The following is a 113434-nucleotide window of genomic DNA, read 5'->3' as shown; positions in this document are numbered from 1 at the left end:
GTTCTTGCGAATCGAGGTAGGCGCCGAGGCGCGCCGCCGTCTCCGTCCGCAATTCCCGCCCATTTCTCAGATCGAAAACCAGACGGGGATCGCGAAGTGCGTCCCGCCCGAAGCGAGTCGCCGGCGTGTTCGTCCGGCGCAAATAGCGCTCTATTCTCCATAAAACCTGATCCATCCCTCCGTCCTTTCGACTCACTATCGTTCCTGATATGTTCTCATCCTAAGCCATTTCCTACTTGTCTAGGAAAAATCCTATCCGTATGGGAGGAACATGGACGTGCGCACGACCCTTCAGCGTTTGATCGAGGAAAGACGGGAAGATTATGCTGGCCTGTCCCGCATGCTCGGCCGCAATCCCGCTTATATGCAGCAGTTCATCAAACGCGGCACGCCCAGGAAGCTGGCGGAAGATGACCGGCGCCTGCTCGCCCGCTATTTCGGTGTCCCTGAAAGCCTGCTCGGCGCGCCGGACGAGGCGCCGTCCGGCGATCTTCTGGTCTCGGTGCCGCGTCTCGACATTGGCGCGTCGGCAGGGCCGGGCGCTTTCACGGGTGACGAGCAGGCGCGCAATTTGCTGGGTTTCGACAAGGCGTGGCTGCGCACGCTGACGCGCGGCGATCCGTCCAGGCTATCGATGATCCGCGTCGAAGGCGATTCGATGGTTCCCACCCTGTCCGACGGGGACGACATCCTGGTCGACGGATCGGACGGTGCCGAAACCTTGCGCGATGGTATTTACGTGCTGCGCGTGGACGGCGTCCTGATGGTGAAGCGGATCGCGATGAATCCCGCCGCGCGCCGTGTGTCGATCGTCAGCGACAATGCCGCTTATCCGGGCTGGCCGGATTGCGCGCTGTCGGACATGGAGATTGTCGGCCGCGTCGTTTGGGTCGGCCGTCCGCTCCGCTAGGTCCGGCGGCGGTCGATCAGCCAGAGGGCGAGGGTCACGGCGATTCCGGTGCCGAGCCCGATCAGGAAGCCGAGGCTCGGCTCTCCCGCGAACGTCCCGATCACCGCCCCGGCGACCATCGCGAGCGCAAGGAAGACCCCGGCCGACCGGGGCTGCGTGGAAGGAGTGTCAGCCATAGGGTCTCCATGGCAGGTCGGCCGCGTCTTTTCCAGCGCCCAGGCGATGCAATCTTCTCTGGCGGCGGCGGCTTCCTCCCTGTAGGTTTCGCTCATGTCGGAAGTCGCGGCGGGGCGGCGAGTGGCGGCGCTGATGGCCGCGACTGCCCTTTTTCTTTGTCACAGCCCGGCCATGGGCCAGGATGCCGAGGTGCTGGACCCGGCGTTGCAGGCGCCGCTCGACCCTTCCGCGCCGCTGGATCCCCTGCCCGGCCTTGGCGTGGAATGGCCGGACCTCGAAAGCGGGGCGGATGACGGCATTCCGGACATACCCGACACGGCCGTGGCCGACGCGGCGGTGGAGCGAACTTACACCGTCGCGATCCGCGGCCTCGATGGCATCGACGCCGGCGGCATCCGCGCTCAATTCGCGGAATTGTCGGTTCTCGAAGCCAATCGCGGCGATCCCGCCAACGCCGCGCAGATCGACCGCCGCGCCGACGAGGATCGCGATCTCCTGATCCAATTGCTGCGGGCAAGGGGCTATTACGACGCCGTCGTCGAGGCGCGTGCGGAATCCGGTGCCGGCACGGGCCAGGTGAACGTGATCCTCGAGGCGCAACCCGGCGCCCTCTACCGTTTCGCCGAAGTGAGCCTCCCTGGCATCGAGGCGGCGGGGGCCGATGAGTCCAGTCTGCGCACGGCTTTCGGCATCCGGCAAAACGATCCGGTCGATGCCGCCGCGGTGACGGCGGGAACGGCGGCGTTGCGCGTGGCGCTCGGCGAGCAGGGCTATGCTTTCGCCACGGTCGGCGAGCTCGACATCGTCGTCGATCACGAAGCGCGCAGCGCCACGTTGCGCTTGCCCGTGGCGCCCGGCGGCGACCGCCGGTTCGGCGCGATCGTTGTCGATGGCACGCCGCTCTTCTCGCCCGAACATATCGGCGTCATTGCGCGCTTCGACGAAGGCGATCCGTTCGAGCAATCCCGGCTGGAAGACCTGCGCCGCGCTCTCGTCGCTACGGGACTAGTCTCCACCGTCATGGTCCGGCCGGTGGCCAACGAGGCGACGGGCCGCGTCGATGTCGCCGTCGCGCTCGAACCGGCCCCGCCGCGCACCGTCGCGGGCGAAATCGGTTATGGCACGGGGGAAGGCCTGCGGGTCGAAGGCAGCTGGCAGCACCGCAATTTGCTGCCGCCCGAAGGCGCCGTCACGTTTCGCGGCGTCCTTGGCACGCGCGAGCAAGTTATCTCCGCCACGCTCCGCCGCAACAATTTCCGTCGCCGGGATCAGGTGCTGAACGCCCTCGTCGCCGCCACCCATGTCGAGCGCGAAGCCTATGAGGCGCATACCTTCACTTTGTCCGGCAATATCGAACGCCAATCCAACATCATCTGGCAAAAGGCGTGGACCTGGTTCGCTGGCGCCGAACTGCTCGCGTCGGACGAGCGCGACGTCGATCTAGCCAGCGAGCAGGAGCGTAGCCGCACTTTCTTTATCGGCGCCTTGCCCGCGGGCCTTGCCTATGACGGATCGGACGACCTGCTCGATCCGACGCGCGGCTTCCGCCTTTCCGGCCGCCTGTCGCCGGAGATATCGTTGCAGGACGGCGCGTTCGGCTATGCCCGCGCTCAGATCGACGCCAGCTTCTACCGGCCGGTGAACGATCGCGTGGTTTTCGCCGGGCGGGTCCGGCTCGGGACGATCCTCGGCGCGGAGCGCGACCGGATCGCGCCGTCCCGCCGCTTCTATGCGGGCGGCGGCGGCTCGGTGCGCGGTTACGGCTATCAGGCCCTGGGGCCGCGCGACCCGGTCTTCCGCGATCCGATCGGCGGCCGCAGCCTTGCCGAATTTTCGATAGAGGCGCGGGTGCGGACGCCTTTGTTCGAAAACAGCCTCAGCATCGTGCCATTCCTGGATGCGGGGAACATTTATACCGGCGAATTGCCCGACACCCCGAACCTCCGCTTCGGCGCGGGGGTCGGCGTCCGCTACCACACCAATTTCGGTCCGATCCGCGTCGATGTCGGAACCCCGCTCAATCCGCAATCCGGCGACAGCCGGGTCGCGGTCTACGTTTCGCTGGGTCAGGCCTTTTGACGGACGCCGGGGCCATGGGGGAAGCGCCCCGGCCGGGGCGCAGGAAGGCGCATCTTCTGGTGCGCCTTGGCCGCTTCGCCTTCGCGTTTTTCGTCGCGGCCCTGCTCGGGATCACATCCTTCCTCGTCTATCTCGACACCGAAGCCGGGCATCGCTTCATCGCCAAGACGGTGGCGGAACAGGCGCCGCGTTCGGGTTTCCGCATCCGCATCGGCGCCATCGAAGGCTCCATCTGGGGCGAAACCCGGTTGAAGGATGTCCGCCTGTACGACCCGCAAGGGCTCTTTGCCCAATCGCCGGAAGTCGCGCTGGATTGGGAACCGATCGGCTGGGTGGCGAACCGGCTTCATATCAATACGTTCGATGCCCGCCTCGTCATCCTCCACCGCCTGCCCAAATTCCGGCCGAGCGTCGAGCCGCGTCCGATCCTGCCCGGCTTCGACCTCTGGATCGATCGCTTGCGGGTGGAGGAACTGCGCATCGGCCCCGCCGTCACCGGGCGATGGCGTTCCGGCACGCTGCAGGGCCGCGCCGACATTCGGGACGGGCGCGCACTCATCGATCTCGACGCGGTGATCCGCGACGGCGGCGATCGTCTCGCCTTGCTGCTCGACGCCCAGCCCGATGCCGACCGCTTCGACCTCGACGTGCAGCTCGATGCTCCGGCCAACAGCCTCACGGGCGCGATCGTGGGCACGAAGCGCCCGATCCGCCTCGCCATCGAGGGCGACGGCACCTGGACCAAATGGTCGGGCCGTGCCCTGCTCGATCTTTCCGGACGGCGCAGCGCCGACCTGCGCCTTGGCGTGGAAGCGGGCCGCTACGGCTTGTCCGGCGCGCTCGCGCCCGCCCAATTCCTGAAGGGCAAGTTGATGCGCCTGTCCGCCCCGCGCATTGATCTTAAGGGCGCCGGCACGTTCGAGGACCGCCGCCTCGATGGCCGTTTGTCGCTGCGGTCGGCCGCGCTCAAGGTTGAGGCCGCCGGGATCGTCGATCTCGCGGGCAAGGGCTTCGACAATGTCCGCCTTGGCGTGGACCTGCTCCGTCCGGCAGCCTTGTTTCCCAACATGACGGGCAACCGCATCCGCCTCGCCATGACTTTAGACGGTCCGTTCGGCACGGCCGCTTTCTCCTATCGCGCCACCGCGCCGCGCGTCGCCTTCGACGATACGGGATTCGAAGATGTCCGCGCCGAAGGACGCGGGCGGCTGTCCGATCCGCCGGTCGCCGTTCCCATCCGCTTCACCGCGCGGCGCGTGACGGGCGTCGGCAGCGTCGCGGGCGGCATTCTCGCCAATTTGCGCGTCGACGGCCTGCTCAAGGTCACGGCCCGGGCATTGACCGGCGAAAGCCTGTCCCTGACTTCGGACAAGTTGAAGGGCAAGGTCAGCCTGTTCGTCGACCTCGTCACCGGCCGATACGATGTCGTCCTTTCCGGAGGCCTCACCCGCTATTCCATTCCCGGCCTCGGCATCGTCGACGTGACGAGCGAGTTGAAGGTGGTGCCGGGCGCGAACGGGCGCGGCACGATCGTCACGGGCACCGGCAAGGCCTGGGTCCGGCGCCTCGACAACAAATTCCTCGCTTCCCTTGCCGGGGGTCTCCCGCGGATCGAGACCGGCCTCCTGCGCGGCGCGGACGGCGTCATTCACTTCCGGAACCTGCGCCTGCGCGCGCCGAAGATCGCGATCAACGGCAATGGCTACCGCCGCCGCGACGGCACCTTCCATTTCGAGGGGCGCGGCAATCAGGCGGACTATGGGCCTTTCTCGATCGTCCTCGACGGCGACATCTCCCGGCCGCGCGTCACCCTCCGCCTCGACCGGCCCAACGAGGCCCTCGGCATTCGCGACATGGACCTGACGCTCCAACCCAATGCGGGGGGCTATGCTTATGAAGCGGCTGGGCTTTCGACTCTTGGCCCCTTCACGTCTAAAGGCGCGATCCTGCTCCCCGCTAATGCCCCGGCCGTCATCGCGATCGACGCGCTGCAAGTATCCGGTACCAGCGCGACGGGGCGCCTGCGCTCCGATCCCGGCGGCTTCCAGGGCCAGCTCAATATTTCCGGCGGTGGCCTTCGTGGCGGCCTCCTCTTCCAGCCTGCTGGCGGCATCCAGCGGATCGAGGCGCATCTCGTCGCCGATCAGGCGCGTTTCGCGGGGCCGCCCGCCATCGCCATCCGCCGGGGCCGCCTCGACGGCGTGATCCTGCTCGATCCGAACGGCACGTCCATCGAAGGCACGTTGGAAGCGCGCGGCGTCACGCGCGGCGCCGTGTCGCTCGCCAGCATCAGCGCCTCGGCCAGCCTGCGCGGCGGTTCGGGCCAGATCCGCGCCGATGTCGCGGGCACGCGCGGCCGCACTTTCACCTTCGCGGCCGTCGCCGACGTGACGCCGCAACGCATTGGTATCTCTGGCCGGGGCAGCGTCGACCGGCGCCCCATCGCGCTCAAGTCTCCCGCCATCCTGACCCGTGCCGGCGACGGCTGGAACCTCGCGCCGACCGCAATCACCTTCGCCGGGGGCAGCGCCGAAGTGGGGGGCATGTTCAATTCCGCGCGAACCCAGATTGATGCGCGGCTCGACGCCATGCCGCTCACCGTGCTCGATATCGCTTATCCGGATCTCGGCCTCGGCGGGATTGCGTCGGGCACCTTGCGTTACGACGTGCCCGCTGGCGGCGGCGCGCCGAAGGGGGATTTGAACCTGCGCGTGCGCGGCCTCACCCGCGCCGGGATCGTCCTGTCCACTGCTCCGGTCGATCTCGGCATCGCGGCGAAGCTCGACGGCCGCAACGCCGCGCTCCGCGCCGTCGCAGCGAGCCAGGGCCGCACCATCGGCCGCGCCCAGGCCCGGCTTTCGCCCTTGCCGGACGGCGGCACGCTCATCGACCGGCTGAGCGCGGCGCCGCTTTTCGCGCAGATCCGTTACAATGGGCCAGCCGACACGCTTTGGGGCCTGACCGGCGTCGAATTGTTCAACATCAGCGGTCCGGTCGCCCTCGGCGCGGACGTGACCGGAACGCTGAACGATCCCGCCATTCGCGGCTCCCTGCGCGCCCAGCAGGCGAGGCTCGAAAGCGCGATCACCGGCACAGTCGTCCAGAATCTCGCCGCTTCCGGCCGTTTCGACGGGTCGCGCCTGCTGCTCGACAGCTTCAGCGGCACGACGAAGAATGATGGCAGGGTTTCGGGCCGTGGCTCCTTCCTCCTGTCCGCGCGCGGCCTCGGCATCGATCTCACCGTCGACGCCAATCGCGCCCAGATACTCGACCGCGACGATTTGAAAGCGAAGGTGACCGGCCCGATCCGCATCCGGTCGGACGGGGATGGCGGCACCATTTCCGGCGACCTCAATCTCGTCAGCGGCCTCTTCCGCCTCGGCAGCGCCACGGCGGCGGCGCAGGTGCCGCGTCTGCCGGTGCGCGAAGTGAATGGGCGCGACGACGATTGGACGGAAACGCGGACGCCAAGCCCCTGGCAATTCGACATGGCGGTGCGCGCGCGAAACGGTTTGCAGGTGACCGGGCTCGGCATTTCGAGCGAATGGAGCGCGAACCTGTCGATCGACGGTCCGGTCACTGCGCCGCGCATCAACGGCCGCGCCGATCTGGTGCGCGGCAGCTACGATTTCGCCGGGCGGACCTTCGATCTTGAACGCGGAGTGATCCGCTTCGTCGGCGACGCGCCGCCCGACCCGATCCTCGACATCGTGGCCCAGGGCGGGGTGCAGGGCCTCAATGCGACGATCCGCGTGACGGGCAGCGGGCTCCGGCCGGAAATCGCCTTCACCAGCACACCGCCTTTGCCGCAGGACGAGCTTTTGAGCCGCCTGCTGTTCGGCACGTCGATCACCAATCTCTCCGCGCCCGAAGCGTTGCAACTCGCCGCCGCCGTCGCGGCCCTCAATAACCCGGGCGCGGGCCTCGATCCGATCAATGCCGTCCGCTCAGCCGTCGGGCTCGACCGGCTCCGCATCCTCCCCGGCGACATCGTGACGGGGCAAGGAACGTCGCTCGCGGCCGGCAAATATCTGGGCCGCCGCTTCTATGTGGAGGTGGTGACGGACGGCCGCGGTTATTCGGCGACCCGCATCGAATATCAAATCACGCGCTGGCTCTCTCTCCTGTCGAGCGTCTCGACGATTGGGCGCCATAATGCGAGCGTCCGCGTCTCCAAGGATTATTGATCCTCGACAATTCCGGGGCGGACTGCCAGCAAGGGCGCCGAACAGGACAGGGAAAAGGGGACGCGTCTTGGCACAATGGAATGCGCGCAAAAGGATCGTCGCGAGCGAGGATCTGCCTTCGGAACATCGGCTGAAGCGCAGCCTCGGCTGGCCGCACCTTGTGGCGCTTGGCGTCGGCGCGATCGTCGGGACCGGCATTCTGACCCTGATCGGCGTTGGCGCGGACAAGGCCGGGCCCGCCGTCATCCTGTCCTTCGCCATCGCAGGCGTGATCTGCGCCTGCGCGGCGCTAGCCTATGCCGAAATGGCGACGATGATCCCGGCTTCAGGCAGCGCCTACACCTACACCTATGTCGTGATCGGCGAACTGCTCGCTTGGATCGTGGGGTGGAGCCTCATCCTTGAATATTCGCTGGTGGTGAGCGCGGTCGCGGTCGGTTGGTCCGGATATGCCGCACCCCTGCTCCAGGCCTGGGCGGGCGTGCCGATGAGCCTGATGCAGGGGCCGGAACTTGGCGGCATCGTCAACCTGCCCGCCATCTTCATCATCGCCGTCGTCGCGGGCCTCCTGATCGCGGGCACGCGGGAAAGCGCGACGTTGAACGCCATCCTGGTCGTCGTGAAGATCGTCGCGCTCATCGTCTTCGTCGCGGTCGCCCTGCCTTATTTCGACGCTGCCAATTTCGAACCCTTCGCGCCCTTCGGCTTCGACAAGCAGATGAGCGCCGACGGCGTCGAGCGTGGCGTCATGGCCGCCGCCGCCATCATCTTCTTCGCCTTTTATGGTTTCGATGCCATCGCCACGGCGGCGGAGGAAGCGAAGAATCCGGGACGGGATCTCTCCATCGGCATCGTCGGATCGATGGTCGCTTGCGTCGCCATCTACATGGCCGTGGCCGCCGCCGCGATCGGCGCACTTGCCTATACCCGCTTCGCCAACAGTCCCGAGCCGCTGGCCCTGATCCTGCGCGAGCTCGGGCAACCCGCCGCCGCGACTTATCTCGCGGCATCCGCCGTCATCGCCCTGCCGACCGTGATCCTCGCTTTCTTCTACGGGCAGAGCCGCATCTTCTTCGTGATGGCGCGCGACGGGCTGCTCCCGCGCGGCCTCGCCCGGGTATCGGCGCGGGGCAATCCGGTGCGGATCACCCTGTTCACCGCGATCCTGGTCGCGATCTTGGCAGGCTTCATCCCGCTCGCCGATCTCGCCGCGCTCGCCAATGCTGGGACGCTGACCGCCTTCGCGGCGGTTGCCGTCTGCATGCTGATCATGCGCCGCCGCGCCCCGGATGCGGAGCGCACCTTCCGTACGCCCATGCCCTGGGTGGTCGGCCTGATCGCGATCCTCGGCTGCGCCTATCTCTTCTACAGCCTGCCCGCGAAGACCCAGCATTATTTCCTGATCGCGCAGGTCGTCGGCCTCGCCATCTATTTCCTCTACGGGAGCCGCCGGAGCGTCGCCGCGGGCGAAGGCTAAGCTAAAAGGCGCCCTGCCGTTCGAGGACGAAGCCGGCCCCCGTCGCCGTGAAGCCGGCGGCGGTAAGGGCGGGGGCCATGGCGGGCGTGGCCGAAAGGAGCTGGACGCGCGCTTGATATTGCCCGCCGGGCATCAGGCGCATCTCCATCCGTTCCGCGCCGCTCGCGCTCTGGAATGGAATGAGCAGCGCACCCGCGTCGCAGCGCGCGGTGCCGGTCATTTGCCCCGGAAGCGGCAGGCTTGCGACCGGGGCGAGGGTCGCCGTCGCTTGTCCCTCGGCGGCCCGGCACGTGCCACCGTCGAAGCGCGCCGTCACGTCCGCCAGGTCCAGGCGGGCGATCGGCAGACCGCCAAGCAGTCCAACCGTGTCGAGCGTCGCGGTCAGGTCGTCGACGCCGAAGGTGTTGCGGGTGACGGTGATGCCGCCGTCCACGCGCTTCGGCGCATCGGGACTGTCGAGATCGACGCGCGCGCGCAGGGCGAGCAGCGGGAGCGTCCGCAGCCGCGCCTGAAGGTCGCCGAGCGGGACTCCGTTCCACTGCGCCTCGCTGATGGCGCCTAGCCACAGGCTGCCCTGCGCCTCGCGCGCCGCGAAGCCGCGTTCATCCAACCCCAACCAATCTAGCGCCAACCGCAACGGCAGCAGCGCTACCGTCGCAAAGGCGAAGGCGCTCAGAAAGAAGAGCGTGCGGCCCAGCGGCAAGCGGATGCGCATCACCGTCCTCCCGCTCGGAAGGTCGCCTGAACGCTCAGCGTCTGATCGGTATTCGCGCTGGCGGTGAGATTGGCGGCGATCGCGCCCCGGCTTTCCATCTCCGCGACCCAGGCGAAAAAGGCTTGCGGCCGCGCCGCCGCAATCGCGAGCGTCACGTTGCCGTTCGCATCCGCGTCGAGGCGGCTGACGGTGAATCCCGCTTCGCTTGCCGACGTGCCGATGACGGTCGCGAGCGGACCGCCGAGCGCCGGCGCGGGACGCTGCGTCAGGTCGTTAATCGCCTTGGCCTGGGCGCGGGTCTGGGCGAGCGCGGCGACCGCCTGGCCATGCCGCTCCTTCGCTGAGGCTAAGGCTGCGTCGAGCGGGCGGATGACGAGCAGCCAGCCGAGAACCAGGGCAGCAACCACGGCAAGGGCGACCAGCATCCGCTGCTCGCGCACGGTGCGGCCCTTCCACCAATCGAGGAAGCGTGTCGTCATCGCGGCCTCATCGTCAGTTCGGCGACCGATCGGTTGCCTTGCGGCCGGATCGCGCCCGCCTCCGCCGCGAAGCCGCGCGACGCGATCTGCTGTTGGACGGCGGCGATGCTGCCCGGGGCATCGGCGAGTATCGTCGCCCGCAGGCCATTCTCGTCGAAGCCGAGCGCGGATAGCTGTACATTGGGCGTGTTCCGGATGGCGTCGAACAAAATTCCGGCGAGCGGCGTCAGCCGCGCCCCGCCGCCCAGCGCGCGCAGGCGGGCGTCGAGCTGATCCGGCCCCCCGCCCGGCGTCACCTGTTCGGCTAAGGCGGCACGTTCCTGTTCCGCCGCGTCCGCCGCGAACGTGTAACGCAGGATCAGCGCGAACTGGATCGCGACGCCGAGAAACAGGATGACGACGCCCAGCACGGCCATGCGGCGCACGCGCTTCCAGTCGATCTTCCACGCCCGGCGTTTCGCGAACGGCCCTTGGCGCAGATTGACCGGCAGGGCGTCCAGCGCCGCCGGCAGATCGGCTTCGAATCGTTCGGCGTCGATGGTCTGCACGTCGACAGCGGGTGCCATCAGTGCGGCCAGTTCGGCCTCGACGCTGAACGCATCCGCCGGACCCCGGTAAAGTGCCAATCCTTCCTTGTCGAAACGGATCAAGCCTTCCTCTGGCGGCAAGAGCAGCAACGGCTCCGGCACGATGCGGTCCGGGTCGATCCCCTGATCCGCCAGCCGCGCGATCCATCCCGCCACCTGCAAAGCGGAAACCAGCGCGATGCAGCGCACGCCATTGCCGCCCTCTGGACCCACCGCGACATGCAGGTCGGCGACCGGCTGTGCGGCAAGATCGGCGGCCATGATCCGCCCGGCGGCCTGCGCCTGCGGCTCCGACAATCCTTCGGGAAATTCGGCCCAATGGAGCGACACTTCATCGCCGGGCACGACGACGGTGATGGGCAACGTCCGGCCCGAGACGACAGGCAAACCCTCCAGCCTTTCGCCGCGCGCGACGACAGCGCCGTCGGCCAGCTGCATCCATCCGGCGAAGCCGCCCCGGGACAGGAAGATCAGCAACGCCGCACTCACTCGTCATCCCCCCATCGCCGCGCGACGATGCGCGCGGGCTTTTCGCGCGCGTCGACCAGCGCCGCTTCGCGCACTTCCGCCTCGCCCAGCCGGACGGTCACGTCAAGGGCGAACCATTGGCTCTTGACCCCCGGCTGGCCCTGCACCTGCGTCGGCAGCATCACGCCGTTCAAGATCGTGCGCGTCCAGAAATCGCCGATACTCGCCCAGCCCCCCGCCGGGCGCGCCGCCAGGGCCTGCAGGGCCCGGTCGACCGGAATCTGCTCGGGCGCCAGCATCGCGAGGAGCGGCGCCTGCTCCGGTTTCAGCGTGTTGACGTTGATCGGCGACAGATCGTGCGTCGGCAATGCGCAGACGAAGGGTCGCACCCGATCATAGGCTTCGGCGGTCACGCCCGCGACGGCGCGAAGCTCGCTCTTGTCCGCGAAAGGCGCGTTGGCGGCGCGGTAGGGCTGCGCCGATTGCCGGTAGACATTGTCCTCCGCCCCCTGAGGCTGCGCGGCCGTGTCGGCATCGACCCAGTCGGCCGCGCCATCGGCGATCCGCACGGCGATGCCCTGCGGCACGTCCAAGACCTGCATCAGGCCGGCGAACTGCGCGATCGCGATTGGGTTGGCGATCAGGTCGCCGCCTTGCTCCGGCGCCGTCGCCAGGCTGTTCAGATTGAAGCAATTGCCCCCGTCCGCCGCCCGCGCTTCCGCCATTCCGCCGCCCGGCAGCGGGATCTGGCGCGTCGTATCCTGCCAGCCATTGGGCAGGGTTGCATCGGGGCTCGCGGCGAGCAGATCGTTCATGGCGAGCGTCATCAGCCCTTCGACGCCGATGGCGAATTGCCGCGCCTGATCGAGCGCCACGCTGTTCATGGCGAGGCGAGTGGCGAGCCGCATCCGTTCCAGCGCGACGACCGCGATGGCGCCCATCACCGCGACGAGCAGCAGGACGGTCAGCAACGCCGCGCCCCGTTCCCGCTGCGAAGGCCGGAAGCGCCTCATGCCCCACCCACCAGGAAGAGCTGCCGCACTACGCCCTCCCGCCCGGTCACGATCTCCAACTCAACCACGCGGGGCATCGCATAGGCATTGTCGACGATCCAGCGGTCGAGCCACGCGCCATTCTCGTCACGGAAGCGCAGACGCACGCTCCGCACGTCTTCCGCCAACACCATCGGCGGCAGCGGCGCGGCGCCGTCGACATGAGGATAAGCGACGCGTTCCAGCCGATTGCCGGACAGGCGATATTCGACCTTCTGCAGCGAAGCGCGCGGCGCACCCTCCGGATTGTCCCACCCGGCCCGCACGAAAGCGAGCAGCGGCCCGCCGCTCGCACTGCCCGCAAAGGCCGGGCGCAGCGCCGCATTTTCGTCGCGCGATACGCGCCGCATCGCTTGGGCGAGATCGCCGGTCAGCAGGGTGCCGAGGCGGCGCATCCGGCTCACTTCCTCCATCCGCGTCGCCGCATTGTCCTCGGCCCGCACGCTGAAGGAGAGGAGCACCACGCCGGTCGCGGCCAGCAGTCCGAAAATGAACAAGGCGACGAGCAGCTCGACAAGCGTGAAGCCCGTTTCAGTATTCCGGCGAAAGCCGGAATCCAGCGGCACCTTCCGCGCGGCTGGGCTCCGGCCTCCGCCGGAGCACAAGGAGCGTGTCACCCTCATGCCGGAATCTCGGCCGATCGGAAGACGGTGAGCCTCGCCGCTTCCGGCCCGCTCACGCTGCGCACTTCGATCTCGATTTGCTGGATGCGTGCTTCCGGTGACCGGTTGGTGACCCGCGTCCACAACCAGCGGCGGTTGCCGTTCGTCACTTCGCCGCTCGCCGTGCCGAAGGCGGGCGGGATCGGATCGGTCAGCGTCTCGACCGCGATGTTGCGCGCGACGATCTGCGCCATCGCCTGATCCTGCAGCCGCGTGGTGCTGGTCACCGTGGCGCCGTTGAGCCGCAGCAGAGCCAGCGCGGCGAGGCTGAAGATGGCGAGCGCCACCAGCATCTCGATGAGGGTGAAGCCGCTTTCGCCTCTACGCGCCGACACGGACCGCCCCTCCGCCGTCTATCTCCACCCGAGCCCTCTCGCCATCGCGGGTGAGGGTCAGCGAGGCGGGTTCGGCGATGCCGGTCGCGTCGAACAGGAAGCGTCCCGGCGCCGTCATCGCCGCCGCCGTCCTGTCATGCCATTCGAATGTGGAATAAGGCGGCGCCATCGGTTGCCACGCCCCGTCCCGCCTTTGCTCGAAGCTGTAGCCGTCGGCGCTCACCCGCACCGCGACCGCGCGCCCGTCCAGGATCGCCTTGTCCTGCGCCGCCTTGGCGCGTGCCGCGAAACGCTGCGCCTCGGCCATCACGGAGCCTTTGGGATCGGGCATGGCGACGACCACGACCGACGCCAGCAGGCCCATGACGACCAGGACGATCAGCAGCTCGACGAGCGTGAAGCCCGCGTCACTTCGCGAAGGTGCCGATATCCGCATCGTCCCCTTCGCCGCCTTCGGCATTGTCGGCGCCAAGGCTGTAAATGTCGAACGGCGCCCCGCTTCGCCCCGGCGCGGCATAGCGATAGGCATTGCCCCACGGATCGGTCGGCAGCCGCTTGATGAAGCCTTCGCTCACCAGTGCGTCGAGGCCGGCCGGATAATTGAGCCGGTTGAGGCGGTAGAGTTCCGCAGCCTGCTCCAACGTCGCGATGTCGGCCTCCGCCTTCTTGACCCGCGCCGTGTCTTGCGCTGGCATGACGTTCACCACGACCACGGTGGCGAGCAGGCCGATGATGACGATGACGACCATCAGTTCGACGAGGGTGAAGCCGTCCTCATCCTTCCGTCTTTTTCGAACGTCATTCCGGCGAAAGCCGGAATCTCGGCGCGATTTGGACAGAAGAGTCCGGCTTTCGCCGGGATGACGGGTTTTAAGGAAACGGGCCATCTTAAAAAGCGCCTCCGGCAAGCGTGTCGAGTTGAAGGATGGGAAGCAGGATCGACAGCACGATGACGGCGACGATCCCGCCCATGAGGACGATGATGGCGGGCTCGAGCAGCGACAGCGCGGTCGCGGTGAAGGCGTCGAACTCGCGCTCCAGATAATCGGCGGCGCGCTCCAGCATGATGTCCAGCTTGCCGGACGCCTCGCCGCTCGCCGCGAGGTAGACGAGAAGCGGGGGGAATACGCCCGCGCGGCGCAAGGCGGCGGAAATGCTGCCGCCGGTGCGGATCGCCTCGGTGATGTCGGCGGACGCGGCACGCAATGCGCGGTTGTGCACCGTCTGCGTGGTGAGCTTCAGCCCTTCGAGCAATGGCAAGCGGCTTGCCACCATGGTCGACAAGGTCCGCGCCATCCGCGCGGCGTGAAGGTCGCGGATCAGGCGGCCCAGCAACGGCAGGCGCAGGAGCCGCGTGTCGACGGCGAGCCGCAATCCTTCATCCTTCATCGCCCGAGCGCCCATCAGCGCCAGCGCGGCAAAGGCGGCGATCAAGGCCCACCACCAATTCGAGAGAAAGTCCGATAGGCCGATGACGATACGGGTGAGGAGGGGCAATTGCTGCCCCACCGTGTCGAATTGTTCAACGACTTTCGGCACGACGAAGATCATCAGCGCGATGACGACGAAGGTCGCGACGACGGCGAGGATGACCGGATAAGCGAGCGCCGTCGTCACCTTGGACCGCACCTGCGCCTGCCGTTCCAGCAGGTCGGCGAGCCGGTCGAGGATCGACGGCAAGGTGCCGGAGCTTTCGCCCGCCGCGATCATCGCGCGATAGAGGGAAGGGAAGCTCGCCGCCTCCCGGCCCATCGCGTCCGACAGGCGGCGGCCCTCCGTCACGGAGGCGTGAACGCGGCCAAGGATCGCCGCGACATGCGCCTGCTCGGTCTGCCGCGCGATGGTGCGCAGCGCCTCCTCGAGCGGGCTGACCTGCACCAGGGTCGCGAGCTGGCGCGTGAACAGCGTCAGCTGCTTGGCGCCGATCTTCTTCCGGGTCAGCAGGCTACCGGACAGGAGAGACGGCGCCGCCGTCCGGGTCGACCCTTCCATCTTGACGACGAACAACCGCCGTTTGATGAGCAGATCGCGCGCCGCTTCGTCGCTGTCCGCGCGCACCGATCCCTTCCGCTCCCGCCCGGCGGTGTCGAGCGCCAGATAGTCGAAATCAGGCATCGTCCGCCTCGCGGCGCGACACGCGCACCGCTTCCTCCGCCGTCGTCACGCCTTCGCGGACGAGGGCACGCGCCGCCGCGCCGAGGTTCGGCGCGTTGCGAAAGGCGTGGTTGGCGATCACCGCTTCATCGCCGCCACCATTGATGAGACGCCGGATTGTGTCGTCGACCCGCACCGCCTCGAATACGCCGATCCGGCCCTTATAGCCCGTATGATTGCAGGCCTTGCAGCCCTTCGCGCGGTAGATGATCGTGCCCGCGTCGAAACCGAGCAGCGCGGCCGCCGACCCTTCGGCCTGAACCGGCTCCCGGCATTCCGGGCAGAGCCGCCGCACCAGCCGCTGCGCCACCACCGCGCGGAGCGTCGACGCGATCAGGAACGGCTCCACCTTCATGTCGCGCAGCCGCGTGATCGCGCCGACCGCATCATTCGTGTGCACGGTCGACAGGACAAGGTGGCCGGTAAGCGACGCCTGCACCGCGATATCGGCCGTCTCGCGGTCGCGAATTTCGCCGACCATCACCACGTCGGGATCCTGGCGCAGGATCGCGCGAAGACCGGTGGCGAAAGTGAGGCCCACCTTCGGATTGACTTGCGTCTGCCCGACACCCTCCACCGCATATTCGACCGGGTCTTCCACGGTCAGCAAGTTGCGGCTGCCGTCGTTTAGAAGACGCAATGCGGCATAAAGTGTCGTCGTCTTGCCCGAACCCGTCGGGCCGGTGACGAGCACGATGCCATTGGGCTCGGCCAGCGCATCGCGGAAGACGGCGTGGATCGCTTCCGGCATGCCGAGCACGTCGAGGTCGATCCCGGCATTGTCCTTGTCGAGGATACGGAGCACCACCCGTTCCCCTGCGCGGCTGGGGAGGGTGGACACGCGCACGTCGAGCAATTTGCCGCCCAGCTTCAGCGAAATGCGCCCATCCTGCGGAATCCGCCGCTCGGCGATGTCGAGCCGCGCCATCACCTTGATGCGGCTCACCACCACCGGCGCGACGTGGGGCGGCATGCGCAATGTTTCGCGCAGCACGCCGTCGACCCGCATTCGGACGAACAGGCCGGTCTCGTAAGGCTCGATATGAATGTCCGACACGCCCTGCCGCGCGGCGTCGGCGATGATGCCGTTGATCAGGCGGATGGCGGGCGCGTCGTCAGCGCTGTCGAGCAGGTCGTCGGCGGTCGGCAAGTCGCTGGCAAGCAAGGCGAGATCGTCGCCAAGACCGAGTGACCCCGCCGCATCGGCCGCCGCTTGTCCGTCCATCGCATAGCGTTCGGACAGGATATGGTCGAACTGGTCGGCCGGGGTGAATTGCACGTCGAACGGCCGGGCGAGATAGCGGCGCAGCTCGATCAGCGCGCGCGGGTCCGCTCCCTCGCGCATCGCGATGGCGAGGTGGCCGCCTTCTTCCTTCAGCAAGGCGACGCCGAAGCGGCGGGCGAAAGGGTAGGGGATGGTGACGGGCAGCGGCAGGTCCGCAGCCGGAAGCGCCTCGTCGGCGACCTCCATTCCGCCGCCCCGCCCGATCCTCACTGAACGGACTCGCTCGGCGGCACCGGCACCGCTTCGATCACCTGATCGCCCGGACGGACGGGAAGGGCCTGCGCGGGTGTCTGTGCGATGCTCGGCGGCACCGCGCCCATATAATCGCGCACCAGCTCGTCGATGCTTGGCTCCGCCTCCGGATCCTGCTCGACCTGCATGCCGCGGATATAATCGTAGCGCCGCCCGCTCATCGCCCGCGCATCTTCGGCGGAGCGCAGGATGGTCGGGCGGATGAAGACCATCAGGTTTGTCTTCGCCCGCGCCTTGCCCTTCGACTGGAAGAGCTTGCCGAGCAAAGGCAGGTCGCCAAGGAACGGGATCTTCTCGATCGTCCGCCGCTCATTGTCGTCGAGCAGGCCGCCGATGCCAACGATCTCGCCATCGTCGACGGTGATCGTCGTCTCGAGCTCGCGCTTGTTGAGGATGAGATCGGAAAAGTCGCGCGACACGGGCCCAGCGATCGAACTCACTTCCTGGCGCAGGTCGAGCTTGATCGTGCCGCCCGCATTGATCTGCGGCTTCACCTCCAGGCTGATGCCGACATTCTGGCGCTGCACGGTGCGGAAGGCATTATCGAAATTGTCGGACAGCGCCTCGCCTGTGGTGATCGGGATTTCCTGGCCGACCAGCAGGCGCGCTTCCTGGTTGTCGAGCGTCATGATCGACGGCGTCGACAGGATGTTCGATTTGTTGTCGGATTGAACGGCGTTGATGATCGCGCCGAAGATCGCATTGCCCGCCTTGAACGCCGCGCCGCCGAGGCCGCCCGTCGCGCCCAATATTTCCGCCGCCGCCGCTTGCTGCAGCGTGTCGGCGAGCGCCGAGTTTTGATTGGTCGTCACGACTTGCCCGTTCACGGTTGTCGTCGTCTTGCGCAATCGTTCGGCCGCGACCGCCGCGCCGACCTTCAGGATGTTGGGCGAGGCGTTGGAGTAATTGGTGACCGCGAACGGAATGTTGCTGCCTTCGAGGCCGGCGAGCAGCAATTGGACACCCAGCTCCTTGGCGGCGGTATCGGAAATCTCGACGATGATCGCCTCGACCAGCACCTGCTGGCGGCGTGTGTCGAGCTGGCGGATCACTTCGCCAAGCGAACGCTGCACATCTGGCGATGCGGCGATGACGATGGCGTTGGCGCCTTCGAACCGGGTTACCACGGCATTCTTCTGGCCGAAGACGCTTTCTCCCGTCGCGGGCGCGGCCGGCGCGGACGTCGCCGCCGGTTGCGCGGCTGGACGGGCGTTGGACGCGCCGCCACCACTCGCGGCGGGACGGTCGCTCAAACCCGATGCCGTGGACGGCGCGGCGGACTGACCGAGCAATTGCTGCAGCACCGGCAGCAGTTGCGCGGCATCGGCATGCTCCAGGAACACGACACGCACTTCGGCGCCGCTCGCCGCCCGCGCGTCGAGATCGCGGGCAAGCTCGGCGAAGCGCGCGACTTCCGCCGCATCGCCGCGCAGGGCGAGCGAGTTGGAGCTGTCGATCGGCACGACCGACACCGATTTGGCCTCTCCGCCGCCCGCGAGCGCGGTGAGGGATCCGGCGATGTCCCGCGCACCGGCATTTTGCAGGGTCACGATGGTGGTGGTCGCCGTGTCGCGGTCGATCTGCGCGATGAGCTGGCGGATGCGGCTGACATTGTCTCCGAAATCGGCGACGACCAGCGTGTTGCGGTTCGCCGTGATCGATCCCTCGCGGCTTACCAAGGGGCGCAAGGTTTCGACCGCCGAGGCCGCATCGATGTGCCGCAGCCGGAAGATTTCGGTCACGAAGCGATTGGGGCTGGTGCTGCCGCCGATCCGCCCGCCCGCTTGCGCCGCGGTAGAGGAAGGCTGGATGCGGAGCGCGCCGCCCGCGACCGGCACGGCGGCAAGGCCGTTGGCGCGGAGCGTCGACAGCACCAGCTCGAAATATTCCGACCGCGATAGCGGACGATCCGTCACCACCGAAACCTTACCCTGCACGGAAGGATCGATGATGAAGGTGCGGCCGGTGACGCGGCTCGCATCCTGGATGAAAGCGCGCACATCCGCGTCCCGGAAATTCAGGACATATTGGGACAAAGCGGGCACCGGCGTCGTGGCGATGAGCAGGCCGATCAGAAAACGCTTCATGGTGTCTTTCTTGGCGGCGCACTGACGATCGTGACCGGCTGCGCGGCAGGCGGCGGAGTCACGGCCGGCAGCGGCGGTGTGGTGGAAGATGTGTAGGCAGGCGAGGGCGCGGCGGAGGGCTGCGGCGTTCCACTGCCGGCGACCGGTGCGGGCTGGGATTGATCGAGGAACAATTGCTCCGTCGCCCCCCCCCGGCTGATCGTCACGCTGTCGAAGCTGACGCCGGTCAGCGTTACGCCCGGCACGATTTCATCGCCCACGGCAAAGCTCTGCTGCTGGCCGTCCGGCGTGCTGATGATCGCCGATCCTCGGCCCGAGGCGCGATCTTCCCTGACGCCGAACAATTTGATGTTGAGCGAGGTGACTTGCATCGGTCCGGTGTCGCCGTTCAACCGAAAGAAGGGATCGAAGGCGGCGAAGGCGGAGGGCGGAATAGTCTGGGCGGTTTGAACCGGCAGGCTCGCGCGCCATTCTCCGACCGGGCCGACCGGCGTGACGATCGCCCAGACGAGGCGCGCGCACTGGATCGCGACGAGCGATAGCAAGGCGATTTCCAGCCCGGAATAAACCGTGACGCGCGGAAGGCGGCGCAGCAGCCGGCCGGTGCGCCGATCGAGTTTCATCCGCATGCCATTCTCATGTCGAAAGGGGACGTAATCGCCATGGACCGGCCCGTTAAGACGCGCGGATGAGCGGACGATGAAGGTGCCGTGACGCTTTCGTGACACGTCCTCCCGCTCATTCCATTCCGATTACCGTGCGTCATCTATCCCCACTATCGCGCAGCCCAGGCGGGCGCGACTCCCCCCGGAGCCGGCGATCCTGCCATAGCATTGCCTTTCCCTTGAAGTAATTGAAAATTTCTTAGCAAAACCAACGGCGAAGGTCTTATTTCGCAAAGGCAGCCACGGATTCGCGCTGGACTTGGCCGTGAGCCGGAGTCACTGCTGTGCAAAGAGCGCGGCCGGGGATCGCGCCGCAACAGCCGGGGATGCCAGTCATGACGACCATGTTGAAGAAAAAGCCGCTGCTCGGGTTTTGGGGCTTGTGGAACATTTCATTCGGCTTTTTCGGGATCCAGATCGCCTTCGCGCTTCAGAATGCGAATGTCAGCCGCATCTTTCAGACGCTCGGCGCCTCCATCGATGATCTGCCGATCCTGTGGATCGCGGGGCCGGTGACCGGCCTCCTCGTCCAGCCGCTCATTGGTTATTTCAGCGACCGCACCTGGGGCCCGCTCGGCCGCCGCCGTCCCTATTTCCTGGGCGGCGCGATCCTCTGTTCGATCGCCCTGGTCGCCATGCCCAATTCCTCGGCCTTGTGGATGGCGGCGAGCCTGCTCTGGATGCTCGACGCGTCGGTCAACATATCGATGGAGCCGTTCCGCGCTTTCGTCGGCGACATGCTCGACGAACGGCAACGCACGGCGGGCTATGCCTTTCAGACGGTGTTCATCGGCGCGGGCGCGGTCGTCGCGTCGCTGGCGCCGGCATTGCTCAACAATGTGTTCGGCGTGTCCAACGTCGCGCCCGAAGGCGTGGTGCCGGATTCGGTGCGCTGGTCCTTCTATCTCGGCGCGGCGATGGCGCTCGGCGCCGTTCTGTGGACCGTCCTCACCACCCGGGAATATTCCCCGGACCAGATGGCGCAATTCACGCGAGAAACGGGCCCGGAAACCCCGCATGCCGCTGCCGTGCCGAGCCTGGTGGGCGCTTTCGCCTGGATCGCGGCGGGGGCCGTCATCGTCGCTCTGGTTTCCGCCCTCGGCCTCGACAATCCGCTTTACATATTGGGCTTCGGCCTCGCCGCATTCGGCGCGGCGCAGATCGCCAACCACGTCCGGGCGGCAAGCGGCCGGAGCGCCGGCGTGCTCGGTCATATCCTCAGCGATCTCTGGTCGATGCCGCAAACGATGCGGCGGCTGGCGGTGATCCAGTTCCTGTCCTGGTTCGCGCTCTTCATCCTCTGGGTCTATGCGACCCCGATCGTCACGCAATATCAGTTCGGCTCTACCGACACCGCCTCGGTCGCCTATAATGAAGGCGCGGATTATGTGGGCGTCCTGTTCGCCGTCTATAACGGCATCGCCGCGCTCTATGCCTTCGCCATTCCCGCCATTGCGGCGCGGATCGGCACGGCGCGGCTTCATGCCCTCAACCTTGTCGCGGGTGGTCTCGGCCTCGCTTCGTTCGCGGTGATCGGGGATCCCAACCTGCTGATGGTCTCGATGGTCGGCATCGGCATGGCCTGGGCCTCGATCCTCAGCCTGCCTTATTCCATCCTCTGCGGCGCGCTGCCGCAGAATAAGCTCGGCATCTATATGGGCCTGTTCAACATCTTCATCGTCCTGCCGCAGCTCGTCGTCGCGACGGTGATGGGCGCGCTCGTCCGCCATCTCTATCCCGAGGCGCCGGTCGTTTCCTTCCTGATCGGCGGCGGCTTCATGGTCGCGGCGGCGGCGGCATCGTTGAGGCTCAGCCGAACCACGCAATGACCATTCGCGTCACCGCCCTCTACAAGTTCACGCCCTTCGAAGATCCCGCCGCGGTCAAGGCGCGGCTCGACGATGCCTGCGCGGCGGCCGGGATCAACGGCACCCTCCTCATCGCACGCGAAGGCATTAACGGCACGATTGCCGGGAGTCATGACGGCATAGAAGCCGCGCTCTCAGCGATCCGCGCGCTGCCCGGCTGCGCGGGCCTCTCCTTCAAGGACAGCCATGCCGAAACCATGCCCTTCGGCCGCATGAAAGTGCGGCTGAAGAAGGAAATCGTCACGATGGGGGAGCCCGACGTTGATCCCCTTCAGGGCACCGGCCACTATGTCGCGCCAGAGGATTGGAACGCGCTCATCGCCGATCCCGGTACGGTCGTCATCGATACGCGCAACGATTACGAAGTCGGCATCGGCACCTTCAAGGGCGCGGTCGACCCCAAGACGGAGAGCTTCCGCGAATTCCCGCAATGGTTCCGCGCGCATCGCAAGGAACTGGAAAAGGCGCCGAGGGTCGCGATGTTCTGCACCGGCGGCATACGCTGCGAAAAGGCGACGGCGTTCCTGAAGGCCGAGGGGATCGAAGAAGTCTACCACCTCGACGGCGGGATCCTCAAATATCTCGAAACCGTGCCGCGCCAGGAAAGCCTGTGGCAGGGCGAATGTTTCGTGTTCGACGAACGGGTGTCGGTCGGCCACGGGCTGGAGATTGGCACGCACGTCCTCTGCAAGCCTTGCGGCCGTCCGGTCAGCGCGGAAGAGCGGAGATCGCCGCTTTATGTCGAGGGGGTAAGCTGCCCTCACTGCACCCAATAATCGTGTTCCTGCGAAAGCAGGAACCAGCGGCGCCGATCGGTAGACTGGACTCCTGCTTTCGCAGGAACCCAATCAGGCGAGCGAAGCCGCCTTCCGCGCCATATCTTCGATCGCCGCCACGTCCGGCGCCCCCTTGCCGATCAACCAGCTGCCGCCGACGCACAGCACCGCCTCTTCGGCGAGATAGGTTGGAGCCGTTTCGGCGGTGATCCCGCCGGTTGGGCAGAAGCGCACGTTGCCGAACGGCCCGGCGAGGGCCTTCAGCGCCTTCAATCCGCCTGACGCTTCGGCCGGGAAGAATTTGAAACGGTCCAGGCCCATGTCGAGCCCGCGCATGATGTCGCCCGCATTGGCGACACCGGGCAGGAACGGAATGCCGCTTGCAATCGCCGCCCGTCCAAGCGACTCGGTGAGCCCCGGCGACACGATGAATTCGGCGCCCGCGTCGATGCTCCGCCGCAAATCCTGTTCGTTGAGCACGGTCCCCGCGCCGACGATCGCGCCCTCCACCTTCTTCATTTCGCGAATGACGTCGAGCGCCGCTTCGGTGCGGAGGGTGACTTCCAGCACCCGAAGGCCGCCCTTCACCAAAGCCTCGGCGATGGGCCGTGCATGGGCAGCATCCTCGATCACCAGCACCGGAATGACCGGCGATGTGCGCATGATCGTGTCGATCCTCGTCATTCGTGAAACTCCCCGGCAAAGGCGGCGGCGGCGCCGAACAGGCCCGGCTGGTCGTAGGTGATGAGCTTCACCGGCATTTCATCCATGCGCCGTTCGAACCGCCCCTTGGCGATGAAGCGGTCGCGGAAGCCGGAGCGCGGCAGGTGATCGGCGATACGCAGGCCGACGCCGCCCGCGATCACCACGGCGGATGCACCATGGGCGAGGGCAAGGTCGCCCGCCACCGCGCCGAGACTCAGGCAGAAACGGTCGAGGGCGGCAGAGGCGAGGCTATCCTCCGCGCCGAGTGCGGCGGCCCACAAGGTCTTGTCGTCGCGATACTGGACCTGCCGGTTCTCGATGGCTGCCAGCGCTTCGTAGAGGCTGGCGAGACCTGGTCCAGAAGCGATCCGCTCCACCGACACACGCCGATAACGTTCGCGCAGCTTGTGGAGGATCTTATCCTCCAACCCGTCGAGCGGCGCGAAGTCGATATGACCGCCTTCAGTTTCGATCACATGATAGCGCCCACCGCGCTTCAGCAGCTGCGCGACGCCAAGCCCAGTGCCGGGGCCGACAATGGTGATGACGCCGTCTTCCGGCAGCAACCTGTCCGGCCCGCAGAGATGACGGAAATTGTCCGGACCCAACTGCGCCACCGCATGGCCCACCGCACCGAAATCGTTGACGAGGCTATAGCGGTCGACGTTCAGCCGCTCCTTGATAAGCGCCGGGCGGATGACCCATGGATTGTTGGTGAGCTTCAGCAGGTCGCCCTGCACCGGCCCGGCAAAGGCGATGCCCGCGGCGCGGGGGAGGGGGCGGCCGATGCGGCTTTCGAAATCCTCCCAGGCGGTTTGCAGGCTGGCATGTTCGGCGGTCTTCAGCACGCATTCCTCGCCGAGCGAGACGACGCGCCCCCCCGCCACTTCCGCAAGGGCGAAACGCGCGTGCGTTCCCCCGATATCGACTGCGACGATTTCGGTCACAGGGCTTCCTCCATGGCATGTAGCATGGCCGACGCACCCTTTTCGGCGCTGTCGGCGGTGTGGCGCATCAGCGCGAAAAGCTCCCGGCCCGTGCCGACCGGTGCGGGCGGCGCCTTTGCCGGATCGCGCGCATCGAGATCCTCGACCAGCGCCACGATCTCTCCGCTATCCGCCGACACGCGCAGGATGTCGCCGTCCCGCAGCTTCGACAGCGGACCGCCGCCCAAGGCTTCGGGGGTGACGTGGATGGCGGCGGGCACCTTGCCGGACGCCCCGGACATACGCCCGTCCGTCACCAAAGCGACCTTGAAGCCGCGATCCTGAAGGACGCCGAGTGCGGGGGTCAGCTTGTGCAGCTCCGGCATGCCGTTGGCGCGCGGCCCCTGGAAGCGGACGACCACGATCACGTCCTTTTCAAGCTCGCCCGCCTTGAACGCGGCGAGCACTTCATCCTGATCGGCGAAGACGCGCGCGGGCGCCTCGATCGTCCAGCGCGAGCGCTCGACCGCGCTCGTCTTGATGATCCCGCGACCAAGATTGCCCTTGAGCAGGCGCATGCCGCCGTCCGGCTGGAACGGATCGCTCGCCGGACGCAGCATGGTTTCGTCGAGGCTTTGCTCCGGCGCATCGGCCCAAACCACATTGTGCTTCTGCGAAGGCATGAGCCCAGCGGCGCCATCTTCTGGGTTCCCGCTTTCGCGGGAACACAATCGGGGGTCTCTGGCATGATCCCGAAGCGACGATCCCGCCACCGTCATGATGTCGTCGTGGAGCAGGCCGTTGTCGAGCAAGGTCCGGATCGTGAAGCCGATGCCGCCCGCCGCCTGGAAATGGTTCACGTCGCCCGATCCATTCGGATAGACTCGAGCGATCAGCGGCACGGCGGCCGAAAGACGATCGAGATCCTCCCAATCGATTACGATCCCGGCGGCGCGCGCAATGGCGGGAATGTGAATGGCGTGATTGGTCGAGCCGCCGGTCGCGAGCAGGCCGACCGCCGCGTTGACGATCGCCTTCTCGTCGACGCAAGCCCCCAGCGGACGATAATCTTCGCCCTTCCAGCCGATCTCGGCGAGCCGGTGGACGGCCGCACGGGTCAGCTCCTGCCGCAGCTTCGTGCCCGGATTGACGAAGGCCGCGCCCGGCATGTGGAGGCCCATCACCTCCATCATCATCTGGTTCGAATTGGCGGTGCCGTAAAAGGTGCAGGTGCCCGCGCCATGATAGGAAGCGGCCTCGGCCTCCAGCAATTCCTCGCGGCTGGCTTTCCCTTCCGCATAAAGCTGGCGGACGCGCTGCTTTTCCTTGTTGGCGAGGCCCGACGGCATGGGGCCCGCCGGAATGAGGATGGTCGGCAGATGCCCGAAGCGCAGCGCGCCGATCAGCAGGCCCGGCACGATCTTGTCGCAAATGCCGAGCAGGACCGCGCCCTCGAACATGCCATGAGAGAGGGCGATGGCGGTGGACATGGCGATCGTGTCGCGGCTGAACAGCGAGAGTTCCATGCCCGCCTGGCCCTGCGTCACGCCGTCGCACATGGCGGGAACGCCGCCCGCAACCTGCGCCGTCGCGCCCACTTCGCGGGCGAAGACCTTCATCTGCTCAGGGTAGCGATAATAAGGCGCATGGGCCGACAGCATGTCGTTATAGGCGGTGACGATGCCGATATTCATGCCCGCATTGCCGCGGATCGCCGGCTTGTCCTCGCCCGCCGCCGCGAAGCCATGGGCGAAATTGCCGCAGCTCATGCGCGGCCGCGAAATGCCATTCTCGCGCTCGCTCCGGATCAGGTCGAGATAACGCTGCCGCGAAGGCCGCGACCGTTCGATGATGCGGTCGGTGACCGCCGCGATTTCAGGGTGAAGGTTCGTCATAACTCAATCCAACTTGTTCCCCGGCGAAGGCCGGGGTCCAGCCGCTCGGGGGGTGCCGTTGGGCTCCGGCCTGCGCCGGAGCACAATGTGCTATTCATGCCAGCTCACGCCGTCGCGCTCGGTCAGCGCAATGGCGGCTGAAGGCCCCCAATTGCCCGCCGCATAGGGCCTGGGAGTCATCGCCTTGGCCGCCCAGCCGTTGCGAATGGCGTCGATCCATTCCCACTGCGCTTCGACTTCGTCCCGCCGCACGAACAAGGTGGGGTCGCCCTCGATCAGGTCAAGCAGCAGCCGTTCATAAGCAATGCGCCGCCGCGTGTCGGCGAAGGCATTGGCCATGCCGAGGTCCAGCGGCACTTCGCGCAACCGAATGCCGTCCCGGTCCAGCCCCGGCTGCTTCGCCATGGTGAGGAGACGGATATTCTCCTGCGGCTGCAGGTTGATGATCAGCTTGTTGGCCTTCAGCGCCGCGCCCTTCGACGCGAAGATGGAATGCGGCACCGGCTTGAACTGGATGACGATCATCGACTGGCGCTGCGGCAGGCGCTTGCCGGTGCGAAGATAGAAAGGCACGCCCTTCCACCGCCAATTGTCGACATGGGCCTTGAGCGCCACGAAGGTCTCGGTGCCGGAAGGCTGGCCAAGCTCCTCGGCATAAGCCGGGACGGCCGAACCGCCGATCGCGCCCGCCTGATACTGGCCGGTGACGCTATTCGTCTCGACGGCGCTTGCATCAATCGGGCGAAGCGCGCGCAGCACCTTCACCTTCTCGTCGCGGACCTCGGTCGCGCTGAACTGATTGGGTGGCTCCATCGCCACCAGTGCGAGCAATTGGAGCATGTGGTTCTGAACCATGTCGCGGAGCGCACCGGTGCCGTCGTAAAAACCGACGCGGCCTTCCAGCCCGACCGTCTCGGCGACGGTGATCTGGACATGATCGATATGGCCGGCATTCCACAACGGCTCGAACAGCGCATTGCCGAAGCGCAGGGCAAGGAGGTTCTGCACCGTTTCCTTGCCGAGATAATGGTCGATGCGGAACGTCCGCTCTTCTGGGAAGACGGCGGCGACCGCATCGTTGATGTCGCGGCTGGAGGCGAGATCGGTGCCGAGCGGCTTTTCGAGCGCGAGGCGGACATTGTCGCCCGCCAGCCCCGCTCGTTGCAGGCCCGCGATCGTCGTCTTGAACAGCGAGGGAGCCGTCGACAGGAAGATGGCCAGGCCCTTCTCGGTCGAACCCACCGCCTCGGCCAGGCGGCCATATTGCGCGATGTCCGATGCATCGAGGGCGACATAGCTAAGCCGCGCAATGAAGCGCGCGACAGCTTCGTCCTTCAGATAATCCGCATCCACGAAGCGCTTCAGCGCCCCCTCCGCCGCCGTCCGGAAGGCCTCGGTATCCAGGTCGCTTCGCGCCGTCGCGACGATGCGGAGCGCGGGGGGCAGCAGGCCGTCGAGGTCGAGGCCGTAGAGCGACGGCAACAGCATGCGCTGGGCAAGATCGCCCGTCGCACCGAACAGCAGCAGCGTGTTAGCGCTTTCCTTGAGCACCAGCGGTTTCCTTCCCCAACAAGAATTGCAAGGGCACATCGACCCTTGCCCGCCAGGCATCCTCATTATGCGGCATTCCAGGATAGGCGCGGCTTAACCAGTCCTTGCCGTCTGTCCATCCCCGGCTTTTCAGCATCGCATCGATCCGCTTTTGATAGGCCGCATAGTCCGGGAGGTCCAGTTCGGCGCCGCTATCGATATAGAGGCGGTGCCGCCCGGGCCTCGGCAAAGCGGCGCGGAGATAGGCTTCGGCCGAATTCATCGATGCCGCGATTTCGGCGCGGGTCACCGCCATGTCGGGGCCCCCATAGCGCATCGGCCAATGCGTGGAGAGCGACGCCGCGCCGCCGAATATCTGGGGATAGTGCGCGATCGCCGCCAGCGATACGATGCCGCCCATGCTCGATCCCATGACGAACGTGCTCTCCCGCCCCGGTGCGGTGTTGTAATGCCGGTCGATGAAGGGCTTCAGTTCCTCCGCGATAAAGCGCAGATAGCCGTCGGCGAGGGCGGGGCCGCCATAATAAGCCTCGATATCCTTGCGATAGATGGACGGAATTCCGGCATAGGCGCGGCCCGGCAGATATTCCTGCATCCGCTTCGGTGTGTTCCATATGCCGACGATGATGAACGGCCTGACCTTGCCTTCCGCGATCAGCCGCGCCGCCGTTTCGTCCAGCCCCCATTCCTTGCCGCCATATCCGGTCGAAGGATCGAACAGATTCTGTCCGTCATGCGCATAGAGGACGGCATAGGGCGCGCCGCCGCGGTCGTAGCCGGGCGGAAGCCAAACCGAAACATCGCGCGGCGCCGCGAAGCGCGAGGGGTAGGCGCGATAGTGATTGAGCTGCCCGGGCCCCCAGGGCGCCGCCGCGCCGGGCTGGGGCATCGCCATCGCGATCAGGCAAGCGGACAGGACGGCGAACGCACGGATCATCGGGAACATTCCTTTGCCGGGGCCTTACCAAGGAGGAAGAGGAGGGGGATGTCGATCCGCTCGCGCCAGGCATTCTCTTCATGCGCGGCGCCAGGGAACGGGCAGGTGAGCCAATTTTCGCCTCGCCTGTAGCCGCGCTTCTGGACCACCCTGTCCACCCGTTCCTGATACGGGGCGTAGAGGACGTCGATCGTTTCCGTCCCATGATCGAAATAAAGGGCGTGGGTTGTCGGTGACGGCAAGGCCGTCTCCAGCCATGTTTCGAACGCCGCCGTCACCGCCGCTTTTTCAGCGTCCGGGCGTGGCTCGACCGGCCAGGACAGGAACAGGGGCCAGTGGGTCGAGATCGCCGCCCCCTTCCCGAAAACCTCCGGATATTCAGCCATGGCATAGAGGGAGATGAGGCCCCCCATGCTCGATCCGGAAATGAAGGTATTGTCCTTGCCGGGCAGGGTGCGAAAGCTGCGGTCCACCCAGGGCTTCAATTCCTTCACGAGAAAGCGGAGATAGTCGTCCGAAAGCGGCAGTCCCTTGTGGAGCTCCCGCAGCTGGGCGCGATAGGGTTCGGGAAGGGCGGCCGCCACCTTCGCCGGCATATAGTCGCGCAGGCGCTGCTCCGTGGCCCAGACGCCGACGACGATCGCCGGCCGCACCGTCCCCTCCAGGACAAGGCGCTCCATCGCCTCGTCGACGCCCCATTCCTTGTTGAAGTTGGAGGTGGCGGCATCGAACAGATTGTGCCCGTCATGCATGTAAAGGACCGGGTAACGCTCATCCGACCCATCGTAGCCGGGCGGCAGCCAAATGGTCAGGCTTCGCGGCAGCAGGTTGGCGGATTGCACATTGTCGTAGCGGATCAGCCGCCCGGGCTCCTTCGCCGGCGCCGCAGCGCCGGCGAAGAGAAGGGCGCAGAGCAGCAGGCCGCGCAGCATCAGCGCAGCGCCACGAAGCGGATCGCCTGACCGCCGCCGGCGGCAAGGTTCAGAGTCAGCGTGTCCGCGCTGGTCACGATCCTTTCCTCGATGGCGATGCTCTTTGGATTGCTCTTGTAATCCGCCCCTTCGCCGTCGCGGTAGATTTGCGCGCGGTAGCGCTTGCCGGGTGCCAGGAAGGAGAGGGGGGTGGAAAGCGCGCGGCCATTCTCGTCCGTCACCGCGCCCAGGTACCAATCCTCGCTCTTCCGGTCCTTGCGCGCGATGGTGACATAATCGCCGATCTCGCCGTTGAGGACGCGCGTTTCCGACCAATCGGTCGGCACGTCCTTGATGAACTGGAAGGGCTTTAGGTTCGCTTCATAATGTTCGGGAAGGTCGGCCGCCATGTGGATGGGCGAATAAAGGACGACGTAGAGCGCCAGCTGCTTTGCCATCGTCGACTGGATCGGCTGGCCACGTCCTTCCAGGCTCAGGATACCGGGCGTGAAATCCATCGGCCCGGCGAGCATGCGGGTGAAGACGAGGTTCGCTTCATGCTCCGGCGGGTTGGGCGGCTGTCCCCAGGCGTTGAATTCCATGCCGCGCGCGCCCTCGCGGGAGACCCAATTGGGATAGGTGCGGCGGAGGCCGGTATCCTTGAACGGCTCATGCGCGTTGATGGCGATCTTCCGCTTGGCGGCTTCCTTCACCACGTCGAGGGAATGGCGCGACATGATCTGGCCTTCATGCCATTCGAAGCCGATCCCGCCATCCGGGCGCCGCACCTGGATGCCGCCCGCGTCGGCGACATAGCCGGTCTTCACCGCGTCGATGCCGAGCCGCTCGTAAAGGTCGAAGGCCGCGCCCATTTGCGGCTCGTAGACGGCGATGTTGCCCGCCGTTTCATGATGGCCGATCAGCCGCACGCCCTTCTGCTTGGCGTAAGCGGCGAGCGCTTCGATGTCGAAATCCGGATAGGGTTTGGTGAAGCTGAAATCCTCGCCATTGGCGAACCAGTCGTCGTTCCAGCCCTCGTTCCAGCCTTCGACCAGCACGCCGCGGAAGCCGTGCTTCGCCGCGAAGTCGATATAGCGCTTCACATTCTGCGTCGTCGCGCCATGCTTCGGGCCGGCGCCCCAGCTCGATTTGTCGAGGTGCATTTCCCACCACACGCCGACATATTTGAAAGGTTCGACCCAGCTGACGTCGCCCAGCTTGTTGGGTTCGTTGAGATTGAGGATCAGATCGTTGGTGACGAGGCCGCCCGCCGTGTCGCTGATCTGCATCGTCCGCCACGGCGTCGCGAAGGGGGCTGCGCGCTGCACCTTCGGCCCTTCGGAGGCTTGAGTGAGCATGGCGCGGAAGCGGCCCTTGCCCTCGTTGAGCAGGTTCATGCCCGCATAATCGGTGAGCGCCGCTTCATGAAACGCGATATGGAGGCCGTCGTCCGTGCGGATCGTCATCGGCGTCTGCGCGAGCCCGACCTCGGTGATCGCCGTCTTGCCGTAGAGATATTCCTCGCGGTTCCATTGCAGCGCCGGAATCCACCAGGCGGTCGCCGGTCCCGCGACGGCGAATTCGGTCAGCTCCTCGCCGATCCTCACATCCTTCAGCGCCGCTTGATCCGGGAATTCGTAGCGGAAGCCGACCCCATCGTCGAACACGCGGAACACGACGTCCAGGCTGCGCTTCAGCGCGGTCTTCTCGGTGAGGCGGACGCGCATTTCCCGGTGGTTGTCGCGCACGAAGCGGCGTTCGCCCCATGGCTGCTCCCACGTCGTGTCGGCCGCGCGCACCTGCACATCGGCGATCTCGAAATTGCGCTCCATCTTCGGCGCGTTGGTGAAGATGAAGCCGAGCCGCGACCGGTCGATGATCGTGCGTCCGCTCCGTTGCACCTGATATTCCGGTCGCCCCTCGCCATTCACCTCCACCGTCACGGTCAGCGTGCCGTCGGGCGAACTGACCTTGGCGGGGGTTTGCGCGAAAGCGGGCGCGGCGATGAAGCCGGCGGCAACGATGGAGAGGAAGCGTCCGATCATCTGTCGTCCTTTGCCATGGGGCTTGAAAATTTTTGCGAAGGCTGTGCAGTTAGTCTCATGAAAATCTTTGCAGCAAAATTTGCATGACCGCGCGCCGCAACACCCGGCTCGAAGACATAGCCGAGCTGGCCGGCGTGTCGATTTCCACCGCGTCGCGCGCCTTGAACGACAGCCCGGCAGTCAACGACCGCACCAAGCAGCTGATCTGGAAACTGGCGCGGGAGCATGATTACCCTTTTCGCCGCCACATGCCCGCGGGCCCGATCGGCGCGACGGGGACGATCGCGCTCGTCGTGCCCCGCCCGCAGGCGCGCGAGGTGCAACTGGACGATCCCTTCACGCTCGAGCTTTTCGCGGGTGCCGCCGATGCCGCGCGCGAACGGGGCTGCGACCTGGTCGTCAGCCACTTCGCGCCCACCAGTTACGACGATCTGCTTGCCGCCATGACGACCAGCCGGGCCGATGGCGTGATCTTCCTGGGCCAAAGCGGGCTGCACCCCGCCTTCAATCGCCTTTCCGAGACCGAAGGGCGCTTCGCCGTCTGGGGCGCCCAGCTTCCCGACCAGACTTATTGCTCGATCGGCAGCGACAATCTGCTGGGCGGCCGCCGCGCCACGCTCCACCTCGCCCGTCTCGGCCGCAAGCGCATCGTGTATCTGGGCGATACGGAAGCGCCGGAGGTCAAGCAACGGCTGCGCGGCTATTTCGAGGCGCTGGAACAATCCGGTCTCGATCCCGATCCCAACCTTCTCGTTTCCGCCCATTTCACCGTGGAATCGGGCGAAGCGGCGATGGATGCGATCATTGCGCGCGGCGTTGACGTCGACGGCGTGGTGGCCGCTTCCGATCTCATCGCCCTGGGGGCGATCCGCTCGCTGCTTCACCATGGCCTGCGCGTTCCCGAAGACGTGTCGGTGGTCGGCTATGACGACGTGCCCTTTGCCCGCTACAGCCGCCCCGCGCTCACCACGATCATGCAGGATACGGCGCGCGCGGGCCGCCTGCTCGTGTCCAAATTGCTCGACACCGGCGGGTCGGGGGACATGCGCTCCGAACGCATGCCGACCGACCTCATCGTCCGGGAATCCTGCGGCGGCTGATCTTCCGTCCATCAAAGGCTGGCGATCAAACCCGAATGGGGTCCAAGCGCCGTTCCCGAGACATCGCCGGCACTTTCGATCACCGTCCAGCCTGCGGGCAAGGTCCAGTCCGCGCTGCCGGTGCCAAGATTGAAGACGCACAGCAGGCGCTCGCCGCCATGAATGCGCTCGAAGGCGAGGATCGGCTCCGGCGCGTCGATCGGCCGGATCGATCCAAGGCGGAGAGCCGGATGCCGCTTGCGGAATGCAATCAGGTGCCGGGTATAGTGCAGCATGCTGTCGGGACAGGCTTCCTGCCGGTCGACGGCCAGCGGAACATGCGCGGGATCCAGCGGCAGCCACGGTTCGACCGGCGAAAAGCCGGCCTGCGGCGCGTCGGCCTTCCACGGCACGGGGGTCCGCGCGCCGTCCCGGCCCTGGCTTTCGGGATAATTGGCGATCGCTTCGGGATCCTGCAGCCGCTCGAACGGCACATCGGCTTGCGGCAGTCCGAGTTCCTCGCCTTGATAGAGGAATATGTTGCCGCGCAGCGCCATCAACAGCAGCATCGCTTGCCGCGCGAACGCATCGCGGTCGCGGCCGTGGAGCCAGCGCGACACCGCGCGCGGCGCATCGTGGTTGGAAAATGCCCAGCTCGGCCAACCTTCTCCCGCCGCCTGCGGCCACATGTCGATGGTCTCGTGGATAAGCGCGGGCGTCACGTCCTTCGAATAGAGGAAGTTGAAGCCGTAGGCGCTGTGCAGCCGGTCGGCGCCCCTCGTATAGAGGCGCATCTCTTCATTGGCCTGTTCGCCGCCGACTTCCGCGACGGTGAAGCGGTCGCCGTCATAGCTGTCGACCAAGGCCCGCACCCGCGCCAGGAATTGGGGAATGTCGGGATGCGACTGGTTGTGGAAATGATGCTGGAAATCGAACGGCAATATGCCGCGTCCAAAGCCCGGCGGCACGGGCGGATTGTCGGTCAGCGCCGGATCGTGCATCGAAAAGTTGATCGCATCGAGGCGGAAGCCGTCGACGCCCCGGTCGAACCAGAAGCGCGCGGTTTCCAGCAAGGCCTCCTGCACTTGCGGATTGTGGACGTGAAGGTTGGGCTGACTGCTCAGGAAATTGTGCAGATAATATTGGCCGCGCCGTGTGTCCCAGGTCCAGGCCGGCCCGTGAAAGACGGACAGCCAGTTGTTGGGCGGCGAACCGTCCGGCTTGGCATCCGCCCAGACATACCAGTCGGCTTTCGGATTGTCGCGGCTCGACCGGCTTTCCTTGAACCATGCGTGCTGGTCCGACGTGTGCGCATAGACCTGGTCGATGATGACCTTGAGCCCCAGGTCGTGCGCGCGCGCCAGCAAGGCGTCGAAATCCGCCATGGTTCCGAAAATCGGATCCACGCCGCAATAATCCGCGATGTCGTATCCGAAATCCTTCATCGGAGACGTGAAGAAGGGCGACAGCCAGATCCCGTCCACGCCAAGCGAGGCGACGTGATCGAGGTGCGCGGTGATGCCCGGCAGGTCGCCGACGCCGTCGCCGTTCGAATCCGCGAAGCTGCGCGGATAGATTTGGTAGATGACGGCGCCCTTCCACCAGGGTTCGCTGCCGGCACCGGCGCCGGCCAGTCCTTTGGGCGCCTTGTCCAGGACCAGGCTCGTCACCGTTTATTCGCTTTGCAGACAATATAGTCGAACGGCGCGATCTCCACCTTGACGCTGCCGGGCGCGGTGGCCGCGGGCGCGCAGGAACCGTGCAGCGCGGTCCACCCGAGCGAGGCGGTATCCACCTGCACATTGGCCGAAACCGGCGTCGCACCGGTATTGAACGCGACCAGCGTTTCGCCGCCGCCCGAAGGCGCGCGCCGCGAAAAGGCGAACAGGCCCGGCGTTCTGCCATAAGCCCGCACCACCTGCTCCCCCGACCGCAATGCCGGATCGCTCTTCCGGATCGCGGCCATGCGCGCGATCGCCTGGTAGATGGGATTGGCCGTGTCGAAATTCGACTGCGCCGTACTCGCGGCCGAACCGACGAGCCGGTTGTCGTTATAGACCGCGACCTGGCTCGGGAACATGTCCTCGCGCGCATCCTGGTCGCCGCCGTCGCCGGAAAAGCCTTGCTCGTCGCCATAATAAAGGACCGGGACGCCGCGGGAGAACATGAGCATGGCGTGGCCGAGCAGGTAGCGCCGGGTTATTTCCTCCTCGCTCGCCGCTGGATTGGCCTGCCGCACGAAGGTGGCGAAGCGGCCCATGTCGTGATTGCCGAGGAAGGTCGGCAACTTGCGCGCCGTCGCCTCGCCGCCTTCATAGAGCGCGTCCATCTTGAACAAAGTCGTCAGCCGCTCGGTCGGCGCGCCCCGCGCGACGACATCGCTCACCGCCGACTGGAAAGCGAAATCGAGCACGGTCGGATAGCCGTCGACCCGGGTGAAACGGGCGAGCGCGCCGGGATCCGGCTCGTACACTTCGCCGAAAATATAGAAATTCGGAATGCCCCGTGCCTTGGCGCGCGCCTGCATGGCGGGAACGAAGGCTTGCCAGAATTCCGGATTCACGTGCCGGGCGGTGTCGATGCGAAAGCCGTCAATGGCGAAATCGTCGATCCACTGCCCGAAAATCTCGATGAAGCCGTCGACGACGCGGGGATTTTCCGTGAAGAGATCGTCAAGTCCCGCGAAATCGCCATGGGTCGAGCTTTCGCCCCGGAACGTCGAATCGCCGCGATTGTGATAATAGATCGGGTCGTTGAGCCAGGCCGGAACCTTCACCTTCTCCTCGCCCTTGGGAACATAGGGGGTGTAGGCGTAAGTGGGGTCGGTCAATTTGGCGAAATTGCCGCTGCGCTGGCCGGCCGCCTCGACTCCTTCGAACCCTTCGTTGATGCGCGCGCCTTCGACCCCGCCTTTGGCGGAATAAGGATAATCGGCCTGGCTGCGATAGCCGCAATCATTTTGCGGGCATTCGCGATATTTAATCACGTCCGCCGTATGGTTGGTAATGATGTCGAGATAGATTTTGATGCCGCGCGCATGCGCCGCGTCGACGAAACGCTTCATGTCCCCGCGCGTGCCGAAATGCGGATCGACCTGGGTGAAGTCGGTAATCCAATAGCCGTGATAACCCGACGATTCCCCTCCGGGCGGACCCTGGACCGGCTTGTTCTTGTAAATGGGGCCGAGCCAGATCGCGGTGACGCCAAGGCCGGAGAGGTAATCGAGCCGGTCAGTCAAGCCTTTAAGGTCGCCGCCATGATAGAATCCCTTATGCGCCGGATCGAAGCCGGTCTTCAGCCGGTCGCCCGAAAGGCCGCCTTTGTCGTTCGACGTGTCGCCATTCTCGAACCTGTCCGGCAGGACGAAGTAAATGAAATCGTCCTCGGGTATGCGGTCGAGATGGGTGGGAACCTGCGCAGCGGCGGCCAAGGGCGAAGCGGAAAGGGGAAGGGCAAGCATGATGAGCCGCGCCCAGCGACGAAAAGACATGATCTACCCTCCCTAAAGTTTCCACGATACTTGTGTTTTGCAATTATTTGCAGAACGCGCCGCTTCCCGTCAAGCAAGCGCCGGCAATTTATAATTTCCCAAGCTAAACGCTGGTTTAGAGACTTACCTGTGACATTCCGGACACGCCCGCCACGCCACACGAAATAGCGGCTTGAACAACGGGTAAAATATTTGCAATAATTTGCGGGTCGAAGTGAGACCTCGCACCATGAACGAGGCCGATCGCGACGGGGGCGCCAGATGGCGGACCAGGAGAATGCGAACTCATGCGTTCCGCGCATGGGTTCGTCTGGATGCAATTTAAAGGACCGTCGTGGGGATTTGCGGTCCGGTAGTGGGAGGTTCGCCATGACGTTGAACAAGGATTTTCGCCGTTTCGTATTGATGGGCGGCGCCGCGATGGTCGCGCTGACGGCCGGAGCGCCGGCTTACGCGCAGAACACGCAGTCTCGGGACGCGGCTCAGCCCGTCGAGGGCGAGCAGGAGATCGTGGTCACCGGCTTCCGCGCATCGCTTGAAAGCGCCGTCGCCGAGAAGAAGGATCGCGACCAGATCGTCGAATCGATTTCCGCAGAAGATATCGGCAAGCTGCCCGATGCCTCGATCGCGGAATCGATCGCGCGCCTTCCGGGCCTCACCTCCCAGCGGCTGTCGGGCCGCGCGACCTCCATTTCCATTCGCGGCTTCGCGCCCGACTTTTCGACCACGCTCCTGAACGGGCGTGAGCAGACGTCGACCGGGGACAATCGCGCCGTCGAATTCGATCAATATCCTTCCGAAGTCGTCAACCAGGTTCTGGTCTACAAGACGCCGATGGCGAGCCTCGTTGGCCAGGGCCTGTCGGGCACAGTCGACCTCCGCACCATCCGTCCCATCGATTTCGGCCGTCAGGTCATTTCGGTCGGCGCGCGCGGCAGCTATGCCGACATCGGCAAGCTCAACGCCGGATCCAACGACATGGGCTACCGTGTCTACGGCACATATGTGGACCAATTCGCCAACGATACGTTGGGCGTGGCGCTGTCCGCGAGCTACACGGACGAGCCTTATCATATCGAGGAATTTGAAGCCTGGGGTTACGCAGAAGGACCGGGCGGCAATCGCGTTATCGGCGGCGTGAAGCCTTATGTAACCTCGACGCAGCTGAAGCGGTTGGGCCTGCAGGGAACCGTTCAGTGGCGCCCCGCACCTGAATTCACCACCACCGTTGACGGTTTCTATTCTGACTTCAAGGACGAGCAGATCAAGCGCGGTATCGAGCTTCCGCTTTTCTGGAGCGGCGCGTCGCTGACGCCGGGCGATGTCGTCGATGGTCAGATCGTTAGCGGCACGTTTGCGGGCGTCGAAGGCGTCGTACGCAACGACCTTTTTGTCCGCAATGCCCAGCTTTATTCCTTCGGTTGGAACGGCAAGTATGAAGGCGATGACGGTTGGAACGTCATGGCCGACATCGGCTTTTCGAAAACCGACCGCAACGAGCTGAATTTCGAAACCAATGCCGGCACTGGGCGCGGCGGCGGCGTGGGCGCGACCGACACGATCGCGTTCCGCAGCGGCCGGAACGGCACGACCTTCCGCCCCACCCTCAACTACGGCGATTACAACCTGATCCAGCTGACCAGCCCGCTCGGCTGGGGCGGCGACCAAACCGCGGTTGACGGCACGCGCATTCGCGGCGGCCAGGACGGTTATTACAACAACCGCATCATCGAAGACGAGCTGTGGCAGTACCGCTTTGAAATCGAGAAGGAGCTGGAAGGCGCCGTCCGCAGCGTACAGTTTGGCTTCAACTATACCGATCGTGAGAAGTCCCTGGTTCCGGACGAATATTTCGTAGGTCTCGTCGCCAATACGGACGGCAGGACCAGCGTCGTCGTGCCTGAGCAATATCGCCGGGGGACGACTAACCTGCGCTATCTCGGGCTCGGTCCGGTCATCAGCTACGATCCTCGCGAATTGCTGGACGCGGGCATCTACCAGCTTGTGCGCAACCCCTATGGCGATGTCGTCGTCAAGTCCTACGACATCAGCGAAGAGATCATGACCTGGTACACCCAGGGCAATATCGACACGATGCTCGGGGCAAGCCAGCTGACGGGTAATTTCGGCGTTCAGGCGGTTTTGACCGATCAGCGTTCGCGCGGTGCGCAGGCGTCCCAGATTGGCAACAACCCGAACGGGTCGCCCAACATCGTGGGCATTCCGCGCAACGAAGGCGCGGAATATATCGACATTCTGCCCAGCCTTAACCTCTCGCTTCGCCTGCCGAGCGACTTCGTTATCCGCGTCGGCGCCGCCCGCGAGATCATCCGTCCGCGTCTGGACGATCTGAAGGCGAGCCTTTCCTATGGCTTCAACTACGACGTGCAACCGAACGTGGCGACGGTGCGCGGCAGCTCGGGCAATCCGGAACTGCGTCCGTGGCGGGCGAATGCGGTCGACCTCACCTTCGAAAAGTATTTCGGCCTCAAGGGCTATATTGCCCTCCAGCTGTTCTGGAAGGATCTGAAGTCCTACATTTATAATGACAATGTGGATTTCGATTTTACCGGCTATCCGGTGGGCAATCCCGGAACGTTCGATCCCGATGGTCCGGCGGGTCCGTTGCCGCCACGGCCTATCCCGATCGATTATACCGGTGACGTCAACGTTCCGATCAACGGCAAGGGCGGCAAACTTTACGGCGCTGAATTCGCTGCCACCCTGCCTCTCGACACCTTCACTTCGGCTCTCGACGGCTTTGGCCTGACGGGCGGCGTGTCTTACACCAAGACTAGCATTTCGCCGCGGCCTAATCAGGATCCCGAAGAACTGCCGGGCTATTCGAAGTGGGTGGCGAACGGGACGGCCTATTTTGAAAAATGGGGCTTCTCCGCACGCGCCAGCGTTCGTCATCGCTCTAGCTTCGCCGGTGAAATTTCGGGCTTCGGCGGCAGCCGCGAGCGTCGCCGTGCGCTCGCCGAAACCATCCTGGACGCTCAGATCGGCTATGATTTCCAGCCGGGTTCCACGCTCGAAGGATTATCTCTCTTCCTCCAGGCACAGAATTTGACCGACGAGCCTTTCGTCACCATCGATCCGGGCGAGCGCCTTCAGGTTCGCAACCATCAGAGCTACGGCCGCCGCTTCCTCGCAGGCTTCGGCTACAAATTCTGATAGGCTAGACAGGAACACCCCGCCCGGCGAAAGTCTGGCGGGGTTTTTCTTGTCCGGACGGCGCATGACAGAGGGTATCAGGAACATCGTCATTGTCGGCGGCGGGACTGCCGGGTGGATGACGGCCGCGGCCTTGGCGCGGTTCGCGGGCAAGACGCATCGCATCACCCTCATCGAATCCGACGAGATCGGCACCATCGGCGTCGGCGAGGCGACGATCCCGCAAATCCGGCTGTTCAACCAGGCCCTCGGTCTCGACGAGGACGAGTTCCTCCGCCAAACGCAGGGCACGCTCAAGCTCGGCATCCAGTTCGTCGACTGGCTCCGTCCGGGCCACAGCTACATGCATGCCTTCGGTCCGGTCGGGCGCGGCCTCGGGCTTCTCTCTTTCCACCATTATTGGCTTCGCGCCCGCGCGCTTGGCGTCGCGGCGCCGATCGGCGCTTATAATCTCAACGAAATGGCGGCGCTCGCGGGCAAGTTCGCGCGCGTCGCGCCGCGGCCCGGTTCGCCGGCTCCGGACATGCCTTATGCCTTCCATTTCGACGCGTCCCTCTACGCCGCCTATCTGCGCCGCTATGCCGAGGGTCGCGGGGTGCGGCGGATCGAGGGGCGGATCGCCGACACCGCGCGCGACGGAATGAGCGGCAATGTGGTTTCGGTCCGCCTGGCCGATGGAGAGGACGTCGCGGGCGATCTCTTCATCGACTGCTCGGGCTTTCGCGGCCTCCTGATCGAAGGCGCGATGGCGGCGGGCTACCAGGATTGGAGCCGCTATCTGCCGTGCGACCGCGCCATGGCCGTGCCGTGCGCGCGCGGCGGCGAATTCACGCCTTATACCCGCTCCACGGCGCGAGAGGCCGGCTGGCAATGGCGCATTCCGCTGCAGCATCGCACCGGCAACGGCTATGTCTATTGCAGCCGCTATGTGAGCGACGACGAGGCCGCCGCCACGCTCCTCGCCAATCTCGACGGAGAGGCGCTCGCCGATCCCCGGCCCCTCCGCTTCACGTCGGGGAAGAGGCGGCGCATGTGGGTAGGGAACGTCGTCGCGCTCGGCCTTGCCGCCGGTTTCATGGAGCCGCTGGAATCGACCAGCATCCATCTCGTCCAGGCCGCGATATCCCGCCTGCTTGAGATGCTGCCCAATCGCGATTTCAGCGCCGCCGATATCGCCGAGTTCAATCGCCAATCGGATTTCGAATGGGAGCGGATCCGCGATTTCATCGTCCTTCATTACAAAGCGGTCGAACGCGAAGGGCCGTTCTGGCGGGAATGCCGCGACATGGCGGTACCCGACACCTTGCGCGACAAGATCGACCGTTTCCGCGCCCATGGCTATGTGTCGCGCGAGCATGAGGAATTGTTCACGGAAGCCGGGTGGGTGCAGGTTCTGCTGGGCCAGGGAATCGTGCCCGAAAGCCATCATCCGCTGGCCGACGCCATCGGCGAAGCGGATCTGAAGGGGTTTCTCGCCGACATGGAAAGGTTGCTCCGCCACGAGGCCGGCCGCATGCCGCTTCACGCGGATTTCATCGCCGCCCATTGCGCGGCGCCGCTTCATTGACGATGCCTTCAATAAAGGCTCGACAAAGGGTCTGATGGCGGCAAGTCTGCCGACGACATGATTTCACATGGGAGGGGTAAGAAAATGGCCATGGCTCCAGCCTCCGCGGGCACGCACGCCGCGGCGCCGGGCGACAACGCACCGGCGGATTTGCGCATCTTCGTCTTTGTCCTGTTCTTCGTTTTCGGGGGCATCACCAGCCTAAACGACGTCCTCATTCCGAAGCTGAAGGATCTGTTCGTCCTTTCCGACTTCGAAGCGATGCTGATCCAGTCCGCTTTCTTCAGCGCCTATTTCCTCATTTCCATTCCCGCCGCGGGCCTGGTTCGGAAATTCGGCTATATGCGCACGGCGATGATCGGCCTGCTCACCATGACGGCGGGCTGTCTCTTCTTCATCCCGGCGGCGTCTTCCGGCCTGTTCGTCACCTTCCTCGCCGCGCTCTTCGTGCTGGCGGCGGGCATCACGGTGGTTCAGGTCGTGGCCAATCCGCTCATCTCCCTGCTCGGCAAGCCGCAGACCGCGCATAGCCGTTTGACCTTCGCGCAGGCGTTCAACTCGCTCGGCACCACGATCTTCCCGATCGTCGGCTCTTCGCTGATCCTCGGCGCGCTCGCGACGGTCGATCCGTCCGCCTTGTCGGGCGACGCGCTCACCGCCTATCGCGCCGACGAGGCGCGGGTCGTGACGCAAACCTATATTGGCCTCGCCGTCGCGCTCGCCATCGTCGCGGGCGCCGTGTGGCTCCGCCGCGACCGCCTTGCCGAAGAGAAGAACCCGCCGCGCAGCCTGTTCGGCGCCTTCGACCTCCTGAAGCGTCCGCGCTTCGCCTTCGGCACGCTCGGCATCTTCCTCTATGTCGGCGCCGAAGTCGCGATCGGCTCCTACATCGTCCTCTATCTCACCCAAAGCGACGTGCTCGGCATCGATCAGGTGTCGGCGGGCCATCTCGTCGGCCTCTATTGGGGCGGCGCGATGGTCGGGCGCTTCGTCGGCTCGGCGATCCTGCGCGTTTTCTCGCCCGGCAAGGTGCTGACGACCTATGCCCTGATCAACGTCCTGCTGCTGCTCGTTTCGGCGAACACGACCGGCACGGTGGCGGGCTATTCGCTGCTCGCGATCGGCCTCTTCAACTCGATCATGTTCCCGACCATCTTCAGCCTTGCTTCGGAAGGGCTGGGATCGCGCGCGGCGGAAGGCTCCGGCCTCCTCGCCACCGCCATCGTCGGCGGCGCGATCGTGCCGCCGCTCGCGGGCCTCGTATCGGACGCCTCGTCGATCCGCTTCGCCTTCATCGTGCCCGCCATCTGCTATCTCGGCATCGCGGCCTTCGGCTATTATGCCCGCCGTCCGCATACCGATGTCGACATGGCGGAGGTGCCGCTCCAAGTCTGATCGCGAACCGGCGCCGCCCGCGGCAAGGCGGCGCCGGTCTCGAATAGAGGGGGGCGGGGCGAAAACCCTTCCATCCGGTTCTCTCTTGCCAGGCGCGGGATCGGGCTTATCACTCTTGCCATGGCAGAAACGACGGCCGCCGCCGGGAAACACGAACATAAATGGCTGTTGAACGTTGGGATCGCCGCGATTCCGCTCGTTCTCCTCCTGCTCGTTCTGCTGCTCGCGCAGGAATTCCGGACCAGCATCGCTCTGCGCGACCAGATCGACCGTTCGGTCGAGCAGCGCGACCGGTTTCAATCGCTTCTCTCCCTTTTCCAGGATGTCGAAACGGGCCAGCGCGGCTATTTGCTGACCGGGGATCAGCAATTCCTCGCCCCTTACCTCGTCGCGCGCAGCCAGCTGAAGCGCGATCTGGGCAGCCTGACCAGCCAAGCCGACCTCCGGCCGGAACTCCAGCCGGAAATGACCCGGCTCGCCGAGATCGCGGAGGCCAAGCTCGCCTTCGCCGACCTGACCGTTCGCCTCAACGACGAAGGCCGCAGGGCCGAAATGATCGCCACGGTGCGCAGCGGGGAGGGCAAGAGGCTGATGGACGCGATCCGCGCGCGCATTTCCCGCCTCGACGGCGCGCAACGCATCTGGATGAGCGATGCTCAGGAACAGGCCAGGGCCCTGCGCAAGCGAATCCTGCTCTGGACCTTCGGCCTGCTCGTGGGCCTTGCCGTCTTCCTGACCTTCGCCGCCATATTGAATGCGCGCTCCCTCTCGGCGCGGCGGCGGGCGCTCGACCTGCTGGAGGACACCACGGCGCGCCAGCTCGCCATTCTCGACAGCGCCAGCGACGGAATCATCACCCTCAATCCCAGCGGCAGCCTCGAAACCGCGAATCGCGCCGCCGAAAAGATGTTCGGTTACGACGGCGGCGCCCTCCTGCGCCGCGACGTGGGCGTGCTGTTCGAAATCGCGCCGGACGGCGGCGATGCGGGCAGCTTCATCGAACGCCTGCGCCGCCGCTCGAACGGCAAGATCGCCTCTTCGGAACAAATCTGGGCGCGCCGGAGCGACGGCACGGCCTTTCCCGTCGAAGTGTCGCTCAGTCCGATGGACCTTGCCGACGGCACGCATTTCGTCGCCGTGGTGCGCGACATTACCGAACGCCGCGAAATCGAACAGATGAAGAGCGAATTCGTGTCCACCGTCAGCCACGAATTGCGCACGCCGCTCACCTCGATCGCCGGCTCGCTCGGCCTGCTTCTGGGCGGGGCGGCGGGCGTCTTGCCGGAACGCGCGGCGCGCCTCATTCAGATCGCCCATTCCAACAGCGAACGGCTCGTCCGCCTCATCAACGACATTCTCGATATCGAGAAGATCGAATCCGGCAGGATCGAATTCGACATCCGGCCGGTCCTCATCCAGCCGCTGCTGCGCCAGGCGGTGCAGGCGAATCAGGGGTTCGCCGATTCCTACGACGTGCACCTCGCTCTCGAACCGGGGGACGAGAATATGCATGTGCTCGCGGATCACGACCGGCTTATTCAGGTCGTGACCAACCTCATTTCCAACGCGGTCAAATTCTCGCCGGCTGGCGGAACGGTCCGCATCGGCACCAGCGCGCTCGACCGGCGATGCCGCATCACCGTCACCGATCATGGCGGTGGCATTCCGGCCGCTTTCCAATCCCGCATATTCAGCAAGTTTGCCCAGGCGGATTCCTCCGATGCCCGGCAAAAGGGCGGGACGGGCCTCGGCCTCAGTATCGTCAAGGAAATCGTGGCGCGGCTTGGCGGGTCGGTGAGCTTCGAAACCGTGGAGGGCGAGGGCACCGTCTTCAATGTCGATTTGCCCGCCGTGCCGGGAGACGCCGCCCGTGCCGGCAGCGAACAGCGCATTTTGATCTGCGACAGCGACGCCGCCTCCGCTGAGGAAATCGAACGGGCGCTGACCGATGCCGATTTCGTCTGCGACGTGGTCGGCAGCGCCGATCAATTGCACGGCCGCCTGGAAGAAACGCGCTATGCGGCGATCATTCTCGATCTGCTGCTGCCCGATGAAGACGGCATCGGCCTGATCCGGTCGCTGCGCGCGGACCAACGCCACGCTTCCACGCCGATCATCGTGGTATCGGGCCAGGCATCGGCCGCGGACGGAGAGATTTCCCATGCGCTGCCCATCGTCGATTGGCTGCAAAAGCCCTTGCCGCTGGATCGCCTGACGGCGCGCGTCCGAGAAATGCTCGAAACCCATCGCAACGGCCAGCCGCGCATCCTGCATGTCGACGACGACCCCGATGTGCTCAACATCGTCGCGACCGCATTCGACCGGAAAGCCGCCGTCTGCTCGGTGCCCGGCCTTGAAACGGCGCGCGCGGCGCTTGCCGGACAGACGTTCGATCTCGTCATCCTCGACCTCGGCCTCGCCGACGGCTCCGGCCTGGAGCTCCTGCCGGACCTGCGCCGCGCGGATGGCGAGCCGATTCCGGTCGTCATCTTTTCCGCCCAGGACGCCGACCCCCGACTGGCGCGCGCGGTCGACGCGGTGCTCACCAAATCGCGGGCCAGTCTCGGCCGGCTGGTCGATACGGTGGAAAGCCTTGTGGGCGCGCCGCGCGATCAGGAAAGGATGGCAGGATGACGACGCGTCTTCTTTATGTGGACGACGAAGACGATATCCGCGAGGTCGCGGCCATGGCGCTGGAGCTCGATCCGGAGCTTGAGGTGCGGACCTGTTCTTCCGGTTTCGACGCCTTGGTCGCCGCGGCGGAATGGCAGCCCGCGATCATCCTCCTCGACGTCATGATGCCCGGCATGGATGGTCCCACGACCCTGGCGCGGCTGCGCTGCAATGCGGTGACGGCGGCGATCCCGGTCGTTTTCATCACCGCGCGCACCCAGGCGCATGAGGTAGAGAAATTCAAGGAAATGGGCGTCAAGGGCGTGATCGCCAAGCCTTTCGATCCGATGACCCTCGCAGTCCAGGCCCGCGCCCACCTGGACTGACGCCCCGCCGTCACGCTCATTCGGTTCGCCGCTTATCCCGCCTCGCACCGGGAACGCACGTCTTCGCCGCAGCGTTCGCCTGTCGAAAATATTGACACGTCGTTAACCAGGTGAATTCAGAAATGGCGCGGAACCGTACTTGGTCCAATAATTGCTCTAGGCCCGGCAATAATTGCTCTAGGCCCGGCATGTGGAACCGCCTCGCCCGATTGTTCACCATCAAGACCCGTTTCGAGGCTTTTGCAATCATCTATGCCCTCGCGCTCGGCACCACCAGCCGCGGCATGGACTATCTCGAACAATATCCGGGCTTGCCGGGCGTGCTTCTCTTCCTGGCCTGCACCGTCGCGGTCTTCATGGCGGGCGGCAAGATATTGGACGCGGTGCGCCCACCCGCCGTGCGGCTGGTCCGCCCCGGCCCCTTCCGCGCCCCGCCCATCCGCCAAACCGTGGTCGATTGAGGCCGGGGAGGGCGCCGTCATCGGCCGCCTTTCCGGCAGGCACCGCCCGTTCAGCCCACATCGCCACTCATCACAGTCACCGTCATTCCAGCGAAAGCTGGAATCTCGTGCGCCCGCCCTCGGCGGCAAGCCAATCCCAAAATGTGGGAAATTTCGCCGATGAATGGCAAATGAATTTCCCCGACATGATGCGCTAGTCCAAGAAAAGAGCGGTTTTCCGCGGCTTTCACCAATTGGCACGCCTCTTGAAAAAGAGAAGACAAGCCGCCGGACGATCCGACGGATGGAATGGCCAAGGACTTAGGGAGCCGCATCATGTTCAACTTCAAATCAGACATCCAACGTGTCGCCGTCTCCGTCGCCGGCACGTTCCTTCTCACCACCACCTTCGTCGGCGCCGCCATCGGCCCGGCGCGGGCGATCGAAACGACGCCCCTCACCACTGCCGCCGCCACGCCGGATGCGGGCCGCGTCAATGCCTGACGTGATCACCGTCGGCCGGGCCGATCTGCTTCCCTTCTTCATGCCCAGGGAACGGACCGCCCGGCCGAAACCGGCACGGCCCAGTTTCTTTCAGGAGTTTCCGCTGATGAGCATCTTCACCCGCACCCGCGACATCATCGCCGCCAACGTGACGGACCTGCTCGACCGCGCGGAAGACCCGGCGAAGATGATCCGCATGATCGTCCTCGAAATGGAGGAAACGCTCGTCGAGGTCCGCGCTTCGGCCGCGCGGTCGATCGCCGACCAGAAGGAAATGCGCCGCCAGATCACGAAGCTGCAACGCCTTCAGGACGATTGGGTCGAAAAGGCCGAGCTCGCGCTGTCGAAGGACCGCGAGGATCTCGCCAAGGCCGCCTTGGTCGAAAAGCAGAAGGCCGCAAGTCTCGCCGAAAGCCTGGAGGCTGAGATCGCCGTCCTCGAAGATGGCCTGCGCGCTTCCGAGGCCGACATCCAGAAAGTGCAGGCCAAGCTCCGCGAGGCCCGTGCCCGCCAGAGCGCGATCGCGAGCCGCATGGAAAGCGCTCACAACCGCGTCCGCCTTCGCGAAATGTATGCCGGGGCCAAGACGGAGGAAGCCTTTAGCGGCTTCGACGTCCTCGAACGCCGCGTCGACTTCGCCGAAAGCCATGTCGATGCGCTGGCGCTCGGCGCCCCGCCGAAGACACTGGAAGAAGAAATCGCCGATCTCCGCAAGGCGGAGACGATCGAAGCCGAACTGGAAGCGCTGAAGCGCCGCCACATCGCCGCCGGGGAAGCGGCCTGAACAAAGATCAAGGGAGATACGCCATGACCATCCGCCGCAAATTCGCACTCGACAAAGCCAATGCCAAATGGCTGGGCGTCTGCTCCGGCATCGCCCGCACCATGGGCTGGGACGTCACCTTCGTCCGCATCGGCATCGTCGCCGTGACCGTCCTGGGCGCCTTTCCCTGGACGCTGATCGCCTACGGCCTTGCCGGGTGGCTGGCCCCCAAGGCGCGCGGCGATTGGAAGACCGATCCGCGCTTCGATCTCGAACGGCCGCTGCCGCGCAGCTCGACCTATGACGTCCAGGCCAGCATGCGCGACATCGACCATCGTCTCGCCAGCGTCGAAAGCTACGTCACCAACGCCAACACCAGCCTCGCGCGCGAAATCGAAGAATTGCGCTGAGACAGAATAGGACAAGGGAGGAACTTATGAGCGATCCTTTCACCCTCATCACCATCGCGACCGCCAGCCTCTCCGGCCTCGGTATCGCCGCTTTCGCCGGGCTCAAGGGTTGGCAGGGCTGGCTCGACTTGAAGCGGCTGGAGCTTGCGGGGCGCCGCCCGGACACGAACGGCCAGACCGCCTTCGAACGGATCGAGATGGCGGCGCTCAAGGAGCGCATCCGCAAACTCGAAACCATCGCCGAAGTGGTGGACCTTTAAGCAATCGTATCCCGGCGAACGCCGGGGTCCAGTCGCTCAATGAGTGCCGCTGGGCTCCGGCCTTCGCTGGAGCGCGTGATTAGCGGATTTTATCCCGAACGGTCGTGCCGTCGCGCTCGACCCTCCAAATGTCTCCGAAATCCGGGTGGGTGAGCGGCGCGGGCCGCTCCCCGCCAAGCCCCGCCACGATATCCGGCACCGTATTGCTGTGGCCGACGGCCAGCACCGGCCCCGTTTCCGCCTTCAACATCGCGACCAATCCCGCCGTGTCGCGCGGATCGTAAAATTTCGGCGTCAGGCCGAGCTTGGCGGCAAGCGGCGCCGCCGTCTGCTGCGTGCGCTTCGTCGAATTGACATAAATGGCGGCAATGGCGCCTTTGCCGAACCGGGCCGCGAGCAGGCGGGCGGCTTCCTGTCCTTCCTGCGTCAAATCGGGATCGGTCACGCCCTCCGGCGTGTGGAGATGCCGTATCACATAGAAAGCGGGTGCGGGCGGCATCGCGGTCGCGGTCGTGCACGCCCCGAGAATCAGCAGCATGACCGCCAGCATGAACCGCTTCATAAGAACCTCCCCTTTTCTAGCGTTCGTCGCGGAATTCCGCGCCTTTGACAATCGGCTTTCGAGATAGGTGCATCCTCCGAAAAATCTGCTAGGAGGCGGCGCCAAGGCCGCATCAGCCGGTCTCGAAAGGGTATGAGGATGACGACCGATCACGAGCGCCGCAATCGCCCGGCGCTCTCTCTCCATGTGCCGGAACCGGACGCCCGGCCTGGCGACGATGTGGACTTCAGCCATATCGCGATTCCGGCCGCGGGCAGCGTCGCGCGCCCGGACATCAATGTCGCGCCCGCCGACATTCGCGACCTGCCTTACACCCTGATCCGCGTCCTCGATGACGAAGCCAAAGCTGTCGGCCCCTGGGATCCGCGTCTCGACGCCGATACCCTGCGCCGGATGCTGCGCGACATGGCGATGGTGCGCGTCTATGACGAACGCATGTTCCGCGCCCAGCGGCAGGGCAAGACCAGCTTCTACATGAAGTCGCTTGGCGAGGAGGCGGTGGCGGTGGCCGCGGCCCACGCGCTCGACCGCGACGATATGTGCTTCCCGACCTATCGCCAGCAAGGCCTGCTCATCGCGCGCGATTATCCGCTCAAAGAGATGATGTGCCAGGTCTATTCCAATGCGGGCGACAAGCTGAAGGGCCGTCAGCTCCCGATCATGTATTCGGACCGGGAGAAGGGCTTCTTCACCATCTCCGGCAACCTCGGCACGCAATATCCGCAGGCCGTGGGTTGGGCGATGGCTTCGGCGATCAAGGGCGACAGCCGCATCGCCGCCGCCTGGATCGGCGACGGCGCGACGGCGGAAGGCGACTTCCACAATGCCGTCACCTTCGCGGGCGTCTATCGCGCGCCGGTGATCCTGAACGTCGTCAACAATCAGTGGGCGATTTCCAGCTTCTCCGGCATTGCAGGCGGGGAGCTGACCACCTTCGCCGCGCGCGCCGTGGGCTACGGCATTCCGGGCCTGCGCGTCGACGGCAACGACCCGCTCGCCGTCTATGCCGCGACCCGCTGGGCGGCGGACAGGGCGCGCTCGAACCTCGGGCCGACACTCATCGAACTCTTCACCTATCGCGTGGAAGGCCATTCCACGTCCGACGATCCCTCCGCCTACCGGCCGCAGGGTGCAGGTCAGAAATGGCCGCTCGGCGATCCATTGATGCGGCTCAAAGCCCATCTCATCGGCCTCGGCGAATGGGATGAGGAGCGGCACACGGCTCTGCTCGACCAGCTCGGCGAGGAAGTGAAGGCGGCGCAAAAGGAGTCGGAGAAACTCGGAACCCTTGGCGGCGAAGCGGCGCAGAGCGTCGAATCCATGTTCGACGATGTCTTCGCCGAACTCCCCTGGCATTTGAAGGAACAGCGCGACCAGGCGCTCGCGGAAGCGGAGGCGAAGCGCAAATGACCGTGATGAACATGATCGAGGCGCTGAACAGCGCCCACGACGTGATGATGGAGCGCGATCCCGACATCGTCGTGATGGGCGAGGATGTCGGCTATTTCGGCGGCGTCTTCCGCGTAACTGCCGGCCTTCAGAAAAAATATGGCAAGACCCGCGCCTTCGACACCCCCATCGCGGAAGGCGGCATCGCGGGCACCGCGATCGGCATGGCGGCCTATGGCCTGAAGCCGGTCGTCGAAATGCAGTTCGCCGACTATATCTATCCCGCCTTCGACCAGATCGTGTCGGAGGCCGGCCGCATGCGTTACCGCACGGCGGGCGAATGGACGCTCCCCATGGTGTTCCGCTCTCCTTATGGCGGCGGCATTTTCGGCGGCCAGACGCACAGCCAGTCGCCCGAGGCGCTCTTCGCCCATGTCTGCGGCATCAAGACGGTGATCCCGTCCAACCCTTACGACGCCAAGGGCCTGCTGATCGCCGCGATCGAGGATCCCGATCCGGTCATCTTCTTCGAGCCCAAGCGCATTTATAACGGCCCGTTCGACGGTTTCCACGACCGGCCGGTGACGCCCTGGGCCAAGCATCCGGCGGCGGAAGTGCCCGAAGGCTATTACACCGTGCCGCTCGGCAAGGCCGCTATCGCCCGCGAAGGCAATGACGTGACGATCCTCGCCTACGGCACCATGGTCCACGTCGCGCTCGCCACGGTGGAAGAGGGGGGCATCGACGCGGAAGTCATCGACCTCCGCTCCATCGTTCCGGTGGACATCGAAACCATCGAGGCGTCGGTGAAGAAAACCGGCCGCTGCGTCGTGATCCACGAAGCGACCCGCACCGCGGGCTTCGGCGCGGAACTCGCCGCGCTCGTCCAGGAACGCTGCTTCTATCATCTGGAAGCGCCGGTGCAGCGCGTGACGGGTTACGACACGCCCTATCCGCATTCGCTGGAATGGACTTACTTTCCGGGGCCGACCCGCCTCGGCATCGCCCTTAAAAAAGCATTGGAGGATTGACCCTCATGGCGCGCTTCGAATTCAAGCTGCCCGACATCGGCGAAGGCATTGCCGAGGCCGAGATCGTCGCATGGCACATCAAGGTCGGCGACACCGTCAAGGAAGATCAGCAGATCGCCGACATGATGACCGACAAGGCGACGGTGGAGATGGAAGCGCCGGTGTCCGGCAAGGTCGTATCGCTTGCGGGCGAAGTTGGTGACCAGATCGCCATCGGATCCGTGCTCGTCGTGTTTGAGACCGAGGGTGAGGTTGCCGCTCCTCCCGAAGCCGAGCGGAGCGACACTGTCGCGTTGGGAGACGGCCTGATCGAACCGACGCCCCAGATTGAGGAAGCCATTCCCTCCACCCAAGAAACGTTCGTCCCGAGCGAAGTCGAGGGGCGTGTCACGCAAACCGAACAGCGCGCCTCGACTGCGCTCGCCACGAACGAAAATGGTGCGGAAGACAAGAAAGCCCATGTCCTCGCCTCTCCCGCCGTCCGCCAGCGCGCCCGCGATCTCGGCATCGACCTCAGCCAGGTCCGCACCGCCTCCGACCGCATCCGCCACGCCGATCTCGACGCCTATCTCCTTTACAATGGCGGCTCGGTCTCCGCGCGCGGTTCCGCGCCGCGCGAGGACGAGCAGATCAAGGTCGTCGGCCTCCGCCGCAAGATCGCGGAGAATATGCAGGAAGCGAAGCGCCGCATCCCGCATTTCACCTATGTCGAGGAATATGACGTCACCGCGCTCGAGCAAACGCGCGCGATGATGAACGCGGATCGCGGCGGCAATCCGAAGCTCACCATGCTCCCCTTCCTCATCACCGCGATGAGCCGGACGCTGGCCGATTATCCGCAGATCAACGCCCGCTATGATGACGAAGCCAATGTCATCACCCGTTCGGGCGCCGTCCATATGGGCATGGCGACGCAGACCGATCAGGGCCTGTCCGTCGCCGTGATCCGCAATGCCGAAAGCCGCGACCTCTGGGGCCTTGCAGCGGAGATCAAGCGCCTCGCCGACGCCGCCCGCGCAGGCAAGGCGACCCGCGAGGAACTCTCCGGCTCCACCATCACCATTTCGAGCCTTGGGCCCATGGGCGGCGTCGTCTCGACCCCGGTTATCAACCGCCCCGAAGTCGCGATCATCGCGGTCAACAAGGTGGAGGAAAAGCCGGCCGTGATCGACGGCGAGCTCGAAATCCGCAAGCGGATGAACCTCTCCATCTCCTGCGACCACCGCGTCGTCGACGGCTGGGACGCGGCGAGCTTCATGCAGGATTTGAAAAAGCTGATCGAAAACCCGCTGAAATTGCTGTCGATGCGGTGAGGGTTGAAGGGGAAGAGAGATTCCAGCTTTCGCTGGAATGACGTGACTCCAAAAATCGTCATTCCAACGAAAGCTGGAATCTCACTTCTTAATACAGCTCCAAAGCCCCTCGTCATTCCAGCGAAAGCTGGAATCTCTCTTCCCCTACCGATTGATATCTTCAAATAAATCCCGCCAACCTGGATTGGCTTTCTCCACCAGCTCGATCTTCCACGCCCGCTGCCACGTCTTCAGCAATTTCTCCCGCACGATCGCATCCTCGATCCGCTCATGCCGTTCCGCCAGCACCAGCCGCGCCAGCCGGTAGCGGCAGCAGAAGTCCGACCCCTCGCCGTTCCGGTGCTGGAACACACGCGCGGCCAGATCGGACGTGACGCCAATGTAAAGAACACCGCGCGCCCGGTTCGTCATGATGTATGTCCAGCCGCCGTGCATGCGTCGAAGCTAGCGGAAGTGAAGTGAGATTCCAGCTTTCGCTGGAATGACGTGAACCTAAAAATTAAACCGTCATTCCAGCGAAAGCTGGAATCTCCTTTCCTCTTCGGCTCCGATGCCAAACGCTAAAACCGGTAATTCACCCGCATCCCGATATTGTCGATCCCGGGATTTTGCCGGCTGAACAGCTGCGCGTGGCTCAAATGCACCCAGCTTGCCTCCACCGACACGCGCCCGCTGACTTGATATCCCACCGCGATTTCCGGCTCGAACAGCACGCGTGACCCGAAGACGATGCGATCGCGCCGGTCGATCTCTCCGCCGGGCCCGTCGTGGATCGCAATCCCGATGCCGGGCCGCGCATAGACCGTCTTTCCGAATTTCCAGCTGAGGCCCGCCGCGGCGAAATTCGCGCCTCCATCCGTGCTCACCGAAACGAAGGCGTGGGGGGAAGGGCGGCCGATAAATCCCAAGGCGCCGATCCTGTCGCCGCGCCAGCCGAGCTGCAGAGCGACGCCCTCCTCGATCCCGCTCTTGGTGAAGACGGTATCGACATCCTGGGTGTGGAGGCCGCCGAATATCTCGTCCGCCCGGGCGGAACCGGCCCAGGGCAGCGCAACGGATAGTCCGGCGGCGACAATCATCCTCATCTTTTTCTCCCTCAATCGCGCACGGCGTCGTGGCAGCCGCTTTCGTCGCCCAGGACGGCGCGGCGGAATTCCTCCAATACGGTCATGGCGCCGGTCATGGAAGAAAGCGGCGTTTCCAGTCCCAGCTTCACGGCCACTCCCGCGAGGATCGTCTCCGCTTCGTCGAACGCGCGGCAGAAGAGCGGCGCCAGATCGGCCCGGTCCGTGGCGAGACGGCGGAAAACGGCCATCAGCACGGCCTGGATTGCCACCACTTCCGCTTTGACGATATCGGCTTCGGTTTCGTCCATGGCCCTGTCCTCGCTCTTGGCGAAACAACCCACGGATCCGCCCGAAGCTCCGCCGACCCGCGCCTCAAAAAACCATTTTCCTACAGCATGCCCATTGGCTTAGGCTCGCCGCCATGGACGCTCTTCCCGATTTCCTGCGCTTCACGCCCGTCTCCACCCGGGCGCGCCACGATGGCTGGACGGAGGCTGCTCAACGCCGCTTCATCCTCTCCCTCGCGCGCGGCTTGGGGCCGTCCGCCGCCGCCCGCCGCGAAGGCAAGAGCCGCCAGACCGCTTACGCGCTGCGCGCCAAGCCCGGCGCCGAAAGTTTCGCCGCCGCCTGGGATGCCGCCCAGGATTTTGCCCGTGGCGCCGATGTCGCGCTGGAGGCCGCATTGCCGGGCACCAGGGACGATGTGATGCTCATCCCCCGTTACTATCGTGGGCGCCTCATCGGCTTCGTCCAAAGATCGGATCACCGCGCGCTGTTCCGCACCCTGCGGGCACTCGATCGGGTAACGGACCGGCTCGACACGCCCGGAAACTGTCAAAGCTGACAGATTGGTCGTGCGAAAGGATCAACAGTGTCAGTTTCTGCGTAGCGAAGAGGCGAGCCTTCTTGGCTATCTGAGACTGGCTTGAGCATGTGCTTTGACGGCTGCGACATGCAATTTCTCACCGCTACCGAAGATATCGAGGAGAACTAAGACGCTATCGCTAAAAGGCCATGCCTTCCGCCGCTGCCGTGGCGAAAGGATTTCGTCAGGATTGCAAAGAACAAAGCGGATGAACTTTCTTCCTGCAAAATGCGATATTTCTACCGTGCGTATATCCGTCCACAGTAGTCGTTCAGGGCGACAGAAAGGCAGAGAAATTTCTCTCGAGGAGACGATCGCGAGTGGAGAGCCTCGACATTTAAATCTCTGCCACAACAGATGACCAATGAATATCCACCCGATAGGCATCAAGAATAAAAGGCAGAACAGAACGAACCAGTCATGCACAGGTGGAAATTCGCCGTTGAACGCATTGATGAGAAAGCCCAATAATGCGAATGCGGCCAGTACAATACCTGGAGCCATCATGAGCCATATTATTCCGAGCAGTATGGGCAATAAGATAGGCCTGGATATCCGCACTATCTCCTCGTCTGCCGGCACGGTCGTCCCATCTTTTTTCATATAAGGTGTTTAGAAAATGGTTCCTGATTTTTCCTTAATGTCGGCTACCGTTCGGTCGAGGTAGTATGGGGAAAAGAGAGTCCAGCTTTCCCCGCAATAACGCTAAAGCCGCCCCATGCTGAAAAAGACCGCTCCCGACCTTGAAGCCCTGCGTCTCCTCGACGACCGCCTGCGCTGGCTGTCTGCCTGGACGATCCACAATGCCAATCACTTGCGTGAAAGCACAGACGGGCTGAAGGTCGGCGGGCATCAGGCGTCTTGCGCGTCGATGACGGCGATCATGGCGGCGCTCTATTTCCATGCGCTCGGCCCCAACGACAAGGTCGCGGTGAAGCCCCATGCCGGGCCGGTCCTTCACGCCATCCATTATCTGCTCGGCTCGCAAAGCCTGGAGCAGCTCCAGAATTTTCGCGGCTTCGGCGGCATGCAAAGCTATCCGAGCCGGACCAAGGACAAGATCCCGGTCGATTTCTCGACAGGCTCGGTCGGTCTCGGCGTCGCGATCACCGCCTTTGCCAGCCTCATCCAGGATTATCTCCTCGCCCACGGCATTATGCAGCCGGAAGACACCGGCCGCATGGTCGCCTTGATGGGCGATGCGGAGCTCGACGAAGGCAATATCTACGAATGCCTGATCGAAGCCTACAAGCACGACATCCGCAATTGCTGGTGGATCGTCGATTATAATCGCCAGTCGCTCGACGCCACCACCGCCGACCGCATGTTCCGCCGCTTCGACGAGATTTTCGCGAGCTGCGGCTGGCGCGTTGTCACGCTGAAATATGGCAAGCTGCTGGAGGCCGCGTTTGCAGAGAAGGGCGGCGAGGCGTTAAAGGCGTGGCTCGAGGATGTGAGCAACGCCGATTATGCCGCGCTTACCTATCTCGGCGGCGCGGCTTGGCGCGAGCGGCTGCTGAACGAGGCGCCGGAGGCGAAGCCGATCCTCGACGGCCGCGACGATGACGCGCTCCACGCGCTGATGACCAATCTCGGCGGGCACGACATGGCCGCGCTCGTCGACGCCTTCGACGGCGCGCAGGACGATGTGCCGACCCTCTTCATCGCTTATACGGTGAAGGGGCAGGGGCTGCCCTTCGCGGGCCACAAGGACAATCATGCCGGCCTCATGAACCCGGGCCAGATCGCCGCTCTCCGCGAACGCCTCGGCATCGCGGAAGGCGAGGAGTGGGCACCCTATGCGGGCCTCGGCGGTAACAGCGCGGAGGCCGTGAAGACCGTGGTCGAGCGCGCCCGCATCGCCCGCGAAAAGCGCCAGCGGCCCTGGAATGTCGCGGACGTTCCCGCCATCCAGCCTCCCGCAGGCGAGGAGCAATCGACGCAGGCCGCCTTCGGCAAGATCCTGCTCGATCTCTCCCGCAGCGGCGGCGCGCTCGCCGACCGGATCGTCACGACATCGCCCGACGTCACCGTCTCCACCAATCTCGGCGCGTGGGTCAATCAGCGCGGCCTGTTCCGGCGCGGTGAACTCCCCGACGTTTTCGCAAAGGCGAAGATCCCGTCCCCTCAAAAATGGAGCGGCCACAAAGCGGGCCAGCATGTCGAACTCGGCATCGCGGAAAACAATCTGTTCCTGATGCTCGCCGCCATGGGCCTCGCGGGCGACCTGTTCGGGGAGCGGCTGTTCCCGATCGGCACCGTCTACGATCCCTTCATCGCCCGCGGCCTCGATGCGCTCAACTATGCCTGCTATCAGGACGCGCGCTTCATGCTGGTCGCGACGCCGTCCGGCGTGACGCTTGGGCCGGAAGGCGGCGCACACCAATCGATCAACCCGCCGCTCATCGCCATGGGCCAGCCGGGTCTCCGCCATTACGAACCCGCCTTCGTCGACGAACTGGCGCTCTTCATGGAGGAAGGCTTCCGCCTGATGCAGCGCGAGGAGGGCGAGAGCGTCTATCTCCGCCTCACCACCCGCAGCATCGCGCAGCCCGTGCGCGCGGACGACAGCTGGAAGGCGGACGCCATCGCGGGCGCCTACTGGCTCCGCGAACCCGCGCCGGGCGCCGAAGCCGCCATCGTCTATTCCGGCGCCATCGCGCCCGAAGCCCTCGCCGCGTGGGAAGCGCTGAAGGACGATCTTCCCGGCCTCGGCCTCCTTGCCGTCACCTCGCCCGACCTCCTCCACCGCGACTGGAGCCAGCGCATGAGCGCCCGGTGGAAAAATCCTCCCCGGGACGGGGAGGGGGACCGCCGGAACGGCGGTGGAGGGGCTGTCTCGCACATCGAGAACCTCCTTGCTCGGCTTTCCCGCAACGCGGGCTTGGTGACGCTTCTGGACGGTTCGCCAGCCGCCCTCTCCTGGATTGGCGGCGTGCATGGCCACCGCGTCAGCCCGCTTGGCCTCGACCGCTTTGGCCAGACCGGCAATCTCGGCGACCTTTATCGCTACTATCGCCTCGATGCCGATGCGGTTGTCGATGCGGTGGCGGAGCTGTTGATCGGCTAATGCGCCTTTTCGCCGGGAATGGGCGTGCGGGTATGAAGCGCGGTGCGAACGTAAAGCCGTTTCACCATCACATAGATGACGACCAGCAAGGGGGCCGCGACCAGGATGCCGGGAATGCCGAACAGCAGGCCGCCGATGACGATGGAGAAAAGTAGGAGGGCGGGCGGCAGGCTGACGGCGCGTTGTTGGACCAGGGGTTCCAGCAAATTGCCCTCGATCTGCTGGACGACAAGGTAGAGGCCGATCGTCCACAAGGCCGCCTCCGGATCGACGGCGAGGGCCAGGAGGACGGCCGGGATCGCGGAGATGATCGGCCCGATGAAAGGCACGAATTCGAGGATTCCGGACAGTATGCCGAGCGTCAGGGCCGCCGGTATGCCGATGATCGACAGACCGATGCCGGTCAGGATGCCGACCACGCTCATCGAAACCAGCCGTCCGATCAACCACAGGCGCAGTGCCTTCCAGCTATCGTCGAGCGCGCGGGCCGCGAGGCCCCGGCCGCGCGGCGGGATGAGCTTGATGACGCCGCGCCGGTAGAGGTCCGGCTGGGCGGCGAGATAGATGCCGCCGAACAGGACGAGCAGCGCGTCGGCGAGGCCGCTGCCGAAGGAAAGCGCGATGCCGCCGATGCCGGAAAGGACGCCGTCGCCTTCGCCGAGGCTCTTCACCCACGCCCGCGCCGGCTGGCCGAGCCGTACTGCGTCCAGCCGTTCCAGGACCACTGTCCAGGCGCGTGGTATCGCCTCTTCGAGGGTGCTCGATTGCGCCACGATTTCGGCGCCGAACAGCCAGGCCGATGCCGCGAGCAACGTGAGCATGATCGTGACGGCGATGGCGAGCGCGAGCGCCCTTGGAATATGCAGGCGCCGCTCGATCGGATTGGCCAGGATGCGGAAGATTACGCCGACCAGGACGGCCGCGAAGATCAGGATCAGAACGTCTCGGATTTGCCAGAAAATCAACGCCAGCCCGCCGATCAGCAGCGTGAGGCAAAGCCGTTCGACATAAACGCGGTGGCTGATCGTATTCTTCGGCGCGGTCATGACAGCTCCCGTAACGGTGGTGGAACCATAACCCGACTGCCGCGCTCTTTCATCCAAATCCGTATCGACGGGAATGGAGAAAATCATGCTTGGCAAAATCGCGAGTGCGATCATCGGCGAAAAGATCGCGGAACGAAGCGGCCGGGGCGCGAAGGGCGCCCTGTTCGGCTGGGCCGCGCCAATCCTCGCCCGCCGCGCCTTCGGGCCTCTCGGGCTGGCTGTGGCCGGGGGATATGTGGCGAAGAAATATTACGATCGGCGGAAGGTGCGCACTTCCAACCCTCGTTAAATGAAAAGACCGGCGGTGAACCTCACCGCCGGTCTTATTTCAGGCCATGAGTTTGAATTCGATTAGAATTCGTAGCTCAGGCCAACCTTGAGGCGCCATACGGATGACGAAATGTTGACGCCGTTGTCGCTGTCGAACGTGTCGCCGGTGAAGGTATTGATGATGTACCTGCCGTCCGCGTCGACGCCGTTATAGACGATCCCGTTCACGGTCCTGCTGCCGAGCGACGCGACGTCCTGCAGGCCGGAGAAGTTCCGGCGATTCTGCACGTTCCAGTTCTTGTCGAGAAGGTTCAGGAAATTATCCACCGTGGCGAACGCACGCATGCGATCGTTCCGGCCGAACAGGCGGCCCGGCCCAGGCAGTTCCTGGGACAGCGTCAGGTCGAGATCGAAATACCAGTCGTTCCGGCACGAGTTGCGCTTGATCGATGCACCGCGATACTCGCGGGCGCAATCCAGGCTGTTCACGAACTCGACGAGCTCCGCCACTTCCGTTGCGTTCGACAGTGGCGAAATGTTCGGATCGTCGATGCCGCTCGGGACATAGAGCAGGGCGTTGTCGTTGCTCGTGAGACCGCCATTGGTGGTGTTGAACACGCCGTTGCCAGTGAAGGTCAGGCTGTACGGACGGCCCGAGCGCGCCACGAAGCTCAAGCTCAGCGACGTTCCCAGGTCCGAGAAGAACTCATTCCGGAAGTTAGCCGAGAAAGCGATGTTGTGGCGGCTTTCGTAGAATCCGGTCGACGCGGCCGGATTCTGGCGATCGAATGCGGCCGAAAGGCTGTAATTCGAGCCAGCTGTCGAGTTGTACATATTCCGGCGGTCTTGCGCGTCGGTATAGGCATAGCCGAGCGTGATATAGGTCGAACCGCCCTCGGTGATCACGCCCCCTTCGAAATTCTTCGACAGCAGGAACGAGGCGATCTGGCTGCGGTAGCCGTCCGAATTGGTGAGCATCAGTTCGCCGCCGCGGCTGCCCGTGAAGCATTGCGACGTCAGGTTCTCGTAAACCGGCGGAGCGCCTGCATCCACGAGCTTGCCGTTACAGCCCGTCGCCAGCAGATCGATAGAGGTATAGATTGGGCGTCCGTCGCGGGTGAAGCCGTTGAGACCGCGCGCCGGATTCACCGCCTGGGCAAGATCGACCAGCGTGAAAGGATTGCGATACTTGCTGTAGATATAGTCGGCATCGAGATCCCAGCCGCTGAAGAAACCACTGGACGCGAAATTCAGCTCGGTTTCAAAACCGATATTCGCGCGCAGCACGGTCGGCATTTGAATGTCGGGATCGATCGACTGGGTGTTGCCCTGGCCAGCTGCAGCGCTTGCTTGCGCCGCAGCCTGGATGCACTGCGGTACGCCGGTGAAGGTGCCATTGGTCAGCACACTGATCTGGCCACGCGGGCAGCCCGTTGCGCTGCTGTTGCCCGTTGCAAATGTGCTGCCGTCATTCTGGAAGGCGTTGCCGAACCAAACGAGCGGGTCGCCGCCCGAAAAGACGCCGACGCCTGCGCGAACCTGGGCGCGACGGAACAGGCTGAAATCGCCAAGGTCGTAGGTCGCAGCGACGCGCGGCAAAATGACCGGATCGATGTTGCTGAAACTGGTGTTGTTAGGAATGCCGTAGCGGCGTTCGAACACCGGATTATAATCCGGACGCCCGCCATCATACCAATCGATCCGGACACCGGCCGTGACGTCGAGCGCATCGTTCATGCTCCAATCGTCTTGAGCATAGACCGAATAGAGGCTGCGCTTGAATTCCGCAGCTGCTTCAGTGATGTCGCCTGTGGGCGTGAAGTTACCGAAGGCACCGTAGGTGCAGCCGTTGATGATGTTGACCGGAGTGGTCGTCGTCGTCGCAGAGGTGCAGGCTCGGTTCGTCGGCACCGTGCCAGGGGAAAGCCGGCCAGCGCGAAGATCGGCGATATTGCGGAAGACCAGCGTTCCAGTGGCATTCTGGACGAAAAGATTGAACAGATCTGCCTCGTTGAGCTCGGCACCCAGCTTGAACCGGTGATTGCCAGCATCAAGGTTGATTACCGCACGATATTGTTCGACCTTGGTGCGCAGATCGTTGGCTGAACGCGAATTGCCCGGCCCGGCCAGCACGGCGCCATCGGGGCCAGTCGGATTGTCGATGCCGACGATGATGCGCGGGATGGGGTTGTCGGACTGAGCCTCGCCGCCGCCGATCGGATCCTGCCGGTCGGTAATTTCTGAACGGGAGTAGCGCAGTTCGGTCGAAACGTTGTCCGTCCACTGCGAATAAAGGCGGCCCGAATAATAATTTGAGAGGGTACCGCTAATGTGGAAAGTGTTGCGGCCGATCGCTTGGGGCGAATTTCCTGTGAACAGGTCGTCCGGACGAACGGTTGCTTCTTCGAGACGCTGGTAGGTTGCTTCTAGGCGGTGATCGTCGTTGATCTGCCAGTCGCCGCGCAGGAAGTAGCGGTCGCTGGTATAATCCCGGCTGTAAACCAGATCGCCGGTATCGATCCCGTAGGTGCTGCGCAGCACCTCGCGGATTTCGTTGAACTGGGCTTCGGTGATGCCCGTCTGCGGGTTGGCATAAGCGGGTTCGGCGCCGGCGGGGCCGTCATCCTGGGACTGGCCGGCCTCATGATGCTCATAGGCGCCAAACAGGAACAGGGTATCGCGGATGATCGGGCCGCCAAGCGAAACGCCCCAGCGCTTTTCGGGGCGGATTGCCGCGACGTCGCGGTCTGCGACCTTCTTGCCGCGGAGGCTCGCATCCGAATATTCGAAGAAGCCACCCGCGCGGAGATCGTTGGTGCCCGATTTGGTCACGACGTTGATCGCGCAGCCGGTAAACTGGCCATAATCGACGTCGAAGGGCGCGAACTGAACCTGCGTTTCGCGGATCGCGTCATAAGGCAGCGGGGTCGAGCTGCGGGCCGAAAAGCCCGTGTCGTTGAGGCCGTAAACGTCGCTCTGCGGAATGCCGTCGACGGTGAAGGTGTTGCCGCGGTCGTTACCGCCGAGGCAGGAAATCCGGTCCTGACCCGAACCGCCATCGTCGCGGTCGAGGCTGACGCGCGGATCGAGACGGATGATGTCGCGGACGTCGCGGTTGAAGCTAGGGGCATTGGCAAGGACTTCCTCGCCGAAGGATGTGCCGGGGCCCGTGGCAAGCTGCGTCAGGCCGACGCGCGATCCGGTCACGACGATGGTGTTGTCGCCGGCCGTCTGCTCGCTTTCGAGAGCGAAGGTGAGGCGCGTCTCGCCCTGGAGGTTCGTGAAAACCTGCTCCACCGTTTGCCCCTGGTAACCGGGGATGGTCGCCGTGACGGTGTAAGGACCGCCCGTGGTGAGGCCGCGGGCGGAGAAGGTGCCGTCTGCGCCGGTCGTGAAGGTGCGCTCCGCACCGGTCCGGGTATCGGTGACGATCACGGTCGCGCCGGAAAGGCTCGCACCGGTCTGATCGGTCACCTGACCGCCGATTTCGGTTGTAATCTGCTGCGCATAAGCGGCAACAGGCATGATAAGCGCGCTGGTTGCGCAAAGAAACGGAAGAATTCTCACGATATACCCCCAGAAAGGCTAGTAGCCCGAATCGAACCATCGCCGCGTGTTGCGGTGCAGCGAACGAGGCGCGCCTACGCCGATTCTGTTACAGGTTTAAGGCTCTAATCTTGTCCTCGCAAAAACGCTTGTTACCTGTGATGTATAAGCCACGATCGTGCCGGAAATCGGAAAAACCGTTTTAGGTCAACGCCTCTCGCCGGTTTGACCGGCCGGTTCTCGTGACGGCGGGGGTGCGATTACGACCGACGGTTCCGGGATTTCCTCGTCATCCCCAGGCCTGACAGGGATTGGTATCGTCACATCTAGCGCGGGGGTGTCGATCTCAAGGTTTACGATGCCACTATCGTCGCCGATGACCGCGTCGATGGACAGATTTTCATTTGAAATATCCGGTTCCGTCTCTTGAGTGGTCGCAGGGGCGGCCCGCACTCCAACACCCAGCGCCCCGCCCATGAAATCGCGCCAGATACGCGCCGGCAGGCCGCCGCCGGCCGTGCCGCCGGGAAGGGGGCTGTTGTCGTCATTGCCGATCCACACCCCGACCACCAGATCCTTGGCAAAGCCGATGAAGATGGCGTCGCGGCTGTCCTGGGTCGTGCCGGTTTTTCCGAAAGTCGGCACCGGCAAGGCGGCTGCGCGGCCGGTGCCTTCGTTGGCCGATGCCCACAAAAGGTCGAGCAGCATCTGCCAAGTGCGGTTGCCGAAGCTCTTGGGGCCGTTCCACATCTGCGAGAACCAGCCTTCTTCGGGTTGCGGCAGGCCATGGGCGGCGACCGGATAACGGTTGGCGGCCACAGCGGCATAAGCGGACGTCATTTCCAGGAGCGTCGCGCCAGACGTGCCGAGGGCCAGGCTCGGCTGCGGCGTCAGCGCGCCGGAGAGGCCAAGGTCGCGCGCCGCCTGCGTCACATTGTTCCGGCCTACCCGTTCCTGCAGACGAACGGCGGCGACATTGCTCGACCGGGCGAACGCATCGCGCAGGGAGATCGTCCCGCGATACCGTCCGTCCGAATTGCGCGGAGACCAATCGCCGATTGTCACGGGAGCATCCTCGATCCGGCTTTCCGGCGTCATGCCCGCACGCAGGGCGGCAAGGTAGACGAACAATTTGAACGTCGATCCCGGCTGCCTCTTGGCTTGCGTGGCGCGATTGAACGGGCTGTCCTTATAGCTCTTGCCCCCGATCATCGCGACGACCCGGCCATCCGGCCGCATCGCGACCAGGGCCACCTGATGCCGCCCAAGCCCTGCGCGGCGCACGACCCGGTTCGCCAGCGCCTGCAGGCGGCTGTCGAGCGTCGTCTCGATCGTCTGCTCGCCATAGCCCGTGTCCGCCCTGGCCCGCGCCTCGCCGAGTACCCAATCGGCGAAGTAAGTGCCGGTAGGCAGATCCTTGACCGGCCCGACGTTCAATTTCACCGGCTTCAACCGGTCTGCCTCCGCCTGGGTCAGGACGCCGGTTTCGACCATCGCGCCGACCACCAGTTTCGCCCGTTCGCGCGCGCCTTTCAGGTTCTTCGTCGGCGCAAGACGGGAGGGCGCCTTCATCAATCCGGCCAGCAAGGCCGCCTGTCCGGCGTTCAGGTCTTCAGGATCACGATTGAAATAGTGGCGCGCCGCCGCACGCAGGCCATAGACGTTATCGCCGAAATAGGCGTTGGACAGATACCGGGTGAGGATCTCGTCCTTGGTCAGCCAGGCTTCGAGCCACAAGGCGATCGCCGCTTCCTGCGCTTTGCGACCGAAGGTGCGATCGTTGGACAGAAAGGACATTTTGGCGAGTTGCTGGGTGATCGTGCTGCCGCCCTCGCGCATGCCTCCGGCTTTGAGATTGTTCCACATCGCCCGTGCAATGCCGCGCGGATCGATGCCCCAATGGCTCTGAAACCGCCGGTCTTCGATGGCCGTGAAGGCGCCGGTAACATGATCGGGCAACTCCGAGAGGACCACCGGCTCGGCGATCACGGCGCCCCGCCGCGCGATCGGCTGACCGTCGGCGGACAGCAGGGTGATGCTGGGCGGCGCGATCGGCTGCAGCGATTTCGACAAGGGCGCGGTGATCGCGAGCCAGGCGATGAGCAGGAAAAAGATCGCTGAAAAGGCGTAAAAGCCGCGCTTCCACCACCGCCAGCGCGGGGGGAGCTTCGCGTCCGCCGCCCCTCGGGGATCGGCCCCCGGCGTCATTGGATAGTCAAAAGGATCGTCCACGAGGGGATCCAGCGGCACTTTTTTCCGGAAAAGACCCATCAGGCCTTTCTATCGATCATGGTCTTGTTTGAAAGCCGCTTTTCAACAGCCTCGAACAGGCTGACCGCACGCGGTGGCCGGCATGATGGCAAGAGAAGGGAATGGGGTTGGCGCACCCGAGAGGATTCGAACCTCTGGCCTTTGCCTTCGGAGGGCAACGCTCTATCCAGCTGAGCTACGGGTGCCGGCGCAATGGAGGGCGCTTAGCAAAGCAAGGCCGCAGGGGCTAGGGCTTTTCGCAGGCCAGCCTGGGCCGGTGCCCTTTATTGGCCTTTCGCATAAGTTAGGCTTTCTGCTCGCCCCGCCGCTTCGACGCCTTGGATCCAGCATCTGTGCCGGGCGGCGGTGTTTTCGACTTGTAACGGCATAGATCGGCCACCACGCATCGCCAGCATTCGGGCACGCGCGCCTTACAGACGTAGCGGCCATGGAGGATCAGGAGATGGTGAGCGTCCTTGCGATAGGGCCCCGGCGTCACCTTATCGAGCTTTAACTCGACCGCGAGCGGGGTTTTGCCGGGCGCGAGGCCGGTGCGGTTGCCGACGCGGAAGATATGGGTGTCGACGGCGAAGGTCTCCTCGCCGAACGCGGTGTTCAGCACGACGTTTGCGGTCTTGCGGCCGACGCCGGGCAGGGCCTCCAGTTCCTCGCGCGTGCGCGGTACTTCCCCGCCATAATGGTCGACAAGCATGCGGCTGAGGCCGATGACGTTCTTCGCCTTGGTGCGGAAGAGGCCGATCGTCTTGATCGCCTCGCGCACGCCGTCCTCGCCCAGCTCCAGCATTGCCTGCGGCGTCTGCACCGTCTTGAAGAGGGGACGAGTGGCGATGTTCACGCCTGCGTCCGTCGCCTGCGCGGACAGCACGACGGCGACGAGCAGGGTGTAGGTATTCACATATTCAAGCTCGGTCTTCGGATTGGGCGTCCGCTCCGCCAGCCGGGCGTAGAAGGTCTCGACTTCCGTCTTGTTCACGAAAGGCCCAGTACGTCATCCATAGTGTAGCGTCCGGCGGGTTTGCCCACGATCCACTGCGCGGCCTTCAGCGCCCCTTGGGCGAAGATGGCGCGGCTTTCGGCGCGGTGGCCGAGCTCGATCCTCTCGCCTTCGCCGGCGAATACCACTTGATGGTCGCCCGCCACCGATCCGCCGCGCATGACCGCGAAACCGATATGGCCTTCCTCGCGCGGACCGGTAATCCCGTCGCGGGCCTTGTCGCTGACGGCATCGAGATCGACGCCGCGGCCCGCTGCCGCTGCCCGACCGAGCAGCAAGCCCGTGCCGGATGGGGCGTCCGCCTTGTGCCGGTGGTGCATCTCCAGGATTTCGATGTCCCAATCCGGCCCCAGCCGTGCCGCCGTTTCCCGGACGATGTGGGCGAGAATGTTGACGCCGAGCGACATGTTCGCGGCCTGCAGCACCGGAACGGCACGGGCGGCTTCGTCCAATGCGGCATGATGGTCGAGCGTAAGGCCGGTGGTGCCGATCACGATGGGCTTTCCCGCCGCCACCGCCGCGTCCAGATTGGATTTCAAAGCCGCAGGCGCGGAAAAGTCGATGAAGGCGTCTGGGCTTTCATCGACAATATCGGCAATGCCGTGCGCCGCGCCGATTATGGCCTTGCCCATTCGTCCGCCCGCGCCGAACAATCCGATCCTGATCATCAAAGCCCCTTTCCAGTCGCTTCATGGGCGCGGGGCGGACGAAGCGCAACCGTCGACCAGCCCCAGCCTTTCGCGCCTCGTCCAGCGCCAGATCATCAACACCGATACGGCGGCGAGCCCGGCGGCGAGGCCGGTCCAGACGCCGACACCGTCCCAGCCCGCCCAGAAGGCCAGCAGGATGGATGTGCCGAGGCCGACCGCCCAATATCCGATCGCCGCATAAATCATCGGAATGCGCGTATCGTGCAGCCCGCGCAGCATGCCCGCGCCGATCACCTGCGCGCCGTCGACGATTTGAAACAGCGCCGCGACGGACAGGAAGGCGGCGGCAAGCGCCACCACCTCCGCATTGGCGGGATCCTTCGTGTCGAGGAAGGCGGCGATCAGGGTGTCCGGAATGCTCCATATCACCAGGGCCATCAGGGTCATGAAACCGGTGCCCAGCGCGAATGCGGTCCAGCCCGCGCGGGTAATCCCTTCGCGGTCGTTGCGGCCATAAGCCGTACCGACACGCACCGTTGCCGCCTGCGCCAGGCCCATTGGCACCATGAAGGTGAAGGCGGCGACTTGGATCGCGATGGCGTGGGCGGCGATGGAGCTGGCCCCGATCAGGCCCATCAGGAACACGGCGGCATTGAAGATGGTGACTTCGAGCCCTAGCGTCACCGCGATGGGCAGACCGAGCTTCCACACCTCGCGAAAGCGCTCCCAGTCGCTGCGCCAAAAATGACCGAACAGGCGGTAACGGCGGAAGCGCGGATGGAACGTGACCACCAGAACCATGCTGGCGAACATGAAGAGATTGGACAGAGAGCTACCGATTCCCGCCCCCATGAGGCCGAGAGCGGGCAGTCCGAACTTGCCGAAGATCAGGCCGTAATTGACGATTGCGTTGACGCAGACGGCGGCGATTCCGACCGCCAGAGACCAGCCCGGCCGTTCCAGCGCGGCGAGGAAATTACGCAGAACGAGGTAGAGCAGATAGGGAAGAAGACCCCATTGCAGCGACCGCACGAACGCCGCGGCGTCGCGGGCCAGTCCGGGCTCCTGTCCAAAGGCGAGCAGGATGGCTTCGGCATTCCAGGTGATAGCCCAGATCGGGACCGCGATCGCAACGGCTGCCCACATTGTCTGCCGCACGGTGCGCCGCACGTCGCGCACGCTATGCGCCTTGCGCCCCAGTTCCCGCGCGATCATCGGCGAGGCCGCGGTGACGAGGCCCATGCCGAAGATGAGGAAAGCGAAATAAAGATTGATGCCGAGCGTTCCCGCCGCGAGCGTCCGGGCCCCGACCCAACCCAAAAGCACCACGTCCGTCGCGTGGATCAGCGCTTGGGCGACATTGGTGAGCACGATCGGATAAGCGAGCGACGCAGTCGCCCGCGCCTCGGCGCGCCACAAATGCCGATCATGAGCCACCAGTGCATGCATGACGCGGCCCTAGCCGCTGTCTACGACCATGAGAACCATATTGTGCTCCGCTCTGGCGATGACTTGGCCGTTCTGGCAATGGCGACGGTATGGCGGACATCCAGAACATCGTCATCCTGACCGGCGCCGGCATTTCCGCGGAGAGCGGCGTCGCGACGTTCCGGGGGCCGGACGGCCTGTGGGAAGGGCATCGCGTCGAGGATGTTGCGACGCCGGAAGCCTTTGCGCGCGATCCGGAGCTGGTGCAGACCTTCTACGATCAGCGGCGGGCGAAATTGAGGTCCGTCGAGCCGAATGCTGCCCATCGCGCGTTGGCGCGGCTGGATGCGGAATGGCCGGGCGAGCTTTTGGTCGTCACCCAGAATGTCGACGATCTCCACGAGCGCGCCGGGGCGGGGCGCGTCCTTCACATGCACGGCGAACTCAAATCCGCCTGGTGCCTCGCCTGCGATGCGCGGGTGAGATGGGAGGAGAATTTGCTGGGCGGTCCGCCCTGCCCTTCCTGCGGCGCATCGGGCCGTCTTCGTCCCGACATCGTCTGGTTCGGTGAAATGCCCTACGAAATGGAGCGCATCGAACGCGCGCTGCATAAGGCCGATCTCTTCGTCAGCATCGGCACGTCCGGCGCTGTGTATCCCGCCGCCGGTTTCGTCCAGACCGCCCGCTATCTCGGCGTCCGCACCTTGGAAATGAACCTGGAGCCGAGCCAGGGCAGCATCTTCTTCCACGAAAGCCGCGTCGGCCTGGCGGGGGAGCTAGTACCGCAATGGGTCGAGGAGATGCTGGCTTCTTGAGCTATTCCACCCAGTCGAGCCCGATCTCGCGATAGAGGCCGCGGTCTTCCTCCCATTTCGGGTTGACCTTTACGTGAAGGAAGAGGTGGACCTTGCGGCCCAGGAGTTCGCTCAATTCCTTGCGTGCCGCCTCGCCGATTTCGCGGATGCGGGTGCCGCGCTTGCCGAGCACGATCGCCTTCTGGCTGTCGCGCCCGACCAGGATCTGCTGGTGGATGGCAACGGAGCCGTCCTTCCTTTCCTCATATTTCTCGGTTTCGATCGCGCTTTCATAGGGCAGTTCGGCATGCAGCTGATGATAGAGCTGTTCGCGGGTGACTTCGGCGGCAAGCATGCGGTCGGTGGCGTCCGACACCTGATCTTCCGGGAAATGCCACGGGCCCTCCGGCATGCGGGCGGCGAGGGCTTTCTTGAGGTCCGTAACCCCATCGCCCGTCGTCGCGGACACCATGAAAATGTCCTCGAAATCCAGCCTTTCGGACAGGCGCGCGGTGAGCGTCAGCAGCTCTTCCTTCGGCGTCACGTCCACCTTGTTGAGGACGAGGATCTTCGGCTCCCGCCGCTGCTTCAGCGTGTCGAGCATCTCCTCGATCCGCCGCGAGAGACCGGTCTTCGCGTCCACCACGAGCGCGATCAGATCGGCGTCCTGCGCTCCGCCCCAGGCTGCGGCGACCATCGCCCGGTCCAGCCGCCTTTTGGGTTCGAAGATGCCCGGCGTGTCCATCAGCAGGATCTGCGCCTCGCCCAGTATCGCGATGCCCATCAGGCGAACGCGCGTCGTCTGCGCCTTGGGGCTGACGATGGCGACCTTCTGGCCGACCAGCGCATTGACCAAAGTGGACTTCCCCGCATTGGGCGCGCCCACGACGGCGACGAGGCCGCATCTTTCACTCATGAGCCCTCCCCCTCGATGGGGGAGGGTTGGGTGGGGGTGATGCCGGGGAAGATTATTGCCCTACGTCGAGCATCACCCCCACCCAGCCTCCCCCATCGAGGGGGAGGGGCTTTCATCGCGATACTAAACGTCGTCAACTCACCTTCTCCAACAATGCTTTCGCGGCGGCCGTCTCGGCTTCCTGCTTGCTTGTGCCTTCGGCCTCGGCCTCCCCGACGCCCTTGATCGCCACCGCCACAACGAAACGGGGGGCATGATGGGCACCGGTGCGGCCCTTCATTTCATAAACCGGCGGACGCTTGTTGTTCGCCGCCGCCCATTCCTGGAGCGCGGATTTGGGATGCTTGGGCGCTTTGCCGTGCCGTTCCGCGCGGTCGCCCCAAGCGGTGCGGATGAAGCCGGCGGCGAGGGGCAGGCCGCCCTCCAGATAAAGGGCGCCGATCAGCGCCTCGACGATGTCGCCGAGGACATTGTCGCTTTCGGTGGCGCCATCCTCGCGCGCCTGCTTGCCGAGGATCGCTTGCGCGCCGACACCCAATTGCCGCCCGACGTCGGCGCATGTCTCCCGCGATACGAGGACATTCAGCCGCCGCGACAACACCCCTTCGGGCTCGGTCGGAAAGAGCCTGTAGATCCAGTCGGCGACGACGAGGCCGAGGACGCGGTCGCCGAGAAATTCCAGCCGCTCATAATGGTCTCCCCCCCGGCTCGAATGGGTGAGGGCGCGGATGAAGAGGGCGGGATCCTTCGGCTTATGGCCGGTCGCGGCTTCGACCCAGGCGATGACGGCGCCGCTCATCAATAAGTCTCGCCGATCCGGTCCCAGCGCGCCGCCGATACCCAAGTCCACGGCTTCGCCCATTCGGCCGACCCATCGGTCGAGAAGAAGGTGATGAGGCCGCGCCCGATCAAATTCTCTTGCCGAAGCATGCCGACCCCGCCTTGGCTCACCGGGAACCGGCTGTCGAGGCTGTCGTCGCGATTGTCGCCCATGACGAAGACATGGCCTTCGGGCACCATGAACACCTCGGTCGTGTCGGCCAGGCTGTCGGCCTGATCGATCACGTCGTAGCTTTTGCCGCCGGGTAACGTTTCGCGATAGCGCGGATAGGCGCAGAGCGTTTCGCCATCCTCACCCTGAACTTCACGCTTCCGGCTGGGATCGACGAAGCGGCAAGGGCTGTTGGGCGATACGGGCATCGGAAAATCGGCGATCCGCGTGCGCTCCACCGCTTCGCCATTGATGTAGAGCTGTCCCTGCCGGACCTGGATCATGTCGCCCGGAAGGCCGATCAGGCGCTTCACATAATCCTGCTCGCTGCCAGGATAGCGAAACACGACGACATCGCCGCGTTCGGGCGGCGTGCCGAGGATGCGGCCGTCGAAGGACAGGAGATCGAAGGGGAAGCTGTAGCGCGAATAGCCGTAAGGCCATTTGGCGACGAACAGATAGTCGCCGATCATCATGCGTGGCAGCATCGACCCCGACGGGATGCTGAAGGCGGCGACGAAGAAGCTCCTCAACAACACGGCGATGACGAAGAGAAGAAGCAGGAACCGCGTGGTTTCCACCAGGCCGCTCCGCTGCTTCGCGGGCGGCGCAGGTGTCATCGTGTCGGCCATGTCGCTGCGATCCATAGCGGCGCTTTCGCTTGGGGGCGATGCCGGGTCAAGCCAAAAGCCCTCCCCCTGATGGGGGAGGGTCCGAGCGAGGAGAAGAGCTAGGCTTTCCGCTTCACGCTCCCTAGATAGGCGGCGAACCAAGGGAGATAAGGCATGAGTGACGCGTGGGCCGCAGTGGAACGGGCGCCGGCGAAGCGGCTGACCGAATTGTTCGCGGCCGAACCCGATCGCCTTTCGCGCCTGACCGTCGAGGAAGGCGGCATTCGCTTCGATTTTTCCAAGACGCACCTGACTCAAGAGCTTCTCGAGGCGTTCGAGGCGCTGGCCGACGCCATGCAGTTCGACCGCGCTCGCGATGCCCTGTTCGCGGGCGAGAAGGTGAATGTCACCGAAGGGCGGGCCGCCGAGCATAGCGCCGAGCGCGGCCATGGGACGCCGGAAAGCGTCGAGCGCGCCCAGGCCTTCCACGCCCGCATGCGGAGCCTGATCGACGCGATCGAGGCGGGAGCCTTCGGACCCATCCGCCATATCCTGCATATCGGCATCGGCGGGTCAGCGCTTGGCCCCGACTTCCTGGTCGATGCCATCGGGCGCGACGAGAGCCGCTACGATGTCGCGGTCGTTTCCAACGTCGACGGCGCGGCGCTAGAGGAGGCGATCCGCCGCTTCGACGCGACCGCGACCCTAGTGGTCGTCGCGTCCAAGACCTTCACGACGACCGAGACGATGCTGAACGCCCGCTCGGCGCTCGCTTGGTTGGAGGAACATGGAGTCGAGGATCCCTACGGCCGCGTCGTCGCGCTGACCGCGTCTCCCGACAAAGCTATCGAATTCGGCGTCGACGAAACCCGCATCCTGCCCTTCTCCGAAACGGTAGGCGGCCGTTATTCGCTCTGGTCGTCTATCGGCTTTCCGGCCGCGCTGGCGCTCGGCTGGGACGCGTTCGAGAGCCTGCTCGAAGGCGCGTCGACCATGGACCGCCACTTCCGCACGGCGCCGCTGCGGGAGAATGCACCGGTCCTCGCGGCCTTTGCCGACCGTTATTATGCCAATGTGCGCGGCGCGCAGACCCGCGCGGTCTTCGCCTATGACGAGCGGCTGCGGCTTCTCCCGCCCTATCTCCAGCAGCTCGAGATGGAATCGAACGGCAAGAGCGTCACTGTGGGCGGGCAGCCGGTTGGGCGCGCCTCGTCCCAGATCACCTGGGGCGGCGTCGGCACCGACGCGCAGCATGCCGTGTTCCAGCTTCTCCATCAGGGTACCCACCTTGTGCCGGTCGAATTCGTCGCCGCCGTCGAGCCGGAACATGGGCTGGAATTCGACCATCACCGCCAGCTGCTGATTAATTGCTTCGCGCAAGGTGCAGCGCTGATGACCGGCAAGCAGGCCGACGATCCCGCCCGCTCCTATCCGGGCGACCGGCCTTCGACGACGATCCTCCTCGACAGCGTCGATCCCCGCACATTGGGCGCGCTGATCGCTTTTTACGAACAGCGCACCTTTGCCAACGCCGTGCTGCTTAACATCAACGCCTTCGATCAGTTTGGCGTGGAATTGGGCAAGGAGATGGCCAAGGCCATCGACAGCGGCGGCTTCGAGTTCGATCCGTCGACCCAGGCGCTGATCGAGCGCGCCTTCGGGCCCGCCGCCAACACCTAAGCATGACTCCAGCGAAAGCTGGAGTCATGCGGTAATTGCAGCTCCGTCTAGACTCCAGCTTTCGCTGGAGTGACGGCAGGGAGAAGAGAATGGCTGATTACGATTACGACCTCTTCGTCATCGGCGCTGGTTCGGGGGGCGTGCGCGCCTCTCGCGTGGCGGCCGCCCATGGCGCGAAGGTCGCGGTGGCGGAGGAGCATCGCGTCGGCGGCACCTGCGTCATCCGGGGCTGCGTACCCAAGAAGATGCTCGTCTACGGCGCCCATTTCGCCGAGGACGTGATGGATGCCGCCCGCTTCGGCTGGCACATCAAGGAATGCAAGTTCGACTGGCCGGTGCTGCGCGACAATGTCGCCGCCGACGTCACCCGGATCGAGGGGCTCTACACCCAGACTCTCGAAAACAATAAGGTCGAAATCTTCCACGAGCGCGCGACGGTAAGCGGGCCCAATGAAGTGACGCTGGCGAGCGGCCGCACGATCAGCGCGGGCAAGATATTGATCGCGACCGGCGCCTGGCCCGCCATCCCGCCGGTCGAGGGCCGCGAGCATGGCATCACGTCGAACGAAGTGTTCGGCCTCGACAAGCTCCCCGAACGGATCGTGATCGCGGGCGGCGGCTATATCGCCAACGAATTCGCCGGCATCTTCCACGAATTCGGAAGCAAGGTGACGCTCGTCAACAGGAGCGACAAGATATTGCGTCACTACGACACGCAGATCCGCGACCGCCTGCTCCAAATCTCGACGATGAAGGGGATCGAATTCCTCTTCCACAATGAATTCACGAAGGTCGAGAAAGTCGACGGCAAGCTCCGCATCCACATGTCCAGCCACGATCCCATCGAGGCCGACATCCTGCTCTTCGCCATCGGCCGCGTGCCGCATACCAAGGGGCTGGGGCTGGAGAGCGCGGGCGTCGAGATCGACAAGAACGGCGCCGTGGTGGTGGACGACGTGAACCGCACGACCTGCCCCTCCATCTTCGCCGTCGGCGACGTGACGAACCGGGTGCAATTAACGCCGGTCGCGATCCGCGAGGGGCAGGCCTTCGCCGACACTTTCTTCGGCAACAAGCCGACCAAGGTGGACTATAGCTGCATTCCCTCCGCCGTGTTCAGCCACCCGCCGCTCGCGGGCGTCGGCCTCACCGAGAGCCAGGCGCGCAACACCTTGGGATCGGTGAAGATCTTCACCTCCGACTTCCGCCCGATGAAGAACGTGCTGGCCGGGCGAAACGAGCGCGCGCTCTACAAGCTGGTCGTGAATGGCGACACCGATGTCGTTGTCGGCGTCCATATGATCGGCCCCGATGCGCCTGAAATCCTGCAGGCCGCCGCCATCGCGGTGAAGGCCAAACTCAAGAAAAGCCAGTTTGACGAGGTGGTGGCGCTTCATCCATCAATGGCCGAAGAATTGGTGCTGATGAAATAAGAGCCACAAGGCCAGCGGAGAGGAACATGGAAGGCTATCAATCCGGAGGCTTCGGCAGTCATTTCGCGACGGAGGCCGTGCCGGGCGCGCTCCCCGAAGGCCGCAATTCGCCGCAGCGGCCTGCCTTCGGCCTTTATGCCGAACAGCTTTCCGGCACCGCCTTCACCGCGCCGCGTCACGAAAACCGCCGCTCCTGGCTTTACCGGATGCGGCCGAGCGCGGAGCATCCGCCCTACCGCCGGTATGAAGGCGCGCAATTGTTCGCGCCTGGCATTGTGAAGGCGCCGGTCGCGCCCAATCGCTTGCGCTGGAACCCGATCGACCTCCCGGCGCAGTCGACCGACCTGATCGACGGCATGGTGACGATGATGGCCAATCGCGATCCGGCCGATCTGACCGGCGTTGCGGTGCACCTCTATGCCGCCAACAAGGACATGCAGCATCGCTGCTTCTTCAATGCCGATGGCGAGATGCTGTTCATTCCGGAACAGGGGCGCCTGACGCTCTACACCGAGATGGGCCGCATCGACATCGGTCCGGGCGAAGTCGCACTCGTCCCCCGCGGCGTCCGCTTCCGCGCCGCGCTGCCGGACGGTAAGGCGCGCGGCTATGTCGCCGAAAATCACGGCGCCCTGTTCCGCCTGCCCGAGCTTGGCCCGATCGGTTCCAACGGCCTCGCCAACCCCCGCGATTTCCTGACGCCGGTCGCGCAATTTGAGGATGCGGAAGGGGAGGTGGAGCTGATCCAGAAATATCTGGGCAGCCTTTGGACCACCACGCTCGACCACTCGCCGCTCGATGTCGTTGCTTGGCACGGCACGCTCGCGCCGTGGAAATACGACCTTTCCAAATTCAACACGATCGGCACGGTCAGCTACGACCATCCCGATCCGTCCATCTTCACCGTTCTCACCAGCCCGTCCGAGACGCCGGGCCGGGCCAATGCCGATTTCGTCATCTTCCCGCCGCGCTGGATGGTAGCGGAAGACACGTTCCGCCCGCCCTGGTTCCACCGCAACGTGATGAGCGAGTGCATGGGTCTGATCCATGGCGCCTATGACGCCAAGGCCGACGGCTTTGCGCCGGGCGCGATGTCCTTGCACAATCTGATGGCTGGTCATGGCCCCGACGTCGCGAGCTGGAAGGGCGCGAGCGAGGCCGAGCTGAAGCCGCACAAGATCGAGGGCACCATGGCCTTCATGGTCGAAAGCTGCTGGCCCTATATGCCGACCAGGTTCGCGCTGGAGACGGACAAATTGCAGGGCGATTATGACGAAGCCTGGGGCGGCTTTCCAAAGGCGCGATTGCCTTGACCTTCACCGTTCGCTTCGAGCGAAGTCGAGAAGCGCTTGCGCTGGCCTACGTGTCTCGACTTCGCTCGACACGAACGGTGTCGGGGGTAAGGGGTAAATGAGCGACATTGTCATCATCGGCGCGGGGCATAACGGCCTGGTCTGCGCTTATTATCTCGCGTCCAGGGGCCTGAAGGTCACCATGCTCGAACGCCGCCATGTCGTCGGCGGCGCAGCGGTGACCGAGGAATTCGCGCCCGGCTTCCGCAACTCCACGGCGAGCTACACTGTCAGTCTGCTCAATCCCAAGGTCATCCGCGACATGCGGCTCTACGACCATGGTCTGAAGGTCGTGCTCCGCAAGATCGACAATTTCCTGCCGACCTTTGGCAGCGATTATCTGCTCTCAGGCCGCGACGGCCTCACGCGGCGGGAGATCGCACGCCATTCGGAAAAGGACGCGGCGGCTTATGACGCTTATTCCGCATCGCTGGAAAAGGTCGTCCGCATCCTCCAGGACTGGTTGCTCCGGGCGCCGCCCAATGCGGGCGGAGGGCTCGCCGACATCCTCGCTCTCCTGAAACTCGGCAATGGAGTGCGCGGCCTCGGCCTGGAGGACCAGCGACACCTGCTCGACTTCTTTACGAAGAGCGCGAGCGACATTCTCAATCGCTATTTCGAAACCGATATCGTCAAGGCGCTGTTCGGCTTCGACGCCATCGTCGGCAATTATGCAAGCCCCGACACGCCGGGTTCCGCCTATGTCCTCCTTCACCATCTGTTCGGTGAGGCGGCGGGGGTGCCGGGCGCCTGGGGGCATGCGATCGGGGGCATGGGCGCGATTACCCAGGCCATGGCAAAGGCGTGCCGTGAAAAGGGCGTGGAGATCGTCCTCGACACGCCCGTCGACGAGATCATCGTCGAAAAGGGCAAGGCGGTCGGCGCGCTCGCGGGCGGCAAGGCCTATTGCGCCAAGGCGGTGGTCGCGGTCGTCCATCCCAAATTGCTCTTCGAAAAGCTAATCCCGCACGGCGCCGTCGCGCCGGAAATCGGGCGCCGCATGCTGGGCTGGGCGAGCGAGTCCGCGACCTTCCGCATGAACGTGGCGCTGTCGCAGCTGCCGCGCTTCACCAGTCTTCCCGAACCCGGCGATCACCTCACCGCCGGGATCATCATGGCCCCATCGCTCGATTATATGGACCGCGCCTATATCGACGCGAAGCGCGACGGCTGGTCGAAGCAGCCGATCATCGAAATGCTGATCCCCTCCACGCTGGACGACAGTCTTGCGCCGGAAGGAAAACATGTGGCGAGTCTCTTCTGCCAGCATTTCCCCTACAATGTGCCCGGCGGCTGGGAAGCGCGGCGGGAGGAAGTCGCGGATCATATCATCGACACGGTCGATGCTTATGCGCCGGGCTTCAAGGCATCGGTCGTCGGGCGGCTGGCCCTTTCACCGCTGGACTTGGAACAGCGCTTCAACCTCATCGGCGGCGATATCTTCCACGGCAAGATGGGCCTCGACCAGCTCTTCTCGGCGCGCCCGATGCTGGGCCATGCCGACTATCGAATGCCGCTCGCCGGATTATATCTGTGCGGGTCTGGCGCGCATCCCGGAGGAGGCGTAACGGGAGCGCCCGGTCACAATGCGGCCCAGGCCGTTCTCGCCGACCGCAAGCTGTGGAGACGATCATGAAAACCCGCGCCGCCATCGCCGTTGCCCCGAACAAGCCGCTCGAAATCCACGAGGTCGATCTGGAAGGGCCGAAGGCGGGCGAGGTGCTGGTCGAGATCATGGCGACGGGCATCTGCCACACGGATGCTTACACGCTGGAGGGCAAGGACAGCGAGGGCATCTTTCCCTCGATCCTCGGCCATGAAGGCGCCGGCATCGTGCGGGAGGTCGGGCCGGGCGTCACCTCCGTGAAGGTCGGCGATCACGTCATCCCGCTTTACACCCCCGAATGCCGCCAGTGTAAGTCCTGCCTCAGCCGGAAGACCAACCTCTGCACCTCGATCCGCGCGACCCAAGGGCGCGGACTGATGCCGGACGGGACGAGCCGCTTCAAGCTCGGGAACGAGACCATTTACCACTATATGGGTTGCTCGACCTTCTCGAACTTCACCGTGATGCCGGAAATCGCGGTGGCGAAGGTGCGGCCCGATGCGCCGTTCGACAAGATCTGCTATATCGGCTGCGGTGTCACCACGGGCGTCGGCGCGGTGATCTGGACGGCGGGCGTCGAGCCCGGCTCCAACGTCGTCGTCTTCGGCCTTGGCGGCATTGGCCTCAACGTCATCCAAGGCGCGAAGCTGGTCGGCGCGGACAAGATCGTCGGCGTCGACATCAATCCCGTCAAGCGCGCCATGGCCGAAGCCTTCGGCATGACCCACTTCATCAACCCGCGCGAGGTCGGCAACGAGCATGTCGTCCAAGCCATCCTCGACATCACCGATGGCGGGGCGGACTACAGCTTCGACTGCACGGGCAATACGGACGTGATGCGCCAAGCGCTGGAATGTTGCCACCGCGGCTGGGGCGAGAGCGTCATCATCGGCGTCGCCGAGGCGGGCCGGGAAATCTCCACCCGCCCGTTCCAGCTCGTCACCGGCCGCGTCTGGAAAGGCTCGGCCTTCGGCGGGGCGCGGGGGCGGACGGACGTGCCGAAAATCGTCGACTGGTACATGGACGGCAAGATCGCCATCGATCCGCTCATCACCCACATCATGAAGCTGGACGACATCAACAAGGCATTCGACTTGATGCATCAGGGCGAGAGCATTCGGAGCGTGGTGGTTTATTAAAGGGCAAAGGAAACGCTAGGTGTACAGCCACATGATGGTCGGATCGAACGATATCGAGCGGTCTCGCCGATTCTACGACGCGCTGTTCGATGCGATGGGCGCGAAGCCGGGACGCGACGACGACAAAGGCCGCCTGATGTATTTTCATAAAGGCGGAATCTTTTTGGTCAGCCCGCCGATCGATGGCCAGTTGGCTACCCACGGAAATGGGTGCACGATCGGCTTCGCGGTCGACAGCCCGGAGCAGGCGGATGTCTTCCATGCTGCCGGTGCCGCGAACGGGGGCACCGCGATCGAAGATCCGCCCGGCTGGCGCGAAAATCCGTTCGGACCCTTCTATCTTGCCTATCTGCGCGATCCTGACGGGAACAAGCTCTGCGCCCTCTATCGCGAACCATGATGGATACGCTTTTAGTAGCGCGCGCCCATGGGGGCACCCAGCATGCGGTCAGTCACCGCAGCCGCGCCACGGGAACAGACATGACCTTTTCCGTCTTCGTGCCGCCGCAGGCGAATGACGGCACCCCTTGCCCGGTGGTCTGGTATCTGTCCGGCCTCACCTGCACCCACGCCAATGTGACCGAGAAAGGCGAATATCGCCGCGCTTGCGCCGAGCTCGGCCTGATCTTCGTCGCGCCGGACACCAGCCCGCGCGGTCCCGGCGTGCCGGACGATGAAGCCTACGACTTCGGGCAGGGCGCAGGTTTCTATGTGGATGCTACGGAAGCACCCTTTTCCACGCATTATCGCATGTACAGCTACATCGTGGACGAGCTTCCGGACGCGGTCGCTTCGGCTTTTCCAGTGGACCTCGCGCGTCAGTCCATCACCGGCCATTCGATGGGCGGGCACGGCGCGCTCACCATCGCGCTCAGGAATCCGGATCGCTTCCGCAGCGTCTCGGCCTTCGCGCCCATCGTCGCGCCCTCCCAAGTGTCGTGGGGCGAAAAGGCGCTTGGCGGCTATCTGGGGAAGGACCGCGCCACCTGGCGGCGCCACGATGCCGTCGCGCTGATCGAGGACGGCGCCCGTCTGCCGGAATTGCTCGTCGACCAGGGCGCTGCCGACTCTTTCCTGAAAAAGGAGTTGAGACCCGAATTGCTCCAGGCCGCTTGCGCCGCCGCCGGCATCCCGCTCACCCTGCGGATGCAACAGGGTTACGATCACTCTTATTATTTCGTCTCCACCTTCATGGAGGATCACCTGCGCTGGCACGCGGAGCGCCTGCTGGCGTGAGCGCGCTCCTCAACATCCTCGTGCAGACGGCGCTGGAAGCCGGTGCCGAGATCGAGGCGATTTACGGCGCGGGGTGCGCGACGGACTATAAGGAGGACGGCTCCCCAGTCACCGAAGCCGACCGCAAGGCCGAAGCGATCATCCTCGCGCGCCTCGCCACCTTTTATCCGGATATTCCGATCCTTGCCGAAGAGGAGGCCTGCGCCGGGCGCATCCCGGACCTCGGCCGCCGCTTCTTCTGCGTCGATCCGCTGGACGGCACCAAGGGTTTCGTCCAGCGCAACGGCGAATTCACCGTCAACATCGCCCTCGTCGAAAACGGCGCGCCGGTCGCGGGGGTCGTCTATGCGCCGGACAGCCACGCCTTATTCTATGGCGCGAGAGGCGAGGGCGCATTCCGCCAGCGCGAGGGCTCCGTCCTCCAACCCATCCGCACCCGGCCCCGGCCGGAGGCGGGATTGACCGCGATCGGCAGCCGCAATCACCAAAAGCCGGAAACCGACGCCTGGGTCGCCGGGAAAGGCATAGCCGAATTCCTGCCCTCCGGTTCTTCCCTCAAATTCTGCCTGATCGCGGAAGGATCGGCGGATGTCTATCCACGACACGGCCCGACGATGGAGTGGGACACGGCGGCGGGGCAGGCGGTGCTGGAAGCGGCGGGCGGGCGCGTGATGATGCTCGATGGCGATTGCGAAATGGGGCCGCTGCGTTATGGAAAGGTCGAGACGGGATTCCTCAATCCGAATTTCGTCGCCTGGGGAATTTGAGGGGGAATTATGACGAAAACGATCCTAGCTATTGTAACGAGCGGCGCCGCGCTGATGGCGAGCTCGGCCGGCCTGGCGCAGACCCGCACCGATCAGACGGCGCTGATGTCGACCAATCCCGGCATGCGGCAATTTCAGGACCAATACGGTTTTTCCGATGCCGTGATCGCCGGGGACATGATCTTCGTGTCGGGTATCGTCGCGGGAACGCGGGCCGGCGATATCGAAGCATCTTACGACAATGCCTACCGGGTCATTGGGCGCATCTTGGAACGCGCCGGTGCGAGTCATGACGATATCGTCGACATCACGTCGTTTCACACCGATATTACGACGCAGATCGACGCTTTGTCGAAGGTCCAGAAGAAGTATTTGAAGGCGCCATACCCGGCCTGGACCGCGATCGACGTCGATCGCCTGCTGCCCGACGACGGCCTGACCGAAATCAAGATCGTCGCGCGCAAGCCGGCCGCAAAATAAGGAACAAGGGCGGCGCGGCAGGGTTGCACCCGGCAAGGAGATTCCGGCCATGACCCAAGCCATCGGCTATGCCGCGCCGTCGGCGAACGCGCCGCTTGCGCCCTTTCATTTCGAACGGCGCGCCCTTCGCGAGGGGGATGTCGCCATCGACATCCTCTATTGCGGCGTCTGCCATTCGGACATCCACACCGCGCGCAACGAATGGCATAACAGCGTCTATCCGGCGCTGCCCGGCCATGAGATCGTCGGCCGGGTGACGGCGGTGCATCCGTCGGCGACGCGCCACAAGGCGGGCGACATGGTGGCGGTCGGCTGCATGGTCGATTCCTGCCTGGAATGCCGGGAGTGCAAGGCGGGGTACGAGCAGCATTGCCTCAACGGCGCGACGCTGACCTATAACAGCCCGGACCGGCAAACCGGCGAAAATACCCTTGGCGGCTATTCCGACCATATCGTGGTGCGCGAGGAATTCGTGCTGCGCGTGCCGGACGGCCTCGATCCGATGCGCGCCGCGCCGCTGCTGTGCGCCGGGATCACCACCTGGTCGCCGCTCACCCGCTTCCATGTCGGGCCGGGCAAGGAGGTCGCGGTGGTGGGCCTTGGCGGCCTCGGTCATATGGGCGTGAAGTTCGCGGCTGCATTGGGCGCCAATGTGACGATGATCACCACGTCGCCGGAAAAGGGCGAGGATGCCCGCCATCTCGGCGCGCATGAGGTTCTTCTGTCCACGGACCGGGACCAGATGAAGGCGTCGCGCTCCCGCTTCGATTTCATCCTCAACACGATTCCCGTGGCGCACGACCTTCATCCCTATCTCCAGCTTCTTCGCCGCGAAGGCGCGATGGTGCTGGTCGGCGCGATCGAGCCGTTGCCCTCGATCCACGGCGGCATGCTCGTGTCCAACGACCGCCTCGTCGGCGGCTCGGCGATCGGCGGCATTCCTCTCACCCAGGAGATGCTCGACTTCTGCGCCGAGCGGAACATCCTGCCCGATTGCGAAGTGATCGCGATGCAGGACATCAACGAGGCTTATGCGCGGATGCTGAAGAGCGACGTCAAATATCGCTTCGTTATCGACATGGCGTCGCTGAAGCAGGAGAAGGAAGCCGCCTGATCGTGCATCGGCGGTTAAACTGACAAGCTTTAGGCGTTCGCACGCGCAACATGTCAGCTTTGTCAGTTTTCGCGCCCCTCGTCGCGGAAGATGTTCTTCCGGTTCAGCCTACAAAGAGAAAGAGCAGGCGGCTGTACTAGCATGGCCAATGCCTTGTAGGAAAATGGTTTAGCGGGCCGTCAAGCTGGACTTGATCCGGGGTCTATGAACACTGTCTTTTCGGATAGGTCCGTGTTCATAGATGCCGGATCAAGTCCGGCATGACGAGCCTGTGCGGAGGTGGGATGAAATGTGGCTATGGTCGCTCCATCCCGCTCTTGATCTCGATCTTGCGGCCTTTCGCCGCGTCTTCCGACTTGGGAATCGTGATCGTCAGCATGCCGTCCTTGAACTGCGCGTCGCAGGCATCTTCCCTGACGCCGCGCGGCAGGGCGACCTGGCGTTCGAAACGGCCGAAATAGCGTTCGGAATAGCCGCGTTCCTTATCCTCGCGCTCGTCCTTCCGCTCGCCGCTCAGCATCAGCATGCCATCCTCGATACGCAGGTCGATATCTTCCTGGCGCATGCCGGGCAGCTCGGCGGTGATCCTGACCTGATCGTCGGTTTCCTCCACGTCGATGCTCGGCCAAGCCATGACGCTTCGCCCGGCCCCATTTCCGCCGAAGCTCGGGAAGCGACCGCCCAGCACATCGGTCAGCATCCGGTCCATTTCGTGCCGCAGGTCCATCATCGCGCCGCTGCCGCCGTAACGGCTCATGCGGTTTCGATCGCGATTCCAGGGCATCAAGTCTCTGTTCGTCATCGCATCCTCCTGACTTTCATTTGAAAAAGGAGGGGAGCATCGCTTCGCTCCGCCGGAGCGAAAACGTTCAGGACCAAGCACCGTTCCGTTTTTCAGGAATTGAGCAATCCATAAAGCGGGCCGCGTCAGATGATGGGATGACGCTCCCAATTGGGCGCGTCGACCCGCTTGGATATCCCCTTATGCATGGAGCGCACCGTGTTGCTCGCCGTATTGACGAACAGGAAGGGGATGAAGGCGTGGACGATGCAAGCGAAGCCGCTGCCGACCAGCCTCAGCCCGGATTTCAGCGCATGGCCGAGATGCTGGAAATAACTCTCGCCCATATCGCGGGGATGGCGGGTGAAGGGGTTGTCGAGCATCTTGTCCCGTACCGGATGGAATGAGGGGAAACCCTTACCACATTCGCCGCCCCCGGGCCAATTATCCGTACGGGCGGCGCGCGAAGTTCGCTATTCCCCTGCCGCACCGGTTCGATAATATAGGCATCCCATTCAGGAAGGGTTTGAAATGAACAAGCTGATCGCCGCCGTCACGCTGATCATCGGCTTGCCTGCCATCGCTTCGTCCCAGCAGGCCCCGGCGCCCGGCAAGATGGCGTGCTGCGAAGAGATGAAGGCGCAGGGCAAGGAGTGTTGCTGTGAGGATATGGGCCATGGCGATCATGCCGCCCATGGCGATCAAAAGAGCAATATGCCGGAAACCTCGCACAATCATTGATAGGTTCTTCGCCTGAGGAATGGCGGAAAACGGGACCGGCCCGATCCGCCCTTCCTTGGCCGGGCAGCGCGGCGCCGGACTGACCGCCCATCTGCCCATGGTCCGCATGCCGGTCTTGTCGAACGGCCGCCGTTCCGACTAGGGCGGCGCAAAAGCCCTTAGCAGAGGAATAGCCATGAAATTGGGTAGTCACATCGCCGCCGTCGTTACCGGCGCCGCGTCCGGACTTGGCGAGGCGACCGCGCGCGCGCTGGCGGAAAAGGGCGTGAAGGTCGCCCTGTTCGACCGCGATGCGGAAAAAGGCGAGAAGGTCGCGGCCGAGATCGGCGGCGTGTTTTGCCAGGTCGACGTGACGTCGGACGAGGCGGTGAATGCGGGCTTCGAAAAAGCGCGCGCCGCGCACGGGCAGGAGCGCATCCTCGTCAATTGCGCGGGCGTCGCCAATGCCGTGAAGACGGTGGGCCGCGACAAGGAAACGGGCGCGGTGAAGCGTTATCCGATGCACCAGTTCGAGCTTGCCATCCAGATCAACCTGATCGGCACCTTCCGCATGATTGCGGCTTCGGCAGCGGGCATGGCGGACCTGGAGCCGATGGAGGATGGCGAAAAGGGCCTGATCATCAACACCGCGTCCGTCGCGGCGCAGGACGGGCAGATCGGACAGGCGGCCTATTCGGCGTCGAAGGCTGGCGTGCTCGGCATGGCCCTCCCCATCGCCCGCGACCTGATGAACGAGGGCATTCGCGTCAACACGATCCTGCCGGGCGTGTTCAAGACGCCGATGGTCGCGATGATGCCGCAGAACGTGCAGGACGCATTGGGCGCGCAGGTGCCGTTTCCGAAGCGGCTCGGCCAGGCGGAGGAATATGCGCGGCTGGCGGTGTTCATGGCGGAGAATGTGTATCTGAACGCCGAATATGTGCGGCTGGACGGCGGGATCAGGATGGCGCCGCGTTGACCTAAAGCCCTCCCCCTCTGATGGGGGAGGCTGGGTGGGGGTGATCTACGACGTAGAGTGCCGCCTTTTCCGGAAGCATCACCCCCACCCAACCCTCCCCCATCGAGGGGGAGGGCTCTGAGGGGAGGATTTAGGTGTTCCTCCGTCCCTCGATCAGGCTGTCGACGAGGCCGGGATCGGCGAGGGTGGAGGTGTCGCCGAGGGTGGCGAATTCGTTCTCCGCGATCTTGCGCAGGATCCGACGCATGATCTTGCCCGATCGGGTTTTCGGCAAGGCGGGGGTGAAGTGGAGGAGGTCGGGCGTCGCGATCGGGCCGATTTCGTGGCGGACGAGCTGCTTCAGCTCCGTTTCCAGCGCCTCGCTCGCCTCCTCGCCCGCGATCAGGGTGACGTAGCAATAAATGCCCTGGCCCTTGATGTCGTGGGGGTAGCCGACCACTGCGGCCTCGGCGACCTTTGGATGGAGGACGAGGGCGGATTCGACCTCCGCAGTGCCGAGCCGGTGCCCTGAAACGTTCAGCACGTCGTCCACCCGGCCGGTGATCCAATAATAGCCGTCTTCGTCGCGGCGGCAGCCGTCGCCGGTGAAATATTTGCCGCGATAAGCGGTGAAATAGGTTTGCACGAACCGCTCGTGATCGCCGTAGACGGTGCGCATCTGCCCCGGCCAGCTCCGCGCGATGCAGAGGTTGCCCGAGGCCGCGCCCTCCAGCACATTGCCGCCGGCATCGACCAGTTCCGGCGCGATGCCGAAAAAGGGCAGGCCCGCCGAACCCGGCTTCATGGCGTGGGCGCCGGGCAGGGTGGTGATCATGATGCCGCCCGTTTCGGTCTGCCACCAGGTGTCGACGACTGGGCAACGGCTATCGCCCACCGTTTCGTAATACCAGCGCCAAGCCTCCGGATTGATCGGCTCGCCCACCGTGCCGAGCAGGCGCAGCGAGGAGCGGTCATGCTTTTTGACCGGCGCCGCGCCCTCGCGCATCAGGGCGCGGATCGCAGTGGGGGCGGTGTAGAAGATGTCGACCTTGTGCCGTTCCACCATGTCCCAATTGCGGCTGCAGTCCGGGTAGTTGGGCACGCCTTCATACATCAGGGTCGTCGCGCCGTTCGCCAGCGGGCCGTAGACGACGTAGCTGTGGCCGGTCACCCAGCCCACGTCGGCGGTGCACCAGAAGATTTCGCCGTCGCGATAGTCGAAGACGTAGTGAAATGTCGTCGCGGTCCACACCGCATAGCCGCCGGTCGTGTGGAGCACGCCCTTGGGCTTCCCCGTCGATCCGGACGTGTAGAGGATGAAGAGCGGATCTTCCGCATTCATCGGCTCGCAGGGGCAAGTGTCGGGCACCGTCGCGCCGAGCGTGTCGTACCAATGGTCGCGGCCCTCCGACATTGCGACCGCATTGCCGCAATGGCGGACGACGATGACGGATTGGACGGCGCTTCCCTCCAGCGCCTCATCGACATTGGCTTTCAAGGGCACCAGCTTGCCGCCGCGCATGCCGCCGTCCGCGGTGATGACGAAGCGGCTGGCGCAATCGTCGATGCGGCCCCGAAGCGCATCGGGCGAAAAGCCGCCGAACACGACCGAATGGACCGCGCCGATCCGCGCGCAGGCGAGCATGGCGACGGCGGCTTCGGGGATCATCGGCATGTAGAGGGTGACGCGGTCGCCCTTCGTCGCGCCCAATTCCTTCAGGCAGTTCGCCATCCGGACCACCTCGGCATAGAGGCCGGCATAAGTGAGGGTGCGGGCGACTCCGGGCTCGTCGCCTTCCCAGAGGATCGCGACCTGGTCCGCGCGGGAAGGCAGGTGCCGGTCCACACAGTTGAAACACAGGTTCAATATCCCATCTTCGAACCAGCTTATGTCGACCGGGTCGTAGGACCATCCCGCGATGCGGGTGGGAAAACGGTCCCAGTCGATCCGCCGCGCCTGATCGGCCCAGAAGCCGTCGGGATCGCTCAGCGAGCGGGCATGGAGCGCCGCATAATCCTGTGCGGTGCAATGCGTGTTCTGGACGGCTTTCGCCGGGGGAAGGATCCGATCCTGCATGACGACTCATCGGCTGCTCGTAACGATTGCACAGAGTAACCCTTGTTTGCGCGAAGTCACGCAAGGTTCAGCCCTTTTCGGCTACGGCTCGGGCCGATCGACTTGCCTTGCGGGGATTGGGGGCGTAACGGCCCCAGCCTTCCGGAGAATTGGATGTTAGCCCTATCGGATCAGAAGCCCGTCTTCCGGATGCCGGAATTCACGCGCGAGCATATGCTGGCGAGCGCGCTGCTGGCGCTCGTGGCGGCTTTGTATCTGGTTGCGGGCCTCAGCGTCAGCGGCGTCGGCATTTCCGACGATCGCGCGGCGGCGCAGGGCCTGCCGCAAGCGGCGCCCAACACCTTCAAGCCGCTCGCCAAGGCCGATGCGCTGTCGATCAATGCCTCCACGCCCGTTGAAGAGGGGCTGATCCCCGCCGCGGCGCCGTTTAAATTGCTCGCCAGGACATCGGCCGACCGGGCGCTGGCGGTCGAGTGCCTGACCTCCGCCATCTATTACGAGGCGGCGCTGGAGCCGGAGGACGGCCAGCGCGCGGTGGCGCAGGTGGTTTTGAACCGCGTCCGTCATCCCGCCTACCCGAACAGCGTCTGCGGCGTCGTCTACCAGGGATATGAGCGCAGCACGGGGTGCCAATTCACCTTCACCTGCGACGGATCGCTGACTCGGGCCCCGGTCGCCGCGATCTGGAACCGCGCGCGGGAGATCGCGAAGGCGGCGCTCGACGGCTACGTCTACGCACCGGTCGGCTGGGCGACCCATTATCACGCCAATTACGTCGTGCCTTATTGGAGCTCGACGCTCGTGAAATTGGGCGATGTCGGCAACCACATCTTCTACCGCTGGACCGGCGGCTGGGGCAGGCCGGGCGCCTTTTCCAGCCGCTATAGCGGGTTCGAGCCCGATGTCGCCGGCATCGCGCGTAGCCTGGCGCCGATGAAGCTCGCCGCAGCCGCAACAAGAGAAGCCCCGCTGCCGGAAACGGTGGGTACGGTGGATAAGGCAGCCGCCGAAGCGGCGCTCGCCGCTGCAGCGGCCAATCCGAACATCGCCTTGCCGCAAGGCGTCGGCGCTGCCTCGACGGGCCCTCGCGCGGTCATCCGCCGTTATGAGCCGGCGAGCCGGGAAGCCTCGGGCCTCATCGCCACCACGGGACGCAAGGCCGAGGATGATGTGCCCGCAAGCCTCCGTTGGGCGATAACCGGGGACCGCACGGGATCTGGCGACGGCTTCGGCAAGAAGACCGACGCAGAGGCTGCCCCCGCAGCCGGGGCAGGCGCGGCAGCGACCAAGTAACCGGAACGCGCCCACCCGCTGCCTGTTCTGCATGCGAGGAGTAGGCGATGGCCCGCAAGGAAGAACCGCTCAAGGGCGAGCAGGCGCACCGCGACAAATGGCGGGGGCGGCGAGACTGTCGTCGAGGGCGGGTCAAACGGCCTCTCCGAAAGCGAACGCGATAAGGCCACCGCGTCGGATGAGGGTGAGGCCGCCACCGAGCCAGGAGTCATCCCGCCACCGGATTAAAGCCGAACCGATCCTGAGGGGCTGGCGTTCCAGAGCGGTGCCACCATATCCCTCGCATGATCCCGCTTTCCGTCCTCGACCTGTCGCCCATCGTGGAAGGGAGCGATGCGTCCCATTCTTTTCGGCACTCCCTCGACCTTGCCCAGCATGCCGAGCGATGGGGCTACAACCGCTTCTGGATGGCGGAGCATCACAGCATGCCCGGCGTCGCCAGCGCGGCCACGGCGGTGATTCTGGCGCATATCGCGGCGGGGACCACCTCCATTCGCATCGGGGCGGGCGGGGTGATGCTTCCCAATCATTCACCGCTGGTCATTGCGGAGCAATTCGGTACGCTTGAGGCGCTTCACCCCGGCCGTATCGATCTGGGCCTCGGCAGGGCACCCGGCACGGATCAGGCGGCGGCCTATGCTCTCCGCCGCAACCTCAATTCGGATGCCAACCAGTTCCCGCGCGATGTCGTGGAATTGATGAACTACTTCCGGCTGCCTGAGCCCAGCCAGCGCGTCCGCGCCATCCCGGGCGAGGGGCTCAACATTCCCATCTGGATCCTTGGATCGAGCCTGTTCGGGGCGCAGCTCGCCGCGGCGCTCGGCCTTCCTTACGCCTTCGCCTCCCACTTCGCCCCGGGCCTGATGGACGAAGCGATCTCCGTCTATCGCCGCGACTTCAAACCTTCGGCTCAACTCGACAGGCCTCATGTCATGCTCGGCTACAATATCTTTGCCGCCGACACGGACGAGGAAGCCCACTTCCTCGCATCGTCCATGCAACAGGCGTTCGTGAACCTGCGCACCGGCCAGCCGACGCCGCTGCCCAAGCCGGTCCCGAATTACCTGGAATCCCTCCCCGCCAACGGAAGGGCGATGCTCGATCAGGTTCTATCCTGCTCGGCCATCGGCGCGCCGGAAACCGTGTGCGGCGCTATCGACTCCTTCATCGCGCGCACCGGCGCGGATGAATTGATGGTGACATCCCAAATACACGACCATGCGGCACGGCTGCGCTCGTTCGAGATCGTCGCGGAAGTAACGGGCCTAAACGCGCCTCAGTGGGATCCTCCGGCTTAACCTCGCTTTTTCGCAGTGAAGTATCCGTAGCCGGCGCCCACCGCCGCGCCGAACAATGGGCCCACGAACGGCACGGGGATGGCGACGACAGCTCCGATGGCGGCTGCCAGGGCAGTTCGCTTGGCGACGGGATCCTCGAACATGACGGTTCATCTCCTGATGCTGTATTGTGAACATAATACAGAGCGGAGCGATTGCAATAGGTAGGCTGGAGAGATGGTGCCGGGTGTCGGACTCGAACCGACGACCTACCGCTTACAAGGCGGTTGCTCTACCAGCTGAGCTAACCCGGCGCCCGCGCCTCCATGCGTCAACGCACGCCGAAGGTCCAGCCCTCCGTGCGGGCAATTTCAGGGATGAGGGGGAACGGATGCCAATAAGCGGGGTCATCGGCGATCTTGCGCAGGCCTGCCGCGGCGATCAGCACGTCGGTTTCATGGTCGTTGACCGGATGCGCGGCGGCGAAGGGGGCGCTGCCCAATGCGGCAAGGGCCGCGTTCAGACCCGCTATGTCGCGGACCTTCCGGCCGTTCAAACCCGCCATGAGGATGAAAACACGGGTGTAGATTTCGACGACCAGGCTCCCCGCGGCCGGGACGGGATCGAACGGCCAGACCGGCAATTTGCCCTGCAGCCGGTTGAGGAGGCGCATGCCGGCATAGCTTGCCTTCGCAACCTGCGACGCGCCGATCGCGTCGTACAGGGTCGATGCCTTGCCGCCGCCCAATGCGTTGAAGGCATGCTCGCAAACACGGTGATGGAGGAAATCCCGCTTCACCCCGTCCGCCGCGCCGAAGTAGAAATGCGGGCGGTGGTGGGTTTCAAGGAAGCTGGCGGCGCCGAGATCCGGGTCGTCGCAGAGCCTGTCGACATAGGCCCAGAAGGCTTTCGCATCCGCCGGGACGCCTGCTTCGCCGGGCAGATAGGCGCCGCGTTCGGCGATGGGCGGGGCGTAGCTGAAGTCGAAGCCGTAGAGGGTTGGGGCCTCGATAGAGGTGGCGAGCAGCCAGTCGAGGACTTCGGTTCGGGACCAGGGTTTGGTGCGGTGGATGAGATAGGGGGCGCTTTTCCCGGCTTCGCAGATCGCGACGGCGATGCCTTTGTGGCGGCTTCCCTTGGCGCCGGACCAGTCGATCGCGGCGAAGCGGGTGAAGTGCATTAGCCCCTCCCCCTTGATGGGGGAGGCCGGGTGGGGGTGATGGCTGGGCTAGGTCCGGCGCGGGTGGAGAGATCACCCCCACCCAACCAGTGTCGGGTGAACAGCGCCCCGCGCTGTTCAGGCCATGCTGGGAGCATGGCCGACCCGCCACTCCCACCAAGGGGGAGGGCTTTAGGCCTCACGTTGTTCACACCAATGGCGGTTGGCGGTCCTCAACCGGAGCGGTGGGAGCCCTGGGCGGTTGCGGCGCCTTGGGCAGGCGGTTGCCCGCCGTCCATTCTTCCAGCAGCTTGTGCGCGGTGGGACGGCCGCCGAGACCGAAGGCGAGGGCGCAGGCGATCGCGGCGGAGCCGATGATCGAGGCGAAGGCGATGATCACGATTTCATTCGCCAGGCCCATGAAGCGCAGGCCCATGGCGACGGCGAGCGAGATGATCGACCATTTGAGGATGGCGGGAAGCCAGCCTTCCGTCCCCGAATTGCGGACGAGGTTCGACACGATCCGCGCGATGATGACGCCGCCCAGGATGATGCCGGTGCCGAAGAGAATGCGGCTGCCAAGCTCCAGCACCTGCGCGAGCATCACAGCGATGATCGGCGATTGCAGCAGTTCCGCCGCCTTGATCGCGGAGAAGAGCAGGATGGCGACCATCACCACCATGCCCGCCGTCCGGGACGGCGTGGTGCTTTCGGGCGAGACGCCAAGCGCACTCACCGCCCGGTCGAAACCCATCGAAGGCAGGATCTGCTCCGTCGCGCTCTTGGCGAGGCGGCCGACCATATAGCCGATGGCGAGCAGGATGAGCGCGCCGAGCACATTCGGAATGGCGAGCAGGATTGCATTCAGCATCTCTGTCGCGGGCACGGAAATCGCGGCGATGCCGAGGGCGTCGAGCGCCGCGATGGTGACGGGGATCATGATCAGGAAGAAGACGATGAGGCCCACCGAGCGGCTGATCGACGGGCGGCCCGGTGCCGTGGCTGTCGCGGGCGCCTCTGGAGCCATCGCGGGCGCGGTGCCCGCCGTCTCCATAAGACCCGTGCGTCGCAGCCAGCCGTCGGCATTGGCGGCGAGCAGGGCGGTTTCGACCACCCGTTTCGCGATCTTCGCGATGACGAGGCCGATGAAGAAAATGAGACCCGCCGCGATGACGTTGGGAATGAAGGCGAAGGCATTGGTGGTGAGCTGCCGCACCGGTTCCAGCACCTGGCTGAGGCCAAGCGGCTGAAGCGCCAGCAGGATGCCGACCAGCAGGATCAACCAAAAGGCGATGTCGCCGATCAGGCTGCCGAGCGTCTTGCCGGGCTCCGCCTCATTGTGGCGCTGGAGGGCGGGGATGCGATCGACGAGCTTCGCGATGCCCCATTTGGCGGCGCGGGCGAGAATATAGGCGACGACCAGAATGGCGAGCGCGCCGAGGATGCGGGGCAACCAGACCTCCGCCTCATGCTGCCAGACGACGGTTGCCGGTTGTTGTTGCGGGTACATCATCATTTCGCTTCCCCTTTTTCTTGTTGCTGCATGTCCTCGCGCCGCGCATTCCAATAGGCAAGCCGTTCCGCCACCTTCGCTTCGAAGCCGCGCGGCGACGGTTCATAGAAGGTCTGCGGCGTCATCTCCTCCGGCCAGTAATTGTCGCCGGAAAAACCCTCCGGCGCGTCGTGATCGTAGCGATAACCTTTGCCGTAGCCGACCTGTTTCATCAATTTTGTCGGCGCGTTGAGAATATTTTTTGGGGGCATCAGGGAGCCGGTTTCCTTGGCCGAGCGCCACGCCGCCTTCTGCGCCATGTAGGCAGCGTTCGATTTGGGCGCGGTGGCGCAATAAAGGCAAGCCTGGACGATGGCGAGCTCGCCTTCCGGAGAGCCGAGAAAATCGTAAGCGTCCTTGGCGGCGAGGCACTGGACCAGGGCCTGCGGGTCGGCGAGGCCGATATCTTCCGACGCGAAACGGACGATGCGGCGCAGGACGTAGAGCGGCTCCTCGCCCGCGACCAGCATGCGCGCTAGATAGTAGAGCGCCGCTTGCGGGTCGGAGCCGCGCAGGGATTTGTGAAGCGCCGAGATGAGGTTGTAATGCCCCTCCCGATCCTTGTCGTAAACCGCGACGCGGCGGTGGAGGAGGGACGAAAGCGCGGAGGGGTCGAGCAACCTCTCCCTCTCCCCTTCAGGGGAGAGGGGCGGGGAGAGGGGGCGTCCGGCAACCCCCTCTCCCGCCTTCGCTTCGCTCTTCACCCTCTCCCCTGAAGGGGAGAGGGAAATGGAGAACAGCGTTTCCGCCTGGTTGAGCAGGAAGCGCCCGTCCCCGTCCGCCGTCGCGACGAGAGCATCACGCGCGTCCGGTGTGAGGGGGAGGGGGCGTTCCATGAGCGTTTCGGCGCGATCAAGGAGCTGGCACAGCGCCTTGGTGTCGAGACGATTGAGGATCAGCACCTGAGCGCGGGAGAGAAGGGCGGCGTTGAGCTCGAAGCTGGGATTTTCGGTCGTCGCGCCGACCAGCACGACGGTGCCGTTTTCCACATAAGGGAGGAAGCCGTCCTGCTGCGCGCGGTTGAAGCGATGGATTTCGTCCACGAAAAGCAGGGTCTGGCGGCCGATCTTCGCATGATCCTTCGCTTCGGCGAAGACCTTCTTCAAGTCGGCGACGCCCGAAAAGACGGCGGAAATGGCGACGAACCGCATGCCGACCGCATCGGCAAGCAGCCGCGCGATGGTCGTCTTGCCGGTGCCGGGCGGTCCCCACAGGATGATCGAGCTGAGGCGCCCCGCGGCGACCATGCGCCCGATCGCGCCTTCCGGCCCGGTCAGATGCTCTTGCCCGACGACATCGCCCAGGCGCAGCGGGCGCAACCGGTCGGCAAGAGGTGCGCCCGCCGGCGGCTCTTCGGGCGTGGCGGGCTGCGGGGCATCGGGAAACAGATCGGTCACCGGGCCGATATAGGCGCCGCTGGGCGCGCTCGCAAAAATTCTATCGCCAGCGTGGCAGGATCGCGGATTTTACGCCGCGTCGATGATGCCCAGTTCGCCGAGTTTCCGGTACAGGGTCGAGCGGCCGATGCCGAGCCGCCGCGCGACTTCCGTCATGCGGCCGCGATAATGGCCGATGGCGAGCCGGACCACATCGGCTTCAATGTCCTCGAGCGGGCGCAAATGGCCGTCCGGCAGGAACAATGTGATGCCCGGATTGCCGGTTACCGCGGACGGGGCGGGGGTGACGGCGGACCCGCCGGTGCCGAGATCGGCGGCGCGGCGATTGAACGTCGATTCGTGCCGGATGTGCGGGAAATCCGCCGCCGTCAGGGCATCCCCCCGCGACAGGATGGCGGCGCGGAAGAGCACGTTTTGAAGCTGTTGCACATTGCCGGGCCAGCCATAGCTCATGAGGACGCCGAGCGCGTCGTCGGCAATGGTGAGCGTCCGCATTCCAGGCTGCTCCGAAATGCGCAGCAGAAGGTGCCGGGAGAGCGCCGGAATGTCGCTGTTGCGCGATCGCAGCGGCGGCAGGAAGACATGGACCGCGCCGAACGCGGCGTAGAGCGTTTCGTCGAACAATCCAGCCGCGGCATCGCCCTGCAACCTTTGGGCAATGCTCGCGATGAGGCGGACGTCGGTGGAAATCGGAGCCGTTCCCCCGACCCGCTCGATTTGACCCGATGCAACCGCCTTGGCCACCTTCGCCTGCGTGTCTGGCGCCAGGTAATCGATATTCTCAAGAAACAAGGTGCCGCCATCGGCATTTTCGAACGCACCCGCTTTTCGGGTAAATGCCCCGGGGAAGGCCCCCTGTTCATGACCAAAGAGGGCGGATTCGACATGGCCCGGCGCAACGGCGGCGCAATCGATCAGGACGAACGGCTTCTTGCGGCGCGGACCGGCATGATGAATGGCGCGGGCCGTCAATTCCTTGCCCGTCCCGCGCTCACCCTCGATCAGGACCGGAACGCGGCTGCGCGCCGCCTTGGCCGCGACGGCAAGGGCGGCGCGAAATTCGGGCGACGAGCCGACAATGTTCTCGAATTCCAGCGGCTGCGCGAGCTTGCCGGACAGGAAGCGCAATTCCCCCTCGCCCTTGCGGCGGTCCGCCGCGGCGTGAAGGGACGCCAGCAGACGATCGGGAACCAGAGGCTTGGTGAAATAATCCGACGCGCCCGCGCGCATCGCCTCGACGGCTTGCGCGGTGCAGGCGGAGTCGGCAAGGATCATGACCGGAATGTTGGGCCGCATGTGCCGGACGCGATTGAGCAACGCGCCATTGCCGCCCGTTTCCCACCTGTCGACCAGCACGGCGCCGATATCGGCATTGTCCGGATCCGCCAGCAGGGCCGCCGCGGCGTCGCCGTCCAGGGCGCCGATCACCCACCACCCCGCGCGCGCGGCCGTGGCGGTCACGATCCGTTTCTGCGCCGCATCGTCCCCGACGAAGAGCAGGCAACGCGGCGTTTCTGCGGTAATCGCGGTCTGAACGGTCATACCCCACGTCTATAGAGGGATGGTAAAGAGGCTCTTAATGCGGCCGCGTTTTTTTGCCTTTAGCCAGCAGCCGGGCGCTGATAGGGTGACGGATACAAGGAAATCCAAGAGGAATGAATATGGCTGCCGACAATAGGGGGAACGATCTGGGCGCGCACGTGCAGGATTATTCGCGGTTCACCGGCCTGATGAAATGGGGAACGATCGTTTCCTTCATCGTCGCCGCCATCGTCGTCCTGATCATCGCCAATTGACCCGGAGCCGCGGCATGAAGATCGCGGTCTTGAAGGAAACGGCTGAAGGGGAGCGCCGGGCGGCGGCGACCCCGGAGACGGTCAAGAAATATATCGCCCTTGGCGCGTCCGTGTCGGTGGAGACCGGCGCGGGCGCAGGGGCGTCGATCGACGACGAGGACTACCGGGCGGCCGGCGCCGATATCGCCACGCGCGCAGAGGCCGTGAGAGGCGCGGATGCCGTGCTGGCGGTTCAGGGCCCGGCGCCGGACGATCTCGCCGGCGCTGCGCCAGGCGCGCTCGTCATCGGCATTCTCGATCCGCTGGGAAAGCGCGAGCGGATCGAGGGCTATGCGGCCGCTGGGCTGGAAGCTCTGGCGATGGAGTGGATACCGCGCATCACCCGCGCGCAATCCATGGACGTGCTGTCGAGCCAGGCCAATCTCGCCGGTTACAAGGCGGTGCTGGACGCCGCCGCCGAATATGGCCGCGTTTTTCCGATGATGATGACGGCGGCGGGAACGGTGACCGCTGCGCGGGTCTTCGTCATGGGCGTCGGCGTGGCGGGATTGCAGGCGATCGCGACGGCGCGGCGGCTGGGCGCGGTCGTTTCGGCGACCGACGTGCGGTCCGCGACGCGGGAGCAGATCGAAAGCCTGGGGGCGAAGGCGATCTTCGTCGAGGACGTGCAGGGGATCGAAGGCGAAGGCGCGGGCGGATATGCGACCGAAATGTCCGACGAGTATAAAGCGCGGCAAGCCGAATTGGTGTCCGCCCACGTCGCCAGACAGGATATCGTGATCACCACCGCGCTCATCCCGGGCCGCCCGGCGCCGCGCCTCGTCAGCGACGCGCAGATCGCTTCGATGCGGCCGGGCAGCGTGATCGTCGACCTAGCGGTGGAGCAGGGCGGCAATGTCGAAGGCGGGATTTTGGGCGAGGTCGTCGAGCGGCATGGCGTGAAGATCGTCGGGCACCGCAACGTGCCGAGCCGCCTCGCCGCCGATGCCTCGGCCCTCTACGCGCGCAATCTGTACAATTTCCTGGCGGCGTTTTGGGACGCGGAAGAGCACCGGGTCGCATTCAGCACTGACGACGAAATCTATCAGGCGATTTGTCTGACGAAAAACGAGCTTGTCGTCAGCGAGCGATTGCAGGCGCGCTGAGAAAAGAGGGATGATGACAAGCCGAAAACTGGACATCACGCCGCCCAAGGCGCGGGAAGCGGCGCAGCTCACCGTCATCCTCTGGCTGGTCGTCGTCGCTGTCATCACTCCGGGCAATCTGCTGGCCGGGCAGGTGCAGAGCGTTCCGGAGTTCCTCAACATCATCATGGGGTTCGCCAGCTCGGTCCTGCTCGCAGGCCTGCTTTATGCCGGCTTGCGGGCGGTGGCCGGAAAGCCCTTGTGGCTGGGGATCGCCGTGCTGGCGCTGGTCGTGACCGCGACGTCGACGCTTCAGATGCTCGCCGATTTCGCGTCCCAATATTTCCTGCACGCCACGTTCGAAAACCATCGCCTGCCGGAGGATACCGCCCAGTCCCGGCTGGTCGTGACGTCCTTTTACTGGATCCTCTGCGCGTGCAACGTGGCGCTGCTATGGGTGTCGTCGGCGGCGCACACCATCAAGATGCACGAGGTGGAGCTGGCGCGATCCCAGGCGGCGGCGCTTCAGGCGGAACTCAACATGCTGCGCATGCAGCTCAATCCGCATTTCATGAGCAATTCCCTGAACGTCATCGCCGCCCTCATCCAAAGCGGCGCGCGGGATGAAGCCTATCGCATGACCGACCGCCTTTCCCATTTCCTCCGGACGTCGGCCGATGTCGAAGGGCTGGAAACCGAGCTGATCGACGAACTGGAGCTGATCGAATCCTATTGCGAGGTCGAACGGGCGCGCTTTGGCGAGCGCCTGGACATTTGCATCGATCATGACGCCGGCGCCGAACGGGCGCTGGTGCCCAACTTCATCCTTCAGCCGCTGGTCGAAAATGCCATGAAATATGGCGTGCAGTCGAGCGCGGGGCTCGTCTCCATCCGCGTCGAGGCACGGCTGGAGGGCGAAGAGCTTCTGCTGTCGGTCGAGAATGAGGCCGAGGAAGGGATCGTCCGCCCCAAGGCGCAGAGCGGCGGCGTGGGCCTCGCCAACGTCCGCTCGCGCCTCGCCTTGCTGTTCGGCAACGACGCGATGCTGTCGACCGAAGTGCTGGAAAAGGGCTTTCGGGCGGTGATCAGGCTTCCCTATCGCGCCGAAGATGAAGCGGAAACGCGCCGCGCTGCTTGATTAGGGCCGCAGCCGCCGAGCAGACCGGCGCTTTCCCGCCATCAGCGACCCCCTCGACAGGCCGGGAAACCCCCGGCACAGTAAGCGGGCAACAGCGAGGAGGATAAGGCCGTGGATTTCGTGTCGATCCTGTCGATCTTCGTATTGGCCTGCTTCGTGGGTTATTACGTCGTCTGGTCGGTCACGCCGGCCCTGCATACGCCGCTGATGGCGGTGACCAATGCCATATCCTCCGTCATTATCGTCGGCGCGCTGATCGCGGCCGCGGCATCGGGCGTATCCGGTGCGAAATGGCTGGGGCTGGCGGGGATCGTGCTCGCCAGCATCAACATCTTCGGCGGTTTCGCGGTCACCGAACGCATGCTCGCCATGTACAAGAAAAAGGAGCGTTGAGCATGCACGCGGCGGCTCCCGTCAATCCCTGGGTCGCGCTCGCCTATCTCGTCGCGGGCGTCTGCTTCATCCTCGCGCTGCGCGGGCTGTCCAGTCCCATCAGCAGCCGCCGGGGCAACCGGCTCGGCATGCTGGGCATGGCCATCGCGGTCGTGACGACGATCCTCACCCATCTTCCGGCCACTCAAGCGGATAGGGGGGCTTGCGGACCGGGCGCGACCTGCTTCGCGCCCGCGCTCGATCCCACCATGCTTGCTCTCATCCTGGGGGCCATCGCGCTTGGCGCCGTGATCGGCATGACCACGGCCCGGCGGATCGCCATGACGGCGATGCCGCAGCTCGTCGCCGCCTTCCACTCGTTGGTCGGCATGGCGGCCGTGCTGGTTGGGGTTGCGGCCTATCTCAATCCATCCGCCTTCGGCATTCTCGAGCTTGGCGGGGGTGACATAGCGAAGGGCAGCCGTATCGAATTGGGCCTGGGCGTGGCGATCGGCGCCATCACCTTTTCGGGATCGGTCATCGCCTTCCTGAAGCTCAACGGAAATATGTCGGGCAAGCCGATCCTGCTGCCCGGGCGGCACCCGATCAACCTGGCGCTGATCGTGGCGATCCTGGCGTGCGTATCCGTTTTCGGGTGGACCACTCCAGCTCTCTTCTGGGGCATCGTCGTCCTTTCCTTCATTGTCGGCTTCCTGCTCATCATTCCGATCGGCGGCGCGGACATGCCGGTCGTGGTGTCGATGCTGAACAGCTATTCCGGCTGGGCGGCGGCGGCGATGGGCTTCACGCTCGGCAACAGCGCGATGATCGTGACGGGCGCGCTTGTCGGCAGTTCCGGCGCGATCCTCAGCTACATCATGTGCCGGGCGATGAATCGCAGCTTCATCAGCGTCATCGCGGGCGGCTTCGGCGGCGATGCCGCTGCTGGGGGCGGCGGTGGCGCCGCAATCGACCGGCCTTATAAGCGCGGCTCGGCGGAAGATGCGGCATTCCTGATGAAACAGGCCGAACAGGTCATCATCGTTCCCGGTTATGGCATGGCGGTGGCGCAGGCGCAGCACACGTTGCGCGAGATGGCGGACCTTTTGAAGAAAGAGGGAGTGCGGGTGAAATATGCGATCCACCCCGTCGCCGGACGCATGCCGGGCCATATGAACGTCCTGCTCGCCGAAGCGAACGTGCCCTATGACGACGTGTTCGAGCTGGAGGACATCAATTCGGAATTCGCCCAGACCGACGTCGCTTTCGTGATCGGCGCGAACGACGTTACCAATCCGGCGGCGAAGACGGACAAGACCTCGCCCATTTACGGCATGCCGGTGCTGGATGTGGAGAAAGCCAAGACCGTGCTGTTCGTGAAGCGATCGATGGGTGGCGCGGGCTATGCGGGGGTCGAAAACGAATTGTTCTTCCGCGACAACACGATGATGCTGCTCGCCGACGCGAAGAAGATGGTGGAGGAAATCGTCAAGTCGCTGGCTTGAGCGGCGGCCGGGATCGCCCTTGTTCCTGGCCGATGAGCGGCGATGGTGGGCGCTGACGGGCTCGAACCGCCGACCCTCTCGGTGTAAACGAGATGCTCTACCAACTGAGCTAAGCGCCCCTTCGCGGGAGTGCCGTTCCTCTAGGGTTTTTGAAATTCCGGTCAAGCGATTATCGGCGGAGGGGGCAGCCTCGCGATGACGGCCGGAACGGCTTGCCTTGCCGCCGCTCTTTTGAGACAAACGGGAAAGGGGGCATTGCCATGATCCGGATTTTAGTGGGACTGAGCCTGACATTGGTGCCGCTTGACGCGGCGATGGCCGCCGAACTGGTGCCCGTCGACGGCGACATGAGCGCACGGGAATTGTGCGACAATCTTCTCCAGGTCAGCCTTCGCAAGGCGGCGAAGGAGAAACCCCTTGTCGATGCCGGCCCTCTGCATGCCGGGCTGCAGAGAGGCCTGCCCGAGCCGCCCGCGGACGCGCTCACCATTCGCGTGCTTATTGGGGGAGGCATTGGAAGCCATGGCCCGGCGGGGCTGGAAAGCGTCGTTGCATGGCGCGATGCGAATGGGCGGTGGGAAGCCCGGCGGGCCGAAGAACGGCGCCGCGGCATGCCGCCCGAACCGGAACGTCCCCTTGCGCCCGTCTGGCCCGATCCCAATCCCAAGCCGCTGATCGAGGGTCATATTCCCCAGCCGAGCTCGCTTGAAATTTCGGCGGGCCCGTTGCCGCAACAGGCGGTCCAAAGCATCGAACGCGCGCTCCTGCCGTCAAGCTGCATTCAGCTCGAACCGCCACGCATGCCTGTAGACCTCCCGCTCAAGGGCGGGGGACGTCTCCCTTGCGTCCCCGACTCCGCTTCGTGGCACATCGAGATCCGGCAAGGCGGAAACGTCCAGCGTTATGAGCGGCCCTGCCGCCTGGTCGGCCCGGCCGGCCTGATCGCGCAGACGCTGGATTACGTCGCCTTGCCCGCCGCGCCCATCGTCAGGAGCCGCAAGGACCTTTACAATGGCGTCGAATATCCATCGGCCGAGAGCTTGCGCCTGTTTCTCAGCGATCGCCTGCCCGGCATATTGTATCGCGATGCGCAAGGTGAAGGCCGCATCCGATCGATCCGCCATGTCCAGGCTTGCGCGGCGGTGATGCAGGTCGAAGGCGCGGATGGAGGCATAAGGGAAATCGGGATCGACTGGCGCAAGCCCAGAGGCTTTCCCCAATGGATCAGCGACGGCGTGGTCGAGCTAGACGGCGAAGGCGACGCCGTGGGAAGCGCATGGATCGCCCCCGGCACCACCCTGGCGCTGCAACTCCAAGGCGCCTTATGGTCGCTCTTTTACAATTGTCCCGATCCGAAATGATCGTTGCCGCCCGGGCGCCTTGCCCGCGTGAGGGGCATAGGATCCAAATAGGGGTGGATTACGTGCGGAATGGAAGAAAGGATTGAGCATGGAGGCGGCGGCGATCCTGTTGCTGGGACTGGCCAGCCTGAACCCGCAGGCGCCCCGGGATCGGGAAACGCCCGTTTCCTATGTCATCCTGGCCGATGAAGGCCTGCAGGCGCGGCTGAGCAGCCTTCTGGCGAAATCGGGCATTGCCATAGCCTCCAGCCAAAGCGGAATGATCTATGCGGGATGTGCCTCGGCCTGGAGGAGCCATCGGGAACAGGCCGACCTTTGCATCGCGTCGCGCATGACGGGCGACGAGCCCGATGTGGTGCTCAACGGATATGTCGGGGAAGCGCCGCCGGGGAGGAGGCGGATTTCCTGCGTGGGACGGCATGGTGCCGATGCGGTTTTCCTGCCGGACGATGAGAAAGAAGGGATCGGCGCGCTGCGAGACTGCCTGAGCAAGGCAGCGGGCGGGAAGGCGTCGCCCAGCCACCAGATCTACGGAGTGAGGAGCGCCGCTCTGGACAAGGCCGCGAATAGCGAAGAGGCGCGGGCCGCCGCTGCGAGCGTCCTGATCCTGGCGGTGGATCATGTCGGGATACCAAGGGGCCTTGAGGGAGATTGCCTTGTCGAGGGGCGGATCAAAAGCGTGGCAAGAGGCGCGGGGTTCGCGCCTTACGGCCGCATCGAGCTAAGCATACCGTGCGGGGCGGAATCCTCGCCGGGCGGCAAAAGACGGGTCGCGATGGCGAATATTCGGGCGGGCACATTTGCGGCCGCCTATTTCGACGACCAGCAGCATTTATTGGACTTTCATTCTGTACGGGAATGACGTTTGGGGTGCCGGAAGGTGCGCATTCCATGCGCCATCGTGATGGCAAGGGAGGTGGTGATGAAGAGGCTATGGACCAGCTTGACCTGCGAAGCGATCTGCCTTGCCCGAGGCGTGCGGTGACGGGCCGGAAATTGCCCGGCTGGCTGGATCGGCCCCCCGGGCCGCAATCCGGAGGAATAGGCTATGGAACGGCGCGCCTTCTCAGCTGGCTGTTCATCTTCCTCGGCGCGGCCGGCATTATCGGAGGGGTGACGGACGCCCTTCCGGGTTACGACCTTTTCTTTCTGACCCTCCTGTCGGCCGCCGCCCTGTCGCTGCTCGTCATGATGACGAAATGCCGGAATTGCGGCAAATCCCAGTTTATCGGACTGCGCGGCAAAACCGGCGAAGGAGCGGAGCGGGACTCATCCTTCCGCTTCTTTCCGGAACCGGAATGCTCCCGATGCCATCATCTGAACGTTCGCGACTGAAGCGCTGGAGGGCCCCGATGCCCGTTACGGATTGGCGGCTTGGGGCGTGAAGGTCAGGGACCGGGAGTACATCGGTTCGCTCGACCGGTATTCGGATATGGACACGCCTCCGACCTTCCACGTAACGCCCTTATCATCCGCGATGCGCTCCAGCTTCAGGCCAAGCGGCGACAGGCGCTGTTCGAATTGGGCGAGGGCGGCGTCGAAGGGGAGAACGACCGATTCGCCATAGCCCCGGCGCGCGACCCGGCAGCTTTTGCTGTCGGCGGACATTTCCGTCCCGTCATATTCGTAGCTGCCATTTCCATGCTGAAGCGACTGCAGATCGTCACGTACATAATCCGGGATTTTCCCGCCAAACAGCTGGGTGCGCATCTCGGGGCTCGCCACGAGGGCGGTGCAGGTGACCATCGAATTCGCCAACAGCGCCGCCGTGCGATCCGAAGCGGGGGTTGAAACCGCAGCGGTCGCCGCGACCATGCTTCCCCAAATCAAGATATTCGCCATCGTCACCATTCCCCTGCATTTTACCCGAAGAAGCGAGGATCGCAGGGCTGCGCTGCGCCGTCAACCGGAGGGCGAAATCGGCCTTACGTCCGAAACGCGTTCCAGGGCCCGGTGATCGCAAGCGTCTTTGCCGGGCTGTAGAGGTTGACGAACATCGTCGCGCCGTCCGGGGAGAAGCAGACCCCCGCAAGCTCCGTCTGCGCATGGAGGAAAGCGACGTCGTAGAGCTTTCCATCGGGCGTGACGCCGCGCAGGTGATTGAGGACGACATCGGTATATTGATCTTCGCAGACGATCAGGTGGCCGCCCGGCGCGACGGTCAGGTTGTCGCCGTAATTCAGCGCTTCCGGATCCGCCGATTCGACGAAGATCTGCACCCGGCCCGGCGCCGATCCTTCTTCCGGGCGCCCTTCGAAGCGCGAGGGGCGGTAGCGCATGATCTGGCTGAGCTTGGCGGCGCCGCCGCTGGTGCAGCAGAAATAAAGCTCGTTCCGGCCGAAATGGATGCCTTCCCCGCGCGCGAAAAGGGCGGCTCCGCCCGCATGGCCGCGTTGGCGCAAATCGTCCTCCGGCGCTTCGACATGATCAAGATCGATCCAGCGCACATCGCGCCATTCCCGGAGCGGGAACGTGGCGCCCGACCAGTTGCGCGTATCGGGCACGAGCGCCGCGTCGCGAAAGGCCAGCGCCTGAAGCCTGCCGCCCCTGGAAAGCGCGCCGGGGACATTGGGGATGAAGCGATAGAAGAGGCTGTCGTCGCGATCCTCGGTCAGATAGACGATGCCGGTGCGCGGATCGACGGCCGCCGCCTCATGATTGAAGCGGCCCATCGCCGTCAGCGGTTGCGGAGACATGGGCCCGCGCGCGCTGGCGGGGACTTCGAACACCCAGCCATGATCGCGGGCGATCCCGCCCGTCCCGGCGCGGCTGACATTTTCCTCGCAGGTGAGCCAACTGCCCCAGGGTGTCGCGCCGCCCGCGCAATTGCGAAGGGTGCCCGCGAGACTGAGATACTGGGCCTCGACCCGCTGCGCGCGATAATCGTAGATGAGGGTCGTGGTGCCGCCGGGCAGAGCGGAGCCATCGGCATAATGATCGAAGGCGGGGAAGCCGGTTGCGCTGCCGCCGCCCACGGTTTTCAAGACGCCGTGCCGGGTGTCGAGTTCGTGATTCCGGATGAGCGCCATCCGGTGCCCGTCGAGACGGAAAGCGCCCATGCCGTCCGCCCGGTCCGGCACTTGCAGGCCGTCATCCATCGCGTCGCCGAGCTGCGAGATGATCCTGTAGCCAAAGCCGTCCGGAAGGTCGATCAGGCCCGCGGGGTCGCGGCGCAGCGGGCCATAGCCGCGAACCCGGGGCGCGGTGCCGCTCCGAATGCCGCCCGCGCATCCGCCGAGGGCTAGGCCGGCAAAGGCGGTCGAGGTGAGGCCAAGCGTGAACGTGCGTCTGGAAAGCATCGAGCGTCCTGCAGGAAAGGAATCTTCCCGCAACAATGACGAGAGAAGATGTCGGAAATGTTGCGCACTTCGCCTGGCCGCGCAAGCGCGCTGTCAGGGCTTCAGCTTAGGAAGGGCGATTGGCGTTGGGCGGCGCGCAGATAGGCCGAAAGGGCGGCAGCCGCGCCTTCGGACAATTCGATATAGACGCGGCGGCCATCCTCCGGATCCGCCGAGCGGACGAACAGGCCATGTTCCGTCAGCGTCTTGATCCAGCGCAGCGCGGTCGTGGCCGGGACTGCGGCGGCGATGCACAGACTGGATACCGCGACGCGCTGGCGTTCCAGGCGCGCCGCCATGAGATCGAGGAGCATGTCCCAGGCCGGATCGGCGAAAAGGTCGGCGCCGAAATATTGATCGCGCAGACGCCGGGCGCGGATCATTCCCCGCACCTGCTGGGCCGTGACGCCGGCCGCGCCCGTTTCTGCGGCACCGTCTTTTTCTTCTTCCGACAGATTGGCGAGGATGCCGGCAATGCGGCTGACCTCTTCGCTCAATTGCTGAAGCCGGATGGGAGCATTGCCCTTGCCGACATCGTGCAGGAATGGCCGGGAAGGCTGGGCCGCGAGACGCAACGCCTCTTCGCGATCGGCATCCGTGGCATCGACCAGTTGATAGACGCTGGGATCGGCGGTGCGCGCGGCGACGGCATCGATCATGTGCGCCGGGACGGAGACGATCGTGGCGTGACGCGCCTCGCGCGCAGCCTGATTCAGGCGGTCGAGAAGGCGGTCCATGACCGCGCCTTGGTCCCCATCCACCTCGACCAATACCGCGTCGAGAGCGATTTGTTCGCCCAGCCTTTCGAGGCCGTTGGCGATGCCGGCCACCCCTTGCACCCGGTAACCGGCCCGCTTCGCGGATGCCGCGGCCCGCGTCGTCGCAGCCTCGCTGTCGGTGAAAATGAGGATCGAGGGAGCTTCGCGATATTCGATCATGTCCAGCGCATCATGCGCGATTTGCGGAGTCATGGCTACCGTCCCAAAGTGGTGTTCTTCCCGCCACTTTGGCGCCGAAGCGGAGGAAACGCAGCGTATCACCGCTCCGAAACGGCCATTATTCACCGTGCGACATGCCGCCATTCCAGAGCGAACCGCCGCTTTAAGGGGCCGATTCTTGCGCATTCGCCTCCCCGCACGATCATCCGATGTTCGGAAAGCGAAATGAACAAAGTCCCTGCTGAGCTGCATTTCTGTCGGGTAGATTGATCCGTTTCGGATGTTTCTCGTTGCGGACCTAGGTTCTTGACCGCGCTCCGGAAAAGGGTGCGGCAGGCGCAATCTTTAGAAAAGATTCATTGCTTTCATGCTTATATTCCAGTCAAGAACGAGAGGAGCTCTCGGACGAAAAGGGAGCTGGCGCTGGAACATATCCTGACAGTGGAAGAGGAAAGCGAGGCGTCGACGGTCGATGATGCCGTGCTTTTCACACCGCCCAATGTCTTGGATGCGGACGAACACCTGACCGCATTGCTCCAGAATCTGCCCGGATGTGCTTACCGCTGCCCGTTGCATGTCCCGCCGCCTGGCGTTCATGTCGCCGAACATGTCAGCGCGGGTGTCGAGGCGTTGACCGGTTATTCGGCCGACGATTTCTGGCAGGGCCGCGCCGTCTGGCGTGACCTCATCAATCCGGAGGACATGGTAAAGCTCCAGCAGGAGCTCGCCGCCGCCATCATGGAGCGGCGCAATTACTCCGTGGTCTATCGCACAAAGCACAAGACGGGGCGCGAATTGTGGGTGCTCGATCGCGGTCGGGCATCCTATAACGATCAAGGCGAGCCCCTTTGGCTGGAGGGTTTCGTCAGCGACATCAGCGATCAGAAGGAAACCGAGGCGGCACTGCGCGACAGCGAGGAGCAATTGCGCGCGATGCTCGACGCCCAGCCTGAATGCGTAATGGTCGTTTCTCTCGGCGGACGGATCATGAAGGTCAATCCCGCCGGGTTGAGCATGCTGGGCTGCTCTTCACCCGCCGAAATGGTCGGCCGCAACGTCTTCGATTTCATCGATCCCGATCATCAGGATGCGGTGCGCGCCATGCATCAGCAAGCGACCGACGGCATCATCGAAGATACGCCCTACGAAATCGACATTCTGGAATTGGGCGGGAAGTCGCGCCGCGCCGAAGTGCGCGTCGCCCCGCTAAAATCGGGGAGTGCCGCGATCTGGGGCGTGCTCGCGGTCGCCCGGGACATCACCGACCGGAAGCGGGCCGAGGAACGGATGGAATGGCTCGCCACGCACGACCCGCTGACGGAGCTTCCCAATCGGACCTTGTTCCAGCGGCGTCTGCATATGGCGATCGGGTCCGAAACCAAGTCGGGCGGCAAGACCGGCCTGATGATCGTCGACCTCGACAATTTCAAGCAGGTCAACGACACGTTGGGGCACGATGCCGGAGACGCCCTGCTGTGCGAGATTGCACGGCGCCTGCGCGATTGCTGCCGAAAAGGGTGGACGGCGGCGCGGCTTGGCGGCGACGAGTTCGCGCTCATCCTGCCCCATCTCGCGGACCGGCGCGGGCTGACGCTGGCCATTGACGACATTCTCGCGAAACTGCGCGAGCCGATGAGTTTCGGCGGCAAGATACTCGACAGCCGCGCTAGCATCGGCGCGACTCTCTATCCCGACGATGACGGCGATCCCAGCGACCTTTTGAAGAATGCCGATCTGGCGCTTTATGCCGCGAAAGCGGCAGGGCGAGGGCGCGCCGTTCATTATGAAGGAAACATGCGCCACGACATGCAGCAACGCGTGGCAGGCGTCAGGCGGATCAAGGCGGCGCTCGCCGAAGATCGCGTCCTGCCTTATTACCAGCCCAAGATCGACCTGACGACCGGCGCCTTATACGGGTTCGAGGCCTTGCTGCGCTGGAGCGATGGCGATGGCGAGATCCAACGGCCGGGCGTCGCCGCAAGCGCGTTCGAGGATGCCGAATTGGCCGCCGCGATCAGCACGCGCATGATCGGAAAGGTATTGGAGGATTTGAGCGCCTTGTTGGCGGCGGGGCGACCCGTCGGCCATGTCGCGGTCAACGTATCGGCTCTCGAATTTCAGCAAACCGACTTTGCGGCCCGATTGCTCAACGATCTTCGGGAACGCGGCATCGCGGCGGAGCTGTTTCAGATCGAAATCACGGAAACCGCCTTCCTGGGCCATGGGAGCGACGGGGTCGAAGATACGCTTCGGACATTGAGCGCCGCAGGCATCCGGATCGCGCTCGACGACTTCGGCACGGGTTACGCTTCTCTGTCTCACCTGAAGCGCTTCCCGATCGACACGCTGAAGATCGACCAGAGCTTCATTCGCGACCTGGCGCAAGAGGGTGAGGACGCATCGATCGTGCGCGCGGTTATCACGCTGGGCCACAATCTGGGCATGCGCGTGGTCGCGGAAGGGATCGAGGATTTGCGGCAGGCGGCTTATCTGCAGGCGCAAGGCTGCGATATCGGACAAGGATATCTGTTCGGCATGCCGATGACGGCTGCGAAGATCGGGTCGGATGCCTTCTGGCAGAAATTCGCCATCGACACGGGGCGCTGGCCGGACATCATCGCCGCGCTTCATTCGCCTGCGGTGGCGGACTTACCTCGCAGGGCTGGCATAAGCTAAAGCATTCGACTGCCTCACATCGCGAGGCTGCCGGCCGGTCAAGCCGCCAGCGATATCCTCTCGTCGCCGAGAATCCAGTCAGCCGCCGCCTTTGCGTGAAGAGCCGTCGTGTCATAGACCGGCAAGACGTTTGCAATCGGATCGACGAGCATGACGAGTTCCGTGCAGCCGAGGATCACCGCCTGATTGCGCGCCTGGGCAAGGTTCGTGATCGCCGTCTTCAAGGTCCGCTGGGAAATGCGGGACACCTTGCCCAACACCAGCTCGTCGAAAATGATGCGGTCGATTTCCGCCATCATCGCAGGCTCGGGGGTTGCGATCTCGATATCGCGCTCTTCGAACCAAGTCCGGAAGAAATCATCCTCCATGCTGAAGCGCGTCCCGATGAGAGCCGCCCGCTTCACGCCGTCGGCGGCGAGCCTGTCCGCCGTGACAGCGCCGATGTGAATGAGCGGAATGCCGGTCGTGGCTTCGATGTCGCCTGCATATTTGTGGGCCGTATTGCTGCACAGAACCAAGGCTTCGGCGCCCGCCCCGGCGAGCCGGACCGCCGCGGCGGTCGCCACTTCGGAAGCCTCTTGCCAGCGTCCGGAAAATTGCATGCTTGCGAGCGGTGCAAGGTCCAGGCTTTCAAGAATGATGGGCGCGGAATGAAGACCGCCCTTGCGCCGGGCGACCTCTTTATTGATCGTTTCATAATAAAGGGCGGTTGAAACCCAGCTCAAACCGCCGATCAGCCCCAATTTACGCACGTCAAATATCCCGCGCATGTCCCCGCCCAGCGTCGCCGGACGTGCATGTCCTTGAAGTAAGAAGACTTTAACCCCCCAACAATTTGACGATAGAATATCGCAGGCTTAGTTGAAGGATGAAGCGCGAACTAAAGAAACACTCTTGTCAGATCAAGGGTTTGGCCATCGAAACGCGGTGAACGGAGCGCCGCCTCAGAGGGGGCGGACAAGCCGGGTGGCGACCGCCGCCCAGGGTGGGTTAGAGATGACCATTTGGCGCTGGCCGGATCCGAGCGGCAGAACGTGCAGCTTGCCATCTTCCCGGCCAATCAGGCGGCCGAAAACGAAACGGCCGGCGGAGCGGGGGAAAAGGCAGTCCTTGTTCATTGCTTGCGCGAAATGGTCCGGACCGAGGCGGCGGAGCCAGATTTCGTCACCGCTCCGGTAATCGCCCACCGCGGAAACCACGCCGACCGCGATCATGCCCGCTTCAGGCCGAGGCGGAAGCACGACCGTCTCCCGGCGCGGTGCGTCGGCGCCGTCGGCACCCAATAAGGCGGCGACGGGTATGTCCTCCTGATCGGGCAGTTTCACCAGATCGGCCGCCTCGACACCGAGCGCGCCGGCGATCCGGTTGAGCCAGCCGACCGATACTGTGCGCGTGCCGGTTTCCAGCCGGCCGATGGTCTGCGGCGTGGTCGGCGGGTCGCAACGGTCCGCAACATCCTGAAGCGTCATCTTTTTCGCGCGGCGAACCTCACGGATACGGGTAATCATCACGTCTTTCCTATAACCAGAACGGTTATTCGCTTTCCTACAGAATGCCCGCTGTGGCAACAACATTTCGCAAATGATTCTGAAGGAGCGAAAATGGCGGAGGCGGCATTGCAAAAGAGATTGCTGGTGGAGCGTGCGGTACCCAGGGACGGATGCGCGCGGGGAAAATCGGAACGCCCTGCGCGCAGGGTTACCGTCAACGCTTTGGAATCTCCGCTCGGCTGGCTGAAAGTGCGGGGCCTGATTTCAGAACGGCAATTCGATGCCGGGGAGCGGCTCCGCACGGATTGGGAGCGCGCTCGATTGGCGCCATCGGTCACGATGCGCTGGGACGCTCCGCCCAATAGCCGCGTGGCCCGCGGCGCTCCGGAACCGAACGATCCTCTCGCTTCGCAAATCGATGCCAAACGCCGTTTCGAAACGGCGGTCGCCATAGCCGGGCCGGGCCTGTCGGACATATTGTGGCGGGTGGTTTGCGCGGGTGAAGGGATGCGTGATGCCGAACAAGCGCTCGGCTGGCCCGCGCGTGCCGGAAAGCTGGTGCTCTCGCTGGCCCTCGACAGGCTGGCGGAACATTATCGATTGCCTTGAAAAGGTACCAAAAAATCTTCGCATGGCTACGCAAAATTAAGATGCGGTGCCTTAGCATCCGACTCATGAAGCTGATTCAGTGGATATGGAAAGGGCGGGGGCGGCGGGAGGCCGACGATCTGGCGGCGTTCGGGGCCGCTCTCGTGTCGTTGACGACGCAGATTCCGCGCCCGGACGAACGGCGGGCGGACCCGCGCATCCTGGCCATGCTGCCGATTGCGCGGATCGAGCGTAAGGGCAGCGACATCGCCTGCCGCATCCGCAATATTTCGGCCGGAGGCCTGATGGCGGAAGTCAGCACGCTTCCCGATGCCGACGAGGCCGTCACCGTAGAGCTGGATTCCGGCCGGCGCATTCCAGGCGCCGTGGCGTGGATTCGCGATCATAATATCGGCATCCGGTTCGACGAGAATGTCGATATCCGCACCATTTTCGCGGTCGAGAAGCCCCGTATCGGCTTCCGGCCCCGGCCGCCCCGCATGGAAATGCGCTGCTCCGCCACCGTCCGTATCGACGGCATCTACCATCAGGTCGAGGTTCGCGACATTTCGGTCGGGGGCATGAAGGTCGCGCTCCGGTGCGAAAAGGCGATCGGCAAGGTCGCGGTCGTGACTGTCGAGCACCTTCCGCCGGTCCGTGGCGAGATCCGGTGGAGCGAAGATGGGATGATCGGCATTGCATTCGACGCCATGCTGTCGTTCGACGAACTGGTGTCCTGGCTTGGCAAACGCATCGAGATCGCGAGCAGGATGGGGTCGGTCCAGCGCCCTTGATCGAGCCGCCTACCGTGCGGTGATTGTTCCCCCGTCAAAACGGCGATAGGCCTTCCCTTCGAATCCAGGGAGGGCTTTCCAAACAATGCGTATGCTGACCGCAGCGATGCTGCTTGCCACCGTCTCCGTTTCCGCCACTGCGGCGGACACGTCGATGCTCAACAAGATCGTCGACCAGGCGATGAACCATGGCGAAGTGGTGGAAAACACCGCTTATCTGACGGACCGGATCGGCGGCCGCCTCACCAATTCGCCAGCCATGCGCGCCGCCGAGAAGTGGACGCAGGACAAGTTCCGCGCATGGGGCCTGAAGAACGTTCATGCCGAACCCTTCGATTTCGGCCGCGGCTGGTGGATCGAAAGCGCGAGCGCCAAGATGATCGCGCCCCGTCCGATCCTCCTCCGCTCGATTCCGGTCGCCTGGACGCCCGCGACGACCGGCACGATCAGCGCGCCTGTCATCGTCGCGCCGATCAGCGACGAGGATCATTTCGACGAATGGCGCGGCAAGTTGCAGGGGAAGATCGTCCTTGTCAGCTATCCGGAAGATCCGGCCGATGCGACCGATGCCGCCTTTCGCCGCTACGAATCGTCCGACATCAGCGCGATGGACACTTATGAGCAGCCGACGACCAATCAGGACGGCCTGAAGCGCCGCGTGAAGCGCCGGGCCTTTCCGATGAAGCTCGACGCTTTCCTGAAAGCCGAAGGCGCGATCGCCTGGGCGCGCATGGCCTATCGCAACGACGGGCTCGTCCATGGCACGGGCTATGCCTATGGCGTCGGCGAAACCCCGTCACTCCCCGGCGTCGAAATCGCGGCCGAGGATTATCGCCGTCTCGCCCGGCTCGCCAAGACGGGGCCGGTGACGCTGGAGCTGAACAGCAACGTTCATTTCGACGACAGCGACACCAATGCCTATAATATCTTCGCGGAAATCCCCGGCACCGATCCGAAGGCCGGCTATGTCATGGCGGGTGCGCACCTCGACAGCTGGGTGGCGGCCGACGGCGCCGCCGACAATGCCGCGGGCAGCGCCGTCGTCATGGAGGCGGCGCGGATCCTCTCCAGCCTCGGCGTGAAACCGAAGCGGACGATCCGCTTCGCCTTGTGGTCGGGAGAGGAGCAGGGCTTGCACGGTTCCTTGGCCTATATCGACCGGCATCTCGCCAAGCGTCCGGCCGCGGTCGGCGAAATGGCGGCGGCGGGCCGTTATGGCGCCCTGTACAATTATCCGGTGACGCCGTTGCCGGGCTTCAAGGATCTGATCGCCTATTTCAACATGGACAATGGCGGCGGCAAGCTGCGCGGCGTCTATGCCGAGGGAAATTTCGCGGCTGTGCCGGTGCTGAAGGACTGGTTCGGGCCGCTGTCGAGCCTGGGCGCGTCGAGCGTGGTCGCGGCGCCGACGAGCGGGACCGACCATGTCGGCATGGCGGCGATCGGCCTTCCGGCCTTTCAGTTCATCCAGGATCCGCTCGATTACGATTCGACCGTCCACCATTCGGCGGTCGACACGTTCGATCATTTGAGGCCGCAGGATTTGCGCCAGGCGGCGGCGGTCATGGCGAGCGTGCTGCTGTCCGCGGCGGACAGCGACAAGGTCATTCCAAGGAACGTCCTTCCGACCCAGCCCAAGGACAGCAATCCGTTCGAATATGACAATCCGGAAGAGGATTGAGGCCTGAAGAGCAGGGTTCGCCGGAATGATGGAATATGGTTTCGATACTTTTCTCCTGCTCGTGGCCGCGGCGGGCGCGGCCGGTTTCATCGATGCGATGGCGGGGGGGGGCGGGCTCATTACCCTTCCGGCCTTGCTGACGGCGGGCGTGCCGCCGGTCGCGGCGCTTGGCACGAACAAGCTCCAATCGACCTTCGGCACCGCGACCGCCGCTTTCCGCTTCGCGCGGGCGGGGCATGTCGATATCCGGCGGATGGGAGTGCCGATCCTCTGCACGCTGGCCGGGGCGGGCGCGGGCGCTCTTACCGTGCAAGTCATCGACCCGGCGGTGCTGGCGGCGATCCTGCCCGGCCTGCTGATCATTATTGCGGGCCATTTCCTGCTGTCGCCTAGGATGACGGACGAAGACCGGACGCGGCGGGTGGGGGCGTTCGGCTTCGGCGTGGCGGCGGGTAGCGTCGGTTTTTACGACGGCTTTTTCGGGCCGGGCGCCGGATCCTTCTACATGCTCGCCTTCATATTGCTCGCGGGATTGGGCCTGCTTCGGGCGACGGCGCATACCAAAGTGCTGAATTTTGCCAGCAATATCGTCGCGCTGGCCGTGCTAGCGGCTGGCGGGCATGTGCTGTGGATCACGGGTCTCGCAATGGCGCTCGCCAATATGGTGGGCGCGACGATCGGCGCCTCAACCGCCATGCGGTTCGGCGCGCGGGTGATCCGTCCGTTGCTCGCCCTCATGTCGGTCGCGCTCACCATCAAGATGGTGTCCGATTCCGCCAACCCGCTTGCGCAATATCTGCGGATTCAATAAGGTTTCACATCGAAACTGTTAAGGGGAAGCCAGATGATCGTTTATGGTTCGTCCATGTCGCCGTTCGTGCGCAAGGTGCTGGCCTTCGCGGCGGAGAAGGGGATCGAGCTTGAGGTGAAACCGCTTGGGCTTGGGTCCGAAGACCCGGAATTTCTGCGCGCCAGCCCATTCAAGAAAATGCCCGGCTTTTGCGACGGCGACTTCGCGATTTCGGATTCGAGCGCGATCATCACCTATCTTGAAGCCAAGCAGCCCGAGCCGAACCTGATCCCAATTGAACCGAAAGCCCGGGCACGGGCGATCTGGTACGATGAATTCGCGGATACAATATTGGGGGCTTGCAGCGGAAAACTTTTTTATAACAGGGTGGTGGCGCCGGTTTTCCTGAAGCGGGAAGGCGATGCCGCGGTGGCGGATGCGGCGGAATGCGATGAATTGCCGCCGTTGCTCGCTTATCTGGAAGGCGTGATGCCGGAAAGCGGCTTCCTGGTCGAGGACCGGCTGACGCTCGCCGACATCGCGGTCGCGAGCCCCTTCGCCAATCTTCGGCACCTGAAAGTGACGGTCGATCCGGAAACCTATCCCAAGCTCACGCGCTATATCGACTCGATCCTCGCCCGCCCGAGCTTCAAGCCGTGGGTGGAGAAGGAAAAGGGGTTTCTGGAAAAGGTGATGGCGGCCTGAGCGCTCCACCCTCCGGCGACCGGCGGGGCGATCGCCCCGCCCTTGCCGCTAGTCGTGAACGTTTTTGAGACCCGGGTGGCCATGATCGATTTTTCCAGCTTCTCGCTGGCCGACGTCCTTCCCTTCATCGCCATCGGCTTCGCCGCGCAGATCGTGGACGGCGCGCTCGGCATGGCGTTCGGACTGATTTCGAGCACGCTGCTGATCAGCATCGGCGTGCCCCCGGCCATCGCGTCGGCGCGCGTCCATGTCGCGGAATGCTTCACCACCGCCGCGTCGGGGATCAGCCACATCCTGCACCGCAACGTCGACTGGAAGCTGCTGGCACGCATCGCCATTCCCGGCGTGATCGGCGGCGTGCTCGGCGCCTATGTGCTGACCAACGTCCCGGCCGAGACCGCGCGGCCCTTCGTCCTCGCCTATCTCGCCCTTGTCGCCGTTTATCTGCTGTGGCGAAGCCTGCGCCATGTCCATGTCGAGCGCGCGCCCAAGATCGTCGAGCCGCTGGGCCTCGCGGGCGGGTTCCTCGACGCGGCGGGCGGGGGCGGCTGGGGGCCGATCGTGACGTCCAACCTGCTCGTCCAGGGCGCTCATCCGCGCAAGGTCGTGGGTACGGTGAACACCGCCGAATTTTTTCTGACGCTGAGCATTTCGTTGTCCTTCCTGTTCAACCTCGGCATCGGATCGCTCGGGGCGCCGACGATCGGGTTGCTGGCCGGAGGACTGCTGGCCGCGCCGCTCGGGGCCCGGGTCGTCCGCCACGTCCCGGCACGCGGCTTGCTCGTCATGGTGGGGATCGTGCTGATCGCGACCAGCCTTTACGGCATCTATCGCGCCATCGCCTGATCGGCCGGCAAGTTGGAAAAACTGTGGGTAATTCTCCTTCGCGACTCCGCAAGAATTTTGCCTTATCCAGCTGAGAACCGGACGAAAGTTGCCGGAGAAATCGCGGGGTGACATGCATTTTCAAACTGACGCCGCCTATCACCGCGCCCGTGCCCTGCGGGAGCTGGACCTGGGCCTGAAGGCCACCT

The 113434-nt window shown here is 64.6% G+C and carries 105 protein-coding genes and 3 tRNA genes (1 of these 108 cut by a window edge); 55 read left to right on the top strand and 53 right to left on the bottom strand.

Going from position 1 to position 113434, the window contains the following annotated elements:
* The first annotated feature begins 271 nt into the window (after positions 1-271).
* Positions 272-910: a S24 family peptidase gene (locus tag IC614_RS06370; RefSeq protein ID WP_200970535.1), complete on the top strand. Its 639-nt coding sequence runs from the start codon at positions 272-274 to the stop codon at positions 908-910.
* On the opposite strand, the gene IC614_RS06365 is transcribed toward IC614_RS06370, so the two are convergent.
* A complete protein-coding gene (locus tag IC614_RS06365; RefSeq protein WP_226372585.1) occupies positions 907-1182 on the bottom strand; it encodes a hypothetical protein in 276 nt (91 codons plus the stop codon). The genes IC614_RS06370 and IC614_RS06365 overlap by 4 nt on opposite strands.
* On the opposite strand from IC614_RS06365, the gene IC614_RS06360 reads away from it, so the two are divergent.
* The 3 genes from IC614_RS06360 to IC614_RS06350 all read left to right on the top strand — a co-directional run bounded on the left by IC614_RS06360 (position 1181) and on the right by IC614_RS06350 (position 8830).
* Positions 1181-3166: an autotransporter assembly complex protein TamA gene (locus tag IC614_RS06360; RefSeq protein ID WP_200970534.1), complete on the top strand. Its 1986-nt coding sequence runs from the start codon at positions 1181-1183 to the stop codon at positions 3164-3166. The genes IC614_RS06365 and IC614_RS06360 overlap by 2 nt on opposite strands.
* Positions 3167-3180: 14 nt before the next feature.
* The gene (locus IC614_RS06355) at positions 3181-7353 is read left to right on the top strand and encodes a translocation/assembly module TamB domain-containing protein (RefSeq protein WP_200970533.1); all 4173 of its coding nucleotides are present in this window, start codon (positions 3181-3183) and stop codon (positions 7351-7353) included.
* Positions 7354-7420: 67 nt separating this feature from the next.
* Entirely contained in the window at positions 7421-8830 is a 1410-nt protein-coding gene (locus IC614_RS06350) for an amino acid permease (protein ID WP_226372584.1), read from the top strand.
* 1 nt (position 8831) lies between these two features.
* Here IC614_RS06350 and gspN read toward each other — a convergent pair whose 3' ends face one another.
* From gspN to IC614_RS06290, 12 genes are read right to left on the bottom strand one after another with little or no spacing between them, the layout of a single operon-like run.
* Positions 8832-9545: a type II secretion system protein N gene (gspN, locus tag IC614_RS06345; RefSeq protein ID WP_200970531.1), complete on the bottom strand. Its 714-nt coding sequence runs from the start codon at positions 9543-9545 to the stop codon at positions 8832-8834.
* Positions 9545-10024, bottom strand: a complete 480-nt coding sequence (gene gspM, locus IC614_RS06340) for a type II secretion system protein GspM (RefSeq protein WP_200970530.1) — start codon at positions 10022-10024, stop codon at positions 9545-9547. Before gspM ends, gspN begins: the two co-directional genes overlap by 1 nt.
* Positions 10021-11100 carry a type II secretion system protein GspL gene (gspL, locus tag IC614_RS06335; RefSeq protein ID WP_200970529.1) on the bottom strand — a complete coding sequence of 360 codons (1080 nt, stop codon included), beginning with the start codon at positions 11098-11100 and terminating at the stop codon, positions 10021-10023. Before gspL ends, gspM begins: the two co-directional genes overlap by 4 nt.
* Complete coding sequence (gene gspK / locus IC614_RS06330) at positions 11097-12092, bottom strand: type II secretion system minor pseudopilin GspK (protein ID WP_200970528.1); 996 nt, start codon at positions 12090-12092, stop codon at positions 11097-11099. Before gspK ends, gspL begins: the two co-directional genes overlap by 4 nt.
* The gene (gene gspJ / locus IC614_RS06325) at positions 12089-12697 is read right to left on the bottom strand and encodes a type II secretion system minor pseudopilin GspJ (RefSeq protein WP_226372583.1); all 609 of its coding nucleotides are present in this window, start codon (positions 12695-12697) and stop codon (positions 12089-12091) included. Before gspJ ends, gspK begins: the two co-directional genes overlap by 4 nt.
* 53 nt (positions 12698-12750) lie before the next feature.
* The gene (gene gspI / locus IC614_RS06320) at positions 12751-13128 is read right to left on the bottom strand and encodes a type II secretion system minor pseudopilin GspI (RefSeq protein WP_226372582.1); all 378 of its coding nucleotides are present in this window, start codon (positions 13126-13128) and stop codon (positions 12751-12753) included.
* A complete protein-coding gene (locus tag IC614_RS06315) occupies positions 13115-13564 on the bottom strand; it encodes a GspH/FimT family pseudopilin (RefSeq protein WP_200970526.1) in 450 nt (149 codons plus the stop codon). Before IC614_RS06315 ends, gspI begins: the two co-directional genes overlap by 14 nt.
* On the bottom strand, positions 13536-14015 hold the full coding sequence (gene gspG / locus IC614_RS06310) for a type II secretion system major pseudopilin GspG (protein WP_200970525.1): 480 nt from the start codon (positions 14013-14015) through the stop codon (positions 13536-13538). The genes IC614_RS06315 and gspG overlap by 29 nt, the downstream gene beginning before the upstream one ends.
* A 1-nt stretch (position 14016) precedes the next feature.
* Entirely contained in the window at positions 14017-15243 is a 1227-nt protein-coding gene (gspF, locus tag IC614_RS06305) for a type II secretion system inner membrane protein GspF (RefSeq protein ID WP_200970524.1), read from the bottom strand.
* A complete protein-coding gene (gspE, locus tag IC614_RS06300) occupies positions 15236-16753 on the bottom strand; it encodes a type II secretion system ATPase GspE (RefSeq protein ID WP_200970523.1) in 1518 nt (505 codons plus the stop codon). Before gspE ends, gspF begins: the two co-directional genes overlap by 8 nt.
* A 20-nt stretch (positions 16754-16773) precedes the next feature.
* Positions 16774-18906 (bottom strand): type II secretion system secretin GspD, encoded by a 2133-nt coding sequence (gspD, locus tag IC614_RS06295; RefSeq protein WP_200970522.1) that lies wholly within the window; start codon positions 18904-18906, stop codon positions 16774-16776.
* A complete protein-coding gene (locus IC614_RS06290; RefSeq protein WP_226372581.1) occupies positions 18903-19634 on the bottom strand; it encodes a type II secretion system protein N in 732 nt (243 codons plus the stop codon). The genes gspD and IC614_RS06290 overlap by 4 nt, the downstream gene beginning before the upstream one ends.
* Positions 19635-19906: 272 nt before the next feature.
* Here IC614_RS06290 and IC614_RS06285 point away from each other — a divergent pair, with 272 nt between their 5' ends.
* Together IC614_RS06285 and trhO are read left to right on the top strand one after the other, a co-directional pair.
* Entirely contained in the window at positions 19907-21400 is a 1494-nt protein-coding gene (locus IC614_RS06285) for an MFS transporter (protein WP_207791094.1), read from the top strand.
* Positions 21397-22215 (top strand): oxygen-dependent tRNA uridine(34) hydroxylase TrhO, encoded by an 819-nt coding sequence (gene trhO / locus IC614_RS06280; protein WP_200970520.1) that lies wholly within the window; start codon positions 21397-21399, stop codon positions 22213-22215. Before IC614_RS06285 ends, trhO begins: the two co-directional genes overlap by 4 nt.
* A 72-nt stretch (positions 22216-22287) precedes the next feature.
* Here the strand turns inward: trhO and eda are convergent, their stop codons facing one another.
* The 7 genes from eda to IC614_RS06245 form a co-directional block, all read right to left on the bottom strand.
* The gene (eda, locus tag IC614_RS06275) at positions 22288-22899 is read right to left on the bottom strand and encodes a bifunctional 4-hydroxy-2-oxoglutarate aldolase/2-dehydro-3-deoxy-phosphogluconate aldolase (RefSeq protein WP_200970519.1); all 612 of its coding nucleotides are present in this window, start codon (positions 22897-22899) and stop codon (positions 22288-22290) included.
* Positions 22896-23867 (bottom strand): glucokinase, encoded by a 972-nt coding sequence (gene glk / locus IC614_RS06270; RefSeq protein ID WP_200970518.1) that lies wholly within the window; start codon positions 23865-23867, stop codon positions 22896-22898. The genes eda and glk overlap by 4 nt, the downstream gene beginning before the upstream one ends.
* Complete coding sequence (edd, locus tag IC614_RS06265; RefSeq protein ID WP_200973019.1) at positions 23864-25741, bottom strand: phosphogluconate dehydratase; 1878 nt, start codon at positions 25739-25741, stop codon at positions 23864-23866. Before edd ends, glk begins: the two co-directional genes overlap by 4 nt.
* 90 nt (positions 25742-25831) lie before the next feature.
* Positions 25832-27331, bottom strand: coding sequence for a glucose-6-phosphate dehydrogenase (gene zwf, locus IC614_RS06260; RefSeq protein ID WP_200973127.1), 1500 nt, complete (start codon positions 27329-27331; stop codon positions 25832-25834).
* Complete coding sequence (locus IC614_RS06255; RefSeq protein WP_200973018.1) at positions 27273-28229, bottom strand: alpha/beta hydrolase; 957 nt, start codon at positions 28227-28229, stop codon at positions 27273-27275. Before IC614_RS06255 ends, zwf begins: the two co-directional genes overlap by 59 nt.
* The gene (locus IC614_RS06250; protein ID WP_200973017.1) at positions 28226-29161 is read right to left on the bottom strand and encodes an alpha/beta hydrolase; all 936 of its coding nucleotides are present in this window, start codon (positions 29159-29161) and stop codon (positions 28226-28228) included. Before IC614_RS06250 ends, IC614_RS06255 begins: the two co-directional genes overlap by 4 nt.
* A complete protein-coding gene (locus IC614_RS06245) occupies positions 29161-31185 on the bottom strand; it encodes a glycoside hydrolase family 97 protein (protein WP_200973016.1) in 2025 nt (674 codons plus the stop codon). Before IC614_RS06245 ends, IC614_RS06250 begins: the two co-directional genes overlap by 1 nt.
* 83 nt (positions 31186-31268) lie before the next feature.
* Here IC614_RS06245 and IC614_RS06240 point away from each other — a divergent pair, with 83 nt between their 5' ends.
* Positions 31269-32285, top strand: coding sequence for a LacI family DNA-binding transcriptional regulator (locus IC614_RS06240; protein WP_200973015.1), 1017 nt, complete (start codon positions 31269-31271; stop codon positions 32283-32285).
* Positions 32286-32296: 11 nt separating this feature from the next.
* Here the strand turns inward: IC614_RS06240 and IC614_RS06235 are convergent, their stop codons facing one another.
* Together IC614_RS06235 and IC614_RS06230 are read right to left on the bottom strand one after the other, a co-directional pair.
* Positions 32297-33925 carry an alpha-glucosidase family protein gene (locus tag IC614_RS06235; RefSeq protein WP_226372762.1) on the bottom strand — a complete coding sequence of 543 codons (1629 nt, stop codon included), beginning with the start codon at positions 33923-33925 and terminating at the stop codon, positions 32297-32299.
* 5 nt (positions 33926-33930) lie between these two features.
* Entirely contained in the window at positions 33931-35754 is a 1824-nt protein-coding gene (locus IC614_RS06230) for an alpha-amylase family glycosyl hydrolase (RefSeq protein WP_226372754.1), read from the bottom strand.
* 369 nt (positions 35755-36123) lie between these two features.
* On the opposite strand from IC614_RS06230, the gene IC614_RS06225 reads away from it, so the two are divergent.
* The 6 genes from IC614_RS06225 to IC614_RS06200 all read left to right on the top strand — a co-directional run bounded on the left by IC614_RS06225 (position 36124) and on the right by IC614_RS06200 (position 45353).
* Complete coding sequence (locus IC614_RS06225; RefSeq protein ID WP_200973014.1) at positions 36124-38931, top strand: TonB-dependent receptor; 2808 nt, start codon at positions 36124-36126, stop codon at positions 38929-38931.
* A 64-nt stretch (positions 38932-38995) separates the two neighbouring features.
* Positions 38996-40498, top strand: coding sequence for a tryptophan halogenase family protein (locus IC614_RS06220; RefSeq protein WP_200973013.1), 1503 nt, complete (start codon positions 38996-38998; stop codon positions 40496-40498).
* 84 nt (positions 40499-40582) lie between these two features.
* Positions 40583-41893, top strand: a complete 1311-nt coding sequence (locus IC614_RS06215; protein WP_200973012.1) for a sugar MFS transporter — start codon at positions 40583-40585, stop codon at positions 41891-41893.
* Between the two features lie 120 nt (positions 41894-42013).
* Positions 42014-44527, top strand: a complete 2514-nt coding sequence (locus IC614_RS06210; RefSeq protein ID WP_200973011.1) for a response regulator — start codon at positions 42014-42016, stop codon at positions 44525-44527.
* A complete protein-coding gene (locus IC614_RS06205) occupies positions 44524-44892 on the top strand; it encodes a response regulator (protein WP_200973010.1) in 369 nt (122 codons plus the stop codon). Before IC614_RS06210 ends, IC614_RS06205 begins: the two co-directional genes overlap by 4 nt.
* Before the next feature lie 188 nt (positions 44893-45080).
* Positions 45081-45353, top strand: a complete 273-nt coding sequence (locus tag IC614_RS06200; protein WP_226372752.1) for a hypothetical protein — start codon at positions 45081-45083, stop codon at positions 45351-45353.
* Between the two features lie 50 nt (positions 45354-45403).
* Here IC614_RS06200 and IC614_RS06195 read toward each other — a convergent pair whose 3' ends face one another.
* The gene (locus IC614_RS06195) at positions 45404-45649 is read right to left on the bottom strand and encodes a hypothetical protein (protein WP_207791158.1); all 246 of its coding nucleotides are present in this window, start codon (positions 45647-45649) and stop codon (positions 45404-45406) included.
* 19 nt (positions 45650-45668) lie between these two features.
* Here IC614_RS06195 and IC614_RS06190 point away from each other — a divergent pair, with 19 nt between their 5' ends.
* From IC614_RS06190 to IC614_RS06175, 4 genes are all read left to right on the top strand, one after another.
* Positions 45669-45836, top strand: a complete 168-nt coding sequence (locus tag IC614_RS06190; RefSeq protein WP_200973008.1) for a hypothetical protein — start codon at positions 45669-45671, stop codon at positions 45834-45836.
* A 106-nt stretch (positions 45837-45942) separates the two neighbouring features.
* Positions 45943-46620 carry a phage shock protein PspA gene (pspA, locus tag IC614_RS06185; RefSeq protein ID WP_200973124.1) on the top strand — a complete coding sequence of 226 codons (678 nt, stop codon included), beginning with the start codon at positions 45943-45945 and terminating at the stop codon, positions 46618-46620.
* A 23-nt stretch (positions 46621-46643) separates the two neighbouring features.
* Positions 46644-47009: a PspC domain-containing protein gene (locus tag IC614_RS06180; RefSeq protein WP_200973007.1), complete on the top strand. Its 366-nt coding sequence runs from the start codon at positions 46644-46646 to the stop codon at positions 47007-47009.
* Between the two features lie 26 nt (positions 47010-47035).
* Positions 47036-47269, top strand: a complete 234-nt coding sequence (locus IC614_RS06175) for a hypothetical protein (protein WP_200973006.1) — start codon at positions 47036-47038, stop codon at positions 47267-47269.
* Between the two features lie 79 nt (positions 47270-47348).
* Here IC614_RS06175 and IC614_RS06170 read toward each other — a convergent pair whose 3' ends face one another.
* Entirely contained in the window at positions 47349-47831 is a 483-nt protein-coding gene (locus IC614_RS06170) for a SixA phosphatase family protein (protein ID WP_200973005.1), read from the bottom strand.
* Between the two features lie 138 nt (positions 47832-47969).
* On the opposite strand from IC614_RS06170, the gene IC614_RS06165 reads away from it, so the two are divergent.
* From IC614_RS06165 to IC614_RS06155, 3 genes are read left to right on the top strand one after another with little or no spacing between them, the layout of a single operon-like run.
* Positions 47970-49241 carry a 3-methyl-2-oxobutanoate dehydrogenase (2-methylpropanoyl-transferring) subunit alpha gene (locus IC614_RS06165; RefSeq protein WP_200973004.1) on the top strand — a complete coding sequence of 424 codons (1272 nt, stop codon included), beginning with the start codon at positions 47970-47972 and terminating at the stop codon, positions 49239-49241.
* A gap of 5 nt (positions 49242-49246) precedes the next feature.
* A complete protein-coding gene (locus tag IC614_RS06160) occupies positions 49247-50251 on the top strand; it encodes an alpha-ketoacid dehydrogenase subunit beta (RefSeq protein WP_200973123.1) in 1005 nt (334 codons plus the stop codon).
* Positions 50252-50256: 5 nt separating this feature from the next.
* Positions 50257-51564 carry a dihydrolipoamide acetyltransferase family protein gene (locus IC614_RS06155; protein ID WP_200973003.1) on the top strand — a complete coding sequence of 436 codons (1308 nt, stop codon included), beginning with the start codon at positions 50257-50259 and terminating at the stop codon, positions 51562-51564.
* A 144-nt stretch (positions 51565-51708) separates the two neighbouring features.
* Here IC614_RS06155 and IC614_RS06150 read toward each other — a convergent pair whose 3' ends face one another.
* The 3 genes from IC614_RS06150 to IC614_RS06140 all read right to left on the bottom strand — a co-directional run bounded on the left by IC614_RS06150 (position 51709) and on the right by IC614_RS06140 (position 52939).
* Positions 51709-51999, bottom strand: a complete 291-nt coding sequence (locus IC614_RS06150) for a GIY-YIG nuclease family protein (protein ID WP_200973002.1) — start codon at positions 51997-51999, stop codon at positions 51709-51711.
* 125 nt (positions 52000-52124) lie between these two features.
* Positions 52125-52649: an acyloxyacyl hydrolase gene (locus IC614_RS06145; protein ID WP_200973001.1), complete on the bottom strand. Its 525-nt coding sequence runs from the start codon at positions 52647-52649 to the stop codon at positions 52125-52127.
* Between the two features lie 11 nt (positions 52650-52660).
* Positions 52661-52939, bottom strand: coding sequence for a hypothetical protein (locus IC614_RS06140; protein ID WP_200973000.1), 279 nt, complete (start codon positions 52937-52939; stop codon positions 52661-52663).
* Between the two features lie 113 nt (positions 52940-53052).
* Here IC614_RS06140 and IC614_RS06135 point away from each other — a divergent pair, with 113 nt between their 5' ends.
* Positions 53053-53475 carry a hypothetical protein gene (locus IC614_RS06135; RefSeq protein ID WP_200972999.1) on the top strand — a complete coding sequence of 141 codons (423 nt, stop codon included), beginning with the start codon at positions 53053-53055 and terminating at the stop codon, positions 53473-53475.
* A 66-nt stretch (positions 53476-53541) separates the two neighbouring features.
* Here IC614_RS06135 and IC614_RS06130 read toward each other — a convergent pair whose 3' ends face one another.
* The gene (locus IC614_RS06130) at positions 53542-54003 is read right to left on the bottom strand and encodes a hypothetical protein (RefSeq protein ID WP_200972998.1); all 462 of its coding nucleotides are present in this window, start codon (positions 54001-54003) and stop codon (positions 53542-53544) included.
* A 211-nt stretch (positions 54004-54214) separates the two neighbouring features.
* Between IC614_RS06130 and IC614_RS06125 the strand changes: the two genes are divergently transcribed.
* A complete protein-coding gene (locus tag IC614_RS06125) occupies positions 54215-56566 on the top strand; it encodes a transketolase (protein ID WP_200972997.1) in 2352 nt (783 codons plus the stop codon).
* Here IC614_RS06125 and IC614_RS06120 read toward each other — a convergent pair.
* On the bottom strand, positions 56563-57699 hold the full coding sequence (locus tag IC614_RS06120) for an AI-2E family transporter (RefSeq protein WP_200972996.1): 1137 nt from the start codon (positions 57697-57699) through the stop codon (positions 56563-56565). The genes IC614_RS06125 and IC614_RS06120 overlap by 4 nt on opposite strands.
* On the opposite strand from IC614_RS06120, the gene IC614_RS06115 reads away from it, so the two are divergent.
* Positions 57698-57901: a hypothetical protein gene (locus IC614_RS06115; RefSeq protein WP_200972995.1), complete on the top strand. Its 204-nt coding sequence runs from the start codon at positions 57698-57700 to the stop codon at positions 57899-57901. The two genes, IC614_RS06120 and IC614_RS06115, sit on opposite strands and share 2 nt — an antisense overlap.
* 62 nt (positions 57902-57963) lie before the next feature.
* Here the strand turns inward: IC614_RS06115 and IC614_RS06110 are convergent, their stop codons facing one another.
* The 6 genes from IC614_RS06110 to IC614_RS06085 all read right to left on the bottom strand — a co-directional run bounded on the left by IC614_RS06110 (position 57964) and on the right by IC614_RS06085 (position 66792).
* Positions 57964-61407: a TonB-dependent receptor gene (locus IC614_RS06110; RefSeq protein ID WP_200972994.1), complete on the bottom strand. Its 3444-nt coding sequence runs from the start codon at positions 61405-61407 to the stop codon at positions 57964-57966.
* A gap of 228 nt (positions 61408-61635) precedes the next feature.
* Complete coding sequence (locus IC614_RS06105; RefSeq protein ID WP_226372761.1) at positions 61636-63636, bottom strand: transglycosylase domain-containing protein; 2001 nt, start codon at positions 63634-63636, stop codon at positions 61636-61638.
* 171 nt (positions 63637-63807) lie between these two features.
* A tRNA-Arg gene (locus IC614_RS06100) sits at positions 63808-63884 on the bottom strand.
* Positions 63885-63982: 98 nt separating this feature from the next.
* Positions 63983-64672: an endonuclease III gene (nth, locus tag IC614_RS06095; RefSeq protein WP_200972992.1), complete on the bottom strand. Its 690-nt coding sequence runs from the start codon at positions 64670-64672 to the stop codon at positions 63983-63985.
* On the bottom strand, positions 64669-65361 hold the full coding sequence (gene dapB, locus IC614_RS06090) for a 4-hydroxy-tetrahydrodipicolinate reductase (protein ID WP_200972991.1): 693 nt from the start codon (positions 65359-65361) through the stop codon (positions 64669-64671). Before dapB ends, nth begins: the two co-directional genes overlap by 4 nt.
* Positions 65362-65382: 21 nt before the next feature.
* Complete coding sequence (locus tag IC614_RS06085; protein WP_200972990.1) at positions 65383-66792, bottom strand: MATE family efflux transporter; 1410 nt, start codon at positions 66790-66792, stop codon at positions 65383-65385.
* 89 nt (positions 66793-66881) lie between these two features.
* Between IC614_RS06085 and IC614_RS06080 the strand changes: the two genes are divergently transcribed.
* Positions 66882-67586 carry an NAD-dependent deacylase gene (locus IC614_RS06080; protein WP_200972989.1) on the top strand — a complete coding sequence of 235 codons (705 nt, stop codon included), beginning with the start codon at positions 66882-66884 and terminating at the stop codon, positions 67584-67586.
* Position 67587: 1 nt separating this feature from the next.
* On the opposite strand, the gene era is transcribed toward IC614_RS06080, so the two are convergent.
* The 3 genes from era to lepB all read right to left on the bottom strand — a co-directional run bounded on the left by era (position 67588) and on the right by lepB (position 70092).
* Positions 67588-68481: a GTPase Era gene (gene era, locus IC614_RS06075; RefSeq protein WP_200972988.1), complete on the bottom strand. Its 894-nt coding sequence runs from the start codon at positions 68479-68481 to the stop codon at positions 67588-67590.
* A 133-nt stretch (positions 68482-68614) separates the two neighbouring features.
* Complete coding sequence (rnc, locus tag IC614_RS06070) at positions 68615-69280, bottom strand: ribonuclease III (protein WP_200972987.1); 666 nt, start codon at positions 69278-69280, stop codon at positions 68615-68617.
* A complete protein-coding gene (lepB, locus tag IC614_RS06065) occupies positions 69280-70092 on the bottom strand; it encodes a signal peptidase I (RefSeq protein ID WP_200973122.1) in 813 nt (270 codons plus the stop codon). Before lepB ends, rnc begins: the two co-directional genes overlap by 1 nt.
* Positions 70093-70257: 165 nt before the next feature.
* Here lepB and pgi point away from each other — a divergent pair, with 165 nt between their 5' ends.
* From pgi to IC614_RS06015, 10 genes are all read left to right on the top strand, one after another.
* Positions 70258-71763: a glucose-6-phosphate isomerase gene (pgi, locus tag IC614_RS06060; RefSeq protein ID WP_200972986.1), complete on the top strand. Its 1506-nt coding sequence runs from the start codon at positions 70258-70260 to the stop codon at positions 71761-71763.
* An 89-nt stretch (positions 71764-71852) separates the two neighbouring features.
* The gene (gene gorA / locus IC614_RS06055; protein ID WP_200972985.1) at positions 71853-73196 is read left to right on the top strand and encodes a glutathione-disulfide reductase; all 1344 of its coding nucleotides are present in this window, start codon (positions 71853-71855) and stop codon (positions 73194-73196) included.
* Between the two features lie 26 nt (positions 73197-73222).
* Positions 73223-74509 carry a homogentisate 1,2-dioxygenase gene (gene hmgA / locus IC614_RS06050; RefSeq protein ID WP_200972984.1) on the top strand — a complete coding sequence of 429 codons (1287 nt, stop codon included), beginning with the start codon at positions 73223-73225 and terminating at the stop codon, positions 74507-74509.
* A 97-nt stretch (positions 74510-74606) separates the two neighbouring features.
* Positions 74607-76184 (top strand): phytoene desaturase family protein, encoded by a 1578-nt coding sequence (locus IC614_RS06045; protein WP_200972983.1) that lies wholly within the window; start codon positions 74607-74609, stop codon positions 76182-76184.
* Positions 76181-77293, top strand: coding sequence for an S-(hydroxymethyl)glutathione dehydrogenase/class III alcohol dehydrogenase (locus IC614_RS06040; RefSeq protein WP_200972982.1), 1113 nt, complete (start codon positions 76181-76183; stop codon positions 77291-77293). Before IC614_RS06045 ends, IC614_RS06040 begins: the two co-directional genes overlap by 4 nt.
* Positions 77294-77312: 19 nt before the next feature.
* A complete protein-coding gene (locus IC614_RS06035) occupies positions 77313-77693 on the top strand; it encodes a VOC family protein (RefSeq protein WP_200972981.1) in 381 nt (126 codons plus the stop codon).
* Complete coding sequence (gene fghA, locus IC614_RS06030; protein WP_200973121.1) at positions 77693-78529, top strand: S-formylglutathione hydrolase; 837 nt, start codon at positions 77693-77695, stop codon at positions 78527-78529. The genes IC614_RS06035 and fghA overlap by 1 nt, the downstream gene beginning before the upstream one ends.
* Entirely contained in the window at positions 78526-79296 is a 771-nt protein-coding gene (gene cysQ, locus IC614_RS06025) for a 3'(2'),5'-bisphosphate nucleotidase CysQ (RefSeq protein WP_200972980.1), read from the top strand. Before fghA ends, cysQ begins: the two co-directional genes overlap by 4 nt.
* 9 nt (positions 79297-79305) lie before the next feature.
* Positions 79306-79776 (top strand): Rid family hydrolase, encoded by a 471-nt coding sequence (locus IC614_RS06020; RefSeq protein WP_200972979.1) that lies wholly within the window; start codon positions 79306-79308, stop codon positions 79774-79776.
* Between the two features lie 49 nt (positions 79777-79825).
* Positions 79826-80890, top strand: a complete 1065-nt coding sequence (locus IC614_RS06015; protein WP_200972978.1) for an NAD(P)-dependent alcohol dehydrogenase — start codon at positions 79826-79828, stop codon at positions 80888-80890.
* 295 nt (positions 80891-81185) lie between these two features.
* On the opposite strand, the gene IC614_RS06010 is transcribed toward IC614_RS06015, so the two are convergent.
* Entirely contained in the window at positions 81186-81692 is a 507-nt protein-coding gene (locus tag IC614_RS06010) for an Hsp20/alpha crystallin family protein (RefSeq protein WP_200972977.1), read from the bottom strand.
* A gap of 125 nt (positions 81693-81817) precedes the next feature.
* Positions 81818-82054, bottom strand: coding sequence for a DUF6356 family protein (locus IC614_RS06005; protein WP_200972976.1), 237 nt, complete (start codon positions 82052-82054; stop codon positions 81818-81820).
* Between the two features lie 148 nt (positions 82055-82202).
* On the opposite strand from IC614_RS06005, the gene IC614_RS06000 reads away from it, so the two are divergent.
* Genes IC614_RS06000 through IC614_RS05995 form a run of 3 tightly spaced genes read left to right on the top strand, consistent with a single transcriptional unit; the run spans position 82203 to position 83370 of the window.
* Positions 82203-82412: a hypothetical protein gene (locus tag IC614_RS06000; protein WP_200972975.1), complete on the top strand. Its 210-nt coding sequence runs from the start codon at positions 82203-82205 to the stop codon at positions 82410-82412.
* A gap of 19 nt (positions 82413-82431) precedes the next feature.
* The gene (locus IC614_RS12390; protein ID WP_264175506.1) at positions 82432-82554 is read left to right on the top strand and encodes a hypothetical protein; all 123 of its coding nucleotides are present in this window, start codon (positions 82432-82434) and stop codon (positions 82552-82554) included.
* Between the two features lie 33 nt (positions 82555-82587).
* Positions 82588-83370, top strand: a complete 783-nt coding sequence (locus IC614_RS05995; RefSeq protein ID WP_200972974.1) for an SDR family NAD(P)-dependent oxidoreductase — start codon at positions 82588-82590, stop codon at positions 83368-83370.
* 130 nt (positions 83371-83500) lie between these two features.
* Here IC614_RS05995 and acs read toward each other — a convergent pair whose 3' ends face one another.
* Positions 83501-85426 carry an acetate--CoA ligase gene (gene acs / locus IC614_RS05990; protein ID WP_200972973.1) on the bottom strand — a complete coding sequence of 642 codons (1926 nt, stop codon included), beginning with the start codon at positions 85424-85426 and terminating at the stop codon, positions 83501-83503.
* Positions 85427-85579: 153 nt separating this feature from the next.
* Between acs and IC614_RS05985 the strand changes: the two genes are divergently transcribed.
* Entirely contained in the window at positions 85580-86719 is a 1140-nt protein-coding gene (locus tag IC614_RS05985; protein WP_226372750.1) for a cell wall hydrolase, read from the top strand.
* A 284-nt stretch (positions 86720-87003) separates the two neighbouring features.
* A complete protein-coding gene (locus IC614_RS05980) occupies positions 87004-88017 on the top strand; it encodes an LLM class flavin-dependent oxidoreductase (protein WP_200972972.1) in 1014 nt (337 codons plus the stop codon).
* Here the strand turns inward: IC614_RS05980 and IC614_RS05975 are convergent.
* The 6 genes from IC614_RS05975 to IC614_RS05950 form a co-directional block, all read right to left on the bottom strand.
* The gene (locus tag IC614_RS05975; RefSeq protein WP_200973230.1) at positions 88014-88160 is read right to left on the bottom strand and encodes a YtxH domain-containing protein; all 147 of its coding nucleotides are present in this window, start codon (positions 88158-88160) and stop codon (positions 88014-88016) included. The two genes, IC614_RS05980 and IC614_RS05975, sit on opposite strands and share 4 nt — an antisense overlap.
* Positions 88161-88234: 74 nt before the next feature.
* Positions 88235-88310 (bottom strand) — tRNA-Thr (locus IC614_RS05970).
* 17 nt (positions 88311-88327) lie between these two features.
* Positions 88328-89176, bottom strand: a complete 849-nt coding sequence (locus IC614_RS05965; protein ID WP_200972971.1) for a hypothetical protein — start codon at positions 89174-89176, stop codon at positions 88328-88330.
* Positions 89177-89363: 187 nt separating this feature from the next.
* Positions 89364-90671 carry a mechanosensitive ion channel gene (locus tag IC614_RS05960; RefSeq protein WP_200972970.1) on the bottom strand — a complete coding sequence of 436 codons (1308 nt, stop codon included), beginning with the start codon at positions 90669-90671 and terminating at the stop codon, positions 89364-89366.
* Complete coding sequence (locus IC614_RS05955; RefSeq protein ID WP_200972969.1) at positions 90668-92104, bottom strand: replication-associated recombination protein A; 1437 nt, start codon at positions 92102-92104, stop codon at positions 90668-90670. The genes IC614_RS05960 and IC614_RS05955 overlap by 4 nt, the downstream gene beginning before the upstream one ends.
* Before the next feature lie 69 nt (positions 92105-92173).
* Complete coding sequence (locus tag IC614_RS05950; protein ID WP_200972968.1) at positions 92174-93646, bottom strand: sigma-54-dependent transcriptional regulator; 1473 nt, start codon at positions 93644-93646, stop codon at positions 92174-92176.
* A gap of 119 nt (positions 93647-93765) precedes the next feature.
* Here IC614_RS05950 and IC614_RS05945 point away from each other — a divergent pair, with 119 nt between their 5' ends.
* From IC614_RS05945 to IC614_RS05925, 5 genes are all read left to right on the top strand, one after another.
* The gene (locus tag IC614_RS05945; protein WP_200972967.1) at positions 93766-93900 is read left to right on the top strand and encodes an aa3-type cytochrome c oxidase subunit IV; all 135 of its coding nucleotides are present in this window, start codon (positions 93766-93768) and stop codon (positions 93898-93900) included.
* Positions 93901-93914: 14 nt separating this feature from the next.
* Positions 93915-95045, top strand: a complete 1131-nt coding sequence (locus IC614_RS05940; protein WP_200972966.1) for a Re/Si-specific NAD(P)(+) transhydrogenase subunit alpha — start codon at positions 93915-93917, stop codon at positions 95043-95045.
* A gap of 10 nt (positions 95046-95055) precedes the next feature.
* Complete coding sequence (locus IC614_RS05935; protein WP_200972965.1) at positions 95056-96162, top strand: sensor histidine kinase; 1107 nt, start codon at positions 95056-95058, stop codon at positions 96160-96162.
* Positions 96163-96273: 111 nt separating this feature from the next.
* Positions 96274-96555, top strand: a complete 282-nt coding sequence (locus IC614_RS05930) for a proton-translocating transhydrogenase family protein (protein ID WP_200972964.1) — start codon at positions 96274-96276, stop codon at positions 96553-96555.
* 2 nt (positions 96556-96557) lie between these two features.
* On the top strand, positions 96558-98039 hold the full coding sequence (locus IC614_RS05925; RefSeq protein WP_200972963.1) for an NAD(P)(+) transhydrogenase (Re/Si-specific) subunit beta: 1482 nt from the start codon (positions 96558-96560) through the stop codon (positions 98037-98039).
* Between the two features lie 43 nt (positions 98040-98082).
* On the opposite strand, the gene IC614_RS05920 is transcribed toward IC614_RS05925, so the two are convergent.
* Positions 98083-98158, bottom strand: a tRNA-Val gene (locus tag IC614_RS05920).
* A gap of 141 nt (positions 98159-98299) precedes the next feature.
* On the opposite strand from IC614_RS05920, the gene IC614_RS05915 reads away from it, so the two are divergent.
* From IC614_RS05915 to IC614_RS05905, 3 genes are all read left to right on the top strand, one after another.
* Entirely contained in the window at positions 98300-99400 is a 1101-nt protein-coding gene (locus IC614_RS05915) for a hypothetical protein (RefSeq protein WP_200972962.1), read from the top strand.
* Between the two features lie 82 nt (positions 99401-99482).
* Positions 99483-100262: a hypothetical protein gene (locus IC614_RS05910; protein ID WP_200972961.1), complete on the top strand. Its 780-nt coding sequence runs from the start codon at positions 99483-99485 to the stop codon at positions 100260-100262.
* A gap of 29 nt (positions 100263-100291) precedes the next feature.
* Positions 100292-100735 carry a hypothetical protein gene (locus tag IC614_RS05905; RefSeq protein WP_200972960.1) on the top strand — a complete coding sequence of 148 codons (444 nt, stop codon included), beginning with the start codon at positions 100292-100294 and terminating at the stop codon, positions 100733-100735.
* A 24-nt stretch (positions 100736-100759) separates the two neighbouring features.
* Here the strand turns inward: IC614_RS05905 and IC614_RS05900 are convergent, their stop codons facing one another.
* From IC614_RS05900 to IC614_RS05890, 3 genes are all read right to left on the bottom strand, one after another.
* Positions 100760-101242 (bottom strand): hypothetical protein, encoded by a 483-nt coding sequence (locus tag IC614_RS05900; protein WP_200972959.1) that lies wholly within the window; start codon positions 101240-101242, stop codon positions 100760-100762.
* An 83-nt stretch (positions 101243-101325) separates the two neighbouring features.
* Positions 101326-102699, bottom strand: coding sequence for an alkaline phosphatase PhoX (locus IC614_RS05895; protein ID WP_200972958.1), 1374 nt, complete (start codon positions 102697-102699; stop codon positions 101326-101328).
* Positions 102700-102800: 101 nt separating this feature from the next.
* Positions 102801-103709, bottom strand: coding sequence for a winged helix DNA-binding protein (locus tag IC614_RS05890; RefSeq protein WP_200972957.1), 909 nt, complete (start codon positions 103707-103709; stop codon positions 102801-102803).
* A gap of 408 nt (positions 103710-104117) precedes the next feature.
* On the opposite strand from IC614_RS05890, the gene IC614_RS05885 reads away from it, so the two are divergent.
* Positions 104118-106352 carry a putative bifunctional diguanylate cyclase/phosphodiesterase gene (locus tag IC614_RS05885; protein ID WP_200972956.1) on the top strand — a complete coding sequence of 745 codons (2235 nt, stop codon included), beginning with the start codon at positions 104118-104120 and terminating at the stop codon, positions 106350-106352.
* Positions 106353-106390: 38 nt separating this feature from the next.
* Here the strand turns inward: IC614_RS05885 and IC614_RS05880 are convergent, their stop codons facing one another.
* Both IC614_RS05880 and IC614_RS05875 read right to left on the bottom strand, forming a co-directional pair.
* The gene (locus IC614_RS05880) at positions 106391-107104 is read right to left on the bottom strand and encodes an aspartate/glutamate racemase family protein (RefSeq protein WP_200972955.1); all 714 of its coding nucleotides are present in this window, start codon (positions 107102-107104) and stop codon (positions 106391-106393) included.
* Between the two features lie 192 nt (positions 107105-107296).
* Positions 107297-107860 (bottom strand): helix-turn-helix domain-containing protein, encoded by a 564-nt coding sequence (locus IC614_RS05875; protein WP_200972954.1) that lies wholly within the window; start codon positions 107858-107860, stop codon positions 107297-107299.
* Between the two features lie 93 nt (positions 107861-107953).
* Between IC614_RS05875 and IC614_RS05870 the strand changes: the two genes are divergently transcribed.
* The 7 genes from IC614_RS05870 to IC614_RS05840 form a co-directional block, all read left to right on the top strand.
* Entirely contained in the window at positions 107954-108451 is a 498-nt protein-coding gene (locus IC614_RS05870) for a DUF6456 domain-containing protein (RefSeq protein ID WP_226372749.1), read from the top strand.
* Between the two features lie 65 nt (positions 108452-108516).
* Positions 108517-109224, top strand: coding sequence for a PilZ domain-containing protein (locus IC614_RS05865; RefSeq protein ID WP_200972953.1), 708 nt, complete (start codon positions 108517-108519; stop codon positions 109222-109224).
* Positions 109225-109309: 85 nt separating this feature from the next.
* Positions 109310-110905, top strand: a complete 1596-nt coding sequence (locus IC614_RS05860; RefSeq protein WP_200972952.1) for a M20/M25/M40 family metallo-hydrolase — start codon at positions 109310-109312, stop codon at positions 110903-110905.
* 25 nt (positions 110906-110930) lie between these two features.
* Positions 110931-111716 carry a TSUP family transporter gene (locus IC614_RS05855; protein WP_226372748.1) on the top strand — a complete coding sequence of 262 codons (786 nt, stop codon included), beginning with the start codon at positions 110931-110933 and terminating at the stop codon, positions 111714-111716.
* A gap of 33 nt (positions 111717-111749) precedes the next feature.
* Positions 111750-112400: a glutathione S-transferase family protein gene (locus tag IC614_RS05850; RefSeq protein WP_200972951.1), complete on the top strand. Its 651-nt coding sequence runs from the start codon at positions 111750-111752 to the stop codon at positions 112398-112400.
* 81 nt (positions 112401-112481) lie between these two features.
* On the top strand, positions 112482-113246 hold the full coding sequence (locus IC614_RS05845; RefSeq protein WP_200973117.1) for a sulfite exporter TauE/SafE family protein: 765 nt from the start codon (positions 112482-112484) through the stop codon (positions 113244-113246).
* A 112-nt stretch (positions 113247-113358) separates the two neighbouring features.
* Positions 113359-113434 carry the 5' portion of a hypothetical protein gene (locus tag IC614_RS05840; RefSeq protein WP_200972950.1) on the top strand. It continues 116 nt past the right edge of the window, so 76 of the gene's 192 nt are visible here — the first part of the coding sequence; it begins with the start codon at positions 113359-113361; its stop codon lies off the right edge, out of view.

Source organism: Sphingosinicella flava (assembly GCF_016025255.1).
Lineage (GTDB): Bacteria > Pseudomonadota > Alphaproteobacteria > Sphingomonadales > Sphingomonadaceae > Allosphingosinicella > Allosphingosinicella flava.
This window is presented reverse-complemented; position numbering and strand designations above follow the sequence as displayed.

Bases quoted from the DNA above. Each gene is read 5' to 3' on its own strand.
- IC614_RS06370 (WP_200970535.1), top strand. From the start codon at position 272: ATGGACGTGCGCACGACCCTTCAGCGTTTGATCGAGGAAAGACGGGAA.
- IC614_RS06360 (WP_200970534.1), top strand. From the start codon at position 1,181: ATGTCGGAAGTCGCGGCGGGGCGGCGAGTGGCGGCGCTGATGGCCGCG.
- IC614_RS06365 (WP_226372585.1), bottom strand. From the start codon at position 1,182: ATGAGCGAAACCTACAGGGAGGAAGCCGCCGCCGCCAGAGAAGATTGC.
- IC614_RS06355 (WP_200970533.1), top strand. From the start codon at position 3,181: ATGGGGGAAGCGCCCCGGCCGGGGCGCAGGAAGGCGCATCTTCTGGTG.
- gspN (WP_200970531.1), bottom strand. From the start codon at position 9,545: ATGCGCATCCGCTTGCCGCTGGGCCGCACGCTCTTCTTTCTGAGCGCC.
- gspM (WP_200970530.1), bottom strand. From the start codon at position 10,024: ATGACGACACGCTTCCTCGATTGGTGGAAGGGCCGCACCGTGCGCGAG.
- gspK (WP_200970528.1), bottom strand. From the start codon at position 12,092: ATGAGGCGCTTCCGGCCTTCGCAGCGGGAACGGGGCGCGGCGTTGCTG.
- IC614_RS06315 (WP_200970526.1), bottom strand. From the start codon at position 13,564: ATGCGGATATCGGCACCTTCGCGAAGTGACGCGGGCTTCACGCTCGTC.
- gspG (WP_200970525.1), bottom strand. From the start codon at position 14,015: ATGGCCCGTTTCCTTAAAACCCGTCATCCCGGCGAAAGCCGGACTCTT.
- gspF (WP_200970524.1), bottom strand. From the start codon at position 15,243: ATGCCTGATTTCGACTATCTGGCGCTCGACACCGCCGGGCGGGAGCGG.
- gspE (WP_200970523.1), bottom strand. From the start codon at position 16,753: ATGGAGGTCGCCGACGAGGCGCTTCCGGCTGCGGACCTGCCGCTGCCC.
- gspD (WP_200970522.1), bottom strand. From the start codon at position 18,906: ATGAAGCGTTTTCTGATCGGCCTGCTCATCGCCACGACGCCGGTGCCC.
- IC614_RS06285 (WP_207791094.1), top strand. From the start codon at position 19,907: ATGACGACCATGTTGAAGAAAAAGCCGCTGCTCGGGTTTTGGGGCTTG.
- trhO (WP_200970520.1), top strand. From the start codon at position 21,397: ATGACCATTCGCGTCACCGCCCTCTACAAGTTCACGCCCTTCGAAGAT.
- eda (WP_200970519.1), bottom strand. From the start codon at position 22,899: ATGACGAGGATCGACACGATCATGCGCACATCGCCGGTCATTCCGGTG.
- edd (WP_200973019.1), bottom strand. From the start codon at position 25,741: ATGACGAACCTTCACCCTGAAATCGCGGCGGTCACCGACCGCATCATC.
- zwf (WP_200973127.1), bottom strand. From the start codon at position 27,331: ATGTGCCCTTGCAATTCTTGTTGGGGAAGGAAACCGCTGGTGCTCAAG.
- IC614_RS06255 (WP_200973018.1), bottom strand. From the start codon at position 28,229: ATGATCCGTGCGTTCGCCGTCCTGTCCGCTTGCCTGATCGCGATGGCG.
- IC614_RS06250 (WP_200973017.1), bottom strand. From the start codon at position 29,161: ATGCTGCGCGGCCTGCTGCTCTGCGCCCTTCTCTTCGCCGGCGCTGCG.
- IC614_RS06245 (WP_200973016.1), bottom strand. From the start codon at position 31,185: ATGATCGGACGCTTCCTCTCCATCGTTGCCGCCGGCTTCATCGCCGCG.
- IC614_RS06240 (WP_200973015.1), top strand. From the start codon at position 31,269: ATGACCGCGCGCCGCAACACCCGGCTCGAAGACATAGCCGAGCTGGCC.
- IC614_RS06230 (WP_226372754.1), bottom strand. From the start codon at position 35,754: ATGTCTTTTCGTCGCTGGGCGCGGCTCATCATGCTTGCCCTTCCCCTT.
- IC614_RS06225 (WP_200973014.1), top strand. From the start codon at position 36,124: ATGACGTTGAACAAGGATTTTCGCCGTTTCGTATTGATGGGCGGCGCC.
- IC614_RS06220 (WP_200973013.1), top strand. From the start codon at position 38,996: ATGACAGAGGGTATCAGGAACATCGTCATTGTCGGCGGCGGGACTGCC.
- IC614_RS06215 (WP_200973012.1), top strand. From the start codon at position 40,583: ATGGCCATGGCTCCAGCCTCCGCGGGCACGCACGCCGCGGCGCCGGGC.
- IC614_RS06210 (WP_200973011.1), top strand. From the start codon at position 42,014: ATGGCAGAAACGACGGCCGCCGCCGGGAAACACGAACATAAATGGCTG.
- IC614_RS06205 (WP_200973010.1), top strand. From the start codon at position 44,524: ATGACGACGCGTCTTCTTTATGTGGACGACGAAGACGATATCCGCGAG.
- IC614_RS06200 (WP_226372752.1), top strand. From the start codon at position 45,081: ATGTGGAACCGCCTCGCCCGATTGTTCACCATCAAGACCCGTTTCGAG.
- IC614_RS06190 (WP_200973008.1), top strand. From the start codon at position 45,669: ATGTTCAACTTCAAATCAGACATCCAACGTGTCGCCGTCTCCGTCGCC.
- pspA (WP_200973124.1), top strand. From the start codon at position 45,943: ATGAGCATCTTCACCCGCACCCGCGACATCATCGCCGCCAACGTGACG.
- IC614_RS06180 (WP_200973007.1), top strand. From the start codon at position 46,644: ATGACCATCCGCCGCAAATTCGCACTCGACAAAGCCAATGCCAAATGG.
- IC614_RS06175 (WP_200973006.1), top strand. From the start codon at position 47,036: ATGAGCGATCCTTTCACCCTCATCACCATCGCGACCGCCAGCCTCTCC.
- IC614_RS06170 (WP_200973005.1), bottom strand. From the start codon at position 47,831: ATGAAGCGGTTCATGCTGGCGGTCATGCTGCTGATTCTCGGGGCGTGC.
- IC614_RS06165 (WP_200973004.1), top strand. From the start codon at position 47,970: ATGACGACCGATCACGAGCGCCGCAATCGCCCGGCGCTCTCTCTCCAT.
- IC614_RS06160 (WP_200973123.1), top strand. From the start codon at position 49,247: ATGAACATGATCGAGGCGCTGAACAGCGCCCACGACGTGATGATGGAG.
- IC614_RS06155 (WP_200973003.1), top strand. From the start codon at position 50,257: ATGGCGCGCTTCGAATTCAAGCTGCCCGACATCGGCGAAGGCATTGCC.
- IC614_RS06150 (WP_200973002.1), bottom strand. From the start codon at position 51,999: ATGCACGGCGGCTGGACATACATCATGACGAACCGGGCGCGCGGTGTT.
- IC614_RS06145 (WP_200973001.1), bottom strand. From the start codon at position 52,649: ATGAGGATGATTGTCGCCGCCGGACTATCCGTTGCGCTGCCCTGGGCC.
- IC614_RS06140 (WP_200973000.1), bottom strand. From the start codon at position 52,939: ATGGACGAAACCGAAGCCGATATCGTCAAAGCGGAAGTGGTGGCAATC.
- IC614_RS06135 (WP_200972999.1), top strand. From the start codon at position 53,053: ATGGACGCTCTTCCCGATTTCCTGCGCTTCACGCCCGTCTCCACCCGG.
- IC614_RS06130 (WP_200972998.1), bottom strand. From the start codon at position 54,003: ATGATGGCTCCAGGTATTGTACTGGCCGCATTCGCATTATTGGGCTTT.
- IC614_RS06125 (WP_200972997.1), top strand. From the start codon at position 54,215: ATGCTGAAAAAGACCGCTCCCGACCTTGAAGCCCTGCGTCTCCTCGAC.
- IC614_RS06115 (WP_200972995.1), top strand. From the start codon at position 57,698: ATGCTTGGCAAAATCGCGAGTGCGATCATCGGCGAAAAGATCGCGGAA.
- IC614_RS06120 (WP_200972996.1), bottom strand. From the start codon at position 57,699: ATGATTTTCTCCATTCCCGTCGATACGGATTTGGATGAAAGAGCGCGG.
- IC614_RS06110 (WP_200972994.1), bottom strand. From the start codon at position 61,407: ATGCCTGTTGCCGCTTATGCGCAGCAGATTACAACCGAAATCGGCGGT.
- IC614_RS06105 (WP_226372761.1), bottom strand. From the start codon at position 63,636: ATGACGCCGGGGGCCGATCCCCGAGGGGCGGCGGACGCGAAGCTCCCC.
- dapB (WP_200972991.1), bottom strand. From the start codon at position 65,361: ATGATCAGGATCGGATTGTTCGGCGCGGGCGGACGAATGGGCAAGGCC.
- IC614_RS06085 (WP_200972990.1), bottom strand. From the start codon at position 66,792: ATGCATGCACTGGTGGCTCATGATCGGCATTTGTGGCGCGCCGAGGCG.
- IC614_RS06080 (WP_200972989.1), top strand. From the start codon at position 66,882: ATGGCGGACATCCAGAACATCGTCATCCTGACCGGCGCCGGCATTTCC.
- era (WP_200972988.1), bottom strand. From the start codon at position 68,481: ATGAGTGAAAGATGCGGCCTCGTCGCCGTCGTGGGCGCGCCCAATGCG.
- rnc (WP_200972987.1), bottom strand. From the start codon at position 69,280: ATGAGCGGCGCCGTCATCGCCTGGGTCGAAGCCGCGACCGGCCATAAG.
- lepB (WP_200973122.1), bottom strand. From the start codon at position 70,092: ATGACACCTGCGCCGCCCGCGAAGCAGCGGAGCGGCCTGGTGGAAACC.
- pgi (WP_200972986.1), top strand. From the start codon at position 70,258: ATGAGTGACGCGTGGGCCGCAGTGGAACGGGCGCCGGCGAAGCGGCTG.
- gorA (WP_200972985.1), top strand. From the start codon at position 71,853: ATGGCTGATTACGATTACGACCTCTTCGTCATCGGCGCTGGTTCGGGG.
- hmgA (WP_200972984.1), top strand. From the start codon at position 73,223: ATGGAAGGCTATCAATCCGGAGGCTTCGGCAGTCATTTCGCGACGGAG.
- IC614_RS06045 (WP_200972983.1), top strand. From the start codon at position 74,607: ATGAGCGACATTGTCATCATCGGCGCGGGGCATAACGGCCTGGTCTGC.
- IC614_RS06040 (WP_200972982.1), top strand. From the start codon at position 76,181: ATGAAAACCCGCGCCGCCATCGCCGTTGCCCCGAACAAGCCGCTCGAA.
- fghA (WP_200973121.1), top strand. From the start codon at position 77,693: ATGGATACGCTTTTAGTAGCGCGCGCCCATGGGGGCACCCAGCATGCG.
- IC614_RS06020 (WP_200972979.1), top strand. From the start codon at position 79,306: ATGACGAAAACGATCCTAGCTATTGTAACGAGCGGCGCCGCGCTGATG.
- IC614_RS06015 (WP_200972978.1), top strand. From the start codon at position 79,826: ATGACCCAAGCCATCGGCTATGCCGCGCCGTCGGCGAACGCGCCGCTT.
- IC614_RS06010 (WP_200972977.1), bottom strand. From the start codon at position 81,692: ATGACGAACAGAGACTTGATGCCCTGGAATCGCGATCGAAACCGCATG.
- IC614_RS06005 (WP_200972976.1), bottom strand. From the start codon at position 82,054: ATGCTCGACAACCCCTTCACCCGCCATCCCCGCGATATGGGCGAGAGT.
- IC614_RS06000 (WP_200972975.1), top strand. From the start codon at position 82,203: ATGAACAAGCTGATCGCCGCCGTCACGCTGATCATCGGCTTGCCTGCC.
- IC614_RS12390 (WP_264175506.1), top strand. From the start codon at position 82,432: ATGGCGGAAAACGGGACCGGCCCGATCCGCCCTTCCTTGGCCGGGCAG.
- IC614_RS05995 (WP_200972974.1), top strand. From the start codon at position 82,588: ATGAAATTGGGTAGTCACATCGCCGCCGTCGTTACCGGCGCCGCGTCC.
- acs (WP_200972973.1), bottom strand. From the start codon at position 85,426: ATGCAGGATCGGATCCTTCCCCCGGCGAAAGCCGTCCAGAACACGCAT.
- IC614_RS05985 (WP_226372750.1), top strand. From the start codon at position 85,580: ATGTTAGCCCTATCGGATCAGAAGCCCGTCTTCCGGATGCCGGAATTC.
- IC614_RS05980 (WP_200972972.1), top strand. From the start codon at position 87,004: ATGATCCCGCTTTCCGTCCTCGACCTGTCGCCCATCGTGGAAGGGAGC.
- IC614_RS05975 (WP_200973230.1), bottom strand. From the start codon at position 88,160: ATGTTCGAGGATCCCGTCGCCAAGCGAACTGCCCTGGCAGCCGCCATC.
- IC614_RS05965 (WP_200972971.1), bottom strand. From the start codon at position 89,176: ATGCACTTCACCCGCTTCGCCGCGATCGACTGGTCCGGCGCCAAGGGA.
- IC614_RS05960 (WP_200972970.1), bottom strand. From the start codon at position 90,671: ATGATGATGTACCCGCAACAACAACCGGCAACCGTCGTCTGGCAGCAT.
- IC614_RS05950 (WP_200972968.1), bottom strand. From the start codon at position 93,646: ATGACCGTTCAGACCGCGATTACCGCAGAAACGCCGCGTTGCCTGCTC.
- IC614_RS05945 (WP_200972967.1), top strand. From the start codon at position 93,766: ATGGCTGCCGACAATAGGGGGAACGATCTGGGCGCGCACGTGCAGGAT.
- IC614_RS05940 (WP_200972966.1), top strand. From the start codon at position 93,915: ATGAAGATCGCGGTCTTGAAGGAAACGGCTGAAGGGGAGCGCCGGGCG.
- IC614_RS05935 (WP_200972965.1), top strand. From the start codon at position 95,056: ATGATGACAAGCCGAAAACTGGACATCACGCCGCCCAAGGCGCGGGAA.
- IC614_RS05925 (WP_200972963.1), top strand. From the start codon at position 96,558: ATGCACGCGGCGGCTCCCGTCAATCCCTGGGTCGCGCTCGCCTATCTC.
- IC614_RS05915 (WP_200972962.1), top strand. From the start codon at position 98,300: ATGATCCGGATTTTAGTGGGACTGAGCCTGACATTGGTGCCGCTTGAC.
- IC614_RS05905 (WP_200972960.1), top strand. From the start codon at position 100,292: ATGCGCCATCGTGATGGCAAGGGAGGTGGTGATGAAGAGGCTATGGAC.
- IC614_RS05900 (WP_200972959.1), bottom strand. From the start codon at position 101,242: ATGGCGAATATCTTGATTTGGGGAAGCATGGTCGCGGCGACCGCTGCG.
- IC614_RS05895 (WP_200972958.1), bottom strand. From the start codon at position 102,699: ATGCTTTCCAGACGCACGTTCACGCTTGGCCTCACCTCGACCGCCTTT.
- IC614_RS05890 (WP_200972957.1), bottom strand. From the start codon at position 103,709: ATGACTCCGCAAATCGCGCATGATGCGCTGGACATGATCGAATATCGC.
- IC614_RS05875 (WP_200972954.1), bottom strand. From the start codon at position 107,860: ATGATTACCCGTATCCGTGAGGTTCGCCGCGCGAAAAAGATGACGCTT.
- IC614_RS05870 (WP_226372749.1), top strand. From the start codon at position 107,954: ATGGCGGAGGCGGCATTGCAAAAGAGATTGCTGGTGGAGCGTGCGGTA.
- IC614_RS05865 (WP_200972953.1), top strand. From the start codon at position 108,517: ATGAAGCTGATTCAGTGGATATGGAAAGGGCGGGGGCGGCGGGAGGCC.
- IC614_RS05860 (WP_200972952.1), top strand. From the start codon at position 109,310: ATGCGTATGCTGACCGCAGCGATGCTGCTTGCCACCGTCTCCGTTTCC.
- IC614_RS05855 (WP_226372748.1), top strand. From the start codon at position 110,931: ATGATGGAATATGGTTTCGATACTTTTCTCCTGCTCGTGGCCGCGGCG.
- IC614_RS05850 (WP_200972951.1), top strand. From the start codon at position 111,750: ATGATCGTTTATGGTTCGTCCATGTCGCCGTTCGTGCGCAAGGTGCTG.
- IC614_RS05845 (WP_200973117.1), top strand. From the start codon at position 112,482: ATGATCGATTTTTCCAGCTTCTCGCTGGCCGACGTCCTTCCCTTCATC.